Below are 114301 nucleotides of genomic sequence, written 5' to 3'. Positions count from 1 at the left end.
TGTCGCGCCTGACCGAAAGTTTTCACCTGAACCTCGATGCCTTGGGGTTTTTATCCTTTGTGGTGGGGCTGTTCATCGTTCACGCGGCCATCGGCCTGGCCCTGGAACAACGCCGCAGTCTGTTGCGGACCCTGCGCGCCTGTGGCGTCAGTGCGCGGGTGCTGGTCAGCAGCCTGACCATCGAACTGGGCGCGTTGGCCTTGCTGGGCGGGATCGCCGGGGTGCTCAGCGGCTATTGGCTGGCGAGCCTATTGTTGCCCGATGTCGCGGCGAGCCTGCGGGGTTTGTACGGCGCCGAAGTGGCCGGGCACTTGAACCTCAGCCCGTGGTGGTGGTTCAGCGGTGTCGGCCTGAGCCTGCTCGGTGCACTGCTGGCCGGCGCTGACAGCCTGCTGCGCGCGGCGCGCCTGCCCTTGCTGGCGCTGGCCAACCCCCAGGCCTGGCATCAGGCCCATGCCCGCTGGCTGCGACGCCAGGGGTGGGTGGCGACAGTGGCGGTGTTGATTGGCGCATCGGCGTTGATCTGGGGCGACAGCCTGGCCAGCGGTTTTGTCCTAATGACGGCCTTGTTGCTGGGCGCGGCGCTGGCCTTGCCGGTGTTGCTCAACAGTGCGCTGAAGCGGTTGTTGAGTCGCAGCCGTTCGGTGCTCGGGCAGTGGTTTCTTGCCGATTGCCGCCAGCAATTGCCGACGCTGAGCCTGGCGTTGATGGCCTTGTTGCTGGCGCTGGCGGCGAACATCGGCGCTGGCAGCATGACCGCCGGTTTTCGCCAGACGTTCAGCAATTGGCTCGAACAACGGTTGACCGCCGAGTTGTACATCAACCCGCAAACCCCGGCCCAGGCAAACGAACTGCACACCTGGCTCAAGCAGCAACCGGCGATCACTGCCGTCGTTCCCCTCTGGCAAGTCTCGGTCCCGTTGCAGGGCTGGCCGACGGACATCCACGGCATCATCGATCACCCCCACTATCGACAGCATTGGCCGCTGCTGGAATCGGCCGGCGACAAGCCGTGGGAGCAACTGGCCGCCGCCGACACCCTCATGCTCAGCGAACAACTGGCACGGCGTCTCAAGGTGAGCATCGGTGATCAGTTGACCCTGTCGACGCCGCAGGGGCCATGGGCACTGCGTATCGTTGGGATCTACGCCGACTACGGCAATCCCAAGGGCCATGTGCTGGTCAACGCCGACCACTTGCTGGCGCACTGGCCGAACCTGACGCCGAACCGTTTCAACCTGCGCATCGAACCGTCCGCGATCCCGGCGCTACTGACAGCGTTGCAAGGCCGGTTCAGCCTGGATGACAGCCGCATCGTCGACCAGGCCCGGCTCAAGGGCTGGTCGACCCAGGTGTTCGAACGCACCTTCGCCGCCACCGCCGCCCTCAACAGCCTGACCCTGGCGGTGGCCGGGGTGGCGTTGTTCATCAGCCTGCTGACCCAGAGCCAGAGTCGCCTCGGTCAGTTGGCGCCGCTGTGGGCGCTGGGGGTGACGCGTCGGCAGTTGATGCTGCTCAACCTCGGCCAGACCTGGCTGCTGGCGTTGCTGACATTGGTCCTGGCGTTGCCGCTGGGCATCGCCCTGGCCTGGTGCCTGGACACGGTGATCAACGTGCAGGCCTTCGGTTGGCGCCTGCCGTTGCGGGTGTTCCCGTTGCAACTGGTGCAGTTGCTGGCCCTGGCGATGCTCGCCACGCTACTGGCATCGGCCTGGCCGCTGTATGCGCTGTACCGCACGCAGCCGGCGGATTTGCTGAGGACCTTTGCCCATGAAGATTAGAGTCGGCGTGTTGTTACTGCTGGCGTTGCTCAGCGGTTGTGATGACTCCGCGCCAGCGCAAAAAGGCTTTGCCGGCCTCGGCGACCAAGCTGTCGCGTTCACGCCGGTTGTGCCTGGGCGGGTGTTCAGTTTCCCCGCCGACCATGGCCTTCATGACGGTTTTCGCATCGAGTGGTGGTACGTCACCGCCAATCTCAAGGACGCCCAGGGGCATGAGTTCGGCGTGCAATGGACGTTGTTTCGCAGCGCCTTGAATGCCGCGCCCCAGGCCGGTGGCTGGCGCAACCAGACCATCTGGCTCGGCCACGCGGCGGTCACCTCCGCCACCGTGCACCATGCCGCCGAGCGTTATGCCCGAGGCGGGGTTGGGCAGGCCGGGGTGCAGGCGCTGCCCTTCAAAGCCTGGATCGACGATTGGCAATTCGGTACCCAGGCTTCAGGGGCCGAGCCGTTGGCGGACATGCAATTGAAGGCGCGCGACCCACGCTTCAGCTATGCATTGCGGCTGACGTCGAGCCGGCCGCTGGTGTTGCAGGGCGAGCAAGGTTTCAGCCAGAAATCCGAACAGGGGCAGGCGTCGTACTACTACAGCCAGCCGTTCTTCCAGGCCAGCGGTGAATTGGAAATCGATGGCCAGCGTTACACGGTCAGCGGCCCGGCCTGGCTCGACCGCGAATGGAGCAGCCAGCCCCTGACCGCAAACCAGACCGGCTGGGACTGGTTTTCCCTGCACCTGGACAACGGCGAGCACCTGATGCTCTACCGCATGCGCCATAAGGAGGGCGCGCCGTATCTCACCGGCACCTGGATCGACGCCCAGGGCCAAGCGCAAACCCTGCACGCCGGGGAAATCAGCCTCGTGCCCCAGGACACCGCCAAGGTCGCCGGGCGCTCGATGCCGATAGGCTGGGCGATCAAGATCCCCAGCAAACAACTCGACATCACCCTCCACGCGCTCAATCCCAATGCCTGGATGAACCTGCGCATTCCCTATTGGGAAGGACCGGTGGGACTGCGTGGCAACCAGGGCGGCACCGGTTACCTGGAAATGACCGGCTACTGAGCATCGCCGGAACTCCCCGCGAACGTCGACCCTCATAGTTTATGAATGTCTCGCAGGAGCCCGTCATGAGCGATGACCTCAAACTTGCGTCGCTGGCCGATTGGCAGCGATTGTTCGACGACAAGGCCTACTGGCAGCAGTCCCCCGATGCCCACTTCACCGAGCTGATGCGGGTGGCCAATGACCTGTTCGGCCAGGGCGCCATCGACCTGGCGCAGTGGCAGGCCTTGAAGACCAAGGCCGAGCAACTGCACCAGCGCTCTCCGGATGCCAACGTCGCTGAAGAAGTCGCCGACCCTGACGCCTGACCTCAGGCCTGAAAGATTCAAGGAGTTCGCCATGCAGCACCGCCCCGATCAACCCCGGGAAAACCCCGACGCCCCGGCATTGCCCGGTGAAGTGGAGCGCGATAACGATGCCTTGCGGCCCAATGACCCGGCCAAGCGCAAACAACAGCACGGCGACCCTGAGGCAGGGGATACCGATGCGCAGAAAACCGGTCGACGTGGCTGAGGTTTGTCACGTCGACCGGCATTAAAAAAGTTTTTAATGCCTGTTTAATTTTCCTACATGGATAACGTTTTTGTATTTGTCCATGTTTTGTATCAGGGTTTACGCCGCTAGCGCAGGAGTTGCCATCCAAACACTGTGGCGTGGGAGCTTGCATCCCGCTGGATGCGAAGAAGATATGTGTACGCTGCGTAGGAGCTGTCGAGTGCAACGAGGCTGCGATCTTGCCCCAGGCACTTGAGTCCCAAGCGAAAGATCAAAAGATCGCAGGCTTCGCCAGCTCCTACAGAAATATGAAAGGCTTCAATGTTAAACAATTATTTAAACAGGCTCGCGGACATATTCTGAAAGTTCCATTATTATTATTCGCGTTCGCCCAGTGTCAGGCTCTTTACCAGTGCATGGATTGCCGAGGCCATCGCACTGGGCGAACACCACCCTGAATCAACAACTATCGATTATTTTCAACTGCACATCGACCCGCAGAATTGGCCGATGCGTGAGTGGTTACCTCCGATTCAACCAGCGGCCGGCGAGCGCCAGTCATCGGAGCCCGAGGTGCCGCTGACTTCGTGGGTCCAAGTGATTTTGCGATATGTGAAGTGCACGTCCTCCAGATGGGTGAAGTGTGAGTTTTCTGGGTTCTGGCAGTTGAGCATGTAGTCCTTGATATCGACGATGATCGCGTCCTCCAACGTGGTGGTGTAGTAGTGCTCTTGGCTGCCTGCGGCCGAAGTGCGGTACCACTGGATCTTGACTTCCTTCAGCCGTTCGCCGCTCGTTAGGGCGACCTGAAGCAGTGGCGAAGCTTTGTCGAATACCTTGGTGATGATCAGGGGTTTGTGTATGCGCTGACCGGTTGGCTGGCCGGACTGCGGATCGCGAGGGATGGTCACTTGGTGCTCGAAAGCCTGCACCATGACCTGATCTTCATGACCCTCTTGGTAGGTGTTGCCCACTGAATCGGCGGTAAACGCACCGGCGGTGATCAGACCTTGTTTGGTGCCCTCAACGGACATGTACGCGGGAGTTGCCAATGGATGCTCTCCTTCCTGGATAACGATAGGACCTGGGACGGGAGTCGCCCCGAGGTGGCCTCACGGATATCAAGAGCTATGCCATCTTTTAAAAACCTATATATATCAATAGGTTGATCTTATATCGGGAAGCGTCTCCCTGCAGGCAAGCGAGAAAGCGCTCAAAGGCTTGCCCGGCCCATTGCAGCTCCTCGCGACCCGATCAGACACCGCGATACCCGAGCCGGGTGGCCAAGAAAGGCGCGCCGCGCGCACGCCTCTCAGGCAGTTTTTTGCCGTTTTGTCCTTCGGCTTATTCCTACACGCCCAATGCAGCCCTGCACTCATCGATGGAGCGCTGTTGTGTCTGGGCGTACAAACCCAGTTCATCAATGGTTGCTCGTCCCAACGCCTCTTCGAAGGCCTGGCGATTGGACTGGCCGGCAAAATGACTCTGGGCGGCATCGCCGAGGTTCGACTGGAAAATACCGGCGGCGCTGACGGGGAGGAAGTCCTCGTACACCAAGGGTTCGGCGCGCAGGTATTGCTGCTCGAGCAAGTGCTCCAGGGAGGCCGCTTGTTCAAGTGTGCCCTTGGCGGCGAAGCCCTCGGGCGTGACGAAATAGCGGAAGTACGCCAATGCCTGTCGGCGCAGTTCGTCGTGGTTGTCAGGGAATTCGACAAAGTGTTCGGCCATCAGCCGGTTGTAGCGTTCGGCGTTGGCTTCGTTGGGAAACTCTCCCAGCGCGTCGCGCGCGGCGTTCAGCAATTGATCGTAGAGCGCGCGGCCCTTGGGCGTGAGGGCCGCGCCGCGTTGCTCGATTTCGCCGAAGCGGGCGCTGTGGCTGCCTTGGGGCTGGGTCTGGTCGGTGAAGGCGACGGGTTCGTCGAGTGCCTTGAAACTGGTCTGGCGCAGCAGGATTGGGCATTGGCGACGGGGTGGGCCTTCGATCACGGCCTTGGGGGTAATGCCGTGCACGGGCATACGGGCCTGGACGATGTCGATGTCCAGGGTACGCGGTGTCAGGTGATTGATGTGCGGGCCCTTGAACGCCACCACGTCGGCGATCAGGCGATGTTGGGCGCTCAGTTGCCGGTACTGTTCGGCGGTGACGGTGGCGCTGTGGTGCCAGCGAAAGGTTTCCAGAGCCTGTAGGACGAAGTCCTCAGCCTGGGATTCGCTCAGGCCACCCTGGTGTTCGGCCAGCTCAATGAGCTCAAGGGCCCTGGGGGTGAAGATCTGTCGTTTGTCCAACACCAACTCGGCAAAGGCCCGAAGCTCGGCGTTCTCGATCAGTTCCAGGCGCAGCAGCGAGGTAAACACCCGGAACGGACTGACCTGCAACGCGCTTTCGTGCACGGCGCGGAAGGCGGTGGAATGCACCGGCACCCCGGCAGGCGTGAGGTCGTAGTAGCCCACCGGCTGCATGCCCATGACCGCGAACAGACGCCCCAGGGTCGCCAGCTCGGCGGCGGTGCCGACGCGGATCGCGCCGTGGCGTTCCAGGTCCAGGCGCCCGAGTTCGCCGGTGCTGCGCAGGTGTGCGGCCAGGACCGGGTCTTCGGCCAGCACTTGGGCGTTGGTGTGTTCCACCAGCTTCATCAGCGCGCCATACAGCGGCACCTCGTCGCGGTACATGTCGGACATCGCTCTGGAGAAGCGTTGGCGGATCAGGTCGGGGCTGACGAAGCTCATCGTAAGAATTCCTGGCGAGGGCTGTGGGAAAGTTGGACGAAAGATCGCAGCCTTCGCCGGCCCCGGCAAACGAAGAATCTTCAGGACTTCATTCTGCCAGGGACTGATCCACCAGCTCGATCCAGTGCCGCACGGGCGTGCGACCGGCGCCGTCGAGGTGGTTCTGGCAGCCGACGTTGGCGGTGACGATCAGCTCCGGCTGGCCGCTTTCCAGCGCATTGAGGCGGTTGTCGCGCAATTGCCGCGCCAGGGCGGGCTGGGTCAGCGAATAGGTGCCGGCCGAGCCGCAACACAAATGGCCGTCGGGCACCTCGGTGAGGTTGAAACCCAGTCGCGTCAGCAGCGCCTCGATGCTGCCGCCGAGTTTCTGCGCGTGCTGCAAGGTGCAGGGGCAATGCACGGCAATCCGCTGGTTCCTGGCCGCGCAGATCTGTTCCAGCGGTTCTTTGCCGAGCACTTGCACCAGGTCCAGCGCCCGTTCGCTTACTTGTCTGGCCTTGGCGGCATAGTTGGGGTCATGTTCCAGCAGGTGCCCGTAGTCCTTGATGAACGCGCCGCAGCCGCTGGCCGTCTGGACGATGGCTTCAGCACCGTTTTCCAAGTGCGGCCACCAGGCGTCGATGTTCTGTCGGGCGCGGTCCAGCCCGGTGGCCTGGGCATCGAGGTGATAATCCAGCGCACCGCAGCAGCCGGCCTGCGCACAAGGGATCACGCTGACGCCGAGTCGATCCAGCACCCGCGCTGCCGAGGCATTGGTGTTGGGCGACAGGCCCGGTTGCACGCAACCTTCGAGCATCAACACCGTACGCCGATGCCGCGGAGGCGGGCGCTCGCCGTGAGGCGGGGAAGGGCGGGGCAACTTCGCGGTCAGGTTCGTCGACAGCAGCGCACGGAACACTGTCCCAAGGCGCAGCAAGGCTTTGAACCGCTCGGGGTTGGAAGCCAGGCTTCGCAGCCCCAGGCGCAGCGCCCGTTGGCCGGCGGGGCGCGGTACGGCGTGATCGACCACCGCCCGGCCGATGTCCAGCAGGTTGTGGTAATCCACGCCGGACGGGCAGGTGGTCTCGCAGTTGCGACACGACAGGCAGCGATCCAGGTGCAGTTGGGTGCTGGCCGTCGCCGGCTGGCCTTCAAGCACCTGCTTGATCAGGTAGATGCGTCCGCGCGGGCCGTCCAGTTCATCGCCGAGCAATTGGTAAGTGGGGCAGGTGGCATTGCAGAAACCGCAATGCACGCAACTGCGCAGGATCCGTTCGGCTTCTTCGGCGCGGGGCAGATTTTTGCTTTCCTCACTGAACCGAGTCTGCATAGGTAGTGTCCTGTATCACAAATGCTGTTTCTTTTTGACGGCGTCTGTTGTCGTCATGCTGCGTTGCCGCTCCTCGCCATAGCGGGCTATGACTCGTCGCGGCGCCTTGCCTGACGACAACAGCCACTCGTCAAAAAGGAACGCATTTGCGACACAGGACACTAGAACTCCGGGTACATCCGCCCAGGATTGAACAGCCCCAGGGGATCGAGCTGGGCCTTGAGTTGCCGGTGATAGCGCAGCAGCGCCGGAGCCAGCGGCTGGAACGGCGTGTCGCTGGCCCCCTGACGATAGCAGGTGGCATGGCCGCCGACTTCATGGGCCAGGGCTTGCACCGTGTCGGCCTCGGTTTTCAACCAGCGTTGGGCGCCGGCCCAGTCGATCAACTGCGCCCCGGGCAGGGCGAGCGGCCCGGTATGGTTGGGTAACGACAGACGCCACAGCGGCAAGCCTTCATCGAAGAAGGCCAGCTGATGTTCATTGAGTGCCGTCCAGTATTGATCGTCGATCACCTCGCCACCGAAACGCTGATGAGCGGCACTGACCGAGCCTTCGCCACCCTCCAGGCGCAGGTGCAGGCAGTCGCCGTCATGGCTGGCGGCGCTGATGGGCAGCGGCTGACGACCCCATTCGGCGAGTTTTTCCAGGGCCTCGGCGCTGTCCAGTTCCAGGCGGATACTCAGGCTGTGACGGGGTTTGGGCAGGACCTTCAAGGAGACTTCGGTGATCACCCCCAGGCAACCGAAACTGCCGGCCAACAGGCGCGAGAGATCGTAGCCGGCGACGTTTTTCATCACCTCGCCGCCGAAACGCAGCAACGCGCCGTGGCCACTGATCAGGCGTGTGCCTAGGACAAAGTCGCGCACCGAACCGGCCCATGGGCGACGCGGCCCCGACAGCCCGGCGGCGACCATGCCGCCGACCGTGGCGTCGTCGCCAAATGTTGGCGGTTCGCAGGGCAGCCGCTGGCCGGCGGCGTCGAGGGCGGCAAGCAGTTCCCGCAGCGGGGTGCCGGCCCGGGCCGTGATGACCAGTTCGGTGGGGTCGTAGTGGACGATGCCACGATGGACGCGGGTGTCCAGCACTTCGCCGGCCACTTCGCGCCCCAGGAAGGCCTTGCTGTTCGAACCCTGGATACGCAGCGGCGTGGCGTTGGCCCGGGCGCGATTGACCTGTTCGAGCAGCAGGTCGCTGGCGTCCTGGTCGGCTTCGCGGCTCATCAGAAACGCTCCAGTTCGGGAAACGGCAGTTGCCCGCCATGGATGTGCATGGCACCGAATTCAGCGCAGCGGTGCAGGGTCGGGATGTTCTTGCCGGGGTTGAGCAGGCCTTGGGGATCGAACGCTGCCTTTACCGCGTGGAACAGGTTCAGTTCGTCGCTGTTGAATTGCGTGCACATCTGATTGATTTTTTCCCGGCCCACACCGTGTTCGCCAGTGATGCTGCCGCCCACCTGGACACACAGTTCGAGGATTTTCCCGCCCAGGGTTTCGGCGCGCTCCAGTTCGCCGGGCTGGTTGGCATCGAACAGGATCAGCGGGTGCATGTTGCCGTCACCGGCGTGAAAGACGTTGGCGACGCGCAGGCCATGCTCGACACCGAGGCTGGCGATGCGCTGCAGCACCTCGGGCAAGGCGCGTCGCGGGATGGTGCCGTCCATGCAGTAATAATCCGGCGCCAGGCGACCCACCGCCGGGAAGGCGTTCTTGCGCCCGGCCCAGAAGCGCAGCCGTTCGGCCTCGTCCCGCGCCTGGCGCACCTCGGTGGCACCGGCCTGCTCCAACACCTGGCGGACCCGTTCGCAATCGTCATGGACATCGGCCTCGACCCCGTCCAGTTCACACAGCAGGATCGCTTCGGCTTCCACGGGATAGCCGGCGTGGATGAAGTCCTCGGCGGCGCGGATCGCCAGGTTGTCCATCATTTCCAGGCCGCCGGGGATGATCCCGGCGGCGATGATGTCGGCCACCGCTCGCCCGGCCTTGTCCACCGAATCGAAACTGGCCAGCAGCACCTTGGCGACCTGGGGCCGGGGCAGCAGTTTGACCGTCACTTCGGTGATCACCCCCAGCAAACCTTCGGAACCGGTGAACAGTGCCAGCAGGTCCAGGCCCGGCGAATCCAGGGCTTCGCTGCCCAGGGTCAGGCGTTCGCCTTCGACGGTGAGGATTTCCAGTTTCAACAGGTTATGCACCGTCAGGCCGTACTTGAGGCAGTGCACGCCGCCGGCGTTTTCCGCGACATTGCCGCCGATGGAACAGGCGATCTGCGACGAGGGATCTGGTGCGTAATACAGCCCGAACGGTGCCGCCGCCTGGGAGATCGCCAGGTTGCGTACACCGGGCTGAAGCCGCGCGGTGCGGGCGTCGGGGTCGATGTGCAGGATCTGGTTGAACCGCGCCATCACCAGCAACACGCCACTTTCCAGGGGCAGGGCGCCGCCGGACAGACCGGTCCCGGCGCCCCTGGCGACCACCGGCACATTCTGTCCATGGCAGAGCGTGAGCAGCGCCTGCACCTGCTCGACTCGCCTGGGCAATACCACCAGCAGGGGCGTGGTGCGGTAGGCCGACAGGCCATCGCATTCATAGGGCTTGAGGTCTTCCTCGCGGTGCAGGATCTCCAGGTCTGGAATCTGTGTCTGCAAGGTGTGAAGCAGGGCTTGTTTGTCCACCTTGGGCAAGGGGCCGTCGAGGTGTTCGTCGTAGAGGATGTTCATGAAGTCGATACCCTGTAGGAGCTGACGAGTGTAACGAGGCTGCGATCTTTCCCCTGGCGATTGAGTCTTGAGCGAAAGACCCTATAGATCAAGATCAAAAGATCGCAGCCTGCGGCAGCTCCTACGGAGCCCCGCACAGGGAGATTCCTTGCATGACGGTCACTGCCCCAACCCCTTGAGAAATTCCCGGTACAGCGCCGCGGTTTTCCCCGGTCGTTCGACCATGGGCATGTGGCCGATACCGTCCCAGATTTCCACCCGCAAATCGGCGATGCCCTTGCTCCACACCGGCACGCTGCTGACGTCGATCAGCCGGTCCTTGCGTCCCCAGAGTAGCAGCGACGGGGCGCTGATGTCGGCCAGGCGCGGTTCCATCGGCGGGCTGGCGCGAAAATCGACGAAGATCTCCGCCAGTTCATCGCGGCGCCGTTCGTAACGTTCGGCCATTGCCGCCAGCACCACGCTGGGCACCCAGGGCGGGGAGGCCATGGTCATTGCGTAGAACGGCGCGAAATCGTCCCGCGAGTCGACGAGGAACGGGTTATGCCCGGCGGCCAGGTGGCGTTCCATGTCGCTGGCTTCGGGGGCAGTGACGCCGGCCGGATCGATCAGCGCCAGGGTCAGCACGCGCTCGGGCGACGTGGCCGCCAGCCATGCGGCGAGGTAACCGCCCATGGAATTGCCGATCACATGGACCTTGTCCAGGCCACAGGCGTCGAGCAACTCGATGACCCGCCGGGCCTGGGTCGGGATGTCATAGCCGCCGCCGGCCTTGAAGCCGGTTTCGCCATGGCCGGCCAGATCGGGCACCACCACCCGGTAGTCGCCGACAAAATGCCGGGCAAAGCGCAGCCAGAGATTCTTGTCGGCGCTGTAGCCATGCAGCATCAGGATGCTGCCGGACGCTTCATAGGGCCCGCCTTGCCAGGTCGATACGGTCATCTCGCTGATGGGGACGGTGATCTTGTGCAACCGGTAGAGACGTGCCTCCAGCGCCATGCCCATGTCGTACAGCACATGGCCGATGCCTGGATACGTCAACCAGCTCCAGGCGATAAACACGGCAAGGACTACCCACAACACCAGCATGTTTTGCTCTCCATGGGTCAGGACAGAATGTGATCGGCCAGTCTGAGCCGACGGGTCAGATACCGTTAAGTGAAGCTGAAACCCGAGCACATCGCGATGACATGGCGCATTTGCTTTGCTACTTGCTATGACAGCCGCCGGATGACTCATGTATAGCCAAGATCCGCGGCAGTGCCCGACATTTGAAGGAGAATAAATACCCCTTCATTCAATGGTGGCTATTTGATGCTGCCCTGATAGACTCCAAGCTACCCCCCGTCCCAATGACTTGGGAAACCCGCGGTGCAGAGGTTCTTATGCAAAAAACGGGAAAAAAGGGACGGACGCTGGCCAGGAGGCTTTATATATCGCGCATTCTGGGCCTGACGCTGGGGTTGCTGTTGGTGAGTGTTGCCGTCTTTCCCCTCGAACCGGCGCCGTGGGTCTGGGGGTTCATGCTGTTCAACGGCCTGCTCTGGCCACATTTGGCCTACTGGTGGGGCCGGCATTGCTCGAGGCCGTACTACGTCGAACACCTCAATTTACTGATCGATGCGGTGCTCGGTGGCTTCTGGGTCGTAGCGATGCAGTTCAACCCGCTGCCCACGGCCGTCACGCTGGCGATGATGGCGATGAACAATGTTGCCATTGGTGGCCTGCGTTTCCTGCTTATCGGGGTGCTGGCCCAAGTGACGGGCATCATCGTGGGCGTGCTGATCTTTCCGCTGACCAGCGTGCCCATGACCAGCCCGGCGCAGATCTACGCGTGTCTGCCGCTGCTGTGCCTGTATCCGATGGCGCTGGGTTGGTTCTGCTATCGCCAGGCCTACACCCTGGGCCGGCAAAAGCGCGAGTTGCTGGCCCTGAGTCGCACTGACAGCCTGACCGGCTTGCTTAACCATGGCGCCTGGAAAGATCGCCTCGACGAGGAGTTCCAGCGCTGCCAGCGTCACCCGAATGACGGGGCAGGGCGCGGCGCGATTGCGCTGATCGACATCGATCACTTCAAGGCCATCAATGACACCTATGGCCATGTCGCCGGCGACATCGTGTTGCGCCAGCTTGGCAAGATGCTCAAGCAGAACCTGCGCGCCGCCGATGTGGTCGGGCGTTATGGCGGGGACGAGTTCTGTGTGATTCTGCCGGACCTGACGCTTCACAATGCCGTGCAGGCCATGGACGGGTTGCGCGAGCGTTTTGCGACGCTCAGCTATGAACAGAACCCGGCGCTGAAGGTGAGCCTGAGCATTGGCCTGGCGGCCTTCAACCCGGCTTATGGCGATGCGACCCATTGGCTCAATGATGCCGACCAGGCGCTTTACGAGGCCAAGACCGGCGGGCGCAACCGGGTCACGTGTTACCGGCATCGGCAGGTGTTGGAGGCCTCGGTCATTTCCCCTTGAGGTGGCCACCTGCGGTCTAGAGCCTTGGCCCATTGTCGGGTAGGGTGCCTATGGCACTCTTTCGATACGGAACAAGGATGAAATCATGATGATGACCGCTCTTCGCTCCCGTCTGGCCGTCAGTCTTGGCCTGAGCCTGGCCCTCGGCGCCTTCGCCCCCGTTGCTCTCGCGCAGCCCCATCAACAAGTCCTGAACGACGCCGAACAGTACAAGGGCGAGGCCCTGAAACTGCTCGAACGGTTGGTGAACATCGACTCTGGCTCAGGCTATGTGCCGGGGCTGACCCAGGTCGGTGATATTGCGATCGATGAATTGACGAAGTTGGGCGCCACCATCGAAAAGGTGCCTAACTCGGACGGCACCCAGCACATCCTGGCGACCCTCAAGGGCACCGGCAAGGCAAGAATCCTGCTGATGGCCCACATGGACACGGTGTTCAAGGAAGGCTCGGCCGCCGAGCGTCCCTTCCACATCAAGGATGGCCGGGCCTATGGGCCGGGGGTGATGGATGACAAGGGCGGCATCGTTGCCGGGATCTATGCGCTGAAGGTGCTCAAGAACCAGGACTTCAAGAACTACGCGCAGATTACTTTCCTGCTCGACGCCAGCGAAGAAACCGGTTCGGACGCCGCCACCGACCTGATCAAGAAAACCGCCAAGGCCCATGACGTGACCCTCAACCTCGAGCCGGGTCGCCCGGCCGATGGCTTGGTGGTGTGGCGCAAGGGCAGTGCCACGGCGCTGGTGGAGGTCAAGGGCAAGGCGTCCCACGCCGGTGTCGCGCCGGAACTGGGGCGCAATGCGGCGATGGAAGCCGCGCACCAGATCTTGCAACTGGGCAAGCTTGGCGACGCGGAAAAGAAAACCACCATCAACTTCACGGTGATCAAGGCCGGCGACCGGACCAACGTGATCCCCGACCAGGCGAGCGCCAAGGCGGATGTGCGGGCGGCGGTGCCGGAAGAGTTCGACCGCATCGAAAAAGACCTGGCCCGTGTGTCGCAGGACAAGTTGATCGCCGACACTGAAGTCACCACCAGCCTCAAGCGCGGCCTGCCACCGATGCCGCAGACGGCGGAGTCGGACCGGTTGATGGCCATGGCCCAAGGCATCTATGGCGAACTGGGGCGCAAACTGACTGAAGAAGGCAGCGGTGGGGCGGCGGATGCCAGCCTGTCGGCCGGGGTTGGTACGCCGACGTTGGATGGTTTCGGCATCGTTGGTGGCAACATCCATACGCCGGAGGAATACGCTGAGGTTGAGAGTGTGGTGCCAAGGATCTATCTGCTGTCGCGGATGATCATGGAGTTGGCGGGGCGCTAACGCGCTGCCCGTTCTTTAAGGATCGAATGTGGGAGCAAGGCTTGCCCGCGATGAAGACGACGCGGTCTCCTGGGGAACCGAGGCGCCTGCATCGCGAGCAAGCTTTGCTCCCACAATGAATCCCCTCGCCACAAAGCAGGGTTCGCGTTGGCCTCTGGAGATGTTCTTAAGAGGCCAGTTCCATGTGGTGAGTCGGCTAGCGCGCTTCGACGTTGTCCAACGCTCGGTTTGCCAGCTGTCCACTCAATTCGATCAATTGGTGGATGCCCAGGGCAATATGGCGCCTTGAACCTTCCAGGTCGAAGGCCAGGTCGCTGAGCATGGCGTTGGCCGAGGCCAGGTTTTCGCTGAGGTTGGCGAGCAGGGTTTCGGTGTCGACGCCAGGGGCGACGGTGAACAGTTGGCCGGGATCGGCCTGGGGTTTGTTGGGTTTGGGCTTGAGGTAGGAATCGAGGATGCGGTCGGCGGCTTTGTCGAACGCTTTTGAGTTGGATGGATCGGTGTCCGGTGGGTTGGGTGTTGGTTTGAACATAGATGAAACTCCAGATAAGAAATTGGAGCCATCACTCTCGCTACCAAACGAAGGGTGGTGGCCATACGAAGGTTGGTAGACCGGTTACCTGGCAACCCGGCGCGTCCGAGAACGCCCTGCGCATGACCACCATAAAACAGCGGACGTAGAAGTCCCTTGCATCAGGGTGCACTTGCGCCAGGAAACCGGGCTACCAAACCCGATCGCTGATTCGTCAGCGACCCGGAAACGATAGAGCCCGCCCCCCAGGCGCACAAGCCGGCGGATTCTGGCGTAGTTGTAGGCAATGGCGCAAGGTGAGGCCGTTCGGTCTTACGCCGAGATTAATGCGATAAACATCCAGGCTTTTGTGGCGAGGGAATTTAGCGAAACGTCGCACCGCCCCGCTGTGGGAGCAAGGCTTGCCCGCGATGAAGATGACGCGGTCTCCCGGGGAACCGAGGTGCCTGCATCGCGAGCAAGCTTTGCTCCCACAGGGATTTGTGTTGCGCCGTTTGACCAGGTTCAGTAAACCCAAACCTCAACTCGCCGATTCCTGACCCGCCCTTCATCCTCACTGTTGGCCGCCACCGGCATCAATGCACCGAACCCTCGTACCTCTCGCAGTGCCACACCGTATTTGACCAGTTCACGCCGCACCGCCATGGCCCGCAGTTTGGACAGAAGGTCGGCCCGCGCCGGGTCGTCCTTGGCGTCGCCAAACCCCACCAGTGTCACGCGTCGATCGGTTTTGCCATGCTGCTTTATATAGTCGAGCACGCGGCCCAGGTCTTGATGGGCCTTGTTGTCCAGGCTGGCGCTGCCTTCTTCGAAGCGGAAGTTCACGGTCAAGCGTTGGGCGTGGCGGCTCAGGGCCTGGTAACCCTCGGGCATCAACGCATTCGGTGTGACGGCCATGGCCTGGACGGTCTGGGCGATAAACCCGTTGGCGGCGACGATGGCCTGGCCTTTGTCGCTTTGGGTGAACGCCACCAGCGCCTCGGCCCACGGGTTGGTTCCCCAGGGTGGCAAGTAGAAGAACAGGCGCCGGGAAAGCGGGTAGTCCTCGGTGGCGATCAGGTGGTTGAGCGGCAGCATGGGTTGCGAAGCGCCGTCGACAATCGCCAGTGCCTTGGCCTGGCGCACATAGGGCAAACCGATGAAGCCGATGCCCTGCGGGTCCTGGCTGACAGCGTCGGACAACTGTTCGCTGGATTCGAAGCGCCGTGCTGAAGGATCCAGCCGTTTGCCCTGTCGGCCGAGGACCAGTTCCTTGAAGGTATCGTAGGTGCCGGACTGTTCATCCCGGGCAAAAAGATGAATCGGCCCACCGACGCCGCCCACGGCCTCCCAGGTTTTCACCTCGCCACTGAATATCCGCGCCAGTTGCACGGTATCGAGCTGACGCAACGGGTTCTGCGGATGAAGAATAATCGCCAGGCCATCAATGGCGATGACCTGCTCGGCGGTGGGACTTTTCAGGTCGCCCAGGGACGACAGTTCCTTCAGCTCGCTGTCCTTGATCGGTCGCGAAGAGGCGGCCAGGTCGGCGTTGCCCTGCTTGAGGGCGGCGAAGCCGGTGCTGGAGCCGTGGGCCGCGATGTCCACTTCCACCCGCCGGCCGTCGACGGTCTGGCCGACGATGCGCTGCTCGTTGTCGTGACCGGTGATTTCGCTGCTGACCCTGAGCAGCCCCTGATCTTCCATCAACCCCCTGACCAGGGCCGGCCCGAGCGCCGCGCCGATGGTGTTGGAACCTTGGAGGCGCAGGGCCGGGCCCTGTTCGGGAATGGGCAAACTGCCGGCCGATGCCATGAACGGCAGCCAGAGGCCGATGAAAAAGACAACGCGCAGCCGCATGCCGGCACCTGCTGAACCCGAGGAAGTGCCGGAAGATTAAGTCAGTCAGGTTACTGAAAGGTGACAGGGTTGCGACTTGTCAGGCGCGGCAGGGCAATGGGGTCGCAGAATCAGAAAATTTCTGTGGGAGCAAAGCTTGCTCGCGATGCAGGCGGCACGGTTCAACTGCAAGACCGTGTCATCGTTCATCGCGAGCAAGCTTTGCTCCCACAGGGGTTTTGTGTGCGCCAGTCAGCTCAACTGCAGCCAGATCGGCGCATGGTCCGACGGTTTTTCCATGCCCCGCAGTTCGTAGTCCACGCCGGCGTCCTTGACCCGTGGCAGCAGGCCATGGGAGGTGAGGATCAGGTCGATGCGCAGGCCGCGCTTGGGCTCGTCCTCGAAACCGCGGCTGCGGTAGTCGAACCAGCTGAAGCGGTCGGTGACGTCCGGGTTCAGGTGACGGAAGCTGTCCACCAGGCCCCAGTTCTTCAGGCGGGCCATCCATTCGCGTTCTTCCGGCAGGAAGCTGCATTTGCCGGTTTTCAGCCAGCGCTTCATGTTGTCGGGGCCGATGCCGATGTCGCAGTCTTCCGGAGAAATGTTCACGTCGCCCATTACCACCACCGGCTGGTCGTTGCTGAAGCGGCTTTCCAGCAATTGCTGCAAATCGCTGTAGAAACGTTCCTTGGCCGGGAATTTGGTCGGGTGGTCGCGGCTTTCACCTTGTGGGAAATAACCGTTCATGATGGTCACCGGCACGCCGTTGGCATCGGCGAAGGTGCCCCAGATGAAGCGCCGCTGGGCGTCCTCGTCGTCGCCCTCGAAGCCCTTGTACAGGCTCAGTGGCGCCTGGCGCGAGAGCAGGGCGACGCCGTAATGGCCCTTTTGCCCGTGGTAATGCACGTGGTAGCCCAGGGCCTGCACCTCGGCCAGGGGAAATTGTTCGTCGTGGACCTTGGTTTCCTGCAGCCCGATCACGTCCGGCTGGTGCTTCTCGATCAGCGCCGCCAACTGATGGGGGCGGGCGCGCAGCCCGTTGATGTTGAAGGAGACGATCTTCATGGTCGGCTGTCCTGGCAAAACTGCGATGCTAGCTGACATGTCGGAACACGGCCAGCGTGGCAGTAGGACAAATGCACTGCTAATGTCCTTTGCATGTAGGAACGATCACGACCCTATCGGGTTCGTACTCAATAAGAGCAGGGCCTCACCGAGCCTCGCCCCAGGAGATCCAACGCCATGCCCGAAACTGCAACCGCCATCGCCGACATCCATATGCTCGACAGCGGTTATTCCCGTGAAGCCCGTTCGTTGCTGTACCAGGCCTATCGCCACGAGCCGACCTTCAGCTACCTGTTCGAATCCGAGCGTCCCGGTTATGAACAGCGGGTACGGGCCACGGTGCGTGAGCTGGTCAAGCAGCATTTTCTCCAGGATTTGCCGGCCATCGGCTTGCTGGTCAACGACCGCCTGATCGGCATCGCCCTGATCGCTCCGCCGCAGCGGCGCCTGGGCATCACCGAAAGCTGGGCCTGGCGCTTGCGCATGGTCTTGAGCACCGGTTTTCGTTGCACCCGGCGCTACCTGGAATACCACGCGGCAGTGCTGGCCTGCCTGCCGTCGGATGCGGTCCATGTATTGCCGCTGCTGGGGGTACACCCACAGTTTCAGGGCAAGCATTTCGGCGAACAGTTGCTTGAGGCGGTGCATAACTGGTGCGCGGCGGACGAGCATTCCCAAGGCGTGGTGCTGGACACCGGCAACCCGCGTTACCTTGAGTTTTATAAACGCCAGGGTTACGAGGAAATCGGCGAAGTGGCGGTAGGACCGATCCGCGAGCATGTGTTCTTCCACGCCAACCCGCAGGTTCTGCAAAGCGCAACGGCATAATCGGTCGAACTTTTGCGAAATGTCCGGCTCTATCAGGCACCTACGCTCGTGATAGCATCCGCGCCATGAACCTCTCAGGAAGAATGACCAGTGGCGCGCTCTTGCTGTCCCTCAGCTGCGCGGCGCTGGCAAACAGTGAATTGGAAGTACGGGTCAAGCCGTCCAACGATGAACTCAAGGCCAACGTAGAAGGTTACATCGGCGGTGTGGGTGATCGTGACGAGGAGGCCTTGCTGCGCTTCAGCCGTGGCGCCGAGGAGCAGGCGCGCAAGGCAGCCCAGGCGCTGGGCTACTACCAGCCGCAGATCGACAGTGAGGTCAAGGGCGGCAAGGACCCACGCCTGGTGCTGACCATCGACCCCGGCGAGCCTGTGCATTTGCGCAACGTCACCGTGCGCATCGACGGCCCCGCAGCATCGCTCAAAGCCTTTCGCGTACCCAGCAACGCCGCCCTCAAGCCCGGCGCGGTGCTCAACCATGGCCGTTACGAAGACGCCAAGCGGATCATCCAGAACCAGGCCTCGCGCTATGGTTTTTTCAGCGGGCGCTTCACCCGGCAGAAGCTGTCGGTTGACCCCCAGGCGGGCATCGCCGACATCGAACTGATTTACGACAGCGGCCCGCGCTATGCCTTGGGCCCGGTGAGTTTTGAGGGCAACACGCCGTTCGACGAAGATCTGTTGCAGCGCATGGTGCCGTTCAAGGCCGGCACGGCGTACGACTCCGAACTCATTGCAGAGCTCAATCAGGCCCTGCAATCGAGCGGCTATTTCGAAGGCGTGCGCGTGGATGCCGCGCCCACCGCCGCCACCGATAACGTGATCCCGGTGGCGGTCAAGCTCGAAACGCGCAAGCCGCGCACCATGGGCCTGGGCCTGGGGTTTTCCACCGACGTCGGGCCCAGGGCCAAAGCCAACTGGACGCGCCACTGGGTCAACCCCCAGGGCCACAGCTATGGCTGGGAAGCGGAAGTGTCGGCGCCCCGGCAGAACGTCGGCCTGTGGTACGACGTGCCACTGGACCCGCCGCTGACCGACAAGATGCGCTACGCCGGCGGTTATCAATATGAAGAACTGGCCGGCACCGACAGCCTCAGCAAACTGCTCACCGTGGGCCCGGAATGGCACAGCAAGTTGCCCAGCGGCTGGCAGCGGGTGGTGTCGCTCAAATGGCAGCGCGAGGAGTACCGCCTCGGCGACGATGCGGGCCTGAGTACGCTGCTGATGCCGGGCGTGAGCTATTCCTACCTGCGCAGCGACAACCGCATCGATCCGCACAACGGCTACCGTTTGCAGTTCGACACCAAGGTCGCCAAGGAAGGGCTGGCTTCGGACAACAACCTTTTATACGGCACCGCCATGGTCAAGGGCCTGACCACGGTGTTCGACAAGCATCGCTTGCTGGCGCGGGCGCAGATCGGCGGCAGCGCCACCAATGGCTACAAATCCATCCCGCCGTCCCTGCGCTTTTTTGCCGGTGGCGACCAGAGCGTGCGGGGCTATGACTACCAGAGCCTGTCACCGGAGAACGCCGAGGGCGACCGTATCGGTGGTCGTTACATGGTCGCCGGCAGCCTCGAATATCAATATTCCATCGCGGAAAAATGGCGGGTGGCGACGTTCATCGACCAGGGCAACTCGTTTAACAGCCTCGAATTGCCGAGCCTCAAGACCGGCGTGGGCGTCGGCGTGCGCTGGGTTTCGCCGGTGGGCCCGATCCGCCTCGACCTGGCCCATGCGATGGACGACGACGGCGGCATCCGCTTGCACTTTTCCATGGGGCCTGAGCTGTGATGCGTGCTTTGAAGATAACGCTGCTGGCGCTCGCCGGGGTGCTGGTGGCGGTCGTGCTGGCCTTGAGCGTTGTGCTGGGCACGGCATTCGGCAGCCGCTGGGCCCTCGGCCTGGTGCCGGGGCTGACCGTGGAGAATTTCCAGGGCCGGCTGGGTGGACAGTGGAGCGCCGATCACCTGCTGTGGCAGCAGGACGCCAGTCGGGTGGAGGTGGATCGGCTGATATTCGCCTGGTCGCCGCTGTGCCTGGCCCGCATGACCCTGTGCATCGAACAGCTCAAGGCCGACCAGGTCGCCTTGCAATTGCCAGCCTCTGCCGATGAGCCGAGCAGCGGCCCGATCAGCTTGCCGGACCTGGACTTGCCGCTCGCCATCGAACTGGGCGATGTGCAGGTCGGCAGCCTGTCGTTCAACGGCAGCGAGCAGCTCAAGGGGCTGCAATTGGTTGCCCATTGGACCGCCGAGGGCATGCGGATCGATTCGGTGCAATTGCAGCGCGATGAGCTGAGCCTGAAACTCTCCGGCCTGCTGAAACCGGGCGGCGACTGGCCGTTGAACGCCGAGGGCCGGTTGACCTTGCCGGCGCCGGGCGCCACGCCCTGGGCGCTGGACCTGAAAGTCGACGGCAACCTGCTCAAGACCCTCAACCTCAAGGCTGACAGCAGCGGTTACCTGCAAGGCCAGTTGAGCGGTGAACTGCAACCGCTCGCGGACAACCTGCCCGCCAAGGTGCACATCAGCGCCGACGGCTTCAAGGCCAGTGCCGATCTGCCCGACACGTTGTTGCTCAATCAGCTGGAATTGACCGGCGAAGGCGATCTGAAAAACGGCTATCAACTGCTCGGCAAGGCGACGCTGCCCGCCGAAAAAGGGCCGGTGGCGTTGTTGCTGCAAGGCACGGTGGACGCCAATGGCGCGCAGATCGCCGGCCTGGATCTGGATGCCGGCGATCAGCAAAACCTGAAGCTCAGCGGCCAATTGGACTGGCGCGAAGGCCTGCGCGCCGAGGCGAAAGTCGCCTGGCTGGACTTCCCCTGGCATCGCCTCTATCCGCTGATCGACGAGCCGCAGGTGACGCTGCGCCGCTTCGACGGCGAAGTCTCCTACACCGATGGCCAATACCTGGGCAACTTCCAGGCTGCGCTGGACGGACCCGCCGGGGCTTTCAGCCTGGGCAGCCCGTTCAGCGGCGACCTGACGCAAATCCACTTGCCGCAGCTCAAGCTCGCGGCGGGGCAGGGCAAGGCCGAAGGGCACCTGAGCCTGCAATTTGCCGAGGGCATTGCCTGGGACACGGCGCTGCAACTGTCGGCCATCAACCCGGCGTATTGGCTTGGCGAGTTGCCTGGGACCCTGGCCGGGCCGTTGCGCAGCAAAGGGATGATGAAGAACGACCGCCTCGATCTCGACGCGGACCTGGACCTCAAGGGCAAACTGCGTGGCCAGCCAGTGCTGTTCCAGGCCAAGGCCAGCGGCGCCGGCGAGCAGTGGAAGCTCAGCGCGCTGGACATTCGCCTGGGGGATAACCGCATCAACGGCAGTGCCAGCCTGCAAGAGAAGCTGACCGGCCAGATCGACATCAAGCTCGCACGCCTGGCTCAGCTCTGGCCGCAATTGCGCGGCCAAGTCGTCGGCCGTGTCGACGTGGCCGGCACGCTCAAGGCCCCCCAAGGCAAGCTCGGCCTGCAAGGCACGCAACTGGCCTTCCAGGACAACCGCCTGCAAAGCCTGAACCTGGACGCAACCCTCGACAGCACCCAGCGCGGCAAGCTCGACCTCAAGGCCAGCGGCATCCGCGTCGGCGAAACGTCACTGGGCGTGCTGACGGTCAGCGGCCAGGGTGATATCAAACAGCAGAAGCTCAACCTGGACCTGCAAGGGCCGCAGCTCGACACGACCCTGGCCCTCGATGGCGCGCTCGACCAGGGCAATTGGCGTGGGCGCCTGGCCAGCGGCGACGTGCAGGCCGGCGGTCAAGCCTGGCGTCTGCAAGCCCCGGCGAAACTGGAGCGCCTGGCCGACGGCACGCTCAACGTCGGCGCGCATTGCTGGCGTTCCGGTGAGGCCAGCCTGTGCGGTGAAGACCAGCGACTGATGCCGGAGCCGAAGCTGCGCTATCACCTCAAGCAATTCCCCATCGAAAGCCTGGCCCAGTGGATGCCCAAGGATTTTGCCTGGCAGGGGCGGCTCAACGCGGACCTGCAACTGGACCTGCCGGCCAGCGGTCCGAATGGCCGGATCCTGGTGGACGCCAGCGGCGGTACTTTACGGATTCGGGACAAGGAGGGCGATAAGGCGCAATGGCTGGACTTCCCGTACCAGACCCTGACGCTCAATAGCCGCCTGACCCCCAAGCGCATCGACATCGACCTGAATTTCGTCGGCGCCAGGCTCGGCGAACTGATGCTCCAGGCACAAATCAACCCCATACCGGCCAGCAAACCCATCAGCGGCTCGTTCCGCCTGACCGGCCTGGACTTGTCCGTGGCCCGGCCATTCGTGCCAATGGTGGAAACCCTCACCGGTCACCTGAACGGCAGCGGGACCTTGTCCGGTGGTTTGCTCGCGCCCCAGGTCAACGGCAACCTGCTGCTCAGCGATGGCGAAGTGTCTGGCCCGGAACTGCCGGTCAGCCTCGAAGCCTTGCAGATGCGGGCAATGATTACCGGCGAAGCGGTGCAGCTCAATGGCAATTGGAAAAGTGGCAAGAGCGGGCAGGGCAGCTTGAACGGCAACATCGGCTGGGGCGACGCCCTGACCATGAACCTGGCCCTCAAGGGCTCGCAATTGCCGGTCACCGTCGAGCCTTATGCGGTGCTCGACGTGGCGCCTGACCTCAACATCACCATGCAGGGTGAGCGGCTCTCCATTGCCGGCAAGGTCCTGGTGCCCAAAGGCGAGATCACCATTCGCGAACTGCCGCCGTCCACCGTCAAGGTCTCGGATGACACGGTGATCGTCGGCCACCAGAGCGAAGAGGGCAAGGCGCCGCTGGCCATGGCGATGGACATCGACGTGATCGTCGGCCAGGACAAACTCGCGTTCTCGGGTTTCGGCCTGACCGCCAACGTGCAGGGCCAGGTTCACATCGGCGACAACATGGACACCCGCGGCGAGCTCTGGCTCAACGACGGTCGTTATCGCGCCTATGGGCAACGGCTGACGGTGCGACGGGCGCGGCTGCTGTTTGCCGGGCCCATCGACCAGCCTTACCTGGACATCGAAGCGATCCGCCAGACCGACGACGTGATCGCCGGCATCCGCTTGAGCGGCAGCGCCGAGCAACCGGCCACGCAAATCTTCTCGGAACCGGCCATGAGCCAGGAGCAGGCATTGTCCTACCTGGTGCTGGGCCGGCCGCTGAGCACCACCGGCGAGGACAACAACATGCTCGCCCAGGCGGCGCTGGGCCTGGGGTTGATGGGCAGCTCGGGGGTGACCACCAGCCTGGCCAATAACCTGGGGATCGAGGATTTCCAGCTCGACACCCAGGGCAGCGGCAATGCCACCAGCGTGGTCGCCAGCGGCAACCTGTCGGAAAAACTCAGCCTGCGCTACGGCGTTGGTGTGTTCGAACCGGCCAACACCATCGCCCTGCGCTACAAGCTCAGCAAGAAGGTCTACCTCGAAGCCGCGAGCGGCGTCGCCAGCTCGTTGGACATCTTCTACAAGCGCGATTTCTAACCCTTCCCCCAACCCCCTGTGGGAGCTGAGCTTTTGTGGGAGCAAGGCTTGCCCGCGATATAGGCAACTCGGTCTATCAGTCGAACCGAGGTGATGCTATCGCGGGCAAGCCTTGCTCCCACAGGACCAGCTCCCACACACTTTATGTGAATAGCAAGCTAACTATTCGATTGACATTCGCTGCCTAAGCAGTAATATCTCGACATACATTCACTGCCTAGGCAGCAAACGGTGGTCAGATGAAGCATTTCACCCCAGACAACTTTCACAACTGCCATCTCGGCATGCTGCTCGGCCGTACCGCGCTGCTCAAGGACCGGATCATCGACACCCACATGGAACCCGTCGGCATCACCGCCGCGCAGTTCAAGGTGTTGATCATCATGGCCCAGTACGGCATCGAGACGCCGGCCGAGCTGTGTCGTTACCTGTCCCTGGACAGCGGTTCGATGACGCGGATGCTCGATCGCCTGGAGCAGAAAGGTTTCCTGGCCCGTGAACGCTCCGCCCAGGACCGCCGGCAAGTGCGCCTGGTGCTGACCGAAGCCGGCCAGGCCCTCGCCGATCGCCTGCCGTTTATCGGCGCCGAGGCCATGAACCAGTTGGCCTGCGCCATCAGCCCCGAGGAGCTGCAAACCCTCGAACAGATTCTCAAGAAAATTCTGCTCGCCGCCGGTGATCCCATCGCCGTGTCGCGAATGGGGGGAAAATGAAGCGTAAAACCTTGCGTACCCGATTAAGCCTGGTGGTCTTGGCCATGAGCCTGGCGGGCTGTGCCAGCTACAGCGGCCTGAAGACCGAAGGCGTGAGCCTCGAGGCCCAGAGCCTCAAGGCCGGGCAATCCCTGAACGGTGTCACGCTGTCGCCGGCCGCGTGGCCAAAAAGCGATTGGTGGAAAAGCCTTGGCGACCCGCAACTCGACGGCCTGATCCGTGAAGCCCTGCGCGATAGCCCGGACATGCAGATCGCCAGCGCCCGGGTGCATCAGGCCAGTGCCGCCGCCTACGCCGCCAACGCGGCGCGCCTGCCGACCCTGGATGCCAGCGGCGGCGCTAGCCGTTCGCGCCTGTCCCGTGACCAGGACCCGCAAGGGCAGGGCGGGGCGTACAGCACCTTGCGCACGTTAGGTGTGGACTTCAATTACAACTTCGACCTCTGGGGTGGCCAGCGTGCCGCCTGGGAAGCCGCCCTCGGCCAGGCCCGCGCCGCCGAGATCGATCGCCAGGCCGCGCAGCTGACCCTGGCCGCCGACGTGGCCCGGGCCTACAGCGACCTGGGCCAGGCCCACATTATTCATGACCTGGCCGCCGAGGACCTCAAGCGCACCCGGCAGATGCTCGACCTGGGCAAGCGCCGCCTCACTGCCGGGATCGACAGCGAATATCAGTTCCAGCAGACCGAAAGCCTGGAAGCCAGCGCCGATGCAACCCTGATCGACGCGGAGAAACGCCTGCAAAGCGCCAAGATCGCCCTGGCGGTGCTGCTGGGCAAAGGCCCGGACCGCGGCAATGAAATCGCCCGGCCCAACGTGCTGCAAGCCAGCGCGGTCGCCTTGCCGTCGAACCTGCCGGCCGAGTTGCTGGGGCGGCGTCCGGACCTGGTCGCGGCACGCTGGCGGGTCGAGGCGGCGAGCAAGGATATCGAGGCCGGCAAGACCAACTTCTACCCCAATCTCAACTTGAGCGCAGCCGCCGGAACCCGGTCGTTGCTGGGCGATGCGATGTTCGGTTCGGCCAGCCGCTTCTTCAATGTGGGGCCGACGGTGTCGCTGCCGATCTTCGATGGCGGCCGCTTGCGGGCGGACCTGGATGCCCGGGACGCCGATTACGACCTGGCGGTGGCGCAGTACAACAAGAGCCTGGTCACGGCCCTTGGGGATGTCAGCGACACCATCAACCAATTGCGTGACATCGCTCGCCAGATCGGCGCCCAGCAACATGCCACCGATATCGCACAGAGCTCCTACGACACGGTGGTCCAGCGCTACGGCTCGGGCATCGGTAATTACCTGGACGTGTTGAGCATCGAGCAGCAATTGCTCCAGGCCCAGCGCCAACTGGCGAACCTGAATGCCGACCAGATCGATTTGTCGATCCAACTGATGCAGGCCCTGGGCGGCGGTTTCGAGGCCCAGACCCTGGCGGCGGTCACCCCGGCCGCTACCACGCCAAATAACTGATTCGAGGTACTTGTCATGGCGACTGCCGAAACGACTCAATCCGAACATGCGCAAGACAGCCACCCACGCAAGCGCAAGGTCATGCTGCTGACACTGACGCTGCTGGTCATTCTTTCGGGCCTGGGCGTCTGGGCCTGGTACGAACTGTATGGTCGCTGGAGCGAAAGCACCGACGATGCCTATGTGAACGGCAACGTAGTGGAAATCACGCCGCTGGTCACCGGCACCGTGGTGAGCATCGGGGCCGACGACGGCGACCTGGTGCGTGAAGGCCAGGTGCTGGTGCAGTTCGACCCGAACGACGCCGAAGTCGGGCTGCAAAGTGCCCAGGCCAACCTGGCCCGGACCGTGCGCCAGGTACGTGGTTTGTACAGCAATGTCGATGGCATGCGGGCGCAGGTCAATGCGCAAGAGGCCGAAGTGCAGAAGGCCCAGGAAAACTACAGCCGACGCAAGAACCTGGCGGCCGGCGGGGCGATTTCCAAGGAGGAACTGTCTCACGCCCGCGATGACCTGACCTCGGCGCAGAACGCCTTGGCCAATGCCCGGCAACAGCTCAAGACCACCAGCGCCTTGGTGGACGATACCGTGGTGTCGTCCCATCCCGACGTGCAGTCCGCCGCCGCGCAACTGCGCCAGGCCTTCCTGGCCAACGCCCGCAGTACCTTGATCGCACCGGTCACCGGTTATGTCGCCAAGCGCACCGTGCAACTCGGCCAGCGGGTGCAGCCGGGCACAGCGTTGATGGCGGTGATCCCGCTGGATCAGCTGTGGATCGACGCCAACTTCAAGGAAACCCAACTGCGCGACATGCGCATCGGCCAGCCGGTGGACATCGAAGCCGACCTGTACGGCAGCGATGTGAAGTACAGCGGCACCATCGACAGCCTCGGCGCCGGGACCGGCAGCGCGTTTGCCTTGCTGCCGGCGCAGAACGCCACCGGTAACTGGATCAAGATCGTCCAGCGGGTGCCGGTGCGCATTCACATCAATGCCCAGGAGCTGGCCAAGCATCCGCTGCGGATCGGCCTGTCGACCCTGGTCAACGTCGACCTGCACGACCAGAGCGGCCCGGTACTGGCCCAGCAGCCACCGCAGAAAGCCTCGTTCAGCACCCAGGTCTACGACCGGCAGTTGGCCGATGCCGACGCGATGATCGCCCGCCTGATCCACGACAACAGCGCAGTGGCGAGCAAGACCGCGCAGCGCTGATCGCAATTGCAGGCCAGCCTCTGAAATCTGTGGGAGCAAGGCTGTGTGGGAGCAAGACCCTGTGGGAGCAAGGCTTGCCCGCGAAACAGTCACCTTGATTTCTGAAAGACCGCATCGCCTGTTTCGCGAGCAAGCTTTGCTCCCACACAGCCTTGCTCCCACAGGGTTTAAGGATCTTGCACCCACAGGGGTTGGGTCTTGTCCCAAGGGATTTCGCCACCTTCGCTTCATAGGATTCTCGCAATGAGCAATAACGCGTCTTTCACGCCGCCCAGCCTGTTGCTCAGCACCATCGGGCTGTCGCTGGCGACGTTCATGCAGGTGCTCGACACCACCATTGCCAACGTCGCCTTGCCGACCATTTCCGGCAACCTGGGCGTGAGCTCGGAGCAGGGCACTTGGGTGATTACCTCGTTCGCGGTGAGCAACGCCATCGCCTTGCCGCTCACCGGCTGGTTGAGCCGGCGGTTTGGCGAGGTGAAGCTGTTTTTGTGGGCGACGATGCTGTTCGTGCTCGCGTCGTTCTTGTGCGGTATTTCCACCTCGATGCCGGAGCTGATTGGCTTTCGCGTACTTCAAGGGCTGGTGGCCGGGCCGTTGTATCCGATGACCCAGACCTTGCTGATAGCCGTGTACCCGCCGGCCAGGCGCGGCATGGCCCTGGCGTTGCTGGCGATGGTCACGGTGGTGGCGCCGATTGCCGGGCCGATCCTCGGTGGCTGGATCACCGACAGCTATAGCTGGCCGTGGATTTTCTTCATCAACGTACCCATCGGCGTCTTCGCGGCGATGGTCGTGCAACAGCAGCTCAAGGCGCGACCGGTGGTCACCAGCCATCAACCAATGGACTACGTGGGGTTGATCACGCTGATCATCGGCGTCGGCGCGCTCCAGGTGATTCTCGACAAAGGCAACGACCTGGACTGGTTCGAATCGAATTTCATCATTAGCGGTGCGCTGATTTCGATCATTGCCCTGGCGGTGTTCGTGATCTGGGAAATGACCGACCGCCACCCGGTGGTCAATCTCCGCCTGTTCGCCTATCGCAACTTTCGCATCGGCACCATTGTGTTGGTGGGGGGCTATGCCGGGTTCTTCGGCATCAACCTGATCCTGCCGCAGTGGTTGCAGACACAGATGGGCTACACCGCGACCTGGGCCGGGCTGGCGGTGGCGCCCATCGGCATCCTGCCGGTGCTGATGTCGCCCTTCGTCGGCAAGTACGCCCACCGGTTCGACCTGCGTGTGTTGGCCGGGCTGGCGTTCCTGGCCATGGGCCTGAGCTGCTTCATGCGCGCCGGGTTTACCAATGAGGTGGATTTCCAGCACATTGCGATGGTGCAGTTGTTCATGGGCATCGGCGTGGCGCTGTTCTTCATGCCGACCCTGAGCATTCTGATGTCGGACCTGCCGCCGCACCAGATTGCCGACGGCGCGGGGCTGGCGACGTTCCTGCGGACCCTGGGCGGCAGCTTTGCCGCGTCCCTGACCACCTGGATCTGGATCCGCCGGGCCGACCAGCATCACGCCTACCTGAGCGAAAGCATCAGCACTTTTGAGCCGGCCACCCGCGAAGCACTCAACCAACTCGGTGGCGCGAGTGCCCCGGCTTATGCCCGGCTTGAGCAGGTCCTCAACAGCCAGGCATACATGCTCTCCACCGTGGATTACTTCACGCTGCTGGGGTGGGCGTTCATGGGGTTGATCGTGCTGGTGTGGCTGGCGAAGCCGCCGTTTGCGGCGAAGGCGGGGCCTGCATCGGCGGGGCACTGATCCACACACAACACCCTGCGGGAGCGTACCTGTGGGAGCAAGGCTTGCCCGCGATGCAGGCGACATGGTTCAACTGCAAGACCGTGTCATCGTTCATCGCGAGCAAGCTTTGCTCCCACAGGCTCGCGCCCACAAAGGAGATCTGCGGGCTTTAGGTGCTTGGCAACGCCAGCTGCGCATTACCGAACCCAAACGGCGCCAACGCAAACCCTTGTTCATCCACCTGCAACGCCCAGCCTTGCTTGTCCCAATCCCCCAGCACGATGCGCCGGGCGGCGTGTTCGCCCAGTTGCAGCTTGTGGATGGCGGGGCGGTGGGTGTGGCCGTGGATCAAGGTCTTCACGCCGTATTGCTGCATGATCCGCGGGATCTCTTCGGGCGTGACGTCGACGATGTCATTGGCTTTCATGCGTGTCTGCGTGCGGCTTTCGCTGCGCAGTTTGCGCGCCAGTTTCTGCCGGCTGCCCAGCGGCAGGTGCCGCAGGACGAACAGCGTGACCGGGTTGCGCAGCCAGCGCCGCAGCTTCATGTAGCCTTCGTCGCGGGTGCAGAGACTGTCGCCGTGCATCAGCAGCACCGGCTCGCCATTGAACTGCACGACACTCGGGTCCTTGAGCAGGGTGCAGCCGGCCGCCTTGCAAAAGGCCTGCCCCAGCATGAAGTCGCGATTGCCGTGCATCAGGAAGATGGCCGTGCCGCTGTCGCTCAATTCGCGCAGGGCCTGGCAGATGGAACGCTGGAACGGCGTCATGGCATCGTCGCCGATCCAGGCTTCGAAAAAGTCGCCCAGAATGTACAACGCTTGCGCCGAGCGGGCGCGTGTGGCGAGTAAATCCAGAAACGCCCGGGTGATGTCCGGGCGCTCCTCTTCCAGATGCAAGTCTGAAATCAGCAATATCACTCAACGATCTCGGCTTTCTCGATGATCACGTCTTCTGCCGGGACGTCCTGGTGGCCGGCCTTGGACGTGGTGGAAACACCTTTGATCTTGTCGACCACGTCGGTGCCTTCGATCACTTCACCGAACACCGCATAGCCCCAGCCCTGGGTGGTCTTGCCGCTGTGGTTCAGGAAGCTGTTGTCCGCCACGTTGATGAAGAACTGCGCGGAGGCCGAATGCGGCTCCATGGTACGGGCCATGGCAACGCTGTACTTTTTGTTCGGCAGGCCGTTGTCGGCTTCGTTCTGGATGCTTGGGCGCTTGTCTTTCTTTTCCTTCATGCCTGGCTCGAAACCGCCGCCCTGGATCATGAAGTTGCCGATGACGCGGTGGAATACGGTGTTTTCGTAGTGGCCGGCGTTGACGTATTCGATGAAGTTGGCCACGGTCAGCGGCGCCTTCTCGGCATTCAGTTGCAGAACGATGTCACCGTGGTTGGTGGTCAGTTTGACTTTGCTCATGATCGGTACTCTTTCAAGGAATTCGTGGGTTTCGGGGCTTCACTGCCCGCAACCGGTCTGGCTGTAATCGGCCAGGCAGGGCAGTTTAGCGTGCCGGGCACGAATTTCGAGGCTGTTTTTCATCTGGTCGTCGATTAAATTCAATCGTTTGCCGGCCTGGCCTGTCAGGCGCTTGACAGCATCGGCTATGATACGGGCTTTGATTTATCAGGCCGTACCCGGCCGCGCACTTGTCTGTTCAAGGATCCTATGAGCAAGCCCACTGTCGACCCTACCTCGAATTCCAAGACCGGCCCGGCCGTGCCGGTCAACTTCCTGCGCCCGATCATCCAGGCGGACCTGGACTCGGGTAAGCACACACAGATCGTCACTCGCTTCCCGCCAGAACCCAACGGCTACCTGCACATCGGCCATGCCAAGTCGATCTGCGTGAATTTCGGCCTGGCCCAGGAGTTCGGTGGCGTCACGCACCTGCGTTTCGACGACACCAACCCGGCCAAGGAAGACCAGGAATACATCGACGCGATCGAAAGCGACGTCAAGTGGCTGGGTTTCCAATGGTCCGGTGAGGTGCGCTACGCCTCGCAATATTTCGACCAGTTGCACGACTGGGCCGTGGAACTGATCAAGGCCGGCAACGCCTACGTGTGCGACCTGACCCCCGAGCAGGCCAAGGAATACCGTGGCAGCCTGACCGAGCCGGGCAAGAACAGCCCGTTCCGTGATCGCAGCGTGGAAGAGAACCTGGACCTGTTCGCCCGCATGCGCGCCGGTGAGTTCCCGGACGGCGCTCGGGTGCTGCGCGCCAAGATCGACATGGCTTCGCCGAACATGAACCTGCGCGACCCGATCATGTACCGCATCCGTCACGCCCATCACCACCAGACCGGCGACAAATGGTGCATCTACCCCAACTATGACTTCACCCACGGTCAGTCGGACGCCATCGAAGGCATTACCCACTCGATCTGCACCCTGGAATTCGAAAGCCATCGTCCGTTGTACGAATGGTTCCTCGAGCACCTGCCGGTGCCGGCCAACCCGCGCCAGTACGAATTCAGCCGCCTGAACCTGAACTACACCATCACCAGCAAGCGCAAGCTCAAGCAACTGGTGGACGAGAAGCACGTCAACGGCTGGGATGACCCGCGCATGTCGACGCTGTCGGGCTTCCGTCGTCGTGGCTACACGCCCAAGTCGATCCGCAATTTCTGCGAAATGGTCGGCACCAACCGTTCCGACGGCGTGGTGGACTTCGGCATGCTGGAATTCAGCATCCGTGACGACCTCGACCACAGCGCCCCGCGCGCCATGTGCGTGCTGCGTCCGCTGAAAGTGGTGATCACCAACTACCCGGAAGGCCAGGTCGAGAACCTCGAGTTACCGCGCCACCCGAAAGAAGACATGGGCGTGCGCGTCCTGCCGTTTGCCCGGGAAATCTACATCGACCGTGAAGACTTCATGGAAGAGCCGCCAAAAGGCTACAAGCGCCTGGAGCCTACCGGCGAAGTGCGCCTGCGTGGCAGCTACGTGATCCGCGCCGACGAGGCCATCAAGGACGCCGACGGCAACATCGTCGAACTGCGTTGCTCGTACGATCCCGACACCCTGGGCAAGAATCCGGAAGGTCGCAAGGTCAAGGGCGTGATCCACTGGGTGCCGGCCGCCGCCAGCGTCGAGTGCGAAGTGCGCCTGTACGATCGCCTGTTCCGTTCGCCGAACCCGGAAAAGGCCGAAGACAGCGTCAGCTTCCTGGACAACATCAACCCTGACTCCCTGCAAGTACTCACTGGTTGTCGTGCCGAGCCTTCGCTGGGCAACGCACAGCCGGAAGACCGTTTCCAGTTCGAGCGCGAAGGTTACTTCTGCGCGGATATCAAGGACTCGAAACCCGGTGCTCCGGTATTCAACCGTACCGTGACCTTGCGCGATTCCTGGGGTCAGTGATCAAGTCTTAAGGGAAACCCTGTGCTTACGATCTACAACACGCTCACCAAGAGCAAAGAAGTCTTCAAGCCGCTGGATGGCAACAAGGTCCGCATGTACGTCTGCGGCATGACCGTGTACGACTACTGCCACATTGGTCATGGCCGCAGCATGGTCGCTTTCGACCTGGTGACCCGCTGGCTGCGGTTCAGCGGTTATGACCTGACCTACGTGCGCAACATCACCGACATCGAAGACAAGATCATCAACCGTGCCCGCGAAAACGGCGAGCCTTACGATGCGCTGACCGAGCGGATGATCAAGGCCATGCACGAGGATGAGGCGCGCCTCAATATCCGCAAGCCGGACCTGGAGCCTCGTGCCACGGACCACATCCCTGGCATGCTGAGCATGATCCAGACCTTGATCGACAAGGGCTACGCCTACGCACCGGGCAATGGCGACGTGTACTACCGCGTCGCCAAGTTCATGGGCTACGGCAAGCTGTCGCGCAAGAAGATCGAAGACCTGCGCATCGGCGCGCGTATCGAAGTCGACGAGTCGAAAGAAGACCCGCTGGACTTCGTGCTGTGGAAGGGCGCCAAGCCGGGTGAGCCGAGCTGGGCGTCGCCGTGGGGCGCCGGGCGTCCGGGCTGGCACATCGAATGCTCGGTGATGTCCACCTGCTGCCTGGGCGAGACCTTCGACATTCATGGCGGCGGCAGTGACCTGGAGTTCCCGCACCACGAGAACGAAATCGCCCAGAGCGAAGCGGCCACCGGCAAGACCTACGCCAACGCGTGGATGCATTGCGGCATGATCCGGATCAACGGCGAGAAGATGTCCAAGTCCTTGAACAACTTCTTCACCATCCGCGACGTGCTCGACAAGTACCACCCGGAAGTCGTGCGTTACCTGCTGGTGTCGAGCCACTACCGCAGCGCTATCAACTACTCGGAAGACAACCTCAAGGACGCCAAGGGTGCCCTGGAGCGTTTCTATCACGCGTTGAAGGGCCTGCCGAACGTGCCGGCCGCTGGTGGCGAAGCGTTCGTGGCGCGTTTCACCGAAGTGATGAACGACGACTTCGGCACGCCGGAAGCGTGCGCGGTGCTGTTCGAAATGGTGCGTGAGATCAACCGCCTGCGTGAGAGTGATCTCAATGCAGCGGCCGGTCTGGCGGCTCGCCTGAAAGAACTGGCCAGCGTACTGGGTGTGTTGCAGCTCGAAGCCGATGACTTCCTGCAGGCCGGTGCCGAAGGCCGGGTGGACGCCGCCGAAGTCGAGACGTTGATCCAGGCGCGCCTGACTGCGCGCGCCAACAAGGATTGGGCCGAGTCCGACCGCATCCGCGACCAGCTCACCGCCATGGGTGTGGTGCTGGAGGATGGGAAGGGCGGCACGACCTGGCGTCTGGCGGACTAAGATCTTTTAGCGTTCGCAATACCCCTGTGGGAGCGGGCTTGCTCGCGAATGCGGTGTATCAGTTAGTGATTTGTTGACTGACACACCGCATTCGCGAGCAAGCCCGCTCCCACAGTTTTTTGCATGCCAACCCTGGCAATCATTCTTTTATGAGCTAGTACTGTCAGGTCGATTCGACGTTCTCTCTGGCAGGGTTCTTCCATGTTGGCTCATTGGTCTCTCGCGGCAATTCATCTGCTGGCCTTCGCCCTCGGGTTCTGGGCGGTGCTGACGCGCGGCACGGCACTGCGACGACTGGCGAGCGGTGTGGATGCGGTTCGGGGTGTCTTGGTCGCTGACAACCTGTGGGGCCTGTCGGCGCTGGTGTTGTTGGTGACGGGTGGGATGCGGGCGTTTGGCGGGTACGAAAAAGGCACGGATTATTACCTGCACCAACCGCTGTTTCACCTGAAGATGACTTTGTTCCTGCTGATCCTGTTGCTTGAGATCGCGCCAATGATCGCCCTGATCAAATGGCGGATGGCCCTGGGCAAAGGGGCTGCGATCGATCCTTCGAAAGCTGGCCGGTTTGCACGGATCAGCCACATCGAAGCTTTGTTGCTGATCTTGATGGTGATCGCCGCCACGGGCATGGCGCGCGGCGTGAGCCTGGGTTGACCGACCGCGAACGCCTGCTTCGTCATCATTAAAACGAAACGTCTGACAGCCATGCTAAGCGCCATGTCATTAGTATCGGTTCAACGGGCTGGACGAAAAAAAGGCGGGGGCAGGGTGAGGTACGGTCGACCAGAATCTTTAGCCAGCCATTGCGACGATGCAAACGGGCTGGCTACGGACTGCAGCAAGGCTCAGGGAGTTTGCGGCTTGTCGGGGGCAGTGAGGCCCGCCTGAATACGCTGGTAAATCTCTTCGCGATGCACCGCAACGTTTTTCGGGGCGTTGATGCCGATCCGGACCTGTTGGCCGCTTACGCCCAGAATGGTGATCGTGATGTCGTCACCAATGTTTATGCTTTCACCGACTTTGCGGGTGAGTATCAGCATGGTGTTCTCCTTGATTGCTTTATAGGGCACCTGATTCAGACAGTGCAGATGTCGGTACTGCTTATAGATTAGTGCTAAGTGTCACAATGTGGGTGCCTCTTTCTGACGTGCAGATGCTGCATTAATTCCCAGGGTGCGACTATACAGAGACGCCGGGCAGGATTCTCGTGTTTTGAGCATTGTTTGCGGCGATCTTGACGGTCACGGGTGCTAAAATCCGTGCCTCATGTCTTCCGGGGGAAACGTTGTGCGCAAATTGGCTTGGGTTATCGCGGTATTGGTGCTGGCAGGATGCGGTGAAGGGCGTGACGTCGAAGCACCGAAGCCCAAACCCGTAGCGACCTCCGCACCAGCCGCCGCTGCCGCCCCGCAGTGGGCCGTCGAGGTTCGCGGCGAGACGCCGCAAGCAGTCAGCGACCTGACCGGTTGGCTCATCGAACACAGCTTCATGTCGAACGTGGTGCGGGAAAACGGCCAGGTGCGCGTCCTGGTCGGCCCTTTCAGTTCCAAGGCCGAGGCCGAAGCCAAGCAGGAACAGGTGACGGCTGCCCTGGTCCGGGCGAAAAAACGCAACATCGAGACGTTGGTGGTGGATTACCCGACGGCCCAGTAATCGGGCAGCACAAACAAGTCAGCCAAACCACAAAACCTGTGGGAGCGAGCTTGCTCGCGATAGCGGTGGATCAGCCAATGTCGATGTTGACTGACATGCCCCTATCGCGAGCAAGCTCGCTCCCACAGTGGGTTTTGTGCTGTTCACGAATGTCAGCTCAGCCGCAGGCCTTCAAATTCACCGGCCCCACGAACTCGTTCCCACGGCCCATGACGCATGCCACGCTCTGGTTGCGCTGACGCTCCCAGCTTTCGACCGGGTAGGTCTTGTCCCAGGCTTCATACAGGCGCCGGTCCTGTTTCGAGAGGCGCAGGCCATATTGCTTGCTCATGTAGAAATAGGTCCGGGCGATCATCCCTCGGATAGAAGGGCGGGGCATGACCTTCTTGGCCTTGAAATCCACTTGGGTCAGGCATGAGCCGTACTGACCCTTCTGCACCGGCAACCAGCCGAAACTGAAATTGCTGCGATCACCGTTCACTTCCCCGATGCTCGGCACCAGGTTGTGCAGGTCGGCCTCGGCCCGTTGATAGACCGGGTCATAGCGGGTGCAGTTCTTGCGACCACCTTGTTGCCAGCATTGACGCTGATGGCCGATCTGCCACGCCGGGACAATATGTTCCCATTCAATGCGGGCGGCGCGGCTGGCATTCTTGCGCGGTACATAGCCGCAGGCGGCCAGGTTCACGCGATTGCCGGTGTATTTGCAGCCACAGTAGAACTCGGTGGATTGCGGTGCGTAGAGTTTCCAGGCGACTTTCTTGGCTTCGTTGAAGGTGCGCGGCGCACCGGCCTGTGCGCCCATGGCGATAAACACAAGCAAAAAAGCTAAACAGCGAACACTCATCAGACTCAATCTTCCTTCGGCACAACCCAGAAAACCTGCACACCACCATCGTCGCGATAGGCGAGGGTCACGTTGTCGTTCTCGTCGATTTCTTCCAGCAGGCGCTCCCACTCATCCACCGGCTCGTCGGGAAGACGGAAGATCAGGGCTGCCTTGGCTTTTTGCGCGGTGGGGGCGTTGATGATTTTCGAGACCCGCAGGCCGAGTCGCGTATAGGAATCTAAGGGGGTAGTTGCAGCGGAGGGCGGGGCCACAGGATTATCCTTATTAAGCTGTACGTGCATACAGTATTTAACCGTAGGCGTTTACGCAACTACTTAAAATTCAAGAAAATCGTCTGACAGCGCTTTTTTCGTTTTGGTGTAGGAGAAAGGAATTTTTTATTGTCTGGAATAAACGGGTGGCTCAACCGCTCTGGCCTGTGGCGGATTTGCGCGAGCGCTAAAGAAATTGCCTCGGCGGGCGATGTCCTGCGTAGGAATCCCATCCATGGAGTTTTGTCATGTCGTTTTCTATCGGCTTTCCCAATGCGGCGGCCGTGACCATTGGCGGTCAGTCCGCAGCCACCCTGAAGGCCTTGAACGAGGCGAGTACCGAGGCCGCCGATGAGGCCCTTGGCGAGACGCCAACGCCCGGCCAGGTCCGTACGGGTACGGGCGCTGAAGCGACCGATCAGGCGCAAGAGAGCGGCAGCACCCAGAGCATTGCCGTCCAGATTTTGCTCAAGCGGATGCAAGAGCTTCAGCAACAGCTCAGGGAGCAGCAGCAACAACTGGCCGCCGCACAGGCGCAGACCTATCCAACCCCGGAAGCCAAGACCTCGGCGGTCATGGCGATTCAGGGACAGGTCGCCGACACCAGTGGTGCGTTGCTGGAGGTCACCGGCCGTTTGGTCACGGAGCTGGCAAAGGGCGCCAGTTCGGGTACGGTGGTCAATACGACGGCCTGAGCTTGGACGTTGAGCCGCGACGTTGCGGATCAAACCGCAACGTTGACAAATCCCCGAAGCCTTACCATAGTTCACTTCACGCAAACGTTTGCGCGGCGTTCCGTGCATTGATTTGCTCACAATAATCATAAGATCGGAGTGAACCCATGAAGTTGCCATTCGCTGGACGCCTTCTCGCTGTTGCCATGCTCGCGGCCGCATCCGCTGCGCTGCCTATCTCCTCGGCATTCGCCCAGACCACAGAAAAACCCAAGGTCGCCCTGGTCATGAAATCCCTGGCCAACGAGTTCTTCCTGACCATGGAAGACGGCGCCAAGGCGTATCAGAAGGAACACTCCGCCGATTTCGATCTGATCTCCAACGGGATCAAGGATGAAACCGACACCGCCAACCAGATCCGCATCGTCGAGCAGATGATCGTGTCCAAGGTCGATGCGCTGATTATCGCGCCAGCGGATTCCAAGGCCATGGTGCCGGTGATCAAGAAAGCCGTCGACGCTGGCATCACCGTGATCAACATCGATAACCAGCTCGATCCGGCCGTCGTCAAAAGCAAGAACATCAACGTGCCGTTCGTAGGCCCGGACAACCGCAAGGGTGCGCGCCTGGTGGGCGAGTACCTGGCCAAGCAACTCAAGGCCGGTGACGAAGTCGGCATCATCGAAGGCGTGTCCACCACCACCAATGCCCAGGCACGCACTGCGGGCTTCAAGGATGCGATGGAAGCGGCGCAGGTCAAGGTCGTTTCCCTGCAATCGGGCGACTGGGAAATCAACAAGGGCAACCAGGTTGCCGCGTCGATGCTCAGCGAATACCCGAACATCAAGGCACTGCTGGCCGGTAACGACAGCATGGCGGTCGGCGCTGTGTCGGCCGTGCGCGCGGCGGGCAAGGCGGGCAAGGTGCAGGTGGTCGGCTACGACAACATCAATGCCATCAAGCCGATGCTCAAGGACGGTCGTGTCCTGGCGACGGCCGACCAGTTCGCCGCCAAGCAAGCGGTCTTCGGCATCGAGACGGCCTTGAAGATGCTCAAGGGCGAAAAAGTCGACAGCGGCACCCACGGCGTTATCGAAACTCCGGTCGAGCTGGTGACCAAGTAGTTATCCTGGCGACACAACGGTGCTCGCCCCTCCGGGCGAGCGCATTGGAGAGTTTGTTATGTCCGTTCGCGACCCGAACGCTGTCCTGTGCGTCAGCGGTATCGGCAAGACCTATGCCCAACCGGTACTGACCGACATCAACCTGACGTTGATGCGCGGTGAAGTGCTGGCGCTGACCGGCGAAAATGGCGCCGGCAAAAGCACCTTGTCCAAGATCATCGGCGGGCTGGTGACGCCGACGACCGGGCAGATGCAATTTCAAGGTCAGGATTATCGCCCTGGCAGCCGGACCCAGGCTGAAGAGCTGGGCGTGCGCATGGTGATGCAGGAACTCAACCTGCTGCCAACCCTTTCCGTGGCCGAAAACCTGTTTCTCGACAACCTGCCCAGCCACGGCGGCTGGATCAGTCGCAAGCAATTGCGCAAGGCGGCCATCGAGGCCATGGCCCAGGTGGGGCTCGATGCAATCGATCCCGACACGCTGGTTGGCGAGCTGGGGATCGGTCACCAGCAGATGGTCGAGATCGCCCGCAACCTGATTGGCGATTGCCATGTGCTGATTCTCGATGAGCCGACCGCCATGCTCACGGCCCGCGAAGTCGAAATGCTCTTTGAGCAGATCACCCGCTTGCAGGCCCGCGGCGTGTCGATCATCTACATTTCCCATCGCCTTGAAGAACTGGCGCGGGTCGCCCAGCGCATTGCCGTGCTGCGTGATGGCAACCTGGTCTGCGTCGAGCCGATGGCCAACTACGACAGCGAGCAACTGGTGACCCTGATGGTTGGCCGGGAGCTGGGCGAGCATATCGACCTGGGCCCACGCCAGATCGGCGCGCCGGCGCTGACCGTTAAAGGCCTGACACGCTCGGACAAGGTCCGCGACGTGTCCTTTGAAGTGCGCAGTGGCGAGATCTTCGGCATCTCCGGTCTGATCGGGGCAGGGCGCACCGAACTGTTGCGGCTGATCTTCGGTGCCGATACCGCTGACAGTGGCACGGTGGCGCTGGGTTCGCCGGCCCAGGTCGTGAGCATTCGCTCTCCGTCCGATGCGGTGGCCCATGGCATTGCGTTGATCACCGAAGACCGCAAGGGTGAAGGCCTGCTGCTGACCCAATCCATCGCCGCCAACATTGCCCTGGGCAACATGCCGGAGATTTCCCGCGCCGGCCTGGTCAATGGCAGCGCCGAACTGGCCTTGGCGCAGCGGCAGGTCGACGCCATGCGTATCCGCAGTTCCAGCCCGACCCAGTTGGTGTCCGAGTTGTCGGGCGGCAACCAGCAGAAAGTGGTGATCGGGCGTTGGCTCGAACGCGATTGCGCGGTCATGTTGTTCGATGAGCCGACCCGTGGTATCGACGTCGGCGCCAAATTCGACATCTATGCGCTGCTCGGCGAGCTGACTCGCCAGGGCAAGGCGCTGGTCGTGGTGTCCAGTGACCTGCGGGAGCTGATGTTGATCTGTGACCGGATCGGCGTGCTGTCCGCCGGACGCTTGATCGACACCTTCGAGCGCGACAGCTGGACCCAGGATGACTTGCTTGCCGCCGCATTCGCCGGCTACCAGAAACGTGATGCGTTGCTCAACGAAGCAGCGCCTAGGGATTTTTCATGAAAACCGCATCTGCCGTCGGCAAATCGAGTGGCAATTTCTATGGCCTCGGGACCTACCTGGGCCTGGCTGGCGCGCTGCTGGCCATGATCGCGCTGTTCTCGGCCCTGAGCAGCCATTTTTTGTCCTATGACACCTTCAGCACTTTGGCCAACCAGATTCCGGACCTCATGGTGCTGGCGGTCGGCATGACGTTCATCCTGATCATCGGTGGCATCGACCTGTCGGTGGGGTCGGTGCTGGCGCTGGCCGCATCGACGGTCAGCGTGGCCGTGCTTGGCTGGGGCTGGAGCGTCTGGCCATCGGCCTTGCTCGGCATGGCCGTGGCGGCGCTGGCGGGTACGGTCACCGGTTCGATTACCGTGGCGTGGCGGATTCCATCGTTCATCGTCTCCCTCGGCGTGCTGGAGATGGCCCGGGGCCTGGCGTACCAGATGACCGGTTCGCGGACCGCCTACATCGGCGACTCGTTCGCCTGGTTGTCCAACCCCATCGCCTTTGGCATTTCACCTTCGTTCATCATTGCCTTGCTGGTGATCTTCATTGCCCAGGCGGTGCTGACCCGTACGGTGTTCGGCCGCTACCTGATCGGCATCGGCACCAATGAAGAGGCCGTGCGCCTGGCCGGTATCAATCCCAAGCCTTACAAAATCCTGGTGTTCAGCCTGATGGGCTTGCTGGCCGGTGTGGCCGCGCTGTTCCAGATTTCGCGTCTGGAGGCGGCGGATCCGAACGCCGGTTCGGGGCTTGAGCTGCAAGTCATCGCTGCCGTGGTCATTGGCGGCACCAGCCTGATGGGTGGCCGCGGTTCGGTCATCAGTACCTTCTTTGGCGTGCTGATCATCTCCGTGCTGGCGGCGGGCCTGGCGCAAATCGGCGCCACTGAGCCGACCAAGCGCATCATTACTGGCGCGGTGATCGTGGTGGCGGTCGTGCTCGATACCTATCGCAGCCAGCGCGCCAGTCGGCGGGGCTGAACCATGGCGACGATCAAGGATGTAGCAGCGCTCGCCGGAATTTCCTACACCACCGTGTCCCACGTGGTGAACAAGACGCGGCCGGTCAGCGAGGAAGTGCGACTCAAGGTCGAAGCGGCCATCGAACGCCTGGACTACGTGCCCAGCGCCGTGGCCCGGTCGCTCAAGGCCAAGACCACGGCGACCATCGGCCTGCTGGTGCCCAACAGCCTCAACCCTTACTTTGCCGAGTTGGCCCGGGGCATCGAGGATTATTGTGAGCGCAACGGCTACTGCGTGATCCTGTGCAACTCCGACGACAACCCGGACAAGCAACGCAGCTACCTGCGGGTGCTGTTGGAAAAACGCATCGATGGCCTGATTTTCGCGTCCGCCGGCGGCGATGTCGGCCTGGCCGAGGGGCTGGCCAACGTGCGCACGCCCATGGTGATCGTCGACCGCGGGCTCGATGGCGTCGACGCAGACCTTGTGCGTATCGATCATGAATACGGCGCCTACCTGGCGACCCGGCACCTGCTGGAGCTGGGCCATCGCGATATCGCCTTTATCGGTGGCCCGGCCAATACCAGCGTGGCGCAAATGCGTCTGGCCGGTTACTGCCGTGCGCTGAAAGAGGCTGGGATCGAGCTGCCCGTCGGGCGCATGCTCGAGAGCGATTTCACCAGTACCGGTGGCTACCGCGCCGCCGCGCAACTGCTTGAACAGCATCCGCCCAGCGCGATCTTTGCGGCCAACGACATGATCGGCATCGGTGTGCTGCGCGCCGCGGCTGAACGCAACGTGCGCGTGCCCAGCGAACTGTCGGTCATCGGTTTCGATGACATCCAGATGAGCCGTTATGTCTACCCGGCGTTGACCACGGTCGGGCAGTCGATCCTGCAGCTCGGCGAGATGGCGGCCGAAGTGCTGCTGCTGCGTATCGCGACACCGAGCCTTGCCACCGACCAGCGGATTGTGACGCCGAGTATTGTCCTGCGGGAGTCGACTGCGCCGCTGTCCGGTACATTCGCCCAATACCGCTGAACCGAATTGATGAGTAGTGATGTATGCCAGCAAAAGTAGTGGTAATAGGCAGCCTGAACATGGACCTGGTGACCCGGGCGCCGCGTCTGCCGCGCGGTGGTGAAACACTGATCGGCGAGTCGTTCGCAACCATCCCGGGCGGCAAGGGTGCCAACCAGGCGGTGGCCGCCGCGCGCCTGGGGGCGCAGGTATCGATGGTCGGTTGCGTGGGCAATGATGCCTACGGCGAACAATTGCGTGGCGGGCTGTTGGCCGAGGGCATCGACTGCCAGGCGGTCAGCGTGGTGGAGGGGGCCAGCGGCGTGGCGCTGATCGTCGTCGACGACAACAGCCAGAATGCGATCGTTATCGTTGCCGGTGCCAACGGCGCGCTCACCGCCGAGGTCCTGGACCGTGTCGATGAAGTGCTGCAAGGCGCCGATGTCATCATCTGCCAGCTCGAAGTGCCGGATGCCACCGTCGGCCACGCCCTCAAGCGCGCTCGTGAGTTGGGCAAAATCGTCATCCTCAACCCGGCGCCAGCCTCCCGGACGTTGCCGGCCGACTGGTACGCCTGCATCGACTACCTGATTCCCAATGAAAGCGAAGCAGCGGTCTTGAGCGGGCTGGCGGTGGATTCCCTGGAAACCGCCGAAGCCGCCGCGGCGCATCTGATCGCCGCCGGCTCTGGCAAGGTGATCGTGACCCTGGGTGCCCAGGGGCTGGTGTTCGCCAACGGTGCCCGCTTCGAGCACTTCCCGGCCCCGCGGGTCAAGGCCGTGGACACCACGGCGGCCGGAGACACCTTTGTCGGCGGTTTCGCGGCAGCCCTGGCGAGCGGCAAAAGCGAGGTCGACGCGATTCGTTTCGGCCAGGCCGCCGCCGCGCTGTCGGTCACCCGCGCGGGCGCGCAGCCTTCAATCCCCACGTTGCTGGAAGTACAGGCTTTCAAATCATGAAAAAGACACCGTTGTTGAATGTGGCACTGTCACGACTGATCGCTTCCCTGGGCCATGGCGACAAGGTGGTCATCGGTGATGCCGGCCTGCCCGTGCCGCCCCAGGTCGAATTGATCGACCTGGCCCTGACCCATGGCATTCCTGACTTCGTCAGTACCTTGAAGGTGGTGCTCAGCGAAATGCAGGTGGAAAGCCATGTCCTGGCCGAGGAGATCCTCGAAAAACAACCATTGGCCCTGGCGGCCCTGGAGGCGCTGCATGCCGAGGGTGCGCTGGGCGAGCGGGTGCTGGTCAGCCATGAACAATTCAAGGTCATCAGCCGACAGGCGCGGGCGATCATTCGCACAGGCGAGTGCTCTCCGTACTGCAATATCGTGCTGGTCGCTGGAGTGACGTTCTAACCCTGTTCAACCTTGCACAAGGAGTGCGCCATGCACCGCTATGCTCAGAAAATGCATCAACTGATCCGGAGTCTGCTGCTTTTGTCATTGATCACCGCAACGAGCGCCCAGGCGGCGGAAAAGATCGACCTGATCATCGACACCGATCCAGGGGCCGATGACGTGGTGGCGCTGTTGTTCGCCCTGGCGTCACCCGAGGAGCTGCATATCCGTGCGCTGACCACTGTCGCCGGCAATGTGCGCCTGGACAAGACCTCTCGCAACGCTCGCCTGGCGCGGGAATGGGCGGGGCGCGAAGACGTGCCGGTCTACGCTGGTGCGCCGAAACCGTTGATGCGCACGCCGATCTACGCGGAAAACATCCATGGCAAGGAAGGCCTGTCGGGTGTCACCGTGCACGAGCCGAAGAAGGGGCTGGCCGAGGGCAATGCCGTCAACTACCTGATCGACACCCTCAAGGCGGCCAAGCCCCACAGCATCACCATTGCCATGCTGGGCCCGCAGACCAACCTGGCCCTGGCGCTGGTGCAGGAGCCCGACATCGTCCAGGGCATCAAGGAAGTGGTGATCATGGGCGGTGCGCATTTCAACGGCGGCAATATCACGCCGGTGGCGGAATTCAATCTGTTCGCCGACCCGCAGGCGGCCGAGGTGGTGGCCAAGAGCGGCGTGAAGCTGACGTACCTGCCGCTGGACGTGACCCACAAGATCCTCACCAGCGAAGCGCGCCTGAAGCAGATCGCGGCGCTGAACAACAATGCCAGCAAGCTGGTGGGCGATATCCTCAACGAATACGTCAAGGGCGACATGGAGCACTACGGCATGACGGGCGGGCCGGTGCATGACGCGACGGTGATTGCCTACCTGCTCAAGCCGCAGTTGTTCACTGGCCGTTCGGTCAATGTCGTGGTGGACAGTCGCGAGGGCCCGACGTTCGGGCAGACCATCGTCGACTGGTACGATGGCCTGAAAGCGCCGAAGAACGCGTTCTGGGTGGAAAACGGTGATGCCCAGGGCTTCTTCGACCTGCTGACCGAGCGCCTGGCGCGCCTCAAGTAACCTGCCTGGCTGTGCGCCCGCAGGTTGGGCCTGCGGGTGCGTGAGCATCAGTCCACGGTGTCGACGACGCTCGGGTAGCGTTCGAATGCCTGCTGGATGAAGTTGCGGGCGACCTCCGTCCCCAGTTCCCTCACCAGCAATTCTATGCCGATGATTGCCAATTCCTCGGGGCTGCTCGGGCTATAGGAGCTATGGCCCTCCGACCATTTGGCATTGATGGTGGCTTCGATGCTGACGGTGCTCATGGTAGGGCTCGCGAGTTGGAGGGCTGTAAGTGGAGTTAAGCATTTTTGCCCTCGGTTTGGCACTGCGACTTAGGCATTGGAGGAGGGCTGTGCGACACTCTTTTTTTTGTTTTTAAAGGAGCCCCGCCGTGCAGATCGATTTGAACGCTCCGGATGGCCTGACCCTAGAGGCGGTTCGTCAATTGCTGGCCTCGGCCAGTGATGACGAGCATACCCAGCTGCGCGTGACCAAGGGCGGTATCGCCTATTTGTCCTCGGGTGTGGTCGGTGGCGCTGACATCGATGGTTTGCTGTTTCGGCTCGAGACCTGGGCCAAGGGCTCGGGATACGTCGGACGGGTCGCTGCCAGCGACGAGGTCTGGGTCATGCAGATCTACAATGCGCTGAAGGATAACTGGCCCAATCCCCCGTTCGATTACATCGACGTTTATTGAGCGGTGTTCATATCCAGTCACGATTCATGTCTGAACTGCAGTGGCGGCTCAGGCAAACTGCCGGTTTCCGGATGAGCGAGGCCGACGGCTGTGGTGTTGAAACCAAGCGCCGTTTGGGTTGTCGCACGCTCTCTGTTTACCTATAGAAAAAAGGAGGCTTCATGCCTTGGAAGCTCGCGTCATTGAGTACTCTGTTGGCCGCCGTGGTCTTGAGCGGTTGCAGCAGCACCTCGGAATCGACCCCCGAACCCGTGGCGACCGAGACCGGTCACAGCCGCTGCGAGGCAAAGGGCGCCGAGTTCGCCATTGGCAAGCAGGCCTCGCCACAATTGCTGGAGCAGGCCCGTACCCGAGCCGGCGCGCAGATTGCCCGGATCCTCAAGCCCAACGACATGGTGACGCTTGAGTACCGCTCCGATCGCCTGAACCTCAATACCGATGCCAACCTGGTGGTCAACCGGGTGAACTGCGGCTGATTGCCGGTTTTCAATCGCCCATAAAAAACCCCGTCACATGGACGGGGTTTTTTAGTACGCGGAGAAATTACTCAGCGCGAACCTGTGCAGCTTGCATACCCTTTTGGCCTTTCTCAGCCACGAAGGAAACGGTCTGGCCTTCTTTCAGGCTTTTGAAACCGTCGCTTTCGATAGCTTTGAAGTGTACGAACAGGTCGTCACCGCCACCTTGAGGAGTGATGAAGCCGAAGCCTTTTTCATCGTTGAACCATTTAACGGTGCCGGTTTGGCGATTAGACATGGTGTATCTCCAAGAAACATATATTTTCAGTGTACTGTGCTGCTCAGGCCAACTGGGCACACCCGGGTATCATAGTCGAAATGTTCGATTTGGGACCCCCCCAGACGCGCTGTTTGCCAATCAGTCGTGTTTACTTTACTGCCTTTACCCGCTGAAAGGCCCGGTTTTAAAGGCTTTCAGCCGAAAGTAAAGACGATAAAAAAAGCTGTAAAACCTGAATAAATCGTTCAAAAAAGCCTGAAATCAGTGTTTTTCAACCCTGCCGGGCCCGCTCAGGAAGCCTGCTTTCTCACTTTTTCGTCTTGTTGTCGGCCTTGCATTTTGCGATCTGGCCCAGTGCCTTTTGTTGCAGCTCCGGGGTGGCCTTGTTGTCCATCAAGGCCTGGATGTCCGAGGCGGGATAGGACTTGATCGCATCGGCGCCACAGGCGCAATGAGCCTTGGCAGCGGCCGGGCCGATCTGGGGCGTTGCCGCCTCCGTGCATTGGGCCATGTATTTTTCGCGCTCGCCTTTGGGCCAGTCGGCATGGGCGGTCAGTGGAAGCAGCAGGGCGAGGGGGGCGACTACTGCAAACAGGGTATTGAGACGCATGCGAAGATGCTCCTTTCGGGTCGATGTCTTGATATCTGAGGCGTTGCGCTCGGTTCAGTTCAGCACTCTGGCATAAAAACCCTGGATTTACGCCTGCTTCAATTCGAGCGCGGCGATGACCGTTCATCTGTGCTAGCATGCCGGGCTCGGGTATTTCCAGGCTGCGGATGACAAATCGTCCCGGCGGCAAATGTTCGAAATAACCCTGATTTGAATCCCAGTCACTCTGGTTCGGTTTTCCCGGTTGGCCGCAAGGCTCCTGCCGCTGTAAGGCAGGCGTTCGTCATTGAATGGCCTGGACTGGATCTTGTACTGGCTCATCCCAACCCACGTGACCTTTGGTAGGGGTCACCACTAGGAGAGGAGGCGCCATGCCAACTATTACTCTTCCCGACGGCAGTCAACGTTCATTCGATCACCCGGTTTCCGTAGCCGAGGTCGCCGCATCCATCGGTGCGGGCCTGGCCAAGGCCACCCTGGCCGGCAAGGTCAACGGCAAGCTGGTCGACGCCAGTGACGTCATCGACAGCGACGCCACGCTGCAAATCATCACGCCAAAGGATGAAGAGGGGCTGGAGATCATTCGCCACTCTTGCGCGCACCTGGTCGGCCATGCGGTCAAGCAGCTGTACCCGAGCGCGAAGATGGTCATCGGTCCGGTCATCGACGAAGGCTTCTATTACGACATCGCCTTCGAGCGTCCTTTCACGCCGGACGACATGGCGGCCATCGAACAGCGCATGCAGCAGCTGATCGAGAAAGATTACGACGTCATCAAGAAAGTCACCCCGCGCGCCGAAGTCATCGAAGTCTTCAAGGCCCGTGGCGAGGACTACAAGCTGCGTCTGGTGGAAGACATGCCGGACGAGCAGGCCATGGGCCTGTACTACCACGAAGAATACGTCGACATGTGCCGTGGCCCGCACGTGCCGAACACGCGCTTCCTGAAATCCTTCAAGCTGACCAAGCTGTCCGGCGCCTACTGGCGTGGCGATGCGAAGAACGAGCAGTTGCAGCGCGTCTATGGCACTGCCTGGGCGGACAAGAAGCAACTGGCGGCCTACATCCAGCGCATCGAAGAAGCCGAGAAGCGCGATCACCGCAAGATCGGCAAGCGCCTGGGCCTGTTCCATACCCAGGAAGAGTCCCCTGGCATGGTGTTCTGGCACCCGAACGGCTGGACCCTGTACCAGGTGCTCGAGCAGTACATGCGCCAGGTTCAGCGTGAGAACGGCTATCTGGAAATCAAGACGCCGCAAGTAGTGGACCGCAGCCTGTGGGAGAAATCCGGGCACTGGGCCAACTACGCCGACAACATGTTCACCACCCAGTCGGAAAACCGCGACTACGCCATCAAGCCGATGAACTGCCCCTGCCACGTGCAGGTGTTCAACCAGGGCTTGAAGAGCTACCGCGAACTGCCGATGCGCCTGGCCGAGTTCGGTGCCTGCCACCGCAACGAGCCGTCGGGTGCGCTGCACGGCATCATGCGCGTGCGTGCATTCACTCAGGACGATGCACACATCTTCTGCACCGAAGAGCAGATGCAGGCCGAATCCGCCGCGTTCATCAAGCTGACCATGGACGTCTATCGTGACTTCGGCTTCACCGAAGTCGAGATGAAGCTGTCCACTCGTCCGGAAAAACGCGTTGGCTCCGACGAGCTGTGGGATCGCGCCGAAGCGGCCCTGGCCGCCGCCCTTGATAGTGCGGGCCTTGCGTACGACCTGCAGCCGGGCGAGGGGGCCTTCTATGGTCCGAAGATCGAATTCTCGCTGAAAGATTGCCTCGGTCGTGTGTGGCAGTGTGGTACCTTGCAGCTCGATTTCAACCTGCCGATCCGTCTGGGCGCTGAATATGTGTCCGAAGACAACAGTCGCAAGCACCCGGTCATGCTTCACCGCGCGATCCTCGGTTCGTTCGAGCGTTTCGTCGGGATTCTGATCGAACACTACGAGGGTGCGTTCCCTGCGTGGCTGGCGCCGACCCAGGCAGTGATCATGAATATCACTGATAAACAGGCAGATTTTGCCGCCGAAGTCGAAAAAACTCTCAATCAAAGCGGATTTCGTGCCAAGTCCGACTTGAGAAATGAAAAGATCGGCTTTAAAATCCGCGAGCATACTTTGCTCAAGGTTCCCTTTCTCTTGGTTATCGGAGATCGGGAGGTCGAGATGCAGACTGTCGCTGTGCGTACTCGTGAAGGTGCTGACCTGGGCTCGATGCCCGTCGCCGAATTCGCTGAGTTTCTCGCGCAAGCGGTTTCCCGGCGTGGTCGCCCAGATTTGGAGTAATTATTATTAAGCGTGAAATGAGACAAGATAAACGAGCTGCACCGAAAGCCCCGATCAACGAGAATATCTCGGCACGCGAGGTTCGGTTAATTGGCGCTGACGGCGAGCAGATTGGCATCGTCTCGATTGATGAAGCGCTTCGTATTGCTGAAGAAGCCAAGCTTGATCTGGTAGAAATTTCCGCAGACGCAGTCCCACCGGTTTGCCGGGTGATGGACTACGGCAAGTCGATCTTCGAGAAGAAGAAGCAGATTGCCGCGGCGAAGAAAAACCAGAAGCAGATTCAGGTAAAAGAAATCAAGTTTCGTCCAGGGACGGAGGAAGGGGATTACCAGGTAAAACTGCGCAACCTGGTACGTTTCCTGAGTGATGGGGACAGGGCCAAGGTATCCTTGCGATTCCGCGGCCGTGAGATGGCCCACCAGGAGCTGGGGATGGAACTCCTCAAGCGGGTTGAACAAGACCTGCTCGAGTACGGTTCGGTCGAACAGCATCCTAAGATGGAAGGACGCCAGCTGATTATGGTCATCGCCCCGAAAAAGAAGAAGTAATCACCAGGGCACGGCAGGCCTTGCGATTATGTTTATCAACTGAATGCGGAGTATCCGAACATGCCAAAGATGAAGACCAAAAGTGGTGCTGCTAAGCGGTTTCTGAAAACTGCTAACGGTATCAAGCACAAGCACGCTTTCAAGAGCCACATCCTGACCAAAATGTCGACCAAGCGTAAGCGTCAACTGCGCGGTAGCAGCTTGCTGCATCCGTCTGACGTGGCAAAAGTCGAGCGCATGCTGCGCCTTCGTTAATTTTTGGATCAAGAATAGAGGAAGTAACTCATGGCTCGTGTAAAGCGTGGCGTCATTGCCCGTAAGCGTCACAAAAAAATTCTGAAACTTGCTAAAGGCTACTACGGCGCGCGTTCCCGCGTATTCCGTGTTGCCAAGCAAGCGGTAATCAAGGCAGGCCAATACGCCTACCGTGACCGTCGTCAGAAAAAACGTCAGTTCCGCGCTCTGTGGATCGCTCGTATCAATGCTGGTGCTCGTGTTAACGGTCTGTCCTACAGCCGTTTCATCGCTGGCCTGAAAAAAGCGTCCATCGAGATCGACCGTAAGGTTCTGGCTGATCTGGCAGTGAACGAAAAAGCGGCGTTTGCTGCGATTGTCGAGAAAGCTAAAGCCACCTTGGCTTAAGTACCCCCGGCAGTCACCGGGGCCTACATCTGTGGGCCCAGGTGTCAAACGTCATAAATAGGGGAAGAGCCTTAAAGCTCTTCCCCTATTTCGTATCTGGAGTCTGTACATGGAAAACCTGGACGCGCTGGTCGCTCAAGCACTAGAGGCTGTGCAAAGCGCTGAAGATATCAATGCCCTGGAGCAAATCCGGGTTCACTACCTTGGCAAGAAGGGCGAGTTGACTCAGGTGATGAAGACCCTGGGGAACCTGCCAGCCGAAGAGCGCCCGCAGGTCGGTGCGCTGATCAACGTTGCCAAGGAGCGTGTCACAGAGGTCCTCAATGCGCGCAAGGCGTTGTTCGAGGAGGCGGATCTGGCTGCCAAGCTCGCCGCCGAGTCCATCGACGTGACCCTGCCTGGCCGTGGCCAGACTTCCGGTGGCCTGCATCCGGTGACCCGGACGCTGGAACGCATCGAGCAGTTCTTCACCCACATCGGCTACGGCATTGCCGAAGGCCCTGAGGTCGAAGACGACTACCACAACTTCGAAGCGCTCAACATCCCAGGCCATCACCCGGCCCGGTCGATGCATGACACCTTCTATTTCAACGCGAACATGCTGTTGCGCACCCATACCTCGCCGGTACAGGTCCGCACCATGGAATCGCAACAGCCGCCGATCCGCATCGTCTGCCCAGGCCGTGTGTACCGCAGCGACTCCGATATCACCCACTCGCCGATGTTCCACCAGGTCGAAGGCCTGCTGGTTGATCGCGACATCAATTTCGCCGACCTGAAAGGCACGATCGAAGAGTTCCTGCGGGTGTTCTTCGAAAAAGAACTGGCCGTGCGTTTCCGCCCTTCGTACTTCCCGTTCACCGAGCCGTCGGCTGAAGTCGACATGGAATGCGTGATGTGCAGCGGCAAAGGCTGCCGCGTCTGCAAGCAGACTGGCTGGCTGGAAGTCATGGGCTGCGGCATGGTTCACCCGAACGTGCTGCGTATGTCCGGGATCGATCCGGAAGAGTTCTCCGGCTTTGCTTTCGGCATGGGCGTCGAGCGCCTGGCCATGCTGCGTTACGGTGTGAATGACTTGCGCCTGTTCTTCGACAACGACTTGCGATTCCTTGCGCAATTTCGCTAGGTCGCTAGTCCGTAACGAATCTATTAGGAGAGCAGGATGAAATTCAGTGAACAATGGCTGCGCGGCTGGGTAAGCCCGCAGGTAAGTCGGGACGAGCTGGTTGCTCGCCTGTCGATGGCCGGCCTTGAGGTCGACAGCGTCACGCCGGCCGCCGGTGATTTCAGCGGTGTGGTCGTGGGCGAGGTGCTGGGCACCGAGCAGCACCCAGACGCTGACAAACTGCGGGTTTGCCAGGTCAGCAATGGCGCGCAAACCTTCCAGGTCGTCTGCGGCGCGCCCAACGTGCGCCCGGGCCTGAAGATCCCGTTCGCCATGATCGGTGCCGAACTGCCGGGCGACTTCAAGATCAAGAAAGCCAAGCTGCGCGGCGTCGAGTCCAACGGCATGTTGTGCTCCCAGGCCGAACTGCAGATTGGCGAAGGCAATGATGGCCTGATGGAACTCCCGGCAGATGCGCCGGTGGGCCAGGACATCCGTGAATACCTGGGCCTGGACGATGCGAGCATCGAGGTCGACCTGACGCCGAACCGTGGCGATTGCCTGTCCCTGGCCGGCCTGGCCCGTGAAGTCGGCGCGCTGTATGCCGCTCCCGTGACGCGTCCTTCGGTTGCGAGCGTGCCGGCCGTGCACGACGAAGTGCGTTCGATTGAAGTCCTCGCGCCGGCCGCGTGCCCGCGTTACCTGGGCCGTGTGATCCGTAACGTCGACCTGTCCAAGCCGACGCCGCTGTGGATGGTCGAGCGCCTGCGTCGCGCCGACGTGCGCAGCATCGACGCCGCTGTCGACATCACCAACTATGTGATGCTGGAGCTGGGTCAGCCGCTGCATGCGTTCGATCTCGCCGAAATCAACGGTGGCATCCGCGTGCGCATGGCCGAAGAGGGTGAGAAGCTGGTGCTGCTCGACGGCCAGGAAGTGACCCTGCGCAGCGACACCCTGGTGATTGCCGACCACGCCCGCGCCCTGGCGATTGCCGGCGTGATGGGCGGCGAGCACAGTGGCGTCTCCGCCACGACCCGCGATGTATTCCTGGAAAGCGCGTTCTTTGACCAGATCGCCGTCGCTGGCAAGGCCCGTTCCTATGGCCTGCACACCGACGCCTCGCACCGTTACGAGCGTGGTGTGGACTGGCAACTGGCCCGTGAAGCCATGGAGCGCGCCACAGGCCTGCTGCTGGACATCACCGGTGGCGAAGCCGGCCCGATCATCGAGACCGTCAGCGAACAGCACCTGCCCAAGATTGCCCCGGTGACCCTGCGTGCCCAGCGCATCACCCAGATGCTGGGCATGGAAATGGACCCGGTCGAAGTCGAACGCCTGCTCAGCGCCCTGGGCCTGAACATCAGCGCCGATGGGGCAGGGCAGTGGCACGTCGAAGTGCCAAGCCATCGTTTCGATATCAGCCTGGAAGTCGACCTGATCGAAGAACTGGCCCGCTTGTACGGCTACAACCGCCTGCCGGTTCGCTACCCGCAAGCACGCCTGGCCCCACAGGCCAAGGCTGAAGCCCGCAGCGACCTGCCGGAACTGCGCCGCCTGTTGGTGGCCCGTGGGTATCAGGAAGCGATCACCTACAGCTTCATCGATCCACGCCAGTTCGAGCTGTTCAATCCGGGTGTCGAGCCACTGTTGCTGGCCAACCCGATCTCCAACGACATGGCAGCCATGCGCTCGTCCCTGTGGCCAGGCCTGGTCAAGTCGCTCCAGCACAACCTGAACCGCCAGCAGGATCGCGTGCGGCTGTTCGAAAGCGGCCTGCGTTTTGTCGGTCAGCTGGAAGGCTTGAAGCAAGAGCCGATGCTGGCCGGTGTCGTCTGTGGCAGCCGCTTGCCGGAAGGCTGGGCGCAAGGTCGCGATGTCGTCGACTTCTTCGACGTCAAGGCTGACGTCGAAGCGGTGCTGGGCTTCGCCGGCGCGCTCGACGCATTCACTTTCGTTCCGGGCAAGCACCCGGCGCTGCACCCGGGGCAGACCGCGCGCATCGAGCGAGACGGGCGTGAAGTCGGCTATGTCGGTGCCATTCACCCAGAACTGTCGAAAACCCTGGGCCTTGATCGTCCGGTCTTCGTTTTCGAGCTGGTTCTGGCCGAAGTGGCACTGGGGAAAATGCCGAAATTCCAGGAGTTATCGCGCTTTCCTGAAGTGCGTCGTGACCTTGCGTTGCTGGCCGACCGTGACGTTGCTTCCAGTGCTGTATTGGAGGTAATTCGTGAAAATGCAGGCGAATGGCTGACGGACCTCAGGCTATTTGACGTGTATCAGGGTAAAGGCATTGATCCGCATAGAAAAAGCCTTGCAGTTGGCTTGACCTGGCAGCATCCATCGCGCACTCTTAATGACGATGAGGTGAATACCGCAACGCAGAATATCCTCACCTCGCTCGAAACCAGGTTGAACGCCACGTTAAGGAAGTGACGTATGGGGGCTCTGACGAAAGCTGAGATGGCGGAACGTCTGTATGAGGAGCTGGGCCTGAATAAACGGGAGGCCAAAGAATTGGTCGAACTGTTTTTCGAAGAAATCAGGCACGCTCTGGAAGACAACGAACAGGTCAAATTGTCCGGTTTCGGCAATTTCGACCTGCGGGACAAACGCCAGCGGCCTGGCCGCAATCCGAAAACGGGAGAAGAAATCCCGATCACGGCTCGCCGTGTGGTCACCTTTCGTCCAGGGCAGAAGTTGAAGGCCCGAGTTGAGGCTTATGCTGGAACCAAGTCATAACGACGAACTACCCGTCATCCCGGGCAAACGCTACTTCACCATTGGTGAAGTCAGCGAGCTGTGTGCGGTAAAACCACACGTGCTGCGCTATTGGGAGCAGGAGTTTCCTCAACTCAACCCGGTCAAGCGCCGCGGAAACCGTCGGTATTATCAGCGACAAGACGTGCTGATGATCCGGCAGATCCGCGCGCTGCTGTACGATCAGGGGTTCACCATCGGCGGAGCGCGCTTGCGCCTCTCCGGTGATGAGGCCAAAGACGATACAACCCAGTACAAACAGATGATCCGCCAGATGATCGCCGAGCTCGAAGATGTACTGGTGGTGCTCAAGAAATAAATTTCTGCTTTTAAATACTTCCAGTTTTCAAAAGCTTGCGATATATTCCTGAGCGTTCCGTTGAGAAGCGGAACAAGATTCACGCCTAGTCGGGGCGTAGCGCAGTCCGGTAGCGCACTAGCATGGGGTGCTAGGGGTCGAGTGTTCGAATCACTCCGTCCCGACCATATTTTTCAATGACTTAGGCCAATGTTCACAGCATTGGCCTTTTTCATGTGCGTGATTTTTGTGTGACTCCTAGATTTTTCACGCCTGCTTCCTCTTCAAAGCACGACCAATCTCTCATCACCGTTTTTCACACCCGACCGCTCGTTCCTGCCGCCGAAGTCTGACGGAATCAGGAACACGCTGGTGCCAAGTCCCGGCACCGGAATCTCCCAATCCCATCTCAACTTGCAGACTTCTTGCTCGCGGCAACCTGTGTTCACCTTGAACAAGTCCATTGTCTGCAGGTGCGCCGGCAATTCCCCGAAGAGGATCGATTGCTCTTCCCACGTCATCGGGTAGGGCTCGCGAACCTTTCCGCTGGTCGCCGTTGGGCACGGAGGAGAGTGCATTCGGGTGGTGTCGGGGAAGAAGACGCTGCTGTTGGCGGATGAAGTGCAGCAATCTGCTAGCATTCAGCCCGCTGGACGGAAGAAAGGCTGGTCGCTTGTGCCCGCTTTGAATGACTACTTAGGGAAAAGATATGTCGGTCTACTCAGTTACCATCCCCTGTTTCGCACAGATGCTGCGATCTCTATCGTCTCTTTTGTCTAAGGGCGAGACTTGCGCTCGTGAACGCGGCTATGACTCGCAGATTCTGCTTGAAGCTCGGCTTGCACCGGATATGCACAATCTAGCCCGACAAGTTCAGTATGCTTGTACTCAGGCGCAGGAGGCGGTCCAGCGGCTTACACAGCAGCCGTTGCAATCGCTCGCTCCCCCCGAAAACTTGGCTGCAGCGAAGGCACTGATCGAGCGTACTCTGGCGGTTCTTGCTTCGGTGGACCGTGCCCAGGTGGATGAAGGTGCAGAGCGACAAATCGCTATCGCGCTACCAAATGGCATAACGTTCGATATGACCGGCAGTGAATACGCGGTGAACTGGGTCACGCCACAGTTCTATTTTCATCTAGTCACGGCGTACAACATCCTTCGTCATAACGGCGTACCTCTCGGGAAAGCTGATTACGTACAGCACATGTTCGCCTACCAGCGCCAGTAATTGGCTCTTGGTAAGCACTTGTAGGCATTCGATTGCAGCGAGCGCCAATAAAAACGGCCATTCTTACGGCCGGGCACGGCTGGTATGGAAAGCTCGTATTCCCAAAAGACATTGAGATCAGTTTGGACTAGGGCTCGTCATCAGACTGTGCGGTTGCTCTCGCTCTTCAGCGGCGCGCAGGCTGGCGGTTGCGGTGTGGAAGCAGGAAAGTCCAGCTCCAGCACGTTGGTCAGAGGCTCGCGGAGGTAGATGCGCTTCGTGCGATACTCATTTGAGCTACTGGCGCAGTTGTCTTGGGGATGCGTTCAACAGGCGGCGCATAAGTCGCCGTAGGGCCGTGGCATCCTGGTATCCCACCTGCTCGGCGATAGATTCAACGGAGTGTCTGCTGGTTTCCAGTAGCACGCGGGCCCTGTTCAGCTGCACACGCTGGATCAAATATTGGGTTGAAAGGCCGGTTGCTTTTCGAAGGTGCCGGGACAGCGTTCGCTCAGACATGCCGACGTACGCTGCAAGGCTCGGAACGCTGGGAGGGTGGGGCAGGCAGGCTTCTATGTAAGCGGTGAGGTTGGCGACCAGTGTATTGCCCCGGGCCATGATCGCTGGGTTGATGAATGGGGATTGCAACTGTCGGCCGTCGAGTAGAAGAGCCTTGCCCACATAGTCGGCGAGCGTCGGCGACAGGCGTCTGCGCAGCAGGTGCAGCATCAGGTCGGTTTGCGCGAAGGCTGCGCCAGCGGTCGTCAAGGGTGGGTCGCAAAGCACCATGACGTTGGGGTCGACAATGCAGTCAGGCGCAATGCTCGACAGCCAAGGGGCGAGCCACCAGGAGGTCGTTACCTTTCGACCGTCCAGCAATCCTGCGGCATGCAGGAGAAAGACAGCCGAGCACGAGGCGGCAATCTCCTTGCCTTCATTCACATGTGCCCTCAGCGCTGGCAGTGTCTGCAGTACCCAGTCTTGCTCAAGACGCTGCAGCAGCGCGTCGAGGTCGCTGATGCCAAGGCCCGGAATGACCCAGCAGGAGTTGTCCTCGACGTCTGTCGTCAGTTCGTCGACCAACAGTTGCATGCCTTGCCCTAGCGTAATCAGCCCTGGCTGCGGCCCGCAAACTCGCCAGCGTGGCACGGCAAGGCCTTGGCGCTGCGCAAGTGTCGCGGCGGTGCCGAGGATGTCCAGGGTGGCCGCGACGCTTGAGGCGAACGACTCGGGAAAGACTAGAACAGTGAAATCGTACATTGTCCGATTATGCCCGAAAGAAGACGAATCGGTCACTTATGGCGTGGAGAGATAACTGGCCCAATGGCGCTTCCAGTTAACAGTGAGGTTTCACCATGCCAAACATCTTGATCAAGGTGCCTACGGGGGCTTTCAATCAGCCACAGCGCCAACAGCTGCTTCGAGGCGTGAGCAACGTGGCAATGCTTAATGAGCACATGGGCGATGCCCCTCAGCAGCGTGCTTTGTGCTGGGTGCTCATTGAGGAAATTCAGGCCGATGAATGGCTGTGCGGAGGCGTTGCTCCTCATGCCAGGGCCGTTCCATGCATTGTCATCGTCAAGGTGCCTGCCGGCGTTCTTGATGCGCCGATGCGCCAGCGCTACGTGCGTGAATTGCATTGCGCAATACAATCGAGCCTGACAACGGAGGATCAGCGCCAGTTGCTGACCTCAATACAGATCCAGGATGTGGTCGATGGTACTTGGGGGGCGAACGGTGATATTTGGCATCTGGCCGACTTCACCCGTGCAGCCGGGTACGGACATCTTGCTCCCTAGGCTGTAGGCCTTCCAGAAAGTGCACTGCCTGGAGACCGTCTCATTGCTCGTCATTGCCAGGCATGCGCTTCCCGGCGGAACCTGATATTACCCGCTTCGTGATGAGGTAGAGGTGTCGGCCAGGATGCGGCCTACATCATGCCCAGCTTGATGCGATTTGTTCGCGCTGTGCCTGTTTAGCAGGCAACTTTCGAGTTTTCCGATGGGAGCGGTTTATCTATTATTCGAAAAGCCATATATTCGAAAAACCGTATATGAATCGAGGCTTCACAATGACCAGCAAAGCCCGTGTCCTGTTCGCTGAGAATCGATATGGCTGACCATCTGACACCGACCACTGTTTTCAAATGCCTGGCTGATGACACTCGCGTGCGCACCATGCTGCTCATCACTCGTGAAGGAGAGCTTTGTGTTTGCGAGCTGACCTGCGCGTTGAACCAGAGTCAGCCAAAGGTCTCCAGGCACCTGGCGCAGTTGCGTACTTGCGGCCTGTTGTCGGACCGTCGGCAAGGCCAATGGGTGTATTACCGACTGCACCCGAATCTCCCCGATTGGGTTCATCACGTGCTGACCACGACGCTGGAAAGCAACAAGCACTGGTTAAGCCCTGATGCCAAACGCCTGGATGGAATGGGTGATCGCCCTGTGCGTGCAGCCGTTTGCTGCGAAAGCCAGACCGCCTGATTACGCCTTCGACGACGCCTTCGGAATAATTGCGCAGGACAAAGACGATGTTTGATGACCCTATTCCCCAGCTCGATACTGAGCTGGTTGATCTCCCCTCGGCGGACAAACTCGGTATCGAAGAGACCTCCATCCACAAGCCGCGCATTTTGCTGCTGTACGGATCCACCCGTGAGCGTTCCTTCAGTCGTCTGCTGGTGGAGGAGGCTGCTCGGTTGCTGGAGCACCTCGGCGCTGAGACGCAGATTTTCAATCCGTCAGGTTTGCCACTGCCCGATGACGCGCCCGACGATCATCCGCGTGTGAAAGAACTGCGCGACTTGGTGTTGTGGTCCGAGGGACAGGTCTGGTGCTCTCCGGAGCGCCACGGAAACATGAGCGCAGTGTTCAAAGCGCAGATTGATTGGGTGCCACTTGCAATGGGCGCGGTACGTCCGACCCAGGGCAAGACCCTTGCCGTCATGCAGGTGTGCGGCGGTTCGCAGTCGTTCAACGTGGTCAACCAACTGCGGGTACTGGGACGTTGGATGCGCATGTTCACCATTCCCAACCAGTCTTCCGTGCCGAAGGCCTACATGGAGTTCGACGATAACGGTCGGATGAAACCTTCGCCGTTCTACGACCGTGTCGTGGATGTGATGGAGGAGTTGGTGAAGTTCACGCTGCTGCTTCGCGACCGTCAGGACTATCTGGTTGATCGTTATTCCGAGCGCAAGGAATCGGCGCAAGAACTCATGAAACGTGTCAATCAGCGTTCTATCTGACCCCATATCGCATACATCGGCCCGTTCGACACCCAGTCGAACGCCCACTCACAACAGATACAGAGCACAACAACATGACTATCAAAGTTGGCATCAATGGTTTTGGTCGTATCGGTCGCCTCGCTCTGCGGGCTGCCTGGAGTTGGCCTGAGTTCGAATTCGTGCAGATCAACGATCCAGCGGGTGACGCGGCCACTCATGCTCACCTGATCAACTTCGACTCGGTGCATGGCCGTTGGAACAACGAAGCCCGCGCCGAAGGCGACAGCGTCGTCATCGACAATAAGCGGATCAAAGTCACGGCCAACAAGGCGATCGTCGACACAGATTGGTCGGGCTGCGATCTGGTGATTGAAGCCAGCGGCAAGATGAAAACCGTCGCAGTGCTGCAGGCTTACCTGGACCAGGGGGTCAAGCGTGTGGTGGTGTGCGCTCCGGTGAAGGAAAAAGGTGCGTTGAACGTCGTCATGGGCGTCAACCAGCACCTGTTCGACCCGGCGCAGCACCGTATCGTCACCGCTGCCTCGTGCACCACTAATTGCCTGGCCCCCGTCGTGAAAGTCATCCATGAAAAGCTGGGCATTCGCCACGGTTCGATCACCACCATTCACGACCTGACCAACACCCAGAGCATTCTCGATCAGCCACACAAGGATCTGCGTCGTGCGCGTGCCAGCGGCATGAGTCTGATTCCAACCAGTACCGGCTCGGCCACCGCCATTGCCGAAATCTTCCCGGAGCTGCGTGGGCGCCTCAATGGTCACGCCGTACGTGTGCCGCTGGCCAATGCGTCGCTGACTGATTGTGTCTTTGAAGTCGAACGGGCCACCACCGTCGAAGAGGTCAATCAGTTGCTCAAGGACGCTGCCGAGAATGAGCTCAAAGACATCCTCGGTTTTGAGGAGCGCCCGCTGGTGTCCATCGACTACCGTACCGACCCGCGTTCATCGATCATCGATGCGCTGTCGACCATGGTCATCAACGGCACCCAGGTCAAACTTTACGCCTGGTATGACAACGAGTGGGGCTATGCCAACCGCACGGTCGAACTGGCCAGAATGGTCGGTCTGGCAGTCTGAGGAGCGGCCATGAAAGCGTTGTCAGCCCTTGCGCCGTCAGTGCGGCAGTACCTGCTCGTGACGGGTAACTACTGGGCCTTCACCCTCACCGACGGCGCTTTGCGCATGTTGGTGGTGCTGCACTTTCACGCGTTGGGCTACAGCCCGCTGCAAATCGCGGCGTTGTTTCTGTTCTACGAACTCTTTGGCGTGATCACCAACCTGGTGGGTGGTTACCTCGGCGCCCGGCTGGGCCTGAACCGAACCATGAACATCGGGCTGGGCCTCCAGGTGGCGGCGCTGTTGATGCTGACAGTGCCGGTCGCTTGGCTGACCATCCCTTGGGTGATGGGGGCTCAGGCGTTGTCCGGGATCGCCAAAGACCTGAACAAGATGAGCGCCAAAAGCTCCATCAAACTTCTGGTCCCCGATGGGCAACAGGGCAAACTCTACCAATGGGTGGCAATCCTCACTGGCTCAAAGAACGCGCTCAAAGGTGTCGGCTTCTTTCTTGGCGGAGCTTTGCTGGCATTGCTCGGTTTCAAAGGCGCGTTGCTGGCCATGGCAGGTGGCCTGACGCTGATTTGGATCAGTAGCTTGATCCTGTTGAAGAAGGACCTGGGCAAGGCCAAAGCCAAGCCCAGGTTTCGTGACATCCTGTCCAAGAGCCGGGCGATCAACATCCTTTCGGCGGCGCGGATGTTCCTGTTCGGCGCCCGTGATGTCTGGTTCGTGGTGGCCTTGCCGGTGTACCTGAGCAGCGTGTTCGGCTGGGATTTCTGGAAGGTTGGCGGCTTCCTGGCGGCCTGGGTGATTGGCTACGGCATCGTCCAGTCCTTTGCGCCCAACATCACTGGAAAGAAACGAGGTCACGTGCCGGATGGTCGTGCGGCGTTTCTGTGGGCACTTGCACTGGCGGGTCTGCCTGCGGCCATTGCGCTCGGTCTGGACACCGGGCTGTCGCCACAAATGGTGCTGTTGGGTGGACTGATGGTTTTTGGTGCTTTGTTCGCCGTGAATTCGTCGCTGCACAGCTACCTGATCGTGTCCTACGCCAAGGAAGACGGCGTGTCGCTGGATGTGGGGTTTTATTACATGTCGAACGCCATGGGGCGCTTGATCGGCACCGTGCTCTCTGGCTGGATTTACCAGGTGTTTGGATTGGGCGCATGCCTTTGGCTATCAAGCGCATTCGTGTTGCTGGCCGCCTTGATTTCCATCGCTTTACCCAGGCATGCCGAGGCGAGTTGAAGCCGCTAGGCAGGACGGCGTTGGCCCCCTCAGATACGCCTTGGCGTAGAAGGCGCTATCCACTTTTATCTTGAAGGCCGAGTCGACTGTCTTTTGCTTTCAACGCACCAGTGCCGAAGGGTTTTCCTGCAGCAGCACCGAGTTGTGCAGGGTAGCGAGCGCTTCCTTCAATAGGGATTGATCCTGCGCATCCTGGGACTTCTTGCTTTGCTTGGCGGCGTATTCCAGCAATACCAAGTGACTGCGGCTGGCTGAAGCTTGCTTCGGCACCACCGTCTCTTCAATCATTTTGCCCATGACGTACTTCTGTGTCCGTGTGTCCTGGCTGGCGCTTTGCGTGACGGAGGCTTTGCTCAGTCGGCCGTCCTTGTAGGCGAGGCTGGCCGAACTGCGGGCCTCGTCATGCACTTGTACGTAGAGATAGTTCTGCGAGTCGGTCGTTTTGCCTATCGCAGGTGCTTTCCCGCCCTTCAGGCTCTTGTGATAGCTGGCCGATAAACTCGATTGCTGGACTTGATCGACGCTGCGATTGCTCATTATGGAACCTGCAACGACAGTTTTCTGCGACAGGGTATAAGCAAAGCTATCGACTTCTGACGGGCGCATCGGGTTGGACGCGTTGTTGGTTTGTTTGATGGACGCCTCGAAGTCTGCCAGCCCAGTCAGCAGGCCTTTGTCCGTCGCGTTACGGGTCAGTGACTGTGACGGGGCAACGCCCTGTGGATAGTGGCTGTTCATGGCGCTGAAGGCGTCCTTGAACATCTCCATCAGGGCAGCCTTGGCGCTGCCACGCTCCTGCACTCGCTCAAACTGGGCGAGGTAGCTGTTCAGTGCGTTGGCCTGTTGCTTGGCATCGCCCAGGATTGCGCTGTTCTTCAGATCCACGCTCAGGTTCAATTCGCCATCCGGACCACTCATTTGCGTGGTGCGCCTCTGGCTGTCGGCGCGGTAGGCAAGGATCAGGTCCTCACCGTCCACGCCCTTGAGCTTGGCGTTCAGATCAATGGATGCCAATACGCTGGAGTCGAACTGCGTCAGCTTGCCCAGGTCGAGCTTGGGAGGCTCGGCGGTCAACCCGTCGACAGCGGCCTGGAAGGCACTGCCAAGCACACCAATCGCCTTGAGTTCGTCCTCGCTCAGCGGGCCCCCGTCCACCGTAGCCTGAACGCCAAGTCCATTGTCCTGGCTGGTCAGGCTGAAGGTAACCGTCTTGCCACTGGCGGTCTTGATGCTGAGGGTGATCAGGTTGTCGGCTTTATTGTGCAGCAGCGCCTGTTCGGATTTTATCTCGGCGGCGTTGTGAGCCCTGTCCGTGGTGGTATGGAGCACTGACTGGGAAATGCTCGAACCACTCTTGGCGAACTGCTCCACCAAGGCTGCGCCCAGGCCGTGGAAACGGTTGGCTATCGACAGCGATCTGGGGTTGGTCCCCATGACGCGAGTGACGGCATCCTGACTGGTCTTTTCCCAGACACGAACAATCTCCTGGCCGGGCAGTTGCCCGAGTCGGGAATAGGTCTGTGATTCGACATCGGCCACGGGGTTGCCCAGGCTGACCGTTGCCGATGGTCGAGCCGGGAGGGCATCAGCACTCTCTATCACTGTTGCAGGCGATGCCGCGACGGCAGAGCGAGTCGGGATCTGGATGGGAATGGCAGGGCTGATCGGGGATAAGGTAGTCATGACAGTCCGTGTCGACAGAGCAGGGTTATGCTCAATGTAGTGAATACACCGCCCGATTGAAAGCGTGGGCGCTGAAATAAGTGGCATAGAGCCATGATGTTTTGGCCCGTTAGCGAATGCCGGAATGGCCCAGCTCAATCTGAAAAAGATTGGGTTTTTCATGGGAGCGTCAGGCAGGGGGGCGGATCAGTGCTGCGTGATCAATCTATCTGATAGTAGATTGAGCCCAAGCCGCTTATCGGATTCAGGCATAGCGCTTTTCCAAAGTAGAGGGATCCTCATGAAAGCCGTAGTTTACGAAGCCTTTTCCCAACCCCCACGTTTGATGACCGTCGAAGACCCGACCCCCGAGCGTCACGGTGTGGTGGTTCAGGTCCTTGGCACGGGCGTCTGCCGAAGCGACTGGCATGGCTGGAAAGGTCATGATCCTGATATTCAGCTGCCCCATGTGCCCGGTCACGAATTGGCAGGGATCGTGGCTGAGGTCGGTAAAGATGTCACAAGATGGAAGGTGGGCGATCGCATTACCGTCCCTTTTGTCGGTGGCTGTGGGGCGTGCCCGGAATGCAATAGCGGCAACCAGCAGGTGTGCCACAGCCAGTTTCAGCCGGGCTTCACCCATTGGGGCTCTTTCGCCGAGTATGTGGGGATCCACAAGGCGGATTTGAACCTGGTCGCGCTGCCTGAAAACATGGATTTCGCCACGGCGGCGAGCCTGGGCTGTCGCTTCGTCACCTCGTTCCGCGCGGTTGTCGATCAAGGCAAGATTACGGCGGGCCAGTGGGTGGCGGTTCATGGTTGTGGCGGTGTGGGGCTGTCCGCGGTGATGATCGCCCACGCTATCGGGGCGAACGTCATCGCCATCGATATCTGCGACGATAAGCTCAAGCTTGCCCAGTCGCTCGGCGCCGTTGCGACGGTCAACGCAAGCCGGGTGCCGGATGTGACCGAGGCGGTGCTCGAGATGACGAAGGGTGGCGCTCACGTTTCGCTGGATGCCCTGGGTCATCCAACGACCTGCTTCAACTCCATCAATAATCTGAGACGGCGTGGCAGGCATGTCCAGGTCGGGTTGATGCTGGCGGACCAGAGCACGCCGGCGATTCCGATGAGCAAAGTCATTGCCTACGAGCTGGAGATCTGTGGCAGCCATGGCATGCAGGCTCACCGTTACGGCGCGATGATGGAGATGATCACGTCCGGCAAGCTGGCGCCTGAAAAACTGGTCGGCAAGACCATCAGCCTGGAACAATCCATTGATGCGCTCATGAACATGGATCGGTTTGACACGGCAGGCGTTACGGTCGTGACGCAGTTCTAGGCGTTCGCCGCCGGCTGGCCGAGGGATTCCCGATAATGCGCTTCGTCGACCTCGGTCAGGGTTGCATAGCCGTCGTAGTGATAGATGCGATGTTGGTCTCGGGCGTAGCGGTCGTTCAGGAATTGGAGGGTAGCCAGGTCGATCCGCTTGGCGCTCACCGGTCGTCGGTGGCAGAACAACTTGCGCGTGCCCAGTTGCAGGAAATCGGGATGGGGCACGCGGACCTCCTCAGGATCGAACGCCACCTCCAGCGGCTTGCCTTCCGAGAGAATCAGGGTAGGGCTGATGGCATAGGTGCCGAGAATGCGGGTATCCGAGGGATGTAGCCGCTTTTTCGCCTCGCCGTAGTAATACACCGCATCCCGATCCTTGGCCCAACCATGCCCGCAGGACTCGAACGTGGCCGCTTGCGCCTTACGAATCGGCTCCGGGAGGTGGTAAAAAATCCGGTGACAGAACACGGTCTTACCGTCAGTCAGGTAGGGCGCACCCAGTGAGCGGAAATGCTCCGCGGGTTCCTGGGAAAATCGTTCGGGTACCTCGGTTTCGGCGTTATGAAACGGGATCAGATACAAACCCTGGGCGTCGCCGCACAGATGCGTGTCCAGCAGTTTGAAAGTCGCCGCGTCCAGCCCGTTGATCACGCGTCCATGGAAATACACCTGGCGGCCCAGCTCGAAACCGAGACCGATGGCACGTAAGGGCAGTGTTTCTGCAGACGTTTGCGATTCTTCAGGCAAGGGCTGTAGACGGTGCCACCAATAGTCCTTCAACTGCGGATGGGCTTCGAAGTAAGGAGCCCACGCTTCTTGCAAGGCCGCATCGATGATGCCGCCAGAGCCCAGCGGGCCGTGCTTGTCACCGACCAGCACGGGCGAGTAATCCTGGTCATTGCGATAGAGCTGGGTCACTACGAAGCTTTCTACGTCGACATCAAGGCGTTTCTGGCGCCTGTAGACGTGCCGGTGATCGCGGTAATAGTCGAACCCCAAGTGGCGAAAGCTCGGGCCATGGGCTTCACGCAAGCGGGTCCCGGCGACGTAGACGAACGTGTCGTCCACGGCAAAATAGTCATCCTCGTATTCGCTGGCGCTGACCACGCGGCCGCACTCATCAAACACTGGCTGCGAGCATTTGAGCAGGTGGAAATCGCCAACGTAGCGAATGCTCTTGCCAGTCAGGTAATAGGCGCGGTGTCGGTCTTTGGCGTAGCGTTCGTTAAGCACGGTGAAGGTCGCCAGGTCGGCACTGTCGATGCGGTAGAAGTATTCATAGGAAATGCTCGAACCTTGCTGCGCTTGCACGATGATCGACTGCCCATCGGTGCCCCAGCGATGGGCGAGCATCTGGAAGTCGTACGGGTTTGCGATCGGCAGCGGCGTGCCGTCCTTCTGGTGCAGGGGCTTGAAGCCCTTGTAGACCTGACCGTCGATCACTCGATAGGACGGGTGGTTGCAATACCGCACCCGCACCGTGGCGCTGGCGATAAAATGCCCCTGCAAAAAGATATTCACCCCGTCGCTGAACAGGGCGGACGCTGAAGTCACCGAGGCTGGTGACGCTGGCAACAGGGCCAGGCTGTCGTGCCGTGCCTCGGGGATCTGGCTGATCGCGTAGTCGCCGAACCAATAGGCGCCGGTTGCGTCACGCCAGTACTGGTGGCCGAGGCTTTCCAGGCCGTTATCGAAACGAAACGGCAGGGCCTGCAGCGCGTGGTAGCCATGGCGTTCCCGGTAGGCCGGAAGCAGGTAGTAATCGCGCAGGGCGTCGCGCAAGACCCAAGGGTTGCGTCGATGTCGCCAAACCGGCTGATCGGCAAGCAAGGGCGAGGGCGGATAGTGCCCAGCGCTGGCAGATTGAGCCAACTCGCCGGGTGGTGCACCTTCGGGGTTGAGCATGATGTACACATCAGGCACTTGCCCGTCGCCCAGCAGCATGCCGTCGACGAAGGCGAAACCTTGATGCCATTCAAGCTGCAGCGGCTCCCAGTCAGCCTTATCCGTCCCTGTGATTGTCATGTTATTGCGATCTGCTCTCCAGGGAGGTGGAACACCAAGCCAATGATCGCCGCCGCCACGCTCAAAAAATGAACTTGAACAGCGCAATCACCACGATCAGGCCAATCAGGAAAATGATACCTACGGTACCGCCAAGGAATTTCAACATAAAAACGCTCTCATCGGATGGGCTTAATCGTCTAGACCGCTACCGATAACGCGCGTTTCGTTGAATATTCATGCGTGGTGATCAATGAACCGCAAAGGACCTTGGCACCGGCACATGCTCGAACTTTGAAATGGTCTTGATCCAGTAGCGGCGATAGTCCGTCTGGTCCGGTGCCAACGGTTTGTGGCTGGACCATGGATGTTTCTCCTTCAGGCTGGCGCGGTACGCTTCCCATTCTTTCTGCTCGGCCACTTCCCGGGCTTTGCTCCGGTCGTCGAACCAGCCCAGGACGTAAGCTTCGCCCTGGTCCGTGCCGTGCGCTATCAGCAAATAAATCTCTGTCATGACTGACCTACCGTTCTGTCCTGCGCCCCAGTCGCGGGGTCTTATCCTGGGTATCGGCCGTTATCCTCTGTTTTTGAGATTTATTGATCTGGCCGAGGTCGACCCCGTCGCATCCCTGGGTGGTGCTCAGGTAGCACTTGTCGGAATAGACGCTGCCCACGTCCCAGAACACCGAGGTGCGCAGCACTTCGTCCTCGGACTTGGTGTTGCATGGGCGGCAAATGACGCGAAGCTGAGTGCCAGGCACGCTGGCAGGGATTTGGTCAGGCTCATTGAAGTGGCTCTATTCTTGGAATTGTGAGCGGGGGAATGTCCCCTGGCACTTCGACTTTAAGTCCCGGTGGTGGGTGATGCTTGAGCGCAACGGCCAGAGTTGACTGGGAGCGCCATGAACCGGGAGAAACGCGAGCTACCAGACACATGGACGGTGGTGGGGGCGTGTCTGGTGATTGCAGGTGGCATGTACGCAATCAAAGCGAAAGGGTAGTGGTCTGGCAGATACCCAGCGATCTGGCTACTGGTTCCTGGCCAAAGCGGCCTGTTTTCCATCGAACGCATATTCCTGTGGGAGCGAGCTTGCTCGCGAAGAGGCCGGCACATCCAGCATATTCATTGGCTGTGACAACGCATTCGCGAGCAAGCTCGCTCCCACATTTGATCTTCAGTGGACGTAAGCCCGGTTTAGAACTTGAAGCGTCCCACCAAGCCCTTGAGCTGCCCGGAAATATCCGTCAGACGCCCCGAACCGGTCTGCGCCGAGTGGGCGAATTCCTCGACCAACTGGGCATCGGCATGGATCTGCGCGATGTGCCGGTTGATGTCTTCGGCTACCTGGTGCTGCTCCTCTGCCGCTGTGGCGATCTGGGTGTTCTGGTCGCGAATCGAGTCCACCGAGTTGCGGATCTTGTCGAAGCTATCGCGGGCCTGTTGGATGCGCTCCACGCTGGTTTGCGACACCTGCAGGCTGCTTTGCATCTGCTGGGTGACTTCCTGGGTGCGCCGAGCAAGGTTGCCCAGCAGGCTGTCGATCTCGCCGGTGGAATCGGCGGTACGCCGGGCCAGCGCTCGAACCTCATCGGCTACCACGGCGAACCCGCGACCTTGATCGCCGGCCCGCGCGGCTTCGATGGCGGCGTTGAGGGCCAACAGGTTGGTCTGCTCGGCGATCGAGCGAATGGTGTCGAGGATGGTGTTGATGTTCTTGCTGTCCTGCTCCAAGGCCTGCATGGTCTGGGTCGACTTTTGCAGGTCGTCGCTCAGTTTCATCACGCTGCCGGTGGCTTCGCCGATGTGATGCTGGCCATCGTGTACATCGCGATAGCCTTCGTCCGCACTGGAGGCGGCCTGGCTGCAAGAGCGGGCCACTTCGTTGGCGGTGGCGACCATTTCATTGAAGGCGGTGCTCACCAGTTCCACGGCCTGGCGCTGGCGCCCGGCAGCGTCGTTCATGTTCTGGGCCACGTGGCTGGTATCGGCTGCGGCAGTTTGCAGGTCGGAAGAGGCGCTGCCGATGCGCTGCATCAGTTGCGCGATCATGCCCAGGAACTGGTTGAACCAGCCGGCCAAGGTGGCCGTTTCGTCCTTGCCTTGCACGGAAAGTTTGCGGGTGAGGTCACCTTCACCTTCGGCGATTTCCTGCAGGCCGTTGGCAACACCGCGAATCGGCCGCACGATGACGCTGGCGAAACTGGCACCCACCACAGCGAACACCACGGCCAGCACGGCAGCAATGGCGGCGATCAGCCAAGTCAGGCTCGAAGCCTCGGCCATCACTTCATCGCGTTTGATCAGGCCGATGAAGCGCCAGCCCAACCCTTTGGAGCTGACCACGTTGGCCATGTAGGGCACGCCGTCGATTTCGATCTGGGTCACGCCATCGCTACTTTTGGCCAGCGCGGCATAGTTGGGGCCCAGGTCGGCCAGCGGCTTGAAGTTGTGCTTGGCATCGGCGGCGTCCACCAGGACGTTGCCGTTGGCTTCGACCAGCATCAGGTAGCCGCTTTCGCCCAGCTTGATGTTCTTGACCAGTTCGGTGAGCTGTTTGAGCGACACGTCCAGGCAAACAACACCTACCAATTTGCCGCTGGCGTCAGCGACAGTTTGTACGGTGCCGATCAGCGACACATCATCCGGCGCCCAGTAATAGGCGTCTGTGCGCACAGTCGTGCCCGGTGCGGCCATGGCGGCCTTGTACCATGGGCGCACGCGCGGATCGTACTTGGCCATTTTGGGATCGTCCGGCCAGCTCGCGTAGCCGCCGTCATCCATGCCCACGGAAAGATAGGCGGTGGTCGGATGGCTCTTGGCGAATCTTTCGAAGATTTCCAGAAGCTGTTGATTGATCTCAGGGAAGGGGGCTTGTGCGGCGTCGGCGCTGGAATAGTTTTTCAAGCCCTTGGCGGCGATGACCCGCGGATCCCTGGCGAAGAGTTCGACGTTCTGGCTGATGCCATCGAAGAACTGCTTCATGCCGTTGTCGATCTGACGGATTTCACGGCCGCTGCTGTCCAGGAAGTTGGCTTTTGCGGCGTCGCGCAGGTTCAGCACGACAAGCACCGCCACCAGGATAACCGGGAGGCAGGCAATGGCCGCGAACGCCCATGTCAGCTTCTGTTTGATATTCATGACTTCTCCCGCGGAATATTTTAAGTGTTGGAACGGCGGAAACAGCAGTGGTTGGCGTTGCGAGTCTCTGGAAGGGAAAAGCGCCCATGCCTACTGTCAGTGTATCGACCAAAGTCGTAGGCACTTGAGGCTTTCCATCATGGCGCGGACCGATCGGTAGACGGCGCAGGCGCGACTGCAGCCGGCTTGATTAGCCTGGAAGATAGCGTGGTTTGCCCTGCGCCTTCGCCCTGCGGCTCAAGGCACCTACGTACAGCCAATCCTCATCGTCTTTGATGTATTAACGAGGCCCTATGCCAAGCGCATTCGAGAGCGTACTCAAAAACAAGAACATGGCTTATCGGCCACTCGGATCGGCACCCGCCAGTCAGGCGCCGATCCGCGTTGCGTTTGTATTGATGGACAACTTCTCGATGATGTCTTTCACCGGTGCGGTGGACGCGCTGGTGACGGCCAACCTGATGAGCGACATGCCCCTCTATGAAGTGCTGACGGTGGGGGTTTCAGGAGGGCAGGTGACGAGCGACCTGGGCATTGTCATCTCGACGGACATCGAACTGGCGCAGATGCCGGAAAACCAGGACGTGCTGATTGTCGCCGGGGGCTTTCGCGTGAAGTTGCAAGGCCACCCCTTGCTGCGGCGCAAGCTACGCGCCAATGCGGCGTGCGGGGCGATCCTGGGAGGGCTGTGGAACGGCGCCTTCTTTGTGGCCGATGCCAATCTGCTGGACGGTTTCGAATGCGCTGTCCACCCGGAAAGCCGCGCCATGATGGTGGAGGTGTTTCCCCACGTGAAAGTGTCCAGCCGGGCCTATGTGGTTGACCGGGAGCGAGTCAGTTGCGCGGGCGCCAATAGCTCGCTGCGCATGATGCTCCAGTTGATTCGCCAGACGGGCGGGGCGGCACTGGTGGGCGCCATCGAGGAAATTCTTCGCTGTGACGAGTCAGGCGATGATGCTTCGGATTTGCCGCCGGTTTTCGTCGAGACCGACCCGACGTTGCCGGAAAGCCTCAAGCTGGCGTTGGAGCTGATGTGGCAAAACGTAGAAGAGCCGTTGACCATCGATGAGCTGGCGGCGTGCGTGAAGATTTCCAAGCGGCAGTTGGAGCGGCGGTTCTGCAGCTTTCTCGGTGCGACCCCCACCCGCTACTACCTGGAGTTGCGCTTGACGCGTGCCCGCCAGCTCATCCAGCAAACCAATCGATCCGTGACCGAAATCGCCGTGGCGACAGGCTTCGTCAGCTCCCCGCACTTCCAGCGGCGTTTCCGGGAATTTTTCGGCGTTCCACCGGGCAGTTATCGTTCCAAGCTTGAGCGAAAACACGCGCTGCGGTGAGGCCTGGAGGTTACGCGTTTTTCCGTGCGGCGAGCGGCTCGATCTCTCGATCAGGTCGCTCGGACCTTCTGGATCATGTACAGAACAATACAACCTGTGGCACACATCCAAATGATCGACCCAGTCGCAGCCATGATCAATAGGAGGTCTGAGTCTTGCTCGATCATGTCTGGAACGGCATACGCGAACCAAAGCAGTGAGACAACAGCGTAGGCCAACAGCGACATCAGCAGTTCGAATATCTTTTTTGCGTGCATGAATCTTCCCCACCCGCCAAAAGTAGGCAGGCGCTTCAGGTTATCGGGTCAGGTTGCCTTTTTTCCGTCTGTGCAGAAATAAAAGGGTCTTGCAGTAGTTGCTGGCGAGTGGTTGCAAGGCCTCGCCATCAAATACGAAGACATCCATGTCAGAGCGTTTTGCTCTAGTAGTGGTTTTCGCACGGGGGCGAAAGACGACGCCGCAGACTAGCGATGTCGGGATCAGCTCTTGTCGTCTGGTTGTACTTCGGCAGGCAGTTCATCGGACTGCGAGGCGGTCAAGGTGGAGCCGTTGCAGAGCACTTTCCCTACTTCATCGGCCACCGTGCCCTCGACGATTCGTCCCTGCATTTCGTCAAACTGAACGTTTTCCAGGGCCTCAACGCTGTTGTACATGCCCGTGTGACGGACATTGTGGTTGGCGCAGTCGAGCTCCAATTTCGTATAGCTGGTGAAATAGGCCCCCGCTCTTCGTACAGTGGCATGAATGGCAGGGCCGCTTTCATCAAACGAGACGATGGAATATTCGGCATCCGAATCGTCGTAGTTGTATTTGATTTTCTGAACGTCCGCTGTGGCGCTGCACGCTACGAAAAATACGGCGATCGATATAACCGTTTTCATGCTTTCTTCCATGAAATAAAGCTGAAGCTAAGGGGTGGAGTGGCAAAGTGAAATCATTTTGCTCGGCTTGTAACATTGAGTCAACAATCCAACGGCACGACCTGGTAACAGTTCGTCAAAAAGCCCGATTGCCAGCGGAACTTTATAGAGGATCAGGGTTCATGCGCAACAGGCGCGCGAGTGGGTAAACGTTTTCCTCGACACCGCTGGGCTGCGCCTCACAGAGTGAAGCTTGAATTCGCCGGATTGCCGGTTTTTTTTAGATTTTTTCACCTGAACACCCACGGCTGGTATTGAACAGCGCCGATTACGCAAATACTTCTGCGCGGGAAAACGAATGAGAACTTGTGGGAGCGGGCTTGCTCGCGAAAGGGCCGGCATATCCAACAGCGTCGTCGACTGATACACCGCTTTCGCGAGCCAGCCCGCTCCCACAGTTTCATTGGAGGTCACAGGCACTGCTGTCAGGGCATCTGTGGCAGCTCCTGCGGCCGCAGATCGAACACCAGCACCTCGGCATCCTGGCCGTTACTGAAGGTCAGGACCTGCTCCTCGCGCACTCGCACGCCATCACCTTCCTGTAACGGCACGCCGTTGAGCTCGACAGCGCCTCGGGCCACGTGCACGTAGGCATAGCGATCCGGGGCCAGGGTCAGGGTGGCGCTTTGCTCGCCATCGAACAGCCCAGCGTAGACCCGGGCGTCCTGGCGCACCTGCAGCGAGCCGGCGGTGCCGTCCGGGGAAATGATCAGTTGCAGGCGACCGCGTTTTTGTTCGGCGCTGAAGTGTTCCTGTTGATAGCGCGGGGTGGCGCCGCTGACGTTGGGCACGATCCAGATCTGCAGGAAGTGCACCGACTCGTCCGCGCTATGGTTGAACTCGCTGTGGGCCACGCCGCTGCCGGCGCTCATCAACTGCACGTCACCCGGGCGAATGACCGAGCCTGTGCCCAGGGTGTCCTTGTGTTCCAGCGCGCCTTCGAGCACATAGGAAAAGATCTCCATGTCCCGGTGCGGATGCTGGCCGAAACCCTTGGCCGCGGCGACCCGGTCGTCGTTGATGACCAGCAGGTCGGAGAAGCCCTGTTCGTTGAGGTCGCGGTAGCTGGCGAACGAGAAGGTGTGGAACGAGGTCAGCCAGCCGTGGCGGGCAATGCCGCGGCCCGAAGCTTTGCGAAGGGTCAGCATGATCAATTCTCCTGATGTCTGTGGGCGACGGCTGGGCCGTTCGCCGGGTTCAGAAGAAGGTTAATGGTTATCCGGATGTTCAATAAGCAGGTGGAAAACGAAAGACTGTCCGCTTTAGGTGGACAATAGAGAGCCCTACCGGCAGATGCTTCGCTTCGACATAATGCTGATCGTTAGCCTGACGATGAACCTGTGGGAGCGGGCTTGCTCGCGAAAGCGGCGTAACAAGCAATATTCTCATCGACTGACACACTGCTTTCGCGAGCAAGCCCGCTCCCACATGGGATCATCTGCTGCCTGCCGTTTCCCTGGATTTTTTGGCGTCTTTCCCGATGAAAACCGTTGCAATGGTGCTGTTCCCGGATTTCTTGCTGCTCGACATGGCCGGGCCCCTTGAGGTGTTTTCCATCGCCAATCGTTACCTCGCAGGGGATCTGCGTTATCAACTGCTGACCCTGGGGACCGAGCGCGGGGCGTTGCGGGCGTCCAATGGCGTGGCGGTGCAGGCCGATATCCATATCGACCAGGCATGGGCGGCCTATGACGTGTTGCTGGTACCGGGCGGGCCGGGGGCCTATAACGATCAGCATCCGGGGCTGCACACCTGGTTGCGGGCGGCGGCGCAACGGGCTACGCGCTACGGCTCCATCTGCACCGGGGCCTTTGTGCTCGGTGAGGCGGGTTTGCTCGACGGTTATCGCGTCACCACCCACTGGCATTACACCGAACGCCTGATCCAACGTTTCCCCAAGGCCCTGGTGGAAACCGACAAGATCTTCCTGCAGGACCGGCGCCTGATCACCTCCGGTGGTGTCACCGCCGGGATCGACCTGGCGCTGTCCATCGTCGCTCAGGACCACGGCCGTAAAGTCGCGTTGGACGTGGCCAAGGTGCTGCTGGTGGTGATGAAACGCCAGGGCGGACAGGCGCAGTTCAGCCCCTCGGTGGTGGCGGTGTCGACGCAGGAATCGGCCATTACCCGGGTGCAGAATCATGTGATGGAACATCTGGAAGAACCCTTCACCATCGAGCGCATGGCCGCGTTGGCCGCCATGAGTTCGCGGCATTTCGCCCGGGTCTTCGCCCGTGAAGTGAAGATGACGCCCATGGAGTTCCTGCAAGGCGCGCGCATCGACCGGGCGCGTCAGTTGCTGGAAACCACCGACCTGCCGCTCAAGACCGTGGCGTTTCGCAGTGGCTTCGGCAGTGTGCGGCATATGCGATTTTTGTTCAGTGAGAAGCTCGGTCTGACCCCGGTGCAGTATCGCCAGCAGTTCAGTTGAGCCATCGGTGTCCGTCCAGGGCACCGTGATGTCCGTGGCGCTCCCTGTGCCAGCATTGTCCTGAAGCCTGTGCCTGCCAAGATAACGACGAACCCTTTGGAAAGGATGCGCAGGAGCCAGGGCAGACGTGTTCGGTAATCCGCACGCTGACGCCCGCACCGGTTATCCGGCGCTGGATCGCCCATGAACAGTTTCGTCAAACCCGATAGCGAGCCGGCGGTGGGCTTCGGTCCGTTTGCCTTCTGCCGGCAGCAGCGGCTGGTCACCCGTGACGGCCAGCCCCTCGCGCTGGGCGGCCGTGCCCTGGATGTCCTGCAGGTGCTGGTGGAGCACGCCGGCCACTACGTCAGCAAGCAGACACTTATCGCCCACGTCTGGCCGGACAGCGTCGTGGAGGCCATCAACCTGCGGGTGCACATCGCGGCGCTGCGGCGGGCCTTTGGTGACGGGCGCGATGGCGCTCGCTATATCCTCAATCATCCTCGGCAAGGCTATTGCCTTGCGGTGCCCCTGGCGGTGCAAGAGCGCGTTGGGTCACCTTTCAGTCCCCAAACCGAACGGCACAACCTGCCCATGCGCTTGAGCCCGGTGGTGGGTCGCGACCACGTCCTGGGGCGGTTACTGGTGCAAGTGCCCCGTCAGTCACTGACCACAGTGACCGGCCCCGGCGGGGTCGGCAAGACCACCGTGGTGGTGCGGGTGGCGGAGCTGCTGCTCGAGCACTTTGAGGACGGTGCCTGGTTCGTTGACCTGGCGGCCGTCAGCGATCCCTCACAAGTAGTGGCGCAAGTGGCCGGTGTGCTGGGCGTGGAGCAGGGGGCTTTGGGCCGCGTCCTCGAACCCTGTCGGATGTTGCTGGTGCTCGACGGCTGCGAGCACCTGCTCGATGCCTGTCGGGAACTGGTCCAGACACTGGCTGCGGCGGCGCCCGGGGTGTCGCTGCTGCTCAGCAGTTGCGAACCCTTGGACTTGCCGGACGAAAGGATTGTGTCACTGCCGGGCCTGGCCGTGGCGTCGCCCCTGGAACCCGAGCACCAGATCGAGGCATGCCCGGCGGTGCAGTTGCTGATCGAGCGGGTGGGCGCCCGACAACAGGGATTCAAACCGGGTGGCCGCGACTGGCCGACCCTTGCACAGATCTGCCAGCGCCTGGACGGATTGCCGCTGGCGTTGGAATTGGCGGCGGCCCAGGTCGATGCGTTGGGGGTGGCCGGGGTCCTGGAACAACTGGATCACGGTTTATCACTCTTGAGCCACGGACGGCGTACGGCGGTGGCCCGGCATCGCAGCCTGGAGGCGGTGCTGGACTCGAGTTTCGAGCGGTTGAGCGCTGACGAACAAACCGCATTCCAGCGCCTGGCGGTGTTCGAAGGGCCGTTTACGCTCAAGGCGGCGCTGGCCGTGATCAGTTGCGCTGAACTGAGTGTGGGACAATTGCCCCCGCTGCTGTCGCGGCTGGCGAGCGTGTCGCTGCTGATGGTCGAGCCGCGTGCCGAAGGGGTTCGCTTCTACCTGCTCCACACCACTCGCACCTATGCCATGGACAAACTGCGGCGCAGTGGTCAGTGGCCTGTGTTTCATCGGCGTTACGTGCTGCAAGGTGCTTGGGGAGTCCGGCGTTCACGGCCTCAACCGTCAAGTCAACGTCTGGAGCAGCGCGCCGGCTTCCAATAGGTCGGGGGTTTCGAAACCTTCGGTGAAACGTCGATAGACGGGGCCGAGCAGTGCCTGCGCGGCATGCGCTTGCCCTTGGCGCTGCCACAAACGGGCCAGGGACGTGGCGCTGCGCAGTTCCCAGGCCAGGGCCTGGTGACGACGGGCGATGCCCAGGGCGGCCAGCAGTTGCGCTTCGGCTGCTTCTTCAAGAGACGGTTCGTTGCGGGCCAGCAAGGTCTCGGCATCGACCCGCAGGATCTCCGCCGAACACCAGCCCGCGGCGCCACTGCGCGCCCGATCGATTTGCGCCGGGCTGACGACGTCGCTGCGCAGGGTGACGGCGATGTCCTGGATCAAGCCGTTTGTCGGGCGCGTTGCCAGGGGCTGGCCATCGAATGCGTCGTCGTAATGGCAGGCCCAGTCATGGAACAGCATCACCGAATGTTTCTTGGCTTGCTGCTTCAGCAGGTCGAGCCTTTCTCGGGCGGTCGGATGATCGCCGGTGTAGTGGGCGATCACGCAACCGGCCAGCGCCAAGGTGTAGCAGATCGAAATGCCGTGGTTGATCTGCACGGCGATCTGCAGCGCCAGGTTGGCGGTGCGTCGGGCTTTCTCGGCAAAACCTTGCAGCCAGAGGATGCGCGCCAGAACCGTCAGCGCGGCCACGCTCTGATCGTATTGCACGCCGAAGCCGTGGCTGAAGCGGCTGAGGTGACCGCTCTGGGCCAGGCGCTGGATCACCTGTTCGGCTTCGCGCCGCGCCGCGCCCTGGTCGCCGGTGAAGTGCAACGCCAGCACCCGCAGGCGTTGGGTGCTCAAGGACAGGGTCGGGTCGCCCTGCAAGCCCAATCGGTCGAAATCCCGGCTGTGTGCCAGGGCCTGTTGGTAGTCACCGCAACTGAGGTCGACGGTCATTTGTCCGGACACGGCCCGCAGCTCGCCGGCCAGGTCCTGGCATTGCCGGGCCAGTTGCCGGGCCGTGGCGAAGGCGCGAACAGTGGCCGGTGTGCCGCCCTCGGTGTGGTAGTTGAAACTGGCGTGGGCCAGTTCCAGGGCCAGGGTCAAGCGCGGGCATGGCGCGGGACTGGCGCGCAACAATCGCAGCGCTTTGTTGACGTAGAGGCCGTGTTCCTTGAGCAGCGACAGCTCCTGCCAGAGGGGCAGGGTACGGGCGGTCAGGCGGATCGCGACGGCGTGTGAACCTTGCGGGCCCAAGCCTCGGTCGAGCGCCGCGCGGATGTCGTCGCGATAGTCGGCGTAGCGGGCGATCCACAGTCGGGTGGGGGTGTTTTCCCAATCGCTTTCCGCTTGCCCCATGAGCGCCAGGCAGCGCTCGGCGTGGCGTTCCTGGCTGGCCGCCAGTTCCCCGGCCTCGGCCAGTTGCTCCAAGGCATAGCGGCGGGTGGTGTCCAGCAGGCGATAACGCACCTCTTCATCGCCGATCTCTACATTGAGCAACGATTTGGCGACCAACTGGCTGACCGACACCAGCACCTGCTGGGGCGCGACATGCTGGCCGACGATCACCGCGGCGGCCGAGGCCAGGTTGAAACTGCCCATGAACACCGCCAGTCGCCGCAGGCAGGTCTGCTCGCAGGCCGTGAGCAAGGCGAAGCTCCAGTCCAGCGTGGCGCGCAGGGTTTGCTGGCGCGGTGCGGCGTCGGTGTCGTTGTGAAGCAGGGCGACGTTGTCTTGCAGTTGCCGGTGAAGTTCCTCCAGGGTGAAGCGGCCGAGTTGTCCGGCGGCCAGTTCGATGGCCAGGGGAATGCCATCCAGCCGCTGGCAGATGTCGATCACCAACGGCACCTCGCGGTCGGTCAGTTCGAAGTCGTCACGGCTGGCCATCGCCCGTTCGGCAAACAGTTGCAACGCCGGGTATTGCAGGGCGGGATAGCCCTCGATGGGCATCTCCCGAGGCGGGAACGCCAGGGCGTCCAGGCGTTGCACGTGTTCGCCTTCGGCGCGCAGGCCTTCGCGGCTGGTGGCCAGGATGTGCAGGTGAGGGGCGCCGCGTAGCAGGGTTTCGCTGAGCTGGGCGATGGCGTCGATCAGGTGCTCGCAGTTGTCGATCACCAGCAGCAGATGCCGCTCCCTGAGCTGCCGGGCGATGGCGTCCAGTGGATCGCCGTCCTGCAGTGGCAGGTCGAGCAATGCGCAGAGGTTGGGGGCGATCATGGCCGCATCGTTGAGCGACGCCAGGTCCAGCAGATGGGTGCCGTCACGGTAGTGGCCGATCAGCCGTTCAGCGACCCGCAGGGCAACGGTGGTCTTGCCGATGCCGCCGGTGCCGACCAGGGTAATGAAGCGTTTTCGCGGTAGCTGGGCCACCAGGTTTTCCACCAGGGCCTGGCGTCCGATCATGCGCGTGCGCTGCAGCGGCAGGTTGCGCGTCAAAGACGGATGAGGGATGTGCGCCCATTGGTCGAGCGGTTCGAATGACAGCGGCGCGACAAAGCTGTAGCCGCGCTGCGCCACGGTGACGATGTAGCGCTGCCCGGCCTGGCCATCCCCGAGGGCCTTGCGCAGTGCCGCGACGTGCACGCGCAGGTTGGTGTCTTCCACCACGCTCCTGGGCCAGACCCGGGCGATCAGTTGCTGCTTGCTCACCACCTCGCCAGCCTGTTCGAGCAACACCAGCAGAATCTCCACGGCCCGCCGTCCCAGGCGCAACGGTTGCTCACCCTCGAGCACCAGGCGCTGGCGAGGATGGACCCGGTAAGGGCCGAAATGCACCGTCTGTTCGACGGGCAGGCTGAGGAATTGGCTCATGTTGCTCTCAATGTTCTGGTCCCGGTGCCTGGGCTTTACCCGAGCATATTCCTCAGGTTTGGCTTCAAGCGCAACGGCGCAGATCCCTCACACCTACCTGACAGACACCGCGTTCCTGTGGCGAGGGGATTTATCCCCGCTGGGCTGCGTAGCAGCCCCAGAAGCCCCATCTGCAATAAGCCTGACACACCTAAATGTCAGTTCTTGGGACTGCTTCGCAGTCCAGCGGGGATAAATCCCCTCGCCACAAAAGCAATCTCCGCTGGTTTTTTTAACACCGCCGTTCCGAAAAAATTAACAACGTTTAACTCACGCAGGTGCCCCCCATGGCCGGACCATAAAGCGATCCACCCACCTCAAGGAGTCACGTCATGAGCACCTTCATTACCCGCGACGGCACCGAGATTTACTACAAGGACTGGGGCAGTGGTCAACCGGTGGTCTTCAGCCACGGCTGGCCGTTGAACTCGGACAGTTGGGAGGCGCAGATGATGTTCCTGGCGTCCAATGGCTACCGGGTGATCGCCCATGACCGCCGTGGGCACGGGCGCTCCAGCCAGCCCTGGGACGGCAACGACATGGACACCTACGCCGATGACCTGGCCGAGCTGATCGAGCGGCTGGACTTGAAGGACGCGGTGTTGCTCGGCTTCTCCACCGGCGGTGGCGAAGTGGCGCGCTACATCGGTCGCCATGGTGCTGCCCGTGTCGCCAAGCTCGGCCTGATTTCGGCGGTGACGCCGCTGATGCTCAAGACCCCGGCCAACCCCGGCGGTCTGCCTGTGGAAGTGTTCGACGGTTTCCGCCAGGCGTCCCTGGCCGACCGTTCTCAGCTATACAAAGATGTGGCCAGCGCGTTTTTCGGAGCCAACCGTCCGGGCGCCAAAGTCTCCCAAGGCATGATCGACTGGTTCTGGATGCAGGGCATGCTCGCCGGCCACAAGAACACCTACGACTGCATCAAGGCGTTCTCGGAGACCGATCTTTCCGAAGACCTGCGCAACATCGACGTGCCGACCCTGGTGGTCCATGGCGATGACGACCAGATGGTCCCCATCGAAGCTGCCGGCATTGCCGCCGCCAAGTTGCTCAAGCACTCGCAGCTGCTGATCTACCCCGGCGCGCCCCACGGCCTGACCGACACCCACAAGGACCGCCTGAACGCGGACCTGCTGGCGTTCATCCAGGGTTGACGCAAGCAAGCTAAGACCTGTGGGAGCGAGCCTGCTCGCGAAGGCGTCAGGACAGTAGATATGAATGCAAGCTGACCCACCGCCATCGCGAGCAGGCTCGCTCCCACAGTTAAAACGGGACCTCACACCCATGAACCGCAACGATTTACGCCGTCTCGACATGAACCTGCTGGTGATCTTCGAGGCGCTGATGTTCGAGAAAAACCTGACCCGCGTCGCCGAAAAGCTGTTCATGGGCCAGCCGGCGGTGAGCGCGGCGCTGGGGCGGCTGCGGGATCTGTTCGATGATCCGTTGCTGATCCGCCACGGTCGCGGCATGGAGCCGACGCCGCGGGCCCTGGCGATCCTGCAAGAGCTGCAACCGGCCATGGACACCATCTCTGGCGCGGTCAGCCGGGCCAAGGCGTTCGATCCGTCCACCAGTTGCGACGTGTTTCGCATCGGTCTGTCCGACGATGCCGAATTCGGCCTGTTTCCTCCATTGCTGAGCCAACTGCGCGAAGAAGCGCCGGGGATCATCGTGGTGGTGCGCCGGGCCAACTTCCTGCTGATGTCGTCGCTGCTGGCCAGCGGTGAAATCAGCGTCGGTGTCAGCTACACCACCGATCTGCCGGCCAATGCCAAGCGCAAGAAACTGCGGGACATTCCTTGCAAGGTCTTGCGTGGCGACAAGCGCCCGGGGCCGCTGACCCTGGATGAATACTGTTCGCGGCCCCACGCCATGGTTTCGTTTTCGGGCGACCTGAGCGGCAACATCGACCTGGACCTGGCCCGCATCGGCCGGACCCGCAAAGTGGTGCTGGCGGTGCCGCAATTCAGTGGGCTGCGGGCCTTGCTGGCCGGCACCGAGTTGATCGCCACCGTGCCCGACTATGCCGCCTGCGCGCTGGTGGAAGGCTGCGCGCTGCGTGCCGAGGACCCGCCGTTCGAGATCAATGCCGCCGAGCTGTCGATGGTCTGGAGCGGGGTGCATGACAACGACCCGGCCGAGCGCTGGCTGCGCTCGCGCATTGCCAGCCACATGTCCCAACCATTGCCGGCCGCTGCCGCTGCCTCGGCCGCCCCGGACGGAGCCCACCGATGAACCTGACCGATGAGCGCCCGTTGCAGGACCTGGGCTTGTTGTTCCTGCGCCTGAGCGGCGGGCTGTTCCTGCTGTGGGTCCATGGGCTGCCGAAGCTGTTGCACTACAGCGTCGAGCTGACCCGCATTGAAGACCCGTTTCACTTGGGCGCGGCGCCGACTCTGATCCTGGCGATTTTCGCCGAGGTGCTGTGTCCACTGCTGATCATGGCCGGTGTGCTGGTGCGCCTGGCGTGCCTGCCGATCCTGTTCCTGCTGGCGGTGGCGCTGCTGCTGGTGCACCCGCAGTGGAGCCTGGAAGAAGGCCAGTTTGGCTGGTTGCTGCTGATTGTATTTACCAGCGTGTTCATTGCCGGCCCTGGACGCCTGGCGCTGAACACGCGTTTTGATGGAGTGCTTCGCCATGTCTGAATCCCGAACTCTGGAATCCACCGCAAGCCCGGCAGTGCCCGGTTTCGATGAAATCGTCACCTTGGTGGTCAAGCACCGGATCAAGGTTGGACAGAACGATGCCTACGAGGCCTGGTTGCGGCGCATCGTGACTGTGGCCGGTCAGTGGCCGGGGCACTTGGGCGTCGATGTGGTCCGGGGCAAGCAGGATGGGTTGTCGCTGTTTACCTGCGTGCTGCGTTTTCGCTCCACCGAGGCCATGCAGCGCTGGCTGGACTCCGCCGAGCGGCGTGAATTAGTGGCCGAGGCCGCGCCACTGTTGGCCGACGGCGATCAGATTGAGGTCGGTTCCCATAAGGAATTCTGGTTCGCCCCGCTGGCCGATGCCGCCACGCCACCGCCGCGCTGGAAACAATCGGTGGTGACGCTATTGGTCATCCTGCCCCACACCTTGCTGGTGCCGTTGCTCTGGGGCCCGTTGCTGCAACTCAACGCGTTTCTGTCCAACTACGTGGTCGCCACGTTCCTGATCACAGTGACCATCGTGCTTTCGGTGGTGTACGTGTGCATGCCGCTGGCGACCCGCCTGTTCGCGCCGTGGCTGGAAGCGTCCAAGGCCCATGAACACCTGGAGCCCTAAGCAGCGCCGAACTTTTGTGACAAGCACTGTTGTGGCGAGGGGATTTATCCCCGTGGGATCGCGAAGCGATCCCTCTAAATGTCGCCGCCTATCGATTCATTTATCGTCAAAGGAAATCCCATGAACGCCGATCTGATTCTGTTCAATGGCCAGTTCCATACCGTCGACCGCGAGAAACCGCGCGCCAGTGCGGTTGCCATCAGCCAGGGCCGCTTCGTTGCCGTGGGCACCGACGCCGAGGCTATGGCCTTGCGCGGCAGCGGCACCCAGCTCATCGACCTCAAGGGCCGCACGGTCATTCCTGGGCTCAACGACTCGCACTTGCACCTGATCCGCGGCGGCCTGAACTACAACCTGGAGCTGCGCTGGGAAGGCGTGCCGTCCCTGGCCGATGCCTTGCGCATGCTCAAGGACCAGGCCGACCGCACGCCAACACCGCAATGGGTGCGCGTGGTGGGCGGCTGGAACGAATTCCAGTTCGCCGAAAAACGCATGCCGACCCTGGAAGAGCTAAACCAGGCCGCTCCCGATACGCCGGTGTTCGTGCTGCACCTGTATGACCGTGCCTTGCTCAACCGGGCCGCGCTGCGGGTGGCCGGCTACACCCGTGACACGCCGAACCCACCGGGTGGCGAGATCGTGCGTGACAGCAAGGGCGAGCCCACCGGCATGCTGGTGGCGCGGCCCAACGCGATGATTCTTTACTCGACGCTGGCCAAGGGACCGAAGCTGCCGCTGGAATATCAGGTCAACTCCACCCGCCAATTCATGCGTGAACTCAATCGCCTGGGCCTGACCAGTGCCATCGATGCCGGCGGCGGCTTCCAGAATTACCCGGACGACTACGCAGTGATCGAGCAGTTGGCCCGCGAGCAGCAGTTGACGGTGCGCATCGCCTACAACCTGTTCACCCAGAAACCCAAGGAAGAACTCAGCGACTTCAAGAACTGGACCGGCAGCGTCAAGTTGCACCAGGGCGATGATTTCCTGCGGCACAACGGCGCCGGGGAAATGCTGGTGTTCTCGGCAGCGGATTTCGAGGACTTCCTCGAACCGCGTCCGGATCTGCCGCCCGGCATGGAGCAAGACCTGGAACCGGTGGTCCGGCACCTGGTGGAGCAGCGCTGGCCGTTCCGCCTGCATGCCACCTACGACGAATCCATCAGCCGCATGCTCGATGTGTTCGAAAAGGTCAACCGCGACATTCCGTTCAACGGCCTGCCCTGGTTTTTCGATCACGCCGAGACCATCACGCCGAAGAACATCGAGCGCGTACGGGCGTTGGGCGGCGGGATTGCGATCCAGGATCGCATGGCCTTCCAGGGTGAATACTTCGTCGACCGCTACGGCGCCAAGGCCGCCGAAGCCACGCCGCCGATCAAGCGCATGTTGGCCGAAGGCGTGCCGGTGGGCGCCGGCACCGACGCCACCCGCGTCTCCAGCTACAACCCGTGGACCTCGTTGTACTGGATGGTCAGCGGTCGCACCGTCGGCGGCCTTTCGTTGCACGAAGAGGGCCTGCCGCGCCTGACTGCGTTGGAACTGTTTACCCACGGCAGTGCCTGGTTCTCGTCGGAGCAGGGCAAGAAAGGCCAGATCAAGGTCGGCCAACTGGCAGACCTGGCGGCCCTGAGCGCGGATTTCTTCAGCGTCGAGGAAGAAGCCATCAAGTGGATCGAGTCGGTGCTGACCGTGGTCGACGGCAAGGTGGTGTATGCCGCCGGCGACTTCGAAAAACTCGGGCCGGCCAGCGTCCCGGTGCTGCCCGACTGGTCGCCGGTGGTCAAGGTCCCGGGCCACTGGCGCCCGACGTCACCGTTGCAGGCTCAGGTCCACCAGTGCAGCGGTCCGTGCACGGTGCATTCCCACAGCCATGAACGGGCACGATTGTCGAACGTCCCGGTCAGCGATTTCCAAGGCTTCTGGGGCGCGTTTGGCTGTTCCTGCTTTGCCTTTTGACTGAGTACAAACACCTATCCCCTGTGGGAGCGGGCTTGCTCGCGAAAGCGGTGTGTCAGCTTGCAAGGTTGTTGGATGTGACGACGCCTTCGCGAGCAAGCCCGCTCCCACATTGGGTTCATAGCATCCATCCCAAAGGAGTCATCCCATGAGCAACGTTCCCGCCTACAACCGTCTGAACAAAGACGACGCGGTCGTCCTGCTGGTCGATCACCAGACCGGCCTGATTTCCCTGGTCCAGGACTTCTCGCCCAACGAGTTCAAGAACAACGTGCTGGCCTTGGCCGACCTGGCGAAGTTCTTTGGACTGCCGACCATCCTGACCACGAGCTTCGAACAAGGCCCTAACGGCCCGATCGTGCCGGAGCTCAAGGAAATGTTCCCGGACGCGCCGTACATCCCGCGTCCAGGCCAGATCAATGCCTGGGACAACGAAGATTTCGTCAAGGCGATCAAGGCCACCGGCCGCAAGCAACTGATCATCGCTGGCGTGGTCACCGACGTCTGCGTGGCGTTCCCGACCCTGTCGGCGCTGGCTGAAGGTTTCGACGTGTTCGTGGTGACCGACGCCTCGGGTACGTTCAACGAAACCGTGCAACAGGCCGCTTGGGTACGCATGACCGCTGCCGGCGCGCAGATGATGAACTGGTTCTCGGTGGCCTGTGAGCTGCACCGCGACTGGCGCAACGACATCGAAGGCCTGGGCAACCTGCTGTCCCAGCGTATTCCGAACTACCGCAACCTGATGAACAGCTACTCGGCGCTGACGGCCAAGTAAGCGGTCCATGCTCAATGACGCCCGCCTTGTGCGGGCGTTTTTTTGTTTGGCATTAGCGCCTCGCAAATTGTGCCGACGCTATCGCGAGCAAGCTTTGCTCCCACAGGTTTCCCCACAGATCCAATGTGGGAGCAAAGCTTGCTCGCGATGACGGTGGCACATCCCCACAGCTAGGCAATCAGACTCACCAAGACCACAATGCCCAGCCAATCCCCCCTGACTGTCCACCCCAGGAATGACAATGAATCCCTTCGAAGAAATGCGCATCTTTGCCCAGGTCATGGAGTCGGGCAGTTTCACCGCGGCGGCGGAAAAACTGGGACTGTCCAAGCAGTTCGTCAGCCGCAAGCTGATGGAACTGGAACAGCGCCTGGGTGTGCGCCTGCTCAATCGCTCGACCCGGCGGTTGGACGTCACGCCCCTGGGTCAGCGCTATTACGAAGCGGCGCTGCGCCTGCTCAATGACGTTGAACAGGTGGAGCAGGGCATCAGCGGCCAGACTAGCGAGCCTCGCGGCACCCTTCGCCTCAGTGCGCCGCTGTCCTTCGCGGTGGCGCACCTGGGCAGCCTGCTGCCGCTGTTCCTGCAGCGCTATCCGGGCGTCAGCGTCGAGGTGGACCTGAGCGACCGCTCGGTGGATCTGCTGGGGGAGGGCTATGACCTGGCACTGCGCATCGGCGTGCTGGAGGATTCGACGCTGATTGCCCGGCGCATCGCGACCATCGAGCGGGTGTACTGCGCCAGCCCCACCTACCTGGCGCAAAAAGGCACACCCGTGCGGCCTGAAGACCTGCGCAATCACGACTGCTTGCCCTATGGTCACAGCCGTCAGGTGCAGTGGCGTTTCGTGGGGGCCGGCAAACCGCTGACCCTGGAGGTCACGGGACGCATGCGCGCCAATAATGGGGATTTGCTCAGGGACGCGGCCATCGCCGGGATGGGCATCACCTATCTGCCCGCTTTCATCCTCGGCGATGCCTTGAAGGATGGGCGGCTGATCAAGGTCCTGGAAGGCTTCGAGACCGAACCGTTGGCGCTGTCGGCGGTGTATCCCCAGCATCGACAAAGTGCACGCCCGGTGCAGGCGTTGGTGGAGTTCTTGCGCGAACAAATGCAATAAAGCGCCGCAACGCATTCAGCCGTCACATGACGGCTGAAGCATCTACGGCGCTTTGATCAGGCGGCGAGGTTGGCGCTGCTCAGTTCTTTTTTGTACTGCGCTTTCATGGTTTCCATGTCTGCACCTAAGGCATCGAGTTTGGCCTTGCCCAGCAGTTTTTTCGCGTGGGGGAACATTTCCTTTTCTTCTTCCTCGATGTGGTGCTCAAGCAGTTCCTTGACCACTTTCACCCGACCGGCGAATTCCGGCTGGGTGGGATCGGTGGCTTTCAGGTCCGGCAGCACCAGCGAGTCGACGGTACGGTGTTCTTCCTTGGCCTCGTAATACATTTCGGCCTCGTCCTTGCCACCGGCCTGCTTGAAAGCCGGATAAAGAATTTCTTCTTCGAGGCGGGTGTGGATGGAAATTTCCATTTCCAGTTTCGCCAACAGGTCGGTACGTTTTTTCACGGCACGTTCGGTCGACTCGCTCAGTTGAGTCAGGATGGCTTTGACGCGTTCGTGGTCGGCTTTCAACAGATCGATGGCATTCATAGGTAGCTCCTCGGCAATACACGGATGCGGGCAGGCTTCGAGCGCCAACGCCGCGTAGGAGCTGAATTGCATCAGCTGTGCCAGCCGAAGATCGATTTAAAACCCTTTAAAAACAATAAGTTGCAAGGATAATAATTTCCGGGGTCGTGCAAGCTGCATGAGCGGGGTGCAAAACGCGTTGCACTTTGCGCTGGTGGCTAGACATGTTCGATCCGTTGTCGGACCCGGCTGGCGAGTGCCAGGCAGGACGTCAGCCCGGGCGATTCGATCCCGAGCAGGTTGATCAACCCTGGCACCCGGTGTTCGGCCTCGCTGCTGATGACAAAGTCGCGGGTCGGTTCGCCGGGCGCGGAGATCTTCGGGCGGATGCCGCTGTAGGCCGGTTGCAGGCTCTGGTCCGGCAGGCCCGGCCAATAACTGCGGATCGCCGGGTAAAACGCTTCGGCCCGGGCCGGATCCACTCGGTAGTCCTCGCCCTCGACCCATTCGGTGTCCGGCCCGAAACGCGCCTGGCCGGCCAGGTCCAGCGTCATGTGGATGCCCAGGCCGGCGGCTTCCGGGGCGGGATAGACCAAGTGCCGGAACGGTGCCCGCCCGGTGAGGCTGAAGTAGTTGCCCTTGCACAAAAAGTCCTCGGGCACCGATTGCATCTCCAGGCCTTCGATGCGGCGGGCGAGGGCGGGTGCCTGGAGGCCGGCGGCGTTGATCAGCAGGCGACAGGACAGGGTCATCTGCGCCGTGCCGCCCAATTCCAGCATGAACCTCCCGGTGATGACGCGAGTACCCAGCAAAGGCGTGTGGAAAGCAATGTTCGCCCCGGCCGCTTCGGCGTCACCCAGCAAGGCCAGCATCAGAGCGTGGGAATCGACGATACCGGTGGAAGGCGAATACAGCGCGGCGACACAGGACAGGGCCGGTTCCAAAGCCTGCGCCTGTTCTTGGTCGAGCAGGCGCAGGTCGTCCACGCCGTTCATCAAGCCCCGCTCAAGCAATGTCTCGAGTCCGGCCACCTGCGCCTGATCCGTGGCAACGATCAACTTGCCGAGCCGGCGGGTGGCGACGCCGTGGCTTTCGCAATAGTCATACAGCCGTCGCCGGCCTTCGACGCACAACTGCGCCTTGAGACTGCCCGGTGGGTAATAGATGCCCGCGTGGATGACTTCGGAGTTGCGCGAACTGATGCCCATGCCGATGGCTTCGGCCGCTTCGATCAGCAGCACTTCATGACCGGCCCGGGCCATTTCCCGTGCCACGGCGAGCCCGACGACCCCCGCGCCTACGACGACGCACTCGATATCGACATTCAATGTTGTTTCTCCTTCACGGCTTGCAGGTTGCGGGTTGAGGATAGCCCTGCTTGGGTAGTGGGTGTGGCGTGGACTCGATGTATGCTCCCGGTACTCAAAAGCTTGCAGGGACATGCGCACGACACCTGGCCAAAAGCGCACGTTCCGCAAAGCCGCTTCGAGATTGACTTGCCTGGCCATCCTCAGCACTATCTGCCCATGATTTACACACGCCGAATGAACATGATGTGTTCCTCCATGACCGCTTCTGGCGGGCCATGAGGTCATGCGTGCATAGAATTTGACGTGTTACCCCAAGCCCCGCCAGAGATGGACGGGGCTTTTTAGTTCTCCGTCCGAACATGGCTGACGGAGAGTGAAATGTTCGAGATTAGACGAGCCAGACACAGCGATTCCCAAACGGCATTCGACATTCGCCGTCTAGCGATCCAGCACCAATGCATCGGCGCCTATACCGAGACGCAGCTATTGGCGTGGACGGCGGGTGCGGCCGAGGATGGCTATCACACACTGATGGAGAAGCACTTCTATCTGGGCTGTATAGACGCAGAGCCAGTGGCGACAGGCATGCTTGATCTGGAGAACAGCGAAATTGGCGCGATCTTTGTGCATCCTGATTTTATGCAACGGGGTATCGGCAGGAGAATCCTGGATCATCTCGAATGCCTCGCGCGAGGGTTGGGCCTGGAAGAAGTCAAGCTTGATGCGACTTTGAATGCGGCGGACTTTTACCGACGCTGCGGTTTTGTGGGTGAGGTACCTGCGATCTACCATTCCCCTTCGGGGCTTCAACTGGCGTGTGTTCCCATGGTTAAGGGGCTTTTATAGGAAGGTTTGATTGATCGCATAAGAACTGGAGCAAGAAAGGCTGCGATCACGGGTTTCTGAAAATCCATCATCCCCCAAACGCAGAAACGGCACCCAAAGGTGCCGTTTCTGTTTTCTACGAGCTACCGCTACGCGATCAGCCCGTCAAACCAGCCTGCTGAACCAGCGTCAGCAACGGCTGCGGGTACACACCGAGGAAGAACGCCAGTGCGGCGATGGCCAGCAGCATCACGCCGCCTGCCTTCTGTTCCCAGTGCAACTCGGCGTCGTGGCGACGCAGGTTCGGTTCCATCAGGTACAGGGTGACCATGACGCGCAGGTAGTAGAACACGCCGATGGCACTGCCCAGCACCAGGGAGCCGACCAGCCACCATTGGTGAGCCTCGACGCCGGTGGCGATGATGTAGAACTTGCCGATGAAGCCGGCGGTCAGCGGGATGCCGGCCAGGGACAGCATCATCACGGTCAGCACGGCGGTCAGGTACGGACGGCGCCAGAACAGGCCGCGGTATTCGTACAGGGCATCGGCGTCGCGGCCGTTGTACGGCGAGGACATCAGGGTGATCACGCCGAACGCGCCGAGGCTGGTGATCACGTAGGTGACCAGGTACACGCCGATGGCTTCCACGGCCAGGCCTTTGCTGGCGATCAGGGCGATCAGCAGGTAGCCGAAGTGGGCGATGGACGAGTAACCCAGCAGACGCTTGAGGTTGCTTTGGGTCAGTGCCAGCAGGTTACCGAACAGGATCGACGCGATGGCGATGATGGTCAGCACGTTGCTCAGCACACCGCTGCTGGCCACTGGCGAGATCTGGAACAGCCGCACCATGACCGCGAACACCGCCACTTTCGACGCGGTGGCCAGGAACGCCGCCACTGGCGCCGGGGCGCCTTCGTAGACGTCCGGGGTCCAGAGGTGGAACGGTACCAGCGACAGCTTGAACGCCAGGCCGATCAGCATCATGCCCAGGCCCAGTTGCGCGATCGGGCTAGGCAGGCCGGTGGCCGCCAGGGCCTGGCCGATGCCGACGAAGCTCAGGGTGCCGGCTTCGGCGTAGAGCAGGGCCATGCCGAACAACAGGAACGCGGAACCGGCCGCCGACAGCACCATGTACTTGATGCCGGCTTCCAGGGAGCGCTTGTTGAAGAAGGCGTAGGCCACCAGGCCGTAGACCGGTACCGAGAGCAGTTCCAGGCCGATGAACAGGCTGGCCAGGTGCTGCGCGCTGACCAGGACCAGGCCACCGGCGGCGGCCATCAGGATCAGCAGGTACAGTTCTTCGCGGTTGCCCGGGTAACCCGAACCGCCATCGCCGAGGTAGGCGTGGGCGAGGGTGACGCAGGCCAGGGTGGCGACCAGGATCAACGCCATGTAGAGGCAGGCGAAGCTGTCGACCTGTATCAGCGGGGTGACCGCCAGTGGCGCGACTTTCAGGGCCGGCAGGATCGACAGCAGGGCCAGGTTCAGCCCCGCCACCGACAGCAGGAAGGTCTGTGAGTGATTGCGCCGCCAGGCGATCGCCAGCATCACCACGATGATCGTGGCGCTGGTGATCAACAGCGGCGCAAGCGCGATAAAGTGTTGAATCGTGAATTCCATAGCGCTCTTACCGGGCCGAAGCGAGTTGAGAGAAGGCGGTGCCGAGCCACTGCTGCACGCCATGCATCGTGGCGGCAGAGGTGTCGAGGAACGGTTGCGGGAAAACGCCGAGGTAAACCAGCAGCACCGCAAGGCCGAGCACCATGATCAGTTCGCGACCGTCCATGCCACGCAGCACTTCGTCCGACTTGGTCGGGCCGAAGTAGGCACGGTGGATCATGATCAGCGAGTAGACCGAACCGAACACCAGGCCGGAAGTGGCGATGGCGGTGATCCACGGAGCGCTGGCGAACGTGCCGATCAGGATCAGGAACTCGCCGACGAAGTTGCCAGTGCCCGGCAGGCCCAGGGAAGCGGCTGCGAAGAACAGGCTGATGGCCGGCAGGTAGGCGATGCGCGACCACAGGCCACCCATCTCACGCATGTCCCGGGTGTGCAGGCGCTCGTACAACTGGCCGCTGAGGATAAACAGCGCTGCCGCCGACAGGCCGTGAGCCAACATCTGGATCACCGCGCCTTGCAGGGCGAGCTGGCTGCCGGAGTAGATCCCGATCAGCACGAAGCCCATGTGCGAAACGCTGGAGAACGCGATCAGGCGCTTGATGTCGGTCTGGGCGAATGCCAGGAACGCACCGTAGAAAATCCCGATCAGGCCCAGGGTCATGGCGATCGGCGCGAACTCGGCCGAAGCGTTGGGGAACAGCGGCAGGGCAAAGCGCAGCAGGCCGTAGGCCGCGGTCTTGAGCAAGATACCCGCCAGGTCCACGGAACCTGCGGTCGGCGCCTGGGCGTGAGCGTCGGGCAGCCAGGAGTGGAACGGCACCACCGGCAGCTTCACCGCGAAGGCGATGAAGAAGCCGAGCATCAGCACGTACTCGGTGGTCTTGGACATCTGCACTTTCAACAGGTCGGCGTAGTTGAAGGTAATCACACCGGTGTTGTTGAAGTTGACCAGCACCAGGCCAAGGATCGCCACCAACATGATCAGGCCGGAAGCCTGGGTGAAGATGAAGAACTTGGTCGCCGCGTAGATCCGGGTTTTCTTGCCGTCCGAAGAACTGTGACCCCAGAGCGCGATGAGGAAGTACATCGGCACCAGCATCATTTCCCAGAAGAAGAAGAACATGAACAGGTCCAGCGCCAGGAACACGCCGATGACGCCGCCCAGGATCCACATCAGGTTCAGGTGGAAGAAACCCACATGACGCTGGATCTCTTTCCAGGAGCAGAGTACCGAGAGGATACCCAGCAGGCCGGTCAGCAGGATCATCAGCAGCGACAGGCCGTCGAGGGCCAGGTGCACGCTGATGCCGAAGCGCGCGATCCAGACGTGCTTGAATTCAAGCGCCCAGGTCGGATCGGCGCCAGGAGCCGGAGCAAATGAATAGTCGCCGGTCGCCCACAGCCAGAGGCCGAGCGCGAGTTCCAGGGACATGGTCAGCAGCGCAATCCAGCGCGGGAGCGTGGAGCTGGAGCGCTCCGCGATCCAGCACAGCAGGCCGCCGATGAAGGGGATCAGGATTAGCCAGGGCAGAATCATGACGGGCTCGTTTCCTTTCGCAAGTTCGCAAGGTTCATATCAGACCGCTACCAGCACGATGGCGCCGATAACCAGCACGGCGCCAGCCGCCATGGAAGCCGCATACCAACGCAGTTGACCGGTCTCGGTACGGCTCAGGGCAGTGTGGCCGCCCTTGGCCATGCGCGGGATCAGGCCAATGGTCTGGTCGAGCGGGTCTTTGCGCAGAATGTGGCTGATCGCAAGGTATGGCTTGACGAACAGTTTGTCGTAGATCCAGTCGAAGCCCCAGGCGGCGAACCACCAGGCCGAAAGGAATCGCCCGATGCCGCTGTTGGCGATCGCCGTGACGAAACGACGCTTGCCCAGGAACAGCAGGGCGGCCAGCAGGATACCCGCCAGGGCGATGGCGCCCGAGGCGATTTCCAGGCTGTGCTTGGCTTCGCCGCCGGCATGGCCGACGCTTTGCGGCAGCACATCGGCCAGCGGTGGGGTGATCAGGGCGCCGACGAAGGTCGACAGCACGATCAGCACCGACAGTGGCAGCCAGTGGGCAATGCCGTGGCCGGCATGGGCTTCGGTCTTGGCTTCACCGTGGAACGCGATGAAGATCAGGCGGAAGGTGTACAGCGAGGTCATGAACGCACCCACCAGGCCGGCATAGAGCAGCGCCTGGTTACCGCTGGCGAACGCTTCCCAGAGGATCTCGTCCTTGGAGTAGAAACCGGCGGTGACCAGTGGCAGGGCCGCCAGGGCCGCGCCGCCGACGATGAAGCTGGTGTAGGCCAACGGCAGTTTCTTCCACAGGCCGCCCATCTTGAAGATGTTCTGCTCGTGGTGGCAGGCAACGATTACCGCACCGGACGCAAGGAACAGCAGCGCCTTGAAGAAGGCGTGGGTCATCAGGTGGAAGATCGCGCCTTCCCAGGCACCGACGCCCAGGGCCAGGAACATGTAGCCGATCTGGCTCATGGTCGAGTAGGCGAGGATGCGCTTGATGTCGGTTTGTACCAGCGCGGCAAAACCGGCCAGGACCAGGGTCACGCCGCCGACGATGCCGACCAGGTGCAGGATGTCCGGCGCCAGGGCGAACAGGCCGTGGGTACGGGCGATCAGGTAGACGCCGGCGGTCACCATGGTTGCGGCGTGGATCAGTGCCGAGACCGGGGTAGGGCCGGCCATCGCGTCCGCCAACCAGGTTTGCAGCGGCAGTTGCGCGGATTTACCGACGGCGCCGCCCAGCAGCATCAGGGTCGCCAGGACGATCCAGAAGTCACCGACCTTGAAGTGCTCGGGTGCCTTGACCAGCAGTTCCTGGATATTCAGCGTGCCCAATTGTTGGAACAGGATGAACAGGCCGATGGCCATGAACACGTCGCCGATCCGGGTGACGATGAACGCCTTGAGTGCGGCATTCCCGTTGTTGCGGTTGCTGTAGTAGAAACCGATCAACAGGTACGAGCACAGGCCCACGCCTTCCCAGCCGAAGTACAGGAACAACAGGTTATCGCCGAGCACCAGGAACAGCATGCTGGCGATGAACAGGTTGGTGTAGGCGAAGAAGCGCGAATAACCGGCTTCACCGCGCATGTACCAGGAGGCGAACAGGTGGATCAGGAAACCCACCCCGACCACCACGCCGAGCATGGTCACCGACAGGCCGTCCAGGTAGAGGGCGAAGTTCGGTGTGAAGCCTTCAACGGCCATCCACTGCCACAGCACCTGCACGTACCTGCCACCTTCCGGTGGGGCGACGTTGAATTGCCAGATCACGTAGGCCGTGACGATGGCAGACAGGCCGATGGAACCCACGCCAACCAGTGCCGAAAGGTTTTCCGACCAGCGTCCACGAGAGAACGACAGCAGCAGGAAACCAATGAGGGGGAATACGAAAGTCAGAAAGAGTAGGTTCATCCGCGCATCTCGCTGGCAGCGTCGATATCGAGAGTGTGGAAGCGGCGATACAGCTGCAACAGAATCGCCAGGCCGATACTGGCCTCGGCGGCTGCCAGGCTGATCACCAGGATGAACATGATCTGTCCATCCGGCTGCGCCCAGCGAGCGCCCGCGACGATGAAAGCCAGGGCGGAGGCATTCATCATGACCTCCAGGCTCATCAGCACGAACAGAATGTTGCGGCGGACCATCAGGCCAACCAGACCGAGGCAGAACAGGATGCCGGCAACCGCCAGACCATGCTCGAGAGGGATAGCAGGCATGTGATTACTCCTTCGCCTCGTTACGGCCCAAATGGAACGCCGTGACGGCTGCGGCAAGCAGCAGCATCGAGGCGAGTTCGACCACCAGCAGGTACGGACCGAACAGGCTGATGCCCACGGCCTTGGCGTCTACGGTGGTGTGGCCGATGGCCTGGCCGCTCTGGTGAGCGAACAGCACATACAGCAGTTCACCCAGCAGCAGGGCGGACAGGATCACCGGTCCCGCCCAGATGCCGGGCTTGAGCCAGGAGCGTTCCTGCTGGACCGCGGCCGGGCCGAGGTTGAGCATCATCACCACGAACACGAACAGCACCATGATGGCGCCGGCGTAGGCGATCACTTCCAGGGCACCGGCGAACGGTGCACCGAGGGCGAAGAAGGTCATGGCCACGGCGATCAGCGAAATGATCAGGTAGAGCAGGGCGTGCACAGGGTTGGTGTTGGTGACCACACGAAGCGTGGACACCACCGCGATACCCGATGCGAAATAGAAAGCGAATTCCATCTTTCTTCCTTAAGGCAGCAAGCTCTTCACGTTGATCGGTTCGGCTTCGTTCTGCGCGGCGCCTTTTGGCTTACCGGCAATGGCCATACCTGCAACACGATAGAAGTTGTAATCAGGGTTTTTACCGGGACCGGAAATCAGCAGATCTTCTTTCTCGTACACCAGGTCCTGACGTTTGAACTCGGCCATTTCGAAATCCGGCGTGAGCTGGATCGCGGTGGTCGGGCAGGCTTCCTCGCAGAGGCCGCAGAAAATGCAGCGCGAGAAGTTGATGCGGAAGAAGTCCGGGTACCAGCGACCGTCTTCGGTTTCAGCTTTCTGCAGCGAGATGCAACCCACCGGGCACGCCACGGCGCACAGGTTGCAGGCCACGCAGCGCTCTTCGCCGTCGGGGTCGCGGGTCAGGACGATGCGGCCACGATAGCGTGGTGCCAGGTAGACCGGCTCTTCCGGGTATTGCAGGGTGTCACGCTTGCGAAAGCCATGGCCGAAGATCATGACCAGGCTTCGCAGTTGGGTACCAGTACCCTTAACGATGTCGCCAATATATTTGAACATGGGTCAAATCCTCACTGAACCGCGGCCGCAGGCGCGTTCATCAAAACGATCGCAGCGGTCACCAGCATGTTGATCAGGGTCAGCGGCAGGCAGAATTTCCAGCTGAAGTCCATCACCTGGTCGTAGCGTGGGCGCGGGATCGAGGCGCGCAGCAGGACGAACAGCATGATGAAGAACGCGGTCTTCAGGGCGAACCAGACGAAGGACAGTTGCGGCAGGATGCCGAACGGACCGTGCCAGCCACCGAAGAACAGCGTTACCAGCAGCGCCGAGATCAGGATGATGCCGATGTATTCACCGACGAAGAACATGCCCCATTTCATGCCGGCATATTCAATGTGGTAACCGTCGGCCAGTTCCTGCTCCGCTTCCGGCTGGTCGAAGGGGTGACGGTGAGTCACGGCTACGCCCGCGATGAAGAAGGTACAGAAACCGAAGAACTGCGGAATGATGAACCACAGGTTCTGGGCCTGGTACTCGACGATGTCGCGCATGTTGAACGAGCCGGCCTGGATCACGATGCCCATGAGCGCCAGGCCCATGAACACTTCGTAGGACACGGTCTGGGCCGAGGCCCGCAGGCTGCCCAGCAGGGCGAACTTGTTGTTGCTCGACCAGCCGGCGAACAGCACCGCATACACCGACAGACCAGCCATGGCGAAGAAGAACAGCAGGCCGATGTTCAGGTCCGCCACGCCCCAGGTCGGGGTGATCGGGATGATCGCGAAGGCGATCAGCAAGGCGCTCATGGCCACGACCGGTGCCAGGGTGAAGATCACCTTGTCGGCAAACGGCGGCGTCCAGTCTTCCTTGAAGAACATCTTGATCATGTCGGCGGCGATCTGGAACATCCCGTACGGGCCAACGCGGTTCGGACCGTAGCGGTCCTGCCACCAGCCCAGCAGGCGACGTTCGACGAAGCTCAACAGTGCGCCTGCGACCACCACGGCCAGCAGGATCACGATGGCCTTGAGGACCGTCAGGATCACAGCGATCACTTCAGGGGTGAACCAGCTCATTGCGCTGCCTCCTGCAGACCGTCGACGGTTTTGCCGAAAATCGCTGGCGGGATGCCTGCCAGGCCGGCCGGCAGGGCCACCAGGCCGGCGCCCAGTTCTTCATTGATGCGCAGCGGCAGACGCAAGGTCTGGCCGGCCACGTTCAGGCTCAGCAGGGCACCGTCGTTGACGCCCAGGCGGTCGGCTTCGGACTTGGCCAGCGACACGTAGGCGGCCGGGATGCGTTCCTGCACCGGAGCGGCCTTGGAAGAGTTCTCTTCGCTGCCGAACAGGTGATGGAACGGCACGACCTGCCAGGTGCCCGGTGCCGGATTGAAGGCGCGCGGCACGCTGGCGAACCAGCTCAGGCCATCGCCTTGGCTTTCGATCAGGCGGGTGCCCGGGTCGCCTGCACGCAGGTGACCACCGACTTCGTCCTGGAACTTGTTCCAGGCTTGCGGCGAGTTCCAGCCCGGCGACCAGGCGAATGGCACCTGGGAACGCGGTTCGGTCGAGCCCGAGTAGCCTTCCATGGAGAACGAGAACGCGGTGTCGTTGTCCTGGGAGGTGCGCGGTTCGTGAACGCTGATGTCGGCGCGCATGGCGGTGCGACCGGAGTAGCGCAGCGGTTCGCGCGCCAGCTTCAGGCCTTTGATGCGGAACGAGGCGGACGGTGCGGCGTCGACGATGGCGGCCAGTTGCTGGCTGCTCGAAGCGACGGCGGCGGTAACGTGGTCCAGTTGCGTCCAGTCGATCGGCTGGTCCAGCAGGGTGGCGCGCAGGGCGTGCAGCCAGCGCCAGCCTTCATGGACCAGGATGCTGGCGTCCAGGTAAGTCGGGTCGAAGACCTGGAAGAAGCGCTGGGCGCGACCTTCCTGGCTGACCAGCGTACCGTCGCCTTCGGCGAAGCTCGCCGCCGGCAGCACCAGGTGGGCGCGGTCGGTGGTGGCGGTTTTCTGATGGTCGGCGACGATCACAACCTTGGCTGCGTTCAGCGCGGCATCGACCTTGGCCTTGTCAGTGCGGGTGAACAGGTCGTTCTCCAGCACCACGATGGCGTCGGCGCTGCCGTCGATCACCGCTTGCAGGGCGGCGTCCACCGATTCGCCACCGAGCATGGCCAGGCCGAGGCTGTTGGCTTCCGGGACGATCAGGCTGATGGAACCGTTCTTCTCGCGCAGCTTCAAGGCCTTGGCGATGTTGGCCGCGGCTTCGATCAACGCCTTGGAACCCAGGGAGGTGCCGGCGATGATCAGTGGGCGCTTGGCCGCCAGCAGGGCGTCGGCGATGCGTTGGGCCAGGGCGGCCGCTTCGCTGTCCAGGCCGTCGACGGCCGGGGCGCTGGCGTCCAGGGCGTGGGCCACGGCGAAACCGATGCGGGCCAGGTCGTCGGGAGCTGCGTGGACGCATTCTTCGGCCACGTCGTCGAGCTTGGTTTCAGCGAGGCTGGCGATGAACAGCGGGTTCAGTGCGTGCTGGCCGATGTTTTTCACTGCGGCGTCGAGCCACGGCTGCACGCGCATGGCGTCGGCCATGTCTTCGGCCTTGCCCTTGACCGACTGGCGCAGGGCCAGGGCCATGCGGGCGGCGGTCTGGGTCAGGTCTTCGCCAAGGACGAATACCGCATCGTGGTCTTCGATGTCGCGCATGTTCGGCACGGGCAGCGGGCTGTCCTTGAGCACTTGCAGCACCAGGCGGATGCGTTCCAGCTCACCGGCTTCGATGCCACTGTAGAAGTGCTCGGCGCCGACCAGTTCACGCAGCGCATAGTTGCTTTCCAGGCTGGCCCGTGGCGAACCGATGCCGACGATGTTGCGACCGCGCAGCAGCTCGGCGGCCTTGTCCAGCGCTTGGTCCAGGCTCAGCTTGGCGCCGTTTGCCAGCAGCGGCTGGCGTGGACGATCCTTGCGGTTGACGTAGCCATAGCCGAAGCGGCCACGGTCACACAGGAAGTACTGGTTCACCGAACCGTTGAAGCGGTTTTCGATGCGACGCAGTTCACCGTAGCGCTCGCCCGGGGAGATGTTGCAACCGCTGGAGCAGCCATGGCAGATGCTCGGCGAGAACTGCATGTCCCACTTGCGGTTGTAGCGCTCGGAGTGAGTCTTGTCGGTGAACACACCGGTCGGGCAGACCTCGGTGAGGTTGCCGGAGAACTCGCTTTCCAGGGTGCCGTCTTCAACGCGACCGAAGTACACGTTGTCGTGGGCGCCGAATACGCCCAGGTCGGTGCCGCCGGCGTAGTCCTTGTAGAAGCGCACGCAGCGATAGCAGGCGATGCAGCGGTTCATCTCGTGGGAAATGAACGGGCCCAGTTGCTGGTTCTGGTGGGTGCGCTTGGTGAAGCGATAACGGCGCTCGTTGTGGCCGGTCATCACGGTCATGTCTTGCAGGTGGCAGTGGCCGCCTTCCTCACAGACCGGGCAGTCGTGAGGGTGGTTGGTCATCAGCCATTCGACGACGCTGGCGCGAAACACTTTCGCTTCTTCGTCGTCGATGGAGATCCAGCTGCCGTCGGTGGCAGGGGTCATGCAGGACATGACGATCCGACCACGCTTGTCGTTTTCGTCGGTGTACTGCTTGACCGCACACTGGCGACAAGCGCCAACGCTGCCAAGGGCGGGGTGCCAGCAGAAATAAGGAATGTCGAGGCCCAGCGACAGACATGCCTGTAACAGGTTGTCTGCGCCATCGACTTCGAGCTCTTTGCCGTCTACGTGGATAGTGGCCATGGTTCAAAGTTCTTCGTTGGCCCGGTGTCAGCGGGCGTGGCTAATGGAATCTTGTTATTCGCGTGAATCAACACAGCCGTTTACGGCGTCATCACACGAGAAGACGAAGGGCACGGACCCTTCGTCTTTTTAAGCGTTTACGCGCCGACTACGATCGGCTTTGCCAGAGGCGGGACGACGGCGCTGGTGGGCGCGATGCCGGCTTCGAACTCTGGACGGAAGTATTTGATCGCGCTGCCCAACGGCTCCACGGCACCCGGTGCGTGAGCACAGAAGGTCTTGCCTGGGCCGAGGAAACCCACCAGACCCAGCAGGGTCTCGATGTCGCCGGCCTGGCCTTCGCCGTTCTCAAGGGCTCGCAGCAGCTTGACGCTCCACGGCAGGCCATCGCGGCAAGGGGTGCAGAAACCGCACGACTCGCGGGAGAAGAACTCTTCCATGTTGCGCAGCAGCGACACCATGTTGACGCTGTCGTCCACCGCCATTGCCAGGCCGGTACCCATGCGGGTGCCGACCTTGGCGATGCCGCCGGCGTACATTTGGGCGTCCAGGTGTTCCGGCAACAGGAACCCGGTACCGGCGCCGCCAGGCTGCCAGCACTTGAGCGTGTAGCCGTCGCGCATGCCGCCGGCGTAGTCTTCGAACAGCTCGCGGCCGGTGACGCCGAACGGCAGTTCCCACAGGCCAGGGTTCTTGACCTTGCCGGAGAAGCCCATGAGCTTGGTGCCCATGTCTTCGCTGCCGTCACGGGCCAGGGATTTGTACCAGTCCACGCCGTCGGCGATGATCGCCGGCACGTTGCACAGGGTCTCGACGTTGTTCACGCAGGTCGGCTTGCCCCACACGCCTACGGCGGCAGGGAAGGGCGGCTTGGAACGTGGGTTGGCGCGACGGCCTTCCAGGGAGTTGATCAGTGCGGTTTCTTCACCGCAGATGTAGCGCCCGGCACCGGTGTGGACGAACAGCTCGAAATCAAAACCGCTGCCCAGGATGTTCTTGCCCAAGAGGCCTGCGGCCTTGGCTTCTTCCACGGCACGGTTCAGGTGCTTGGCGGCGGTGGTGTACTCGCCACGCAGGAAGATATAGCCACGGTAGGTTTTCAGCGCGCGGGCGCTGATCAGCATGCCTTCGATCAGCAGATGGGGCAGTTGCTCCATCAGCATGCGGTCTTTCCAGGTGTTGGGCTCCATTTCATCCGCGTTGCACAGCAGGTAGCGGATGTTGATGGACTCGTCCTTGGGCATCAGGCCCCACTTCACACCCGTGGGAAAGCCCGCGCCGCCACGGCCCTTGAGGCCGGCGTCTTTCACGGTCTGGACGATGTCGTCCTGGGCCATGTCGCTGAACGCCTTGCGCGCGGCGGCGTAGCCGTTCTTGGCCTGGTATTCGTCCAGCCATACCGCTTCGCCGTCGTCACGCAGACGCCAGGTCAGGGGATGGGTTTCGGCCGAACGCTGGATGCGGTTGGCAGGCCCGAAGGAAGTCAGGGTCATACGTAGCCCTCCAGCAGTTTGGCGACGCCGTCTGGCTGGACGTCACCGAAGGTGTCGTCGTCGATCATCAGCGCCGGTGCCTTGTCGCAGTTACCCAGGCAGCACACTGGCAGCAGGGTGAAGCGACCGTCGGCGGTGGTCTGGCCCAGGCCGATGCCCAGCTTGCCCTGGATCTCGCTGACCACCGATTCGTGGCCACCGATGTAGCAGACCATGCTGTCGCAGACACGAATGATGTGACGGCCTACGGGCTGGCGGAAAATCTGGCTATAGAAGGTGGCCACGCCTTCGACGTCGCTGGCCGGGATGCCGAGGATCTCGCCGATGGCGTAGAGCGCGCCATCGGGCACCCAGCCACGTTCCTTCTGGACGATCTTCAGGGCTTCGATCGACGCCGCGCGCGGGTCTTCGTAGTGATGCAGCTCGTGCTCGATGGCCGAGCGCTCGGTTTCGCTCAGGGCGAAACGGTCAGTCTGGATAAGCGTGCTGTTCATGCTTAGCGGTCCACGTCGGCCATAACGAAATCGATACTACCCAGGTACGCAATCATGTCCGCGACCATGCTGCCTTTGATCACCGAAGGGATCTGTTGCAGGTGTGGGAAGCTTGGGGTGCGAATCCGGGTGCGGTAGCTCATGGTGCCGCCATCGCTCGTCAGGTAATAACTGTTGATGCCCTTGGTCGCTTCGATCATCTGGAAGGATTCGTTGGCCGGCATGACCGGGCCCCACGAAACCTGCAGGAAGTGCGTGATCAGGGTCTCGATGTGTTGCAGCGTGCGCTCTTTGGGCGGCGGCGTGGTCAGCGGGTGATCCGCCTTGTACGGGCCTTCCGGCATGTTGCGCATGCATTGGTCGATGATCTTGATGCTCTGGCGCATTTCCTCGACGCGAACCATGCAGCGGTCGTAGGCATCGCCATTGGCCGCCAGCGGTACTTCGAATTCGAAGTTCTCGTAGCCGGAGTAGGGGCGTGCCTTGCGCAGGTCGAAGTCGCAACCGGTGGAACGCAGGCCGGCACCGGTGACGCCCCATTCCAGGGCCTCTTTGGTGTTGTAGGCGGCGACCCCGATGGTACGACCCTTGAGGATGCTGTTCTGCAGGGCGGCCTTGGTGTATTCGTCCAGGCGCTTGGGCATCCACTCGACGAAATCCTTGACCAGCTTTTCCCAGCCGCGTGGCAGGTCGTGGGCAACGCCACCGATGCGGTACCAGGCCGGGTGCAGGCGGAAACCGGTGATGGCTTCGATCACCGTGTAGGCCTTCTGGCGGTCGGTGAAGGTGAAGAACACCGGCGTCATGGCGCCCACGTCCTGGATATAGGTACCCAGGAACAGCAGGTGACTGGTGATACGGAAGAACTCGGCCATCATGATGCGGATGACGTCGACCTTCTCCGGTACCTTGATCCCGGCCAGTTTCTCGACCGAAAGCACGTACGGCAGGTTGTTCATCACGCCGCCGAGGTAATCGATGCGGTCGGTGTACGGGATGAAGCTGTGCCAGGACTGGCGCTCGGCCATTTTCTCGGCACCACGGTGGTGGTAGCCGATGTCAGGCACGCAGTCGACGATCTCTTCGCCGTCCAGCTGCAGGATGATGCGGAACGCACCGTGGGCCGAAGGGTGGTTCGGGCCCAGGTTGAGGAACATGTAGTCCTCGTTGGCGCCCGAACGCTTCATGCCCCAGTCTTCAGGCTTGAAGCGCGCGGCTTCTTCCTCGAGCTGTTGCTTGGCCAGGGACAGGCTGAACGGGTCGAACTCGGTGGCGCGGGCCGGGAAGTCCTTGCGCAGCGGGTGACCTTCCCAGGTCGGCGGCATCATGATGCGGGTCAGGTGCGGGTGGCCGGGGAAGTCGATCCCGTACATGTCCCACACTTCACGCTCGTACCAGTTGGCGTTCGGCCAGATGCCGGTCACGGTCGGCACGCTAAGGTCGCTCTCGGACAAGGCGACCTTGATCATTACGTCACTATTACGCTCGATCGACATCAGGTGATAGAACACGGTGAAGTCGACGCCGTCGGGCAGCCCTTGACGCTTGGTGCGCAGGCGCTCGTCCACGCCGTGCAGGTCATAGAGCATGACGTACGGCTTGGGCAGGTTGCGCAGGAACGTCAGGACTTCGACGAGTTTGGCGCGGGCAACCCAAAGCACCGGCATGCCGGTGCGGGTCGGCTGGGCGGTGAACTCCTCGGGGCCAAAACGGTTGTTCAGTTCGACGACCACATCCTGGTCGTCTGCCTTGTAAGGCGGGATGTACAGAGCACTGCCTGTAGTCATGGTTATTTATCGCTTTCGGTCAACGTAAAGAATGAAGCCAGGTTCTCGTTTCTTTTAGAGGAACAGAGCTGGATCAGACTTCGTCGGGGCTGCGCAGGTTGGTGACTGCGATACGCTGTTCGCGGCGCTGTTCCTTTTGCGATGGCATGTCGGCGCGATAGACGCCTTGATCGCCAACGACCCAGGACAGTGGGCGACGCTCCTGGCCAATCGACTCCTGCAACAGCATCAGGCCTTGCAGGAAAGCTTCAGGGCGAGGCGGGCAGCCGGGCACGTAGACGTCCACGGGCAGGAACTTGTCCACCCCTTGAACGACGGAGTAGATGTCGTACATGCCACCGGAGTTGGCGCACGAACCCATGGAGATGACCCACTTGGGCTCGAGCATTTGCTCGTAGAGACGCTGGATGATCGGTGCCATCTTGATGAAGCAGGTACCGGCGATAACCATGAAATCCGCCTGGCGTGGCGATGCCCGGATCACCTCGGCGCCAAAGCGCGCGATGTCGTGGGGCGCCGTGAAGGCGGTGGTCATTTCCACGTAGCAGCACGAAAGACCGAAGTTGTACGGCCACAGGGAGTTCTTGCGACCCCAGTTGACCGTGCTGTTCAGCACGTCTTCGAGCTTGCCCATGAAGATGTTTTTGTGGACTTGATCTTCTAACGGATCGGCGACGGTTTCCCGTTCGCCAATCGGATACTGCTCGTTAGGAGCATCGGGGTCGATCCTGGTGAGATTGTATTGCATTGCCAAAGCCTCATTGTTTCAGCTTCGCTTGCCGCTTGCGCCGAGCTTCCGGAGCCCAATCAAGCGCCCCCACCCGGTAAAGGTAGACAAGACCTGCCAACAGAATTGCTATGAAAACGAGAGCTTCGACGAATCCGGTCCAGCCGCTTTCGCGGACGGACACAGACCATGCAAAGAGAAAGAGGGCTTCGATATCGAAGATCACGAAGAGCATCGCGACCAGATAGAATTTGGCTGAGAGCCGCAAGCGGGCGCCACCGGTAGGTAGCATGCCGGACTCGAACGGTTCATTTTTGCTGCGGCCCCAGGCTTTTGACCCAAGCAGGCTCGACACACCGAGCATGAAAGCACACAGGCCAACAACGCCCAGAAGGAAAATGGCAAAGCCCCAATTGTGGGCCATGAGTCCTGTCGCTTCGGACATGCTGGAAATCCTTAACAGAGAGCAAAGGTCTCTGAGCTTGAATGAAATAACGCAGTGACGATATGTCGCAGCAATCAATCGCGGTGATTTTATGGCTAAACACCGGGCAAGTAAAATTCCTATAGCGAAATTATTTATTGGAATAAGGACATAGCGCACCTCCAGGACCCTGCGGCCCAGACCTGGTGGGCGTTGGCCGGCTATTCATCAATAATATTTCGTGCGGAATGTAACAATGATAACGACTTCCAAATGATAATTATTATTATCTGTAGCGGCCTTTCTGCGGTGCACTTAGTATTGTGCCTGAGAGACTGTCTTACATCGCCGCTACTGCAATTGTCAGCGCCGCACGTTTTACTCCTTTTCGGACTGCCCAATACTGCGTTCGATCAATTTTTCTAGCCGTGCGCCGACGTTTTGTGGGGGAGGGGGTTGGTGAGGGTTGGATCTGCGTGGGGGACTGCTCCTGTGGGAGCCAGGCTTGCTCGCGATGCCGGCAACGCGGTCCCGAGGCAGACAGCGTAATCGTTCATCGCGGGCGAGCCTGACTCCCACAGATGCAGGCTTGCTCTTACAGCGTAGGTTGCTTCAAAGAAAACGGGTGAAAAAACCAGGCTCGTGCCGATTTTTGCTCGTCAGCCCCCCCCCGCTTAATCGATACATCGCGACTTCCCTTGAAGGAATGATGTCAAATGGCTATCTTTGTGCCTCATTCATCTAATCATCTATATCAATACTTGATTAGGCTGACGCCCCTTCTTAGATAGCCGCGCCAGGTTTCATCGTTCGCGGCGGATGACCATAAGGAATGCCATGAACTCTTGGATCGCGAATATGAGCGTTATGCTCAAGCTGGCTTTGGGCTTTGCCGTTGTGCTGCTTCTGACCGCTATCCTCGCCGCGACCGGCTGGGTCAGCTTGGGCAAAATGATCCAGCGTACTGATCGAATGGCCAGCATTGCTGAACTCGGCGATCGTCTTGATCACCTGCGCAGGGCTCGCTTGCAATATCAGTTGGACCGGGGAGATGAACAAAAGGGTGCGTTGATCCAGGCGTCGCTGGAGCAGTTTGTCGCCAAGCAGAAAAGCCTCGCAAACGAGTTGAGAAAACCTGAAAACCTGAAAAAACTTGCGCTGATCGAGCAGGCCAGCACGCAGTATCAAGTGGCACTGAATACGATGCGCGAGGCTTATCGCAATGACGCCGCCATGCGCAAGGAAATGGGCGTCAATGCGGTCAAGGGTGCCGCGCTGATTGCCAAGGTCATCAATGACGTTGAAGCAATGCCTGCCTCGGATGAGCGCCGTTTCGAGCTGTACAGGATCATCCTCAAGGCAAAAGAGGACGTGGCACTGGTGCGTTATGAAGTGCGTGGCTATACCGGCAACCCCAACAGCGCCACCGAGCTCGCCGCCACCCGCCAGCTCGAAAATGCGCTCAAGGGCATCGAAACCCTCAACAGCGCTTTCGGTCCGACCTATGCCGACACCATCAAGCAGCTGGAAGCCGCGCTGATCGCTTACCGCCGTTCGGTGCTGGACTTCACTGCCAGCAATCAGGCCATTGGCAAGGCCGTGCAGGACACTGTCGATTTGGGTGAAACCATCACTCGTCTGTCTGACGAAATGTATGCCAGCCAACTGGTCTCCCGCGACGAAGACAGCGCCCAGGCTCGCATCCTGCAACTGAGCTGCACTGCCTTGGCGATGTTGTTGGGGATTCTTGCCGCCCTGATCATCACCCGCCAGATTACGCGACCGTTGCAGGACACATTGGCTGTGGTCGATCGCATTGCAGCGGGCGATCTTACGCAACACATGACCGTGACCCGTCGTGATGAGCTGGGTGTCTTGCAGCAGGGTATTGAGCGCATGGGCACCACCTTGCGCGACCTGATCGGTGGCATCCGCGATGGCGTCACCCAAATCGCCAGTGCCGCCGAAGAGCTATCGGCTGTCACCGAGCAGACCAGTGCCGGGGTCAACAGTCAGAAGACCGAGACCGATCAGGTGGCTACCGCCATGCACGAAATGTCGGTCACCGTGCATGAAGTCGCGCGTAATGCCGAACAAGCTCGCGCAGCTGCATCAGAGGCCGATGCCCACGCCCGTATTGGCGACCAGGTGGTCGCGCAGGCCATCGTTCAGATTGAGCGCTTGGCCGGCGAAGTCGGGCGCTCCGTCGAAGCCATGAACGAGCTGGAACAGGAAAGCGGGCGCATCGGCAAGATCATGGACGTGATCCGGGCGGTGGCTGAACAGACCAACTTGCTGGCCCTTAACGCCGCCATCGAGGCCGCTCGCGCAGGTGACGCCGGGCGCGGTTTTGCCGTGGTCGCCGATGAAGTACGTGGATTGGCCCAGCGTACCCAGCATTCCACCGAAGAGATTGAAAGCCTGGTGGCGGGCTTGCAGAACGGCACGCGCCAGGTATCGAGCATCATGCGAAACAGCCGCGAACTGACCGATAGCAGCGTGGAATTGGCAGGCAAAGCCGGCGCCTCCCTGAGCAACATCACCCAGGCGGTTTCTGGCATCCAGGCCATGAATCAACAGATTGCCGCCGCCGCGGTGCAACAAAGCTCGGTGGCCGAGGAAATCAGCCGCAGTATCCTGAGCGTGCGCGATGTATCCGAACAGACCGCCTCCGCCAGCGAAGAAACCGCAGCCTCCAGCATCGAGTTGGCGCGCCTGGGTAACCAGTTGCAGCAGATGGTCAGTCACTTCAAGGTGTGAAAAGCGGAGCGGGGAAAACCGGCAAAAAAAAGCCCCGAACCAGTCGGGGCGTCAGATCATCGGCTTTGCGGTTAGCTTTTACTCGGTCCGCAAGGGCCGTTTACGGCGTGTATCAGTGGAACTGTTCTTCTTCGGTGGAGCCGGTCAGTGCGGTCACCGACGAAGTGCCGCCCTGGATCACGGTGGTCATGTCGTCGAAGTAGCCGGTGCCCACTTCCTGCTGGTGAGCCACGAAGGTGTAGCCCTTGGCGGCGTCAGCGAACTCTTGCTCTTGCAGCTTCACGTAGGCGGTCATGTCGTTGCGGGCGTAGTCGTGCGCCAGGTTGAACATGCTGTGCCACATGTTGTGAATGCCGGCCAGGGTGATGAACTGGTGCTTGTAGCCCATGGCGGACAGTTCGCGCTGGAACTTGGCGATGGTCGCGTCGTCCAGGTTTTTCTTCCAGTTGAAGGAAGGCGAGCAGTTGTACGACAGCAGTTGGTCCGGGTATTCCTTCTTGATCGCTTCGGCGAAGCGACGAGCCTCGTCCAGGTCCGGCTTGGCGGTTTCGCACCAGATCAGGTCGGCGTACGGCGCGTAGGCCAGGCCACGGGAGATAGCCTGGTCGAGACCGGCGCGCACCTTGTAGAAGCCTTCCTGGGTGCGGGTACCGGTCACGAACGGCTGGTCGTACGGGTCGCAGTCGGAGGTCAGCAGGTCAGCGGCGTTGGCGTCGGTACGGGCCAGGATGATGGTCGGTACACCGGCAACGTCGGCAGCCAGGCGGGCAGCGGTCAGCTTCTGCACGGCTTCCTGGGTTGGAACCAGCACCTTGCCGCCCATGTGGCCGCATTTCTTCACCGAAGCCAATTGGTCTTCGAAGTGAACGCCGGCGGCGCCTGCCTCGATCATGCTCTTCATCAGCTCGTAGGCGTTCAGGACGCCACCGAAACCGGCTTCAGCGTCAGCCACGATCGGCGCGAAGTAGTCGATGTAGCCTTCGTCGCCCGGGTTCTTGCCGGCTTTCCACTGGATCTGGTCGGCGCGACGGAACGAGTTGTTGATGCGCTTGACCACGGTTGGAACCGAATCCACCGGGTACAGCGACTGGTCGGGGTACATCGACTCGGCGGAGTTGTTGTCCGCGGCCACTTGCCAGCCCGACAGGTAGATCGCCTGGATGCCGGCCTTGACTTGCTGCACAGCCTGGCCGCCGGTCAGGGCACCCATGCAGTTGACGAAATCTTTCTCGGGACGGAAGGCTGGCTTGGCGCCCTGGGTCACCAGGTTCCAAAGCTTCTCGGCGCCCAGTTTCGCAAAGGTGTGCTCAGGTTGAACCGAGCCACGCAGGCGGACGACGTCAGCAGCGGAATAATTGCGCTTCACGCCTTTCCAGCGCGGGTTTTCAGCCCAGTCTTTTTCAAGGGCTGCAATTTGCTGTTCGCGTGTCAGTGCCATGGAGATAAACCTCGTCGCATAGGTCTTGGTGGAAAATTCCTTGCTCCTGCCGACCAGGGATTGGCGTACAAGTCGGTTCAGGCGGGGAGGCGACGGGATGAACGATGGGCTCGAGGGGAAAGTGAGCAGGTAGGGGCGAACTGCGGGCGCATTCGGGCGTCGTGGGCCTCCATACGAACTCAGAGTGATGCCGGGTTACCTAGTTACGCTTCCGTCCCTCGGGACAACTTCGTTCCAGTCGCAACCTCGTCAAACACACCTTGTGGGCGGTACAGACACGAATCGGCTCGCAGGGTAGTTGCAAGCGTCGACCCGAAGGCCCTTGCCAGGGCCCCTGATTAGCGGGAGCGAGGCCATCATGCCTTTGGTTTTTTGGCTCGTCAAACGTTTTGTAGTGCTTTTTTTGTGGCACTACATCTTTGGTCTAATACGACTCATCAGTCAGTTTTTGGTGCTTCAGTTCAGGGTATCGACCTTGACCCGCAAAATCATGTCGTCGCGGCCCTGGGTAGAGTAGCTGCGGGTCAGGCCATGCTTGTCGGCTTGAGTCTGGCGATTGACGCCGGCCAGGGTGATCCATTCGCCCAGGCGGCCGCTGACGGTTGTGTCGGTACTCTGAACGTTCACTACATCGGGACGTTCCTGGCTCATGCGGTCACGGTTGGTACTGATACTGAGATGAACGGTCTCACCGGTGACGCTCGCCGTGACATAAAAACCCTGGGTGACGTTGCGGTATTCGGTCTGGCTTTGCAGGCGGCCGTAGTTGTCGGTCTGGCTGCTGGTGAAGGGCACGCTCTGGCCGACCTGGATCAGCGCCGGCTGGCCTTCGCTGGCCTGCACCTGTTGCACGCCGCCGTCACGGCTGGCGGTGCTGCGGTTGATGATGCGGGTCTGGCTGGGCGCGGCACCGTTGATCGAGTAACCCTGGTCGCCCTGCAGGTTGTTTTCGTTGGTATCGACCGTAATCAGCAGGCGCTTGGGCGCGGTGTCCAGTTGCGCGAGGAATTGCCGAAGTTCTTCGATCTTGCCCGGCTCGGCGTTGACGATCAGTTGGTTGCCGTAGGCGCTGACCTGGCCGTCCTTGCCGATGAAGTTCTGTGCCACCGGCAGCAGGTCGGCGCTGGTGCGGTAGTTCAGCGGCACGACTTGCGTATCGGCCATGGCTGACAGGCTGCTACCAAGCAGCAAGAGGGTCAGCAGGGTGCGTAGAAGCATGTCCATTTCTCCGTGAGACAAAGGCCTGATATTGCCAGTTTGTCGGCCCCGGGTGGCGCAAGTTGAATGTTAGACGGCAAAACGCCCCGGCATCGGTGGATGGCGGGGCGTTTTGTGGTGTTGCAGGATGTTGTTGCATGATGCTTTTTTGTGGCGAGGGGATTTATCCCCGCTGGGGCGCGAAGCGGCCCCACACGGTGCTGATGTCTTGCGGTGTCAGGTTGATCAAGGGGGCTGCTACGCAGCCCAGCGGGGATAAATCCCCTCGCCACAGGGTATTGTGTTGCTGCTTCCAGCGGTGTTCAGGCCGAATGACGGACCATGTCCACATGAGGAATCCCGGCTTCCAGGAACTCCTCGCTGACCACCGCAAACCCCAGCCGCTCATAGAACGGCGTGGCATGCACCTGGGCGCTGAGCATCTGTTGCTGGAGCCCGCGTTTCTCGGCTTCGGCGATCACGGCATGCATCAGCGCATCGCCCACCTTCAGGCCGCGCCAGTCCTTGAGGACCGAGACACGGCCGATATGGCCGTCGGTCAACAGGCGGGCGGTGCCGATGGGAAAGTCACCTTCAAACGCCAGAAAATGCACCGCGCTCTGGTCGTCGGCATCCCATTCCAACTCAGGTGGAACGGACTGCTCGGCAATGAACACGGTCTCACGAATGCGCCGGATCTCGGCGTTATCCTTTTGCCAGTCTGCGACACGAACGTGAATTTTATTCATCGGCGAACCCCAGGCTGCCTTGCTTGACCAGCTCGCAGACCAGGCCGCGACCGTCTTCGTCGGCCAGCCACGGACCGAGGTTCTCGATGTGCAGGGCGTCGGCGGCGCAGATCATTTTCAGCAGTTCGCGCAGCTTGCCCGGCAGGTAACGGCTCTGGCCGCTGGCGAACAGCAGCAGGTCGTCATCGACTTCCGACCAAGCCAGGCGCGCGCTCGGGTTGCGAATGATCACGGCGCCTTGTTCCAGGCTGGCCAGCAGGTCGTCTTCTTCCAGTTCCGGGCCTACCACCAGTTCCGGGTAGCGCGGCTCGGTCATGAACTGGCCGAACCAGGTCAGCAGCAGGCGCTCGTCGCTCATGTGCTCGGCCAGCAGGCCCTTGAGGCGGTCGAGGGCGTCCTGCTGGATCTGGTGCGGGTCGGCTACAGGGCGCGCGTCGGCGTCGGTGTAGCGTTCTTCGTCCGGCAGGAACTGGCTGAGGAAGTCGGTGAAGTGGGTCAGCACTTCAGCGGCGCTTGGTGCACGGAAACCCACCGAGTAGGTCATGCAGTCATCCACGGCCACGCCACAGTGGGCCAGGCGCGGCGGCAGGTAGAGCATGTCGCCCGGTTCCAGGGTCCACTCGTCGGTGGCTTCGAATTCGGCGAGGATGCGCAGGTCGGCGTGCTGCAGCAATGGGCTTTCGGAGTCGCACATCTGGCCGATTTTCCAGTTGCGCTGGCCATGGCCCTGCAGCAGGAACACGTCGTAGTTATCGAAATGCGGACCCACGCTGCCACCCGGAGCAGCGAAGCTGATCATCACATCGTCGATGCGCCAGCTCGGCAGGAAGCGGAAGTTCTCCAGCAGCTCGCTGACTTCCGGTACGAACTGATCGACCGCCTGCACCAGCAGGGTCCACTCGCGCTCTGGCAGCTTGCTGAATTCGTCTTCGGCGAACGGGCCGCGACGCAGTTCCCAGGGGCGCTCGCCGTGCTCGATCACCAGGCGCGATTCGACTTCTTCTTCCAGGGCCAGGCCGGCCAGTTCGTCGGCATCGATCGGGCTTTGGAAGTCAGGAATCGCCTGACGGATCAGCAGGGGTTTTTTCTGCCAGTAGTCGCGCAGGAACTCCCGTGCCGTGATGCCGCCCAGGAGTTGCAGAGGAATATCAGGATTCATGTGTAACCTATTGAAAAAATATACTTTTCAGACGCGAATAAAAACGCCCGGCGCGGCCGGGCGTCTCAAAGGTAAAGCCGTGGCTCAGACGCGCTTGGCTTGTGCCGCTGCGTTGCCAATGTAACTGGCCGGCGTGAGCTTTTTCAGCTCAGCCTTGGCCGCGGCAGGCATGTCCAGGCCATCGATGAAAGTCTGCAACGCTTCAGGGCTGATGCCCTTGCCACGGGTCAGTTCTTTCAGCTTTTCATACGGGTTTTCGATGTTGTAGCGACGCATCACGGTCTGGATCGGCTCGGCCAGGACTTCCCAGCAGGCGTCCAGGTCGGCGGCGATCTTCTGCTCGTTCAGTTCCAGCTTGCTGATGCCCTTGAGGCTGGCTTCGTAGGCAATGACGCTGTGGGCAAAACCCACGCCCAGGTTGCGCAGCACGGTGGAGTCGGTCAGGTCGCGCTGCCAGCGGGAGATCGGCAGTTTGCTCGCCAGGTGCTGGAACAGTGCGTTGGCGATGCCCAGGTTGCCTTCGGAGTTTTCGAAGTCGATCGGGTTGACCTTGTGCGGCATGGTCGAGGAGCCGATTTCGCCAGCGATGGTGCGCTGCTTGAAGTAACCCAGGGAAATGTAGCCCCAGATGTCACGGTCGAAGTCGATCAGGATGGTGTTGAAGCGCGCGATCGCATCGAACAGCTCGGCGATGTAGTCATGCGGTTCGATCTGGGTGGTGTAGGGGTTGAAGCTCAGGCCCAGCTCGTCTTCGATGAAGGCGCGGGCGTTGGCTTCCCAGTCGATGTCCGGGTAGGCCGACAGGTGGGCGTTGTAGTTGCCCACGGCGCCGTTGATCTTGCCCAGCAGCGGCACGGCGGCCACTTGGGCGATCTGGCGCTCCAGGCGGTAGACCACGTTCGCCAGCTCCTTGCCCAGGGTGGTCGGCGAAGCCGGTTGACCGTGGGTGCGCGACAGCATCGGCACGTCGGCGAAGCGAATCGCCAGCTCGCGGATGGCCTGGGCGGTCTGGCGCATCAGTGGCAGCATCACCTCATCGCGGCCTTCGCGCAGCATCAGGGCGTGGGACAGGTTGTTGATGTCCTCGCTGGTGCAGGCGAAGTGGATGAACTCGCTGACATTGGCCAGCTCCGGCAGCTTGGCCGCCTGCTCCTTGAGCAGGTATTCGATGGCCTTGACGTCGTGGTTGGTCGTGCGCTCGATCTCTTTGACGCGCTCGGCGTGCTCCAGCGCGAAGTTGTCCGCCAGGGTGTTGAGCACCGCGTTGGCTTCGGCGGAGAACGCCGGGACTTCAGGGATGGCAGGGTGAGCGGCCAGGCGCTGGAGCCAGCGCACTTCAACCAGGACGCGGGCACGGATCAGGCCGTACTCGCTGAAAATCGGGCGCAGGGCCTGGGTTTTGCCGGCGTAGCGGCCGTCTACAGGGGAAACCGCAGTGAGCGAAGAGAGCTGCATGGGGTGTTCTCGGACAGTCGGGCAACGAAATGGGGCGCGTATCATACATGAAAACAATCGCCGGTCCGTCGCCAACTGACCGGCGTATTACGCGTAACGAGATAAAACTTTTAATACCTGTGGCGAGGGAGCTTGCTCCCGCTGGGCCTGTAGGAGCTGTGTAGGAGCTGTCGAGTGCAACGAGGCTGCGATCTTTCCCCAGACGCTTGAATCTCAAGTGAAAGATCAAAAGATCAAAAGATCAAAAGATCGCAGCCTCGCTTCGCTCGACAGCTCCTACAGGCCCAGTGGGGGCAAGCTCCCTTGCTACAAAAAACCGGTCGAGGCGACTTATTCGTTGCGCATCAACGGGTAAAGCTCTTTAAGCAATTTGCGCCGGCTGATCACCAGTTGCCAGCGATGGCCGCCCAACTGCCGCCACAGCCGGGCCGAACGAATCCCGGCCAGCAACAGGGCGCGGATCTTCGAGGCGTTGCTCGGTTGCTGCAGGTTGCGCATGTCGCCATGCACCTGGATGCGCTGGCGCAAGGTGCTCAGGGTGTCCTGGTACAGCGCGCCGCAGGCCGCGACGACGTTTTCGTGGGACGGGCCGAAGTGCTCGACCTGGGACTGGATCTGCGGCAAGCGTTTGCCGATGGTCTCCAGCAGGTCGTCGCGCTTGGCCAGCTGGCGCTCAAGGCCCAGCATCGAGAGGGCGTAGCGCAGCGGTTCGCGTTGCAGGGCGCTGGGATCGCGCTCCAGGGCGCCGATCAGCGCACGATAGCCTTCGCGCAGGTTCAAGTCGTCGCCGCCGTAGACTTCCAGGGTGTCCTTGGGGTCGCGAACCAGCAGGCTGCCGAGCATGCAGGCCACGCCCGCTTCGGTGGCCTGGCCGGTCTTGGCGATCCTGTCCACCAGCACAGCGGCGAGAAACACACCGCCCAATGCCGTCAGTTGTTCCTGGATGGGGCTCATGCCTTGCTGCTCCAAGGCTCTGCGACTTCGATCACGCCGCCGCCCAGGCAGATTTCGCCGTCATAGAACACCACGGACTGGCCGGGCGTGACCGCCCGCTGCGGGTCATCGAAGGTGGCACGGTAGCCCGTGGCGGTTTTTTCCAGGGTGCAGGGCTGGTCGCTCTGACGGTAGCGAACCTTGGCCGTCAGGCGACGAGGTTCGCTGAGGTCGATCGGGTTGACCCAATAGATGTCGGAGGCGAGCAGGGCGCGGGAAAACAACCATGGGTGGTCGTTGCCCTGGCCGACGATCAGTTCGTTGTGCTCCAGGTCCTTGACCAGCACGTACCACGGCTCTTCCCCGGCGTCTTTCAGGCCGCCGATGCCCAGGCCCTGGCGCTGGCCGATGGTGTGGTACATCAGGCCATGGTGGCGGCCGATGACTTCGCCTTCGGTGGTCTTGATCTCGCCCGGTTGGGCCGGCAGGTATTGCTTGAGGAAGTCGCTGAAACGCCGCTCACCGATAAAGCAGATCCCGGTGGAGTCTTTTTTCTTGGCGGTGGCGAGCTGGTGTTTTTCGGCGATCGCACGCACTTCGGGCTTTTCCAGTTCACCTACCGGGAACAGGGTCTTGGCGATCTGCTCGCCGCCGACGGCATGCAGGAAGTAGCTCTGGTCCTTGTTCGGGTCCAGGCCCTTGAGCAGTTCGGTGCGGCCGTCGATGTCGCGGCGGCGCACGTAGTGGCCGGTGGCGATCAGGTCGGCGCCGAGCATCATGGCGTAGTCGAGGAACGCCTTGAACTTGATTTCGCGGTTGCAGAGGATGTCCGGGTTCGGCGTGCGGCCGGCCTTGTATTCGGCCAGGAAGTGCTCGAACACGTTGTCCCAGTACTCGGCGGCGAAGTTGGCGGTGTGCAGCTTGATGCCGATCTTGTCGCACACGGCCTGGGCGTCCGCCAGGTCGTCCATGGCGGTGCAGTATTCGGTGCCGTCGTCTTCTTCCCAGTTCTTCATGAACAGGCCTTCCACCTCATAACCCTGCTCGATCAGCAGTAGGGCGGAAACGGAAGAGTCCACGCCACCGGACATGCCGACAATGACGCGTTGCTTGGGAGTGTTCGAAGAGGCTGGATCACGCATAGGAATTCAATGAGTGTCTTGAAAAAGGACGCGATTCTATCAGGCCCGGGCGCGCAAGGCTAAAGAGAAGGACGGATAAGCTCCAGGCTATGGCGATGGCCGGCCAGATAATCGTCGATGCAACGGATGATCAGCTCGCTGCGCCAGTGTTCGCGCTGTTCGAGCAGTTCGTCGCGGGTGAGCCATTTGGCGCCGAGGATGCCGTCGTCCAGTTGGTACTCGGGGTGGTGTTTCAAGGCCTTGGCGGCGAAACAGACTCGCTGGTAGGTCACGCCGTTGCTCGGGGCGGTGTAGAGGTAGATGCCGGTGATGCTGGTGGGTTCGACGTCCCAGCCGGTTTCTTCGAGGGTTTCGCGTACGGCGGCTTCGATGAGGGTTTCGTTGGGGTCCAGGTGGCCGGCGGGCTGGTTGAGTACTGCGCGTCCGGCCTTGGATTCTTCCACCATCAGGAAGCGGCCGTTGTCTTCGACGATGGTGGCGACGGTGATGTGGGGGTGCCAGTTCATAAGGTTCCTTTATTGCTCAGATTGGGGGGGATCGAGTACATATCCGTTTTTGTAGTAACGGCCGCTTAGGGTTCCGCCCTGACGGCGGGTCACTTTTGGAAAGAGCGCCAAAAGTAACCAAAAACGCTCTGCCCCACCACTCGGTGCCTCGCCTAGGCTCGGCATGCCCTCACTCCGGCATTGTTCCGTGGGCCCGCCGCGAAGGGCCATCCATGGCCCAGCGCGGCTATCCCGGCATCCATGCCGGGATGCCCACTGCACAATGCCTGCGTTCGGCCAGCGTGGTTAACGGGGCG

The 114301-nt window shown here is 61.3% G+C and carries 102 protein-coding genes, 1 tRNA gene and 3 pseudogenes (1 of these 106 cut by a window edge); 56 read left to right on the top strand and 50 right to left on the bottom strand.

Annotation, left to right across the window (positions count from 1 at the left end; all coding sequences use genetic code 11):
• The 4 genes from B0E42_RS22985 to B0E42_RS31205 form a co-directional block, all read left to right on the top strand.
• A protein-coding gene (locus B0E42_RS22985; RefSeq protein ID WP_077507625.1) for an FtsX-like permease family protein crosses the window boundary here: on the top strand, positions 1 to 1781 show its 3' portion. It extends 688 nt beyond the left edge of the window; only the last 1781 of its 2469 coding nucleotides appear in the window; its start codon lies off the left edge, out of view; the stop codon is at positions 1779 to 1781.
• Positions 1771 to 2844 carry a lipocalin-like domain-containing protein gene (locus tag B0E42_RS22980; RefSeq protein WP_077507622.1) on the top strand — a complete coding sequence of 358 codons (1074 nt, stop codon included), beginning with the start codon at positions 1771 to 1773 and terminating at the stop codon, positions 2842 to 2844. The genes B0E42_RS22985 and B0E42_RS22980 overlap by 11 nt, the downstream gene beginning before the upstream one ends.
• A gap of 65 nt (positions 2845 to 2909) precedes the next feature.
• Positions 2910 to 3152 (top strand): hypothetical protein, encoded by a 243-nt coding sequence (locus B0E42_RS22975; protein ID WP_077507619.1) that lies wholly within the window; start codon positions 2910 to 2912, stop codon positions 3150 to 3152.
• A gap of 31 nt (positions 3153 to 3183) precedes the next feature.
• Positions 3184 to 3357 carry a hypothetical protein gene (locus B0E42_RS31205; RefSeq protein ID WP_018608736.1) on the top strand — a complete coding sequence of 58 codons (174 nt, stop codon included), beginning with the start codon at positions 3184 to 3186 and terminating at the stop codon, positions 3355 to 3357.
• 515 nt (positions 3358 to 3872) lie between these two features.
• Here B0E42_RS31205 and B0E42_RS22970 read toward each other — a convergent pair.
• From B0E42_RS22970 to B0E42_RS22945, 6 genes are all read right to left on the bottom strand, one after another.
• Positions 3873 to 4391: an Hcp family type VI secretion system effector gene (locus B0E42_RS22970; protein ID WP_018608738.1), complete on the bottom strand. Its 519-nt coding sequence runs from the start codon at positions 4389 to 4391 to the stop codon at positions 3873 to 3875.
• A gap of 298 nt (positions 4392 to 4689) precedes the next feature.
• Positions 4690 to 6066, bottom strand: coding sequence for a VOC family protein (locus B0E42_RS22965; RefSeq protein WP_077507616.1), 1377 nt, complete (start codon positions 6064 to 6066; stop codon positions 4690 to 4692).
• A gap of 88 nt (positions 6067 to 6154) precedes the next feature.
• A complete protein-coding gene (gene glcF, locus B0E42_RS22960; protein WP_077507613.1) occupies positions 6155 to 7375 on the bottom strand; it encodes a glycolate oxidase subunit GlcF in 1221 nt (406 codons plus the stop codon).
• 161 nt (positions 7376 to 7536) lie between these two features.
• Positions 7537 to 8595 carry a glycolate oxidase subunit GlcE gene (gene glcE, locus B0E42_RS22955; RefSeq protein WP_077507610.1) on the bottom strand — a complete coding sequence of 353 codons (1059 nt, stop codon included), beginning with the start codon at positions 8593 to 8595 and terminating at the stop codon, positions 7537 to 7539.
• The gene (gene glcD, locus B0E42_RS22950; protein WP_077507608.1) at positions 8595 to 10094 is read right to left on the bottom strand and encodes a glycolate oxidase subunit GlcD; all 1500 of its coding nucleotides are present in this window, start codon (positions 10092 to 10094) and stop codon (positions 8595 to 8597) included. Before glcD ends, glcE begins: the two co-directional genes overlap by 1 nt.
• 159 nt (positions 10095 to 10253) lie before the next feature.
• Entirely contained in the window at positions 10254 to 11183 is a 930-nt protein-coding gene (locus tag B0E42_RS22945) for an alpha/beta fold hydrolase (RefSeq protein WP_018607077.1), read from the bottom strand.
• Positions 11184 to 11479: 296 nt separating this feature from the next.
• Between B0E42_RS22945 and B0E42_RS22940 the strand changes: the two genes are divergently transcribed.
• Together B0E42_RS22940 and B0E42_RS22935 are read left to right on the top strand one after the other, a co-directional pair.
• The gene (locus tag B0E42_RS22940) at positions 11480 to 12565 is read left to right on the top strand and encodes a diguanylate cyclase (protein ID WP_077507605.1); all 1086 of its coding nucleotides are present in this window, start codon (positions 11480 to 11482) and stop codon (positions 12563 to 12565) included.
• 85 nt (positions 12566 to 12650) lie between these two features.
• Complete coding sequence (locus B0E42_RS22935; RefSeq protein WP_077507602.1) at positions 12651 to 13889, top strand: M20/M25/M40 family metallo-hydrolase; 1239 nt, start codon at positions 12651 to 12653, stop codon at positions 13887 to 13889.
• 196 nt (positions 13890 to 14085) lie between these two features.
• Here B0E42_RS22935 and B0E42_RS22930 read toward each other — a convergent pair whose 3' ends face one another.
• The 3 genes from B0E42_RS22930 to xthA all read right to left on the bottom strand — a co-directional run bounded on the left by B0E42_RS22930 (position 14086) and on the right by xthA (position 17304).
• Complete coding sequence (locus tag B0E42_RS22930) at positions 14086 to 14421, bottom strand: DUF6124 family protein (RefSeq protein ID WP_077507599.1); 336 nt, start codon at positions 14419 to 14421, stop codon at positions 14086 to 14088.
• Between the two features lie 504 nt (positions 14422 to 14925).
• On the bottom strand, positions 14926 to 16260 hold the full coding sequence (locus tag B0E42_RS22925) for a substrate-binding domain-containing protein (protein ID WP_077507596.1): 1335 nt from the start codon (positions 16258 to 16260) through the stop codon (positions 14926 to 14928).
• 231 nt (positions 16261 to 16491) lie between these two features.
• Entirely contained in the window at positions 16492 to 17304 is an 813-nt protein-coding gene (gene xthA, locus B0E42_RS22920) for an exodeoxyribonuclease III (protein ID WP_003203684.1), read from the bottom strand.
• Positions 17305 to 17481: 177 nt separating this feature from the next.
• On the opposite strand from xthA, the gene B0E42_RS22915 reads away from it, so the two are divergent.
• From B0E42_RS22915 to B0E42_RS22885, 7 genes are all read left to right on the top strand, one after another.
• Positions 17482 to 18132, top strand: coding sequence for an N-acetyltransferase (locus B0E42_RS22915; protein ID WP_018607088.1), 651 nt, complete (start codon positions 17482 to 17484; stop codon positions 18130 to 18132).
• Positions 18133 to 18197: 65 nt separating this feature from the next.
• Positions 18198 to 19925: an autotransporter assembly complex family protein gene (locus B0E42_RS22910; RefSeq protein WP_033062640.1), complete on the top strand. Its 1728-nt coding sequence runs from the start codon at positions 18198 to 18200 to the stop codon at positions 19923 to 19925.
• Entirely contained in the window at positions 19922 to 23608 is a 3687-nt protein-coding gene (locus tag B0E42_RS22905; protein WP_053180569.1) for a translocation/assembly module TamB domain-containing protein, read from the top strand. Before B0E42_RS22910 ends, B0E42_RS22905 begins: the two co-directional genes overlap by 4 nt.
• Positions 23609 to 23847: 239 nt before the next feature.
• Complete coding sequence (locus tag B0E42_RS22900) at positions 23848 to 24321, top strand: MarR family winged helix-turn-helix transcriptional regulator (RefSeq protein WP_018607095.1); 474 nt, start codon at positions 23848 to 23850, stop codon at positions 24319 to 24321.
• Complete coding sequence (locus B0E42_RS22895; protein WP_077507593.1) at positions 24318 to 25787, top strand: efflux transporter outer membrane subunit; 1470 nt, start codon at positions 24318 to 24320, stop codon at positions 25785 to 25787. The genes B0E42_RS22900 and B0E42_RS22895 overlap by 4 nt, the downstream gene beginning before the upstream one ends.
• A 15-nt stretch (positions 25788 to 25802) precedes the next feature.
• Positions 25803 to 26999, top strand: coding sequence for an HlyD family efflux transporter periplasmic adaptor subunit (locus tag B0E42_RS22890; RefSeq protein WP_024617937.1), 1197 nt, complete (start codon positions 25803 to 25805; stop codon positions 26997 to 26999).
• A gap of 243 nt (positions 27000 to 27242) precedes the next feature.
• Positions 27243 to 28772, top strand: a complete 1530-nt coding sequence (locus B0E42_RS22885) for a DHA2 family efflux MFS transporter permease subunit (protein WP_053189367.1) — start codon at positions 27243 to 27245, stop codon at positions 28770 to 28772.
• A 151-nt stretch (positions 28773 to 28923) separates the two neighbouring features.
• Here B0E42_RS22885 and lpxH read toward each other — a convergent pair whose 3' ends face one another.
• On the bottom strand, positions 28924 to 29673 hold the full coding sequence (gene lpxH / locus B0E42_RS22880; RefSeq protein ID WP_003203667.1) for a UDP-2,3-diacylglucosamine diphosphatase: 750 nt from the start codon (positions 29671 to 29673) through the stop codon (positions 28924 to 28926).
• Entirely contained in the window at positions 29670 to 30173 is a 504-nt protein-coding gene (locus tag B0E42_RS22875) for a peptidylprolyl isomerase (protein ID WP_018608900.1), read from the bottom strand. The genes lpxH and B0E42_RS22875 overlap by 4 nt, the downstream gene beginning before the upstream one ends.
• 249 nt (positions 30174 to 30422) lie before the next feature.
• Here B0E42_RS22875 and B0E42_RS22870 point away from each other — a divergent pair, with 249 nt between their 5' ends.
• The 3 genes from B0E42_RS22870 (at position 30423) to B0E42_RS22860 (ending at position 34181) form a co-directional block, all read left to right on the top strand.
• Entirely contained in the window at positions 30423 to 32120 is a 1698-nt protein-coding gene (locus B0E42_RS22870; RefSeq protein ID WP_077507590.1) for a glutamine--tRNA ligase/YqeY domain fusion protein, read from the top strand.
• Between the two features lie 21 nt (positions 32121 to 32141).
• Positions 32142 to 33524 carry a cysteine--tRNA ligase gene (gene cysS / locus B0E42_RS22865; protein ID WP_018608904.1) on the top strand — a complete coding sequence of 461 codons (1383 nt, stop codon included), beginning with the start codon at positions 32142 to 32144 and terminating at the stop codon, positions 33522 to 33524.
• A gap of 201 nt (positions 33525 to 33725) precedes the next feature.
• Positions 33726 to 34181 (top strand): DUF2214 family protein, encoded by a 456-nt coding sequence (locus B0E42_RS22860; RefSeq protein ID WP_024617932.1) that lies wholly within the window; start codon positions 33726 to 33728, stop codon positions 34179 to 34181.
• 191 nt (positions 34182 to 34372) lie between these two features.
• Here the strand turns inward: B0E42_RS22860 and csrA are convergent, their stop codons facing one another.
• Positions 34373 to 34567: a carbon storage regulator CsrA gene (gene csrA / locus B0E42_RS22855; RefSeq protein WP_003179932.1), complete on the bottom strand. Its 195-nt coding sequence runs from the start codon at positions 34565 to 34567 to the stop codon at positions 34373 to 34375.
• Between the two features lie 247 nt (positions 34568 to 34814).
• Between csrA and B0E42_RS22850 the strand changes: the two genes are divergently transcribed.
• The gene (locus B0E42_RS22850) at positions 34815 to 35180 is read left to right on the top strand and encodes an SPOR domain-containing protein (protein ID WP_018608918.1); all 366 of its coding nucleotides are present in this window, start codon (positions 34815 to 34817) and stop codon (positions 35178 to 35180) included.
• 157 nt (positions 35181 to 35337) lie between these two features.
• On the opposite strand, the gene B0E42_RS22845 is transcribed toward B0E42_RS22850, so the two are convergent.
• Complete coding sequence (locus B0E42_RS22845) at positions 35338 to 36027, bottom strand: endonuclease (RefSeq protein ID WP_053180560.1); 690 nt, start codon at positions 36025 to 36027, stop codon at positions 35338 to 35340.
• 5 nt (positions 36028 to 36032) lie between these two features.
• Positions 36033 to 36311, bottom strand: a complete 279-nt coding sequence (locus B0E42_RS22840; RefSeq protein WP_033033092.1) for a DUF1654 domain-containing protein — start codon at positions 36309 to 36311, stop codon at positions 36033 to 36035.
• Positions 36312 to 36529: 218 nt separating this feature from the next.
• Here B0E42_RS22840 and B0E42_RS22835 point away from each other — a divergent pair, with 218 nt between their 5' ends.
• The 8 genes from B0E42_RS22835 (at position 36530) to B0E42_RS22800 (ending at position 44086) form a co-directional block, all read left to right on the top strand.
• Positions 36530 to 36976 (top strand): hypothetical protein, encoded by a 447-nt coding sequence (locus tag B0E42_RS22835; RefSeq protein WP_018608922.1) that lies wholly within the window; start codon positions 36530 to 36532, stop codon positions 36974 to 36976.
• Between the two features lie 146 nt (positions 36977 to 37122).
• On the top strand, positions 37123 to 38079 hold the full coding sequence (locus B0E42_RS22830; RefSeq protein ID WP_018608925.1) for a sugar ABC transporter substrate-binding protein: 957 nt from the start codon (positions 37123 to 37125) through the stop codon (positions 38077 to 38079).
• Positions 38080 to 38137: 58 nt separating this feature from the next.
• Entirely contained in the window at positions 38138 to 39691 is a 1554-nt protein-coding gene (locus B0E42_RS22825) for a sugar ABC transporter ATP-binding protein (protein WP_018608927.1), read from the top strand.
• Positions 39688 to 40665: an ABC transporter permease gene (locus tag B0E42_RS22820; RefSeq protein ID WP_018608928.1), complete on the top strand. Its 978-nt coding sequence runs from the start codon at positions 39688 to 39690 to the stop codon at positions 40663 to 40665. The genes B0E42_RS22825 and B0E42_RS22820 overlap by 4 nt, the downstream gene beginning before the upstream one ends.
• A 3-nt stretch (positions 40666 to 40668) precedes the next feature.
• Entirely contained in the window at positions 40669 to 41688 is a 1020-nt protein-coding gene (locus tag B0E42_RS22815) for a LacI family DNA-binding transcriptional regulator (RefSeq protein WP_077507587.1), read from the top strand.
• Between the two features lie 23 nt (positions 41689 to 41711).
• Positions 41712 to 42626, top strand: coding sequence for a ribokinase (gene rbsK, locus B0E42_RS22810; protein ID WP_077507584.1), 915 nt, complete (start codon positions 41712 to 41714; stop codon positions 42624 to 42626).
• Positions 42623 to 43027, top strand: coding sequence for a D-ribose pyranase (rbsD, locus tag B0E42_RS22805; protein ID WP_077507581.1), 405 nt, complete (start codon positions 42623 to 42625; stop codon positions 43025 to 43027). The genes rbsK and rbsD overlap by 4 nt, the downstream gene beginning before the upstream one ends.
• A 30-nt stretch (positions 43028 to 43057) precedes the next feature.
• Positions 43058 to 44086 carry a nucleoside hydrolase gene (locus tag B0E42_RS22800; RefSeq protein ID WP_003203636.1) on the top strand — a complete coding sequence of 343 codons (1029 nt, stop codon included), beginning with the start codon at positions 43058 to 43060 and terminating at the stop codon, positions 44084 to 44086.
• A 47-nt stretch (positions 44087 to 44133) separates the two neighbouring features.
• On the opposite strand, the gene B0E42_RS22795 is transcribed toward B0E42_RS22800, so the two are convergent.
• Positions 44134 to 44331, bottom strand: coding sequence for a hypothetical protein (locus B0E42_RS22795; protein ID WP_018608935.1), 198 nt, complete (start codon positions 44329 to 44331; stop codon positions 44134 to 44136).
• Positions 44332 to 44459: 128 nt separating this feature from the next.
• On the opposite strand from B0E42_RS22795, the gene B0E42_RS22790 reads away from it, so the two are divergent.
• A complete protein-coding gene (locus tag B0E42_RS22790; protein ID WP_003203632.1) occupies positions 44460 to 44765 on the top strand; it encodes a hypothetical protein in 306 nt (101 codons plus the stop codon).
• A 161-nt stretch (positions 44766 to 44926) separates the two neighbouring features.
• Positions 44927 to 45241: an I78 family peptidase inhibitor gene (locus tag B0E42_RS22785; RefSeq protein WP_003203630.1), complete on the top strand. Its 315-nt coding sequence runs from the start codon at positions 44927 to 44929 to the stop codon at positions 45239 to 45241.
• Between the two features lie 67 nt (positions 45242 to 45308).
• Here the strand turns inward: B0E42_RS22785 and B0E42_RS22780 are convergent, their stop codons facing one another.
• Both B0E42_RS22780 and B0E42_RS22775 read right to left on the bottom strand, forming a co-directional pair.
• Entirely contained in the window at positions 45309 to 45521 is a 213-nt protein-coding gene (locus B0E42_RS22780) for a cold-shock protein (RefSeq protein ID WP_007905882.1), read from the bottom strand.
• A gap of 289 nt (positions 45522 to 45810) precedes the next feature.
• Positions 45811 to 46113 carry a hypothetical protein gene (locus B0E42_RS22775; protein ID WP_018608945.1) on the bottom strand — a complete coding sequence of 101 codons (303 nt, stop codon included), beginning with the start codon at positions 46111 to 46113 and terminating at the stop codon, positions 45811 to 45813.
• Positions 46114 to 46484: 371 nt separating this feature from the next.
• Here B0E42_RS22775 and thrS point away from each other — a divergent pair, with 371 nt between their 5' ends.
• From thrS to B0E42_RS22730, 9 genes are all read left to right on the top strand, one after another.
• Entirely contained in the window at positions 46485 to 48407 is a 1923-nt protein-coding gene (thrS, locus tag B0E42_RS22770) for a threonine--tRNA ligase (RefSeq protein WP_014337550.1), read from the top strand.
• A complete protein-coding gene (gene infC / locus B0E42_RS22765) occupies positions 48407 to 48958 on the top strand; it encodes a translation initiation factor IF-3 (protein ID WP_169432615.1) in 552 nt (183 codons plus the stop codon). The genes thrS and infC overlap by 1 nt, the downstream gene beginning before the upstream one ends.
• Before the next feature lie 60 nt (positions 48959 to 49018).
• A complete protein-coding gene (gene rpmI / locus B0E42_RS22760; RefSeq protein ID WP_002553160.1) occupies positions 49019 to 49213 on the top strand; it encodes a 50S ribosomal protein L35 in 195 nt (64 codons plus the stop codon).
• 30 nt (positions 49214 to 49243) lie between these two features.
• Positions 49244 to 49600, top strand: a complete 357-nt coding sequence (gene rplT, locus B0E42_RS22755; RefSeq protein ID WP_002553161.1) for a 50S ribosomal protein L20 — start codon at positions 49244 to 49246, stop codon at positions 49598 to 49600.
• Between the two features lie 109 nt (positions 49601 to 49709).
• A complete protein-coding gene (pheS, locus tag B0E42_RS22750) occupies positions 49710 to 50726 on the top strand; it encodes a phenylalanine--tRNA ligase subunit alpha (protein WP_003203624.1) in 1017 nt (338 codons plus the stop codon).
• Between the two features lie 36 nt (positions 50727 to 50762).
• Positions 50763 to 53141 carry a phenylalanine--tRNA ligase subunit beta gene (gene pheT, locus B0E42_RS22745; RefSeq protein WP_077507578.1) on the top strand — a complete coding sequence of 793 codons (2379 nt, stop codon included), beginning with the start codon at positions 50763 to 50765 and terminating at the stop codon, positions 53139 to 53141.
• Positions 53142 to 53144: 3 nt separating this feature from the next.
• Entirely contained in the window at positions 53145 to 53447 is a 303-nt protein-coding gene (gene ihfA / locus B0E42_RS22740) for an integration host factor subunit alpha (RefSeq protein ID WP_002553164.1), read from the top strand.
• A complete protein-coding gene (locus B0E42_RS22735) occupies positions 53428 to 53784 on the top strand; it encodes a MerR family transcriptional regulator (RefSeq protein ID WP_003179985.1) in 357 nt (118 codons plus the stop codon). Before ihfA ends, B0E42_RS22735 begins: the two co-directional genes overlap by 20 nt.
• A 90-nt stretch (positions 53785 to 53874) precedes the next feature.
• Positions 53875 to 53951: transfer RNA gene (locus B0E42_RS22730), tRNA-Pro, on the top strand.
• 99 nt (positions 53952 to 54050) lie between these two features.
• Here B0E42_RS22730 and B0E42_RS22725 read toward each other — a convergent pair.
• A pseudogene (locus B0E42_RS22725) lies at positions 54051 to 54299 on the bottom strand (site-specific integrase); the annotation flags it as partial.
• 173 nt (positions 54300 to 54472) lie between these two features.
• On the opposite strand from B0E42_RS22725, the gene B0E42_RS22720 reads away from it, so the two are divergent.
• Positions 54473 to 54991: a DUF1993 family protein gene (locus tag B0E42_RS22720; protein ID WP_077507575.1), complete on the top strand. Its 519-nt coding sequence runs from the start codon at positions 54473 to 54475 to the stop codon at positions 54989 to 54991.
• A gap of 276 nt (positions 54992 to 55267) precedes the next feature.
• On the opposite strand, the gene B0E42_RS22715 is transcribed toward B0E42_RS22720, so the two are convergent.
• Positions 55268 to 56230, bottom strand: coding sequence for a GlxA family transcriptional regulator (locus B0E42_RS22715; protein ID WP_018609127.1), 963 nt, complete (start codon positions 56228 to 56230; stop codon positions 55268 to 55270).
• A gap of 95 nt (positions 56231 to 56325) precedes the next feature.
• On the opposite strand from B0E42_RS22715, the gene B0E42_RS22710 reads away from it, so the two are divergent.
• The 5 genes from B0E42_RS22710 to arsJ all read left to right on the top strand — a co-directional run bounded on the left by B0E42_RS22710 (position 56326) and on the right by arsJ (position 60526).
• Complete coding sequence (locus B0E42_RS22710; protein WP_077507573.1) at positions 56326 to 56769, top strand: tautomerase family protein; 444 nt, start codon at positions 56326 to 56328, stop codon at positions 56767 to 56769.
• A 312-nt stretch (positions 56770 to 57081) separates the two neighbouring features.
• Positions 57082 to 57453, top strand: a complete 372-nt coding sequence (locus B0E42_RS22705; RefSeq protein ID WP_077507570.1) for a metalloregulator ArsR/SmtB family transcription factor — start codon at positions 57082 to 57084, stop codon at positions 57451 to 57453.
• A 47-nt stretch (positions 57454 to 57500) separates the two neighbouring features.
• Positions 57501 to 58217 carry an arsenical resistance protein ArsH gene (gene arsH / locus B0E42_RS22700; protein ID WP_077507567.1) on the top strand — a complete coding sequence of 239 codons (717 nt, stop codon included), beginning with the start codon at positions 57501 to 57503 and terminating at the stop codon, positions 58215 to 58217.
• Positions 58218 to 58291: 74 nt separating this feature from the next.
• A complete protein-coding gene (locus tag B0E42_RS22695) occupies positions 58292 to 59296 on the top strand; it encodes an ArsJ-associated glyceraldehyde-3-phosphate dehydrogenase (protein ID WP_077507565.1) in 1005 nt (334 codons plus the stop codon).
• Between the two features lie 9 nt (positions 59297 to 59305).
• A complete protein-coding gene (gene arsJ / locus B0E42_RS22690) occupies positions 59306 to 60526 on the top strand; it encodes an organoarsenical effux MFS transporter ArsJ (RefSeq protein ID WP_077507562.1) in 1221 nt (406 codons plus the stop codon).
• 99 nt (positions 60527 to 60625) lie between these two features.
• Here arsJ and B0E42_RS22685 read toward each other — a convergent pair whose 3' ends face one another.
• Complete coding sequence (locus tag B0E42_RS22685) at positions 60626 to 62065, bottom strand: lactate dehydrogenase (protein WP_077507559.1); 1440 nt, start codon at positions 62063 to 62065, stop codon at positions 60626 to 60628.
• Positions 62066 to 62489: 424 nt separating this feature from the next.
• Here B0E42_RS22685 and B0E42_RS22680 point away from each other — a divergent pair, with 424 nt between their 5' ends.
• On the top strand, positions 62490 to 63530 hold the full coding sequence (locus tag B0E42_RS22680; RefSeq protein WP_018609144.1) for a zinc-dependent alcohol dehydrogenase family protein: 1041 nt from the start codon (positions 62490 to 62492) through the stop codon (positions 63528 to 63530).
• Here the strand turns inward: B0E42_RS22680 and B0E42_RS22675 are convergent.
• From B0E42_RS22675 to B0E42_RS31860, 4 genes and pseudogenes are all read right to left on the bottom strand, one after another.
• Positions 63527 to 65548: a DKNYY domain-containing protein gene (locus tag B0E42_RS22675; protein WP_077507556.1), complete on the bottom strand. Its 2022-nt coding sequence runs from the start codon at positions 65546 to 65548 to the stop codon at positions 63527 to 63529. The genes B0E42_RS22680 and B0E42_RS22675 overlap by 4 nt on opposite strands.
• A 229-nt stretch (positions 65549 to 65777) precedes the next feature.
• Positions 65778 to 66041 (bottom strand): hypothetical protein, encoded by a 264-nt coding sequence (locus tag B0E42_RS22670; RefSeq protein WP_003203536.1) that lies wholly within the window; start codon positions 66039 to 66041, stop codon positions 65778 to 65780.
• Positions 66042 to 66722: 681 nt separating this feature from the next.
• Entirely contained in the window at positions 66723 to 67490 is a 768-nt protein-coding gene (locus tag B0E42_RS31865) for a methyl-accepting chemotaxis protein (protein WP_371914652.1), read from the bottom strand.
• Between the two features lie 93 nt (positions 67491 to 67583).
• A pseudogene (locus B0E42_RS31860) lies at positions 67584 to 68666 on the bottom strand (cache domain-containing protein); the annotation flags it as partial.
• 293 nt (positions 68667 to 68959) lie between these two features.
• Here B0E42_RS31860 and B0E42_RS22655 point away from each other — a divergent pair.
• Entirely contained in the window at positions 68960 to 70003 is a 1044-nt protein-coding gene (locus B0E42_RS22655; RefSeq protein WP_018609153.1) for a GlxA family transcriptional regulator, read from the top strand.
• Positions 70004 to 70482: 479 nt separating this feature from the next.
• On the opposite strand, the gene B0E42_RS22645 is transcribed toward B0E42_RS22655, so the two are convergent.
• Together B0E42_RS22645 and B0E42_RS22640 are read right to left on the bottom strand one after the other, a co-directional pair.
• Positions 70483 to 70884: a hypothetical protein gene (locus tag B0E42_RS22645; RefSeq protein ID WP_077507551.1), complete on the bottom strand. Its 402-nt coding sequence runs from the start codon at positions 70882 to 70884 to the stop codon at positions 70483 to 70485.
• 464 nt (positions 70885 to 71348) lie between these two features.
• Positions 71349 to 72071 (bottom strand): pirin family protein, encoded by a 723-nt coding sequence (locus tag B0E42_RS22640; RefSeq protein WP_077507548.1) that lies wholly within the window; start codon positions 72069 to 72071, stop codon positions 71349 to 71351.
• A gap of 332 nt (positions 72072 to 72403) precedes the next feature.
• On the opposite strand from B0E42_RS22640, the gene B0E42_RS22635 reads away from it, so the two are divergent.
• Entirely contained in the window at positions 72404 to 73354 is a 951-nt protein-coding gene (locus tag B0E42_RS22635) for a GlxA family transcriptional regulator (RefSeq protein WP_053180506.1), read from the top strand.
• A gap of 183 nt (positions 73355 to 73537) precedes the next feature.
• Positions 73538 to 75028 (top strand): winged helix-turn-helix domain-containing protein, encoded by a 1491-nt coding sequence (locus B0E42_RS22630; protein WP_077507545.1) that lies wholly within the window; start codon positions 73538 to 73540, stop codon positions 75026 to 75028.
• On the opposite strand, the gene B0E42_RS22625 is transcribed toward B0E42_RS22630, so the two are convergent.
• Positions 74990 to 77779, bottom strand: a complete 2790-nt coding sequence (locus B0E42_RS22625; RefSeq protein ID WP_077507542.1) for a winged helix-turn-helix domain-containing protein — start codon at positions 77777 to 77779, stop codon at positions 74990 to 74992. The genes B0E42_RS22630 and B0E42_RS22625 overlap by 39 nt on opposite strands.
• Before the next feature lie 371 nt (positions 77780 to 78150).
• Between B0E42_RS22625 and B0E42_RS22620 the strand changes: the two genes are divergently transcribed.
• The 7 genes from B0E42_RS22620 (at position 78151) to B0E42_RS22590 (ending at position 84942) form a co-directional block, all read left to right on the top strand.
• Positions 78151 to 78972, top strand: a complete 822-nt coding sequence (locus tag B0E42_RS22620) for an alpha/beta fold hydrolase (RefSeq protein ID WP_018609170.1) — start codon at positions 78151 to 78153, stop codon at positions 78970 to 78972.
• Positions 78973 to 79102: 130 nt separating this feature from the next.
• Positions 79103 to 80056 carry a LysR family transcriptional regulator gene (locus B0E42_RS22615; protein WP_018609171.1) on the top strand — a complete coding sequence of 318 codons (954 nt, stop codon included), beginning with the start codon at positions 79103 to 79105 and terminating at the stop codon, positions 80054 to 80056.
• Positions 80053 to 80466, top strand: coding sequence for a DoxX family protein (locus B0E42_RS22610; protein WP_053189341.1), 414 nt, complete (start codon positions 80053 to 80055; stop codon positions 80464 to 80466). Before B0E42_RS22615 ends, B0E42_RS22610 begins: the two co-directional genes overlap by 4 nt.
• Positions 80459 to 81085 carry an antibiotic biosynthesis monooxygenase gene (locus B0E42_RS22605; protein ID WP_053180498.1) on the top strand — a complete coding sequence of 209 codons (627 nt, stop codon included), beginning with the start codon at positions 80459 to 80461 and terminating at the stop codon, positions 81083 to 81085. The genes B0E42_RS22610 and B0E42_RS22605 overlap by 8 nt, the downstream gene beginning before the upstream one ends.
• A gap of 120 nt (positions 81086 to 81205) precedes the next feature.
• Positions 81206 to 83044 carry an amidohydrolase gene (locus B0E42_RS22600; RefSeq protein ID WP_053180496.1) on the top strand — a complete coding sequence of 613 codons (1839 nt, stop codon included), beginning with the start codon at positions 81206 to 81208 and terminating at the stop codon, positions 83042 to 83044.
• A 148-nt stretch (positions 83045 to 83192) separates the two neighbouring features.
• Positions 83193 to 83822 (top strand): isochorismate family cysteine hydrolase YcaC, encoded by a 630-nt coding sequence (gene ycaC, locus B0E42_RS22595; RefSeq protein WP_030141308.1) that lies wholly within the window; start codon positions 83193 to 83195, stop codon positions 83820 to 83822.
• Positions 83823 to 84063: 241 nt separating this feature from the next.
• Positions 84064 to 84942 (top strand): LysR family transcriptional regulator, encoded by an 879-nt coding sequence (locus B0E42_RS22590; RefSeq protein WP_077507539.1) that lies wholly within the window; start codon positions 84064 to 84066, stop codon positions 84940 to 84942.
• 56 nt (positions 84943 to 84998) lie between these two features.
• Here the strand turns inward: B0E42_RS22590 and B0E42_RS22585 are convergent, their stop codons facing one another.
• Both B0E42_RS22585 and B0E42_RS22580 read right to left on the bottom strand, forming a co-directional pair.
• Positions 84999 to 85475 (bottom strand): hemerythrin domain-containing protein, encoded by a 477-nt coding sequence (locus tag B0E42_RS22585; RefSeq protein WP_003203396.1) that lies wholly within the window; start codon positions 85473 to 85475, stop codon positions 84999 to 85001.
• 197 nt (positions 85476 to 85672) lie between these two features.
• Complete coding sequence (locus B0E42_RS22580) at positions 85673 to 86782, bottom strand: NAD(P)/FAD-dependent oxidoreductase (RefSeq protein WP_077507536.1); 1110 nt, start codon at positions 86780 to 86782, stop codon at positions 85673 to 85675.
• Positions 86783 to 87142: 360 nt separating this feature from the next.
• Here B0E42_RS22580 and B0E42_RS22575 point away from each other — a divergent pair, with 360 nt between their 5' ends.
• Complete coding sequence (locus tag B0E42_RS22575; RefSeq protein ID WP_053189335.1) at positions 87143 to 87610, top strand: GNAT family N-acetyltransferase; 468 nt, start codon at positions 87143 to 87145, stop codon at positions 87608 to 87610.
• 136 nt (positions 87611 to 87746) lie between these two features.
• Here the strand turns inward: B0E42_RS22575 and nuoN are convergent, their stop codons facing one another.
• From nuoN to B0E42_RS22510, 13 genes are all read right to left on the bottom strand, one after another.
• Entirely contained in the window at positions 87747 to 89210 is a 1464-nt protein-coding gene (gene nuoN, locus B0E42_RS22570; protein ID WP_077507533.1) for an NADH-quinone oxidoreductase subunit NuoN, read from the bottom strand.
• 7 nt (positions 89211 to 89217) lie between these two features.
• On the bottom strand, positions 89218 to 90750 hold the full coding sequence (nuoM, locus tag B0E42_RS22565) for an NADH-quinone oxidoreductase subunit M (protein ID WP_077507531.1): 1533 nt from the start codon (positions 90748 to 90750) through the stop codon (positions 89218 to 89220).
• Positions 90751 to 90789: 39 nt separating this feature from the next.
• The gene (gene nuoL / locus B0E42_RS22560; protein WP_018609186.1) at positions 90790 to 92643 is read right to left on the bottom strand and encodes an NADH-quinone oxidoreductase subunit L; all 1854 of its coding nucleotides are present in this window, start codon (positions 92641 to 92643) and stop codon (positions 90790 to 90792) included.
• Positions 92640 to 92948: an NADH-quinone oxidoreductase subunit NuoK gene (gene nuoK, locus B0E42_RS22555; protein ID WP_003180046.1), complete on the bottom strand. Its 309-nt coding sequence runs from the start codon at positions 92946 to 92948 to the stop codon at positions 92640 to 92642. The genes nuoL and nuoK overlap by 4 nt, the downstream gene beginning before the upstream one ends.
• A gap of 4 nt (positions 92949 to 92952) precedes the next feature.
• Positions 92953 to 93453 carry an NADH-quinone oxidoreductase subunit J gene (gene nuoJ, locus B0E42_RS22550; RefSeq protein ID WP_003203382.1) on the bottom strand — a complete coding sequence of 167 codons (501 nt, stop codon included), beginning with the start codon at positions 93451 to 93453 and terminating at the stop codon, positions 92953 to 92955.
• Between the two features lie 9 nt (positions 93454 to 93462).
• Complete coding sequence (gene nuoI / locus B0E42_RS22545; protein ID WP_003180051.1) at positions 93463 to 94011, bottom strand: NADH-quinone oxidoreductase subunit NuoI; 549 nt, start codon at positions 94009 to 94011, stop codon at positions 93463 to 93465.
• An 11-nt stretch (positions 94012 to 94022) separates the two neighbouring features.
• Positions 94023 to 95030, bottom strand: a complete 1008-nt coding sequence (gene nuoH / locus B0E42_RS22540; RefSeq protein ID WP_014337673.1) for an NADH-quinone oxidoreductase subunit NuoH — start codon at positions 95028 to 95030, stop codon at positions 94023 to 94025.
• The gene (gene nuoG, locus B0E42_RS22535) at positions 95027 to 97741 is read right to left on the bottom strand and encodes an NADH-quinone oxidoreductase subunit NuoG (protein WP_077507528.1); all 2715 of its coding nucleotides are present in this window, start codon (positions 97739 to 97741) and stop codon (positions 95027 to 95029) included. Before nuoG ends, nuoH begins: the two co-directional genes overlap by 4 nt.
• Positions 97742 to 97878: 137 nt before the next feature.
• The gene (gene nuoF, locus B0E42_RS22530; RefSeq protein ID WP_018609199.1) at positions 97879 to 99234 is read right to left on the bottom strand and encodes an NADH-quinone oxidoreductase subunit NuoF; all 1356 of its coding nucleotides are present in this window, start codon (positions 99232 to 99234) and stop codon (positions 97879 to 97881) included.
• Entirely contained in the window at positions 99231 to 99728 is a 498-nt protein-coding gene (gene nuoE, locus B0E42_RS22525) for an NADH-quinone oxidoreductase subunit NuoE (protein ID WP_018609201.1), read from the bottom strand. The genes nuoF and nuoE overlap by 4 nt, the downstream gene beginning before the upstream one ends.
• A 2-nt stretch (positions 99729 to 99730) precedes the next feature.
• Positions 99731 to 101515 (bottom strand): NADH-quinone oxidoreductase subunit C/D, encoded by a 1785-nt coding sequence (gene nuoC, locus B0E42_RS22520; RefSeq protein WP_077507525.1) that lies wholly within the window; start codon positions 101513 to 101515, stop codon positions 99731 to 99733.
• 73 nt (positions 101516 to 101588) lie between these two features.
• Positions 101589 to 102263 carry an NADH-quinone oxidoreductase subunit B family protein gene (locus B0E42_RS22515; protein WP_013693708.1) on the bottom strand — a complete coding sequence of 225 codons (675 nt, stop codon included), beginning with the start codon at positions 102261 to 102263 and terminating at the stop codon, positions 101589 to 101591.
• A 10-nt stretch (positions 102264 to 102273) separates the two neighbouring features.
• The gene (locus tag B0E42_RS22510) at positions 102274 to 102687 is read right to left on the bottom strand and encodes an NADH-quinone oxidoreductase subunit A (protein WP_003203367.1); all 414 of its coding nucleotides are present in this window, start codon (positions 102685 to 102687) and stop codon (positions 102274 to 102276) included.
• 798 nt (positions 102688 to 103485) lie between these two features.
• Here B0E42_RS22510 and B0E42_RS31855 point away from each other — a divergent pair.
• Positions 103486 to 104523, top strand: a pseudogene (locus B0E42_RS31855) (methyl-accepting chemotaxis protein); the annotation flags it as partial.
• Positions 104509 to 105426, top strand: coding sequence for a methyl-accepting chemotaxis protein (locus B0E42_RS31850; RefSeq protein WP_371915903.1), 918 nt, complete (start codon positions 104509 to 104511; stop codon positions 105424 to 105426). The pseudogene B0E42_RS31855 and the gene B0E42_RS31850, both read left to right, overlap by 15 nt.
• 112 nt (positions 105427 to 105538) lie before the next feature.
• Here the strand turns inward: B0E42_RS31850 and aceA are convergent, their stop codons facing one another.
• From aceA to B0E42_RS22465, 8 genes are all read right to left on the bottom strand, one after another.
• Positions 105539 to 106864 carry an isocitrate lyase gene (aceA, locus tag B0E42_RS22500; protein WP_018609214.1) on the bottom strand — a complete coding sequence of 442 codons (1326 nt, stop codon included), beginning with the start codon at positions 106862 to 106864 and terminating at the stop codon, positions 105539 to 105541.
• 456 nt (positions 106865 to 107320) lie between these two features.
• Positions 107321 to 108082, bottom strand: coding sequence for a secretin N-terminal domain-containing protein (locus B0E42_RS22495; protein WP_077507520.1), 762 nt, complete (start codon positions 108080 to 108082; stop codon positions 107321 to 107323).
• A 302-nt stretch (positions 108083 to 108384) separates the two neighbouring features.
• Complete coding sequence (locus B0E42_RS22490; RefSeq protein WP_018609216.1) at positions 108385 to 108810, bottom strand: GNAT family N-acetyltransferase; 426 nt, start codon at positions 108808 to 108810, stop codon at positions 108385 to 108387.
• Entirely contained in the window at positions 108803 to 109969 is a 1167-nt protein-coding gene (locus tag B0E42_RS22485) for a cupin domain-containing protein (protein ID WP_003203358.1), read from the bottom strand. The genes B0E42_RS22490 and B0E42_RS22485 overlap by 8 nt, the downstream gene beginning before the upstream one ends.
• 84 nt (positions 109970 to 110053) lie before the next feature.
• A complete protein-coding gene (purB, locus tag B0E42_RS22480; RefSeq protein ID WP_077507517.1) occupies positions 110054 to 111424 on the bottom strand; it encodes an adenylosuccinate lyase in 1371 nt (456 codons plus the stop codon).
• A gap of 330 nt (positions 111425 to 111754) precedes the next feature.
• Positions 111755 to 112378: a high frequency lysogenization protein HflD gene (hflD, locus tag B0E42_RS22475; RefSeq protein ID WP_018609221.1), complete on the bottom strand. Its 624-nt coding sequence runs from the start codon at positions 112376 to 112378 to the stop codon at positions 111755 to 111757.
• On the bottom strand, positions 112375 to 113499 hold the full coding sequence (gene mnmA, locus B0E42_RS22470; RefSeq protein ID WP_018609223.1) for a tRNA 2-thiouridine(34) synthase MnmA: 1125 nt from the start codon (positions 113497 to 113499) through the stop codon (positions 112375 to 112377). The genes hflD and mnmA overlap by 4 nt, the downstream gene beginning before the upstream one ends.
• Before the next feature lie 59 nt (positions 113500 to 113558).
• Positions 113559 to 114005, bottom strand: coding sequence for an NUDIX hydrolase (locus B0E42_RS22465; protein WP_077507514.1), 447 nt, complete (start codon positions 114003 to 114005; stop codon positions 113559 to 113561).
• Positions 114006 to 114301 lie beyond the last annotated feature (296 nt).

The sequence above is a fragment of the Pseudomonas sp. A25(2017) genome (assembly GCF_002001065.1).
Classification (GTDB): Bacteria; Pseudomonadota; Gammaproteobacteria; order Pseudomonadales; family Pseudomonadaceae; genus Aquipseudomonas; species Aquipseudomonas kilonensis.
The sequence above is the reverse complement of the archived record's forward strand: the minus strand, read 5'-3'. Positions and strand labels throughout refer to the sequence as shown.

Coding starts and splice junctions, on each gene's coding strand:
- B0E42_RS22910 (WP_033062640.1), top strand. CDS start 18,198: ATGAACCTCTCAGGAAGAATGACCAGTGGCGCGCTCTTGCTGTCCCTC.
- B0E42_RS22575 (WP_053189335.1), top strand. CDS start 87,143: ATGTTCGAGATTAGACGAGCCAGACACAGCGATTCCCAAACGGCATTC.
- rbsK (WP_077507584.1), top strand. CDS start 41,712: ATGCCAGCAAAAGTAGTGGTAATAGGCAGCCTGAACATGGACCTGGTG.
- B0E42_RS22940 (WP_077507605.1), top strand. CDS start 11,480: ATGCAAAAAACGGGAAAAAAGGGACGGACGCTGGCCAGGAGGCTTTAT.
- rpmI (WP_002553160.1), top strand. CDS start 49,019: ATGCCAAAGATGAAGACCAAAAGTGGTGCTGCTAAGCGGTTTCTGAAA.
- nuoC (WP_077507525.1), bottom strand. CDS start 101,515: ATGACTACAGGCAGTGCTCTGTACATCCCGCCTTACAAGGCAGACGAC.
- B0E42_RS22840 (WP_033033092.1), bottom strand. CDS start 36,311: ATGCACGTACAGCTTAATAAGGATAATCCTGTGGCCCCGCCCTCCGCT.
- B0E42_RS22830 (WP_018608925.1), top strand. CDS start 37,123: ATGAAGTTGCCATTCGCTGGACGCCTTCTCGCTGTTGCCATGCTCGCG.
- B0E42_RS22510 (WP_003203367.1), bottom strand. CDS start 102,687: ATGTCCGAAGCGACAGGACTCATGGCCCACAATTGGGGCTTTGCCATT.
- B0E42_RS22930 (WP_077507599.1), bottom strand. CDS start 14,421: ATGTTCAAACCAACACCCAACCCACCGGACACCGATCCATCCAACTCA.
- nuoG (WP_077507528.1), bottom strand. CDS start 97,741: ATGGCCACTATCCACGTAGACGGCAAAGAGCTCGAAGTCGATGGCGCA.
- nuoF (WP_018609199.1), bottom strand. CDS start 99,234: ATGACCCTGACTTCCTTCGGGCCTGCCAACCGCATCCAGCGTTCGGCC.
- rbsD (WP_077507581.1), top strand. CDS start 42,623: ATGAAAAAGACACCGTTGTTGAATGTGGCACTGTCACGACTGATCGCT.
- B0E42_RS22720 (WP_077507575.1), top strand. CDS start 54,473: ATGTCGGTCTACTCAGTTACCATCCCCTGTTTCGCACAGATGCTGCGA.
- B0E42_RS22890 (WP_024617937.1), top strand. CDS start 25,803: ATGGCGACTGCCGAAACGACTCAATCCGAACATGCGCAAGACAGCCAC.
- nuoL (WP_018609186.1), bottom strand. CDS start 92,643: ATGAACCTACTCTTTCTGACTTTCGTATTCCCCCTCATTGGTTTCCTG.
- B0E42_RS22785 (WP_003203630.1), top strand. CDS start 44,927: ATGCCTTGGAAGCTCGCGTCATTGAGTACTCTGTTGGCCGCCGTGGTC.
- nuoJ (WP_003203382.1), bottom strand. CDS start 93,453: ATGGAATTCGCTTTCTATTTCGCATCGGGTATCGCGGTGGTGTCCACG.
- B0E42_RS22815 (WP_077507587.1), top strand. CDS start 40,669: ATGGCGACGATCAAGGATGTAGCAGCGCTCGCCGGAATTTCCTACACC.
- pheS (WP_003203624.1), top strand. CDS start 49,710: ATGGAAAACCTGGACGCGCTGGTCGCTCAAGCACTAGAGGCTGTGCAA.
- xthA (WP_003203684.1), bottom strand. CDS start 17,304: ATGAAGATCGTCTCCTTCAACATCAACGGGCTGCGCGCCCGCCCCCAT.
- nuoN (WP_077507533.1), bottom strand. CDS start 89,210: ATGGAATTCACGATTCAACACTTTATCGCGCTTGCGCCGCTGTTGATC.
- B0E42_RS22590 (WP_077507539.1), top strand. CDS start 84,064: ATGAATCCCTTCGAAGAAATGCGCATCTTTGCCCAGGTCATGGAGTCG.
- B0E42_RS22715 (WP_018609127.1), bottom strand. CDS start 56,230: ATGTACGATTTCACTGTTCTAGTCTTTCCCGAGTCGTTCGCCTCAAGC.
- glcD (WP_077507608.1), bottom strand. CDS start 10,094: ATGAACATCCTCTACGACGAACACCTCGACGGCCCCTTGCCCAAGGTG.
- B0E42_RS22495 (WP_077507520.1), bottom strand. CDS start 108,082: ATGCTTCTACGCACCCTGCTGACCCTCTTGCTGCTTGGTAGCAGCCTG.
- B0E42_RS22695 (WP_077507565.1), top strand. CDS start 58,292: ATGACTATCAAAGTTGGCATCAATGGTTTTGGTCGTATCGGTCGCCTC.
- B0E42_RS22465 (WP_077507514.1), bottom strand. CDS start 114,005: ATGAACTGGCACCCCCACATCACCGTCGCCACCATCGTCGAAGACAAC.
- B0E42_RS22610 (WP_053189341.1), top strand. CDS start 80,053: ATGAACCTGACCGATGAGCGCCCGTTGCAGGACCTGGGCTTGTTGTTC.
- B0E42_RS22945 (WP_018607077.1), bottom strand. CDS start 11,183: ATGCTGGTGTTGTGGGTAGTCCTTGCCGTGTTTATCGCCTGGAGCTGG.
- B0E42_RS22600 (WP_053180496.1), top strand. CDS start 81,206: ATGAACGCCGATCTGATTCTGTTCAATGGCCAGTTCCATACCGTCGAC.
- rplT (WP_002553161.1), top strand. CDS start 49,244: ATGGCTCGTGTAAAGCGTGGCGTCATTGCCCGTAAGCGTCACAAAAAA.
- B0E42_RS31205 (WP_018608736.1), top strand. CDS start 3,184: ATGCAGCACCGCCCCGATCAACCCCGGGAAAACCCCGACGCCCCGGCA.
- B0E42_RS22585 (WP_003203396.1), bottom strand. CDS start 85,475: ATGAATGCCATCGATCTGTTGAAAGCCGACCACGAACGCGTCAAAGCC.
- ihfA (WP_002553164.1), top strand. CDS start 53,145: ATGGGGGCTCTGACGAAAGCTGAGATGGCGGAACGTCTGTATGAGGAG.
- B0E42_RS22605 (WP_053180498.1), top strand. CDS start 80,459: ATGTCTGAATCCCGAACTCTGGAATCCACCGCAAGCCCGGCAGTGCCC.
- B0E42_RS22915 (WP_018607088.1), top strand. CDS start 17,482: ATGCCCGAAACTGCAACCGCCATCGCCGACATCCATATGCTCGACAGC.
- B0E42_RS22800 (WP_003203636.1), top strand. CDS start 43,058: ATGCACCGCTATGCTCAGAAAATGCATCAACTGATCCGGAGTCTGCTG.
- B0E42_RS22965 (WP_077507616.1), bottom strand. CDS start 6,066: ATGAGCTTCGTCAGCCCCGACCTGATCCGCCAACGCTTCTCCAGAGCG.
- B0E42_RS22490 (WP_018609216.1), bottom strand. CDS start 108,810: ATGAATAAAATTCACGTTCGTGTCGCAGACTGGCAAAAGGATAACGCC.
- B0E42_RS22885 (WP_053189367.1), top strand. CDS start 27,243: ATGAGCAATAACGCGTCTTTCACGCCGCCCAGCCTGTTGCTCAGCACC.
- B0E42_RS22820 (WP_018608928.1), top strand. CDS start 39,688: ATGAAAACCGCATCTGCCGTCGGCAAATCGAGTGGCAATTTCTATGGC.
- glcF (WP_077507613.1), bottom strand. CDS start 7,375: ATGCAGACTCGGTTCAGTGAGGAAAGCAAAAATCTGCCCCGCGCCGAA.
- purB (WP_077507517.1), bottom strand. CDS start 111,424: ATGCAGCTCTCTTCGCTCACTGCGGTTTCCCCTGTAGACGGCCGCTAC.
- B0E42_RS22980 (WP_077507622.1), top strand. CDS start 1,771: ATGAAGATTAGAGTCGGCGTGTTGTTACTGCTGGCGTTGCTCAGCGGT.
- B0E42_RS22635 (WP_053180506.1), top strand. CDS start 72,404: ATGAAAACCGTTGCAATGGTGCTGTTCCCGGATTTCTTGCTGCTCGAC.
- B0E42_RS22630 (WP_077507545.1), top strand. CDS start 73,538: ATGAACAGTTTCGTCAAACCCGATAGCGAGCCGGCGGTGGGCTTCGGT.
- arsJ (WP_077507562.1), top strand. CDS start 59,306: ATGAAAGCGTTGTCAGCCCTTGCGCCGTCAGTGCGGCAGTACCTGCTC.
- B0E42_RS22485 (WP_003203358.1), bottom strand. CDS start 109,969: ATGAATCCTGATATTCCTCTGCAACTCCTGGGCGGCATCACGGCACGG.
- B0E42_RS22835 (WP_018608922.1), top strand. CDS start 36,530: ATGTCGTTTTCTATCGGCTTTCCCAATGCGGCGGCCGTGACCATTGGC.
- nuoK (WP_003180046.1), bottom strand. CDS start 92,948: ATGCCTGCTATCCCTCTCGAGCATGGTCTGGCGGTTGCCGGCATCCTG.
- B0E42_RS31865 (WP_371914652.1), bottom strand. CDS start 67,490: ATGAACGACGCTGCCGGGCGCCAGCGCCAGGCCGTGGAACTGGTGAGC.
- B0E42_RS22870 (WP_077507590.1), top strand. CDS start 30,423: ATGAGCAAGCCCACTGTCGACCCTACCTCGAATTCCAAGACCGGCCCG.
- B0E42_RS22780 (WP_007905882.1), bottom strand. CDS start 45,521: ATGTCTAATCGCCAAACCGGCACCGTTAAATGGTTCAACGATGAAAAA.
- B0E42_RS22640 (WP_077507548.1), bottom strand. CDS start 72,071: ATGCTGACCCTTCGCAAAGCTTCGGGCCGCGGCATTGCCCGCCACGGC.
- hflD (WP_018609221.1), bottom strand. CDS start 112,378: ATGAGCCCCATCCAGGAACAACTGACGGCATTGGGCGGTGTGTTTCTC.
- B0E42_RS22795 (WP_018608935.1), bottom strand. CDS start 44,331: ATGAGCACCGTCAGCATCGAAGCCACCATCAATGCCAAATGGTCGGAG.
- B0E42_RS22645 (WP_077507551.1), bottom strand. CDS start 70,884: ATGAAAACGGTTATATCGATCGCCGTATTTTTCGTAGCGTGCAGCGCC.
- B0E42_RS22825 (WP_018608927.1), top strand. CDS start 38,138: ATGTCCGTTCGCGACCCGAACGCTGTCCTGTGCGTCAGCGGTATCGGC.
- B0E42_RS22845 (WP_053180560.1), bottom strand. CDS start 36,027: ATGAGTGTTCGCTGTTTAGCTTTTTTGCTTGTGTTTATCGCCATGGGC.
- B0E42_RS22670 (WP_003203536.1), bottom strand. CDS start 66,041: ATGACAGAGATTTATTTGCTGATAGCGCACGGCACGGACCAGGGCGAA.
- nuoH (WP_014337673.1), bottom strand. CDS start 95,030: ATGAGCTGGTTCACCCCTGAAGTGATCGCTGTGATCCTGACGGTCCTC.
- B0E42_RS22705 (WP_077507570.1), top strand. CDS start 57,082: ATGGCTGACCATCTGACACCGACCACTGTTTTCAAATGCCTGGCTGAT.
- B0E42_RS22925 (WP_077507596.1), bottom strand. CDS start 16,260: ATGCGGCTGCGCGTTGTCTTTTTCATCGGCCTCTGGCTGCCGTTCATG.
- B0E42_RS22935 (WP_077507602.1), top strand. CDS start 12,651: ATGATGATGACCGCTCTTCGCTCCCGTCTGGCCGTCAGTCTTGGCCTG.
- thrS (WP_014337550.1), top strand. CDS start 46,485: ATGCCAACTATTACTCTTCCCGACGGCAGTCAACGTTCATTCGATCAC.
- pheT (WP_077507578.1), top strand. CDS start 50,763: ATGAAATTCAGTGAACAATGGCTGCGCGGCTGGGTAAGCCCGCAGGTA.
- B0E42_RS22900 (WP_018607095.1), top strand. CDS start 23,848: ATGAAGCATTTCACCCCAGACAACTTTCACAACTGCCATCTCGGCATG.
- arsH (WP_077507567.1), top strand. CDS start 57,501: ATGTTTGATGACCCTATTCCCCAGCTCGATACTGAGCTGGTTGATCTC.
- csrA (WP_003179932.1), bottom strand. CDS start 34,567: ATGCTGATACTCACCCGCAAAGTCGGTGAAAGCATAAACATTGGTGAC.
- B0E42_RS22975 (WP_077507619.1), top strand. CDS start 2,910: ATGAGCGATGACCTCAAACTTGCGTCGCTGGCCGATTGGCAGCGATTG.
- B0E42_RS22775 (WP_018608945.1), bottom strand. CDS start 46,113: ATGCGTCTCAATACCCTGTTTGCAGTAGTCGCCCCCCTCGCCCTGCTG.
- nuoM (WP_077507531.1), bottom strand. CDS start 90,750: ATGATTCTGCCCTGGCTAATCCTGATCCCCTTCATCGGCGGCCTGCTG.
- nuoI (WP_003180051.1), bottom strand. CDS start 94,011: ATGTTCAAATATATTGGCGACATCGTTAAGGGTACTGGTACCCAACTG.
- B0E42_RS22620 (WP_018609170.1), top strand. CDS start 78,151: ATGAGCACCTTCATTACCCGCGACGGCACCGAGATTTACTACAAGGAC.
- B0E42_RS22675 (WP_077507556.1), bottom strand. CDS start 65,548: ATGACAATCACAGGGACGGATAAGGCTGACTGGGAGCCGCTGCAGCTT.
- B0E42_RS22735 (WP_003179985.1), top strand. CDS start 53,428: ATGCTGGAACCAAGTCATAACGACGAACTACCCGTCATCCCGGGCAAA.
- B0E42_RS22875 (WP_018608900.1), bottom strand. CDS start 30,173: ATGAGCAAAGTCAAACTGACCACCAACCACGGTGACATCGTTCTGCAA.
- B0E42_RS22860 (WP_024617932.1), top strand. CDS start 33,726: ATGTTGGCTCATTGGTCTCTCGCGGCAATTCATCTGCTGGCCTTCGCC.
- B0E42_RS22895 (WP_077507593.1), top strand. CDS start 24,318: ATGAAGCGTAAAACCTTGCGTACCCGATTAAGCCTGGTGGTCTTGGCC.
- B0E42_RS22515 (WP_013693708.1), bottom strand. CDS start 102,263: ATGCAATACAATCTCACCAGGATCGACCCCGATGCTCCTAACGAGCAG.
- B0E42_RS22655 (WP_018609153.1), top strand. CDS start 68,960: ATGCCAAGCGCATTCGAGAGCGTACTCAAAAACAAGAACATGGCTTAT.
- mnmA (WP_018609223.1), bottom strand. CDS start 113,499: ATGCGTGATCCAGCCTCTTCGAACACTCCCAAGCAACGCGTCATTGTC.
- B0E42_RS22680 (WP_018609144.1), top strand. CDS start 62,490: ATGAAAGCCGTAGTTTACGAAGCCTTTTCCCAACCCCCACGTTTGATG.
- B0E42_RS22625 (WP_077507542.1), bottom strand. CDS start 77,779: ATGAGCCAATTCCTCAGCCTGCCCGTCGAACAGACGGTGCATTTCGGC.
- B0E42_RS31850 (WP_371915903.1), top strand. CDS start 104,509: ATGACCGTGACCCGTCGTGATGAGCTGGGTGTCTTGCAGCAGGGTATT.
- ycaC (WP_030141308.1), top strand. CDS start 83,193: ATGAGCAACGTTCCCGCCTACAACCGTCTGAACAAAGACGACGCGGTC.
- B0E42_RS22710 (WP_077507573.1), top strand. CDS start 56,326: ATGCCAAACATCTTGATCAAGGTGCCTACGGGGGCTTTCAATCAGCCA.
- glcE (WP_077507610.1), bottom strand. CDS start 8,595: ATGAGCCGCGAAGCCGACCAGGACGCCAGCGACCTGCTGCTCGAACAG.
- nuoE (WP_018609201.1), bottom strand. CDS start 99,728: ATGAACAGCACGCTTATCCAGACTGACCGTTTCGCCCTGAGCGAAACC.
- aceA (WP_018609214.1), bottom strand. CDS start 106,864: ATGGCACTGACACGCGAACAGCAAATTGCAGCCCTTGAAAAAGACTGG.
- B0E42_RS22615 (WP_018609171.1), top strand. CDS start 79,103: ATGAACCGCAACGATTTACGCCGTCTCGACATGAACCTGCTGGTGATC.